This window comes from Aeromonas sp. EU05-FHT14A05 (genome assembly GCF_058791175.1).
Genome location: NZ_JBYTDH010000011.1, coordinates 1 through 115343 on the forward strand (window position 1 = coordinate 1; position 115343 = coordinate 115343).

Annotated in this window: 96 protein-coding genes and 2 riboswitches (1 of these 98 running past the window's edge); of the genes, 43 read left to right on the plus strand and 53 right to left on the minus strand. The window is 63.5% G+C overall.

What is annotated here, in order from left to right; translation table 11 throughout:
* Nucleotides 1-213 precede the first annotated feature (213 nt).
* On the plus strand, nt 214-480 hold the full coding sequence (locus AC3WR3_RS15355; RefSeq protein ID WP_492292234.1) for a hypothetical protein: 267 nt from the start codon (nt 214-216) through the stop codon (nt 478-480).
* Between the two features lie 7 nt (nt 481-487).
* Here AC3WR3_RS15355 and AC3WR3_RS15360 read toward each other — a convergent pair whose 3' ends face one another.
* On the minus strand, nt 488-3937 hold the full coding sequence (locus AC3WR3_RS15360; RefSeq protein ID WP_492292235.1) for an ATP-binding protein: 3450 nt from the start codon (nt 3935-3937) through the stop codon (nt 488-490).
* Between the two features lie 94 nt (nt 3938-4031).
* Here AC3WR3_RS15360 and AC3WR3_RS15365 point away from each other — a divergent pair, with 94 nt between their 5' ends.
* A complete protein-coding gene (locus AC3WR3_RS15365; protein ID WP_202047043.1) occupies nt 4032-4667 on the plus strand; it encodes a response regulator in 636 nt (211 codons plus the stop codon).
* 6 nt (nt 4668-4673) lie between these two features.
* On the opposite strand, the gene AC3WR3_RS15370 is transcribed toward AC3WR3_RS15365, so the two are convergent.
* The 4 genes from AC3WR3_RS15370 to AC3WR3_RS15385 form a co-directional block, all read right to left on the minus strand.
* On the minus strand, nt 4674-5840 hold the full coding sequence (locus AC3WR3_RS15370; RefSeq protein WP_492292236.1) for a hypothetical protein: 1167 nt from the start codon (nt 5838-5840) through the stop codon (nt 4674-4676).
* A 21-nt stretch (nt 5841-5861) separates the two neighbouring features.
* A complete protein-coding gene (locus tag AC3WR3_RS15375) occupies nt 5862-8300 on the minus strand; it encodes a fimbrial biogenesis outer membrane usher protein (RefSeq protein ID WP_492292237.1) in 2439 nt (812 codons plus the stop codon).
* A gap of 81 nt (nt 8301-8381) precedes the next feature.
* A complete protein-coding gene (locus AC3WR3_RS15380) occupies nt 8382-8870 on the minus strand; it encodes a CS1 type fimbrial major subunit (protein ID WP_202047046.1) in 489 nt (162 codons plus the stop codon).
* 30 nt (nt 8871-8900) lie between these two features.
* Entirely contained in the window at nt 8901-9620 is a 720-nt protein-coding gene (locus tag AC3WR3_RS15385; RefSeq protein ID WP_492292238.1) for a hypothetical protein, read from the minus strand.
* Between the two features lie 238 nt (nt 9621-9858).
* Here AC3WR3_RS15385 and AC3WR3_RS15390 point away from each other — a divergent pair, with 238 nt between their 5' ends.
* Both AC3WR3_RS15390 and AC3WR3_RS15395 read left to right on the plus strand, forming a co-directional pair.
* Nucleotides 9859-10596 carry an EAL domain-containing protein gene (locus AC3WR3_RS15390; protein ID WP_202047048.1) on the plus strand — a complete coding sequence of 246 codons (738 nt, stop codon included), beginning with the start codon at nt 9859-9861 and terminating at the stop codon, nt 10594-10596.
* 252 nt (nt 10597-10848) lie between these two features.
* Complete coding sequence (locus AC3WR3_RS15395; RefSeq protein WP_202047049.1) at nt 10849-12216, plus strand: endonuclease/exonuclease/phosphatase family protein; 1368 nt, start codon at nt 10849-10851, stop codon at nt 12214-12216.
* Between the two features lie 65 nt (nt 12217-12281).
* On the opposite strand, the gene AC3WR3_RS15400 is transcribed toward AC3WR3_RS15395, so the two are convergent.
* From AC3WR3_RS15400 to dsrO, 3 genes are read right to left on the minus strand one after another with little or no spacing between them, the layout of a single operon-like run.
* Nucleotides 12282-15389 carry a tetrathionate reductase subunit A gene (locus AC3WR3_RS15400; RefSeq protein WP_492292239.1) on the minus strand — a complete coding sequence of 1036 codons (3108 nt, stop codon included), beginning with the start codon at nt 15387-15389 and terminating at the stop codon, nt 12282-12284.
* The gene (gene nrfD / locus AC3WR3_RS15405; protein ID WP_492292240.1) at nt 15389-16516 is read right to left on the minus strand and encodes an NrfD/PsrC family molybdoenzyme membrane anchor subunit; all 1128 of its coding nucleotides are present in this window, start codon (nt 16514-16516) and stop codon (nt 15389-15391) included. The genes AC3WR3_RS15400 and nrfD overlap by 1 nt, the downstream gene beginning before the upstream one ends.
* Nucleotides 16503-17288, minus strand: a complete 786-nt coding sequence (dsrO, locus tag AC3WR3_RS15410) for a sulfate reduction electron transfer complex DsrMKJOP subunit DsrO (RefSeq protein WP_492292241.1) — start codon at nt 17286-17288, stop codon at nt 16503-16505. The genes nrfD and dsrO overlap by 14 nt, the downstream gene beginning before the upstream one ends.
* A 289-nt stretch (nt 17289-17577) precedes the next feature.
* On the opposite strand from dsrO, the gene AC3WR3_RS15415 reads away from it, so the two are divergent.
* The 3 genes from AC3WR3_RS15415 (at nt 17578) to pepE (ending at nt 20909) form a co-directional block, all read left to right on the plus strand.
* Entirely contained in the window at nt 17578-19413 is a 1836-nt protein-coding gene (locus AC3WR3_RS15415) for a sensor histidine kinase (RefSeq protein ID WP_492292295.1), read from the plus strand.
* Between the two features lies 1 nt (nt 19414).
* Nucleotides 19415-20026: a response regulator transcription factor gene (locus AC3WR3_RS15420; protein WP_492292242.1), complete on the plus strand. Its 612-nt coding sequence runs from the start codon at nt 19415-19417 to the stop codon at nt 20024-20026.
* A gap of 142 nt (nt 20027-20168) precedes the next feature.
* The gene (pepE, locus tag AC3WR3_RS15425; RefSeq protein WP_492292243.1) at nt 20169-20909 is read left to right on the plus strand and encodes a dipeptidase PepE; all 741 of its coding nucleotides are present in this window, start codon (nt 20169-20171) and stop codon (nt 20907-20909) included.
* A 78-nt stretch (nt 20910-20987) separates the two neighbouring features.
* Here pepE and AC3WR3_RS15430 read toward each other — a convergent pair whose 3' ends face one another.
* Genes AC3WR3_RS15430 through AC3WR3_RS15440 form a run of 3 tightly spaced genes read right to left on the minus strand, consistent with a single transcriptional unit; the run spans nt 20988 to nt 24058 of the window.
* Nucleotides 20988-22523: a DHA2 family efflux MFS transporter permease subunit gene (locus AC3WR3_RS15430; protein ID WP_247627153.1), complete on the minus strand. Its 1536-nt coding sequence runs from the start codon at nt 22521-22523 to the stop codon at nt 20988-20990.
* Nucleotide 22524: 1 nt separating this feature from the next.
* Nucleotides 22525-23592 (minus strand): HlyD family secretion protein, encoded by a 1068-nt coding sequence (locus AC3WR3_RS15435; protein ID WP_492292244.1) that lies wholly within the window; start codon nt 23590-23592, stop codon nt 22525-22527.
* Nucleotides 23593-23629: 37 nt separating this feature from the next.
* Nucleotides 23630-24058: a MarR family winged helix-turn-helix transcriptional regulator gene (locus AC3WR3_RS15440; protein WP_139434935.1), complete on the minus strand. Its 429-nt coding sequence runs from the start codon at nt 24056-24058 to the stop codon at nt 23630-23632.
* 122 nt (nt 24059-24180) lie between these two features.
* On the opposite strand from AC3WR3_RS15440, the gene fumC reads away from it, so the two are divergent.
* Nucleotides 24181-25572 carry a class II fumarate hydratase gene (gene fumC / locus AC3WR3_RS15445; protein WP_492292245.1) on the plus strand — a complete coding sequence of 464 codons (1392 nt, stop codon included), beginning with the start codon at nt 24181-24183 and terminating at the stop codon, nt 25570-25572.
* Between the two features lie 216 nt (nt 25573-25788).
* On the opposite strand, the gene AC3WR3_RS15450 is transcribed toward fumC, so the two are convergent.
* Nucleotides 25789-26226, minus strand: a complete 438-nt coding sequence (locus tag AC3WR3_RS15450; protein WP_202047058.1) for a VOC family protein — start codon at nt 26224-26226, stop codon at nt 25789-25791.
* Between the two features lie 408 nt (nt 26227-26634).
* On the opposite strand from AC3WR3_RS15450, the gene putA reads away from it, so the two are divergent.
* Nucleotides 26635-30588: a trifunctional transcriptional regulator/proline dehydrogenase/L-glutamate gamma-semialdehyde dehydrogenase gene (putA, locus tag AC3WR3_RS15455; protein ID WP_492292246.1), complete on the plus strand. Its 3954-nt coding sequence runs from the start codon at nt 26635-26637 to the stop codon at nt 30586-30588.
* Between the two features lie 350 nt (nt 30589-30938).
* On the opposite strand, the gene alr is transcribed toward putA, so the two are convergent.
* Together alr and dnaB are read right to left on the minus strand one after the other, a co-directional pair.
* Complete coding sequence (gene alr, locus AC3WR3_RS15460) at nt 30939-32012, minus strand: alanine racemase (RefSeq protein ID WP_182786200.1); 1074 nt, start codon at nt 32010-32012, stop codon at nt 30939-30941.
* A 147-nt stretch (nt 32013-32159) separates the two neighbouring features.
* A complete protein-coding gene (dnaB, locus tag AC3WR3_RS15465) occupies nt 32160-33554 on the minus strand; it encodes a replicative DNA helicase (RefSeq protein WP_005330482.1) in 1395 nt (464 codons plus the stop codon).
* A gap of 426 nt (nt 33555-33980) precedes the next feature.
* Here dnaB and AC3WR3_RS15470 point away from each other — a divergent pair, with 426 nt between their 5' ends.
* Nucleotides 33981-34832, plus strand: a complete 852-nt coding sequence (locus AC3WR3_RS15470) for a Tim44 domain-containing protein (protein WP_139434945.1) — start codon at nt 33981-33983, stop codon at nt 34830-34832.
* A gap of 207 nt (nt 34833-35039) precedes the next feature.
* Here the strand turns inward: AC3WR3_RS15470 and ushA are convergent, their stop codons facing one another.
* Nucleotides 35040-36710, minus strand: coding sequence for a bifunctional UDP-sugar hydrolase/5'-nucleotidase UshA (ushA, locus tag AC3WR3_RS15475; RefSeq protein ID WP_247627158.1), 1671 nt, complete (start codon nt 36708-36710; stop codon nt 35040-35042).
* A gap of 252 nt (nt 36711-36962) precedes the next feature.
* On the opposite strand from ushA, the gene AC3WR3_RS15480 reads away from it, so the two are divergent.
* The 3 genes from AC3WR3_RS15480 (at nt 36963) to AC3WR3_RS15490 (ending at nt 38720) form a co-directional block, all read left to right on the plus strand.
* Nucleotides 36963-37304 carry a DUF2956 domain-containing protein gene (locus tag AC3WR3_RS15480; RefSeq protein ID WP_492292247.1) on the plus strand — a complete coding sequence of 114 codons (342 nt, stop codon included), beginning with the start codon at nt 36963-36965 and terminating at the stop codon, nt 37302-37304.
* Nucleotides 37305-37421: 117 nt separating this feature from the next.
* A complete protein-coding gene (locus AC3WR3_RS15485) occupies nt 37422-37757 on the plus strand; it encodes a hypothetical protein (RefSeq protein WP_043132774.1) in 336 nt (111 codons plus the stop codon).
* Between the two features lie 99 nt (nt 37758-37856).
* Entirely contained in the window at nt 37857-38720 is an 864-nt protein-coding gene (locus AC3WR3_RS15490) for a tetratricopeptide repeat protein (RefSeq protein ID WP_492292248.1), read from the plus strand.
* A gap of 198 nt (nt 38721-38918) precedes the next feature.
* On the opposite strand, the gene AC3WR3_RS15495 is transcribed toward AC3WR3_RS15490, so the two are convergent.
* A complete protein-coding gene (locus tag AC3WR3_RS15495; protein WP_492292249.1) occupies nt 38919-40322 on the minus strand; it encodes a sigma-54-dependent transcriptional regulator in 1404 nt (467 codons plus the stop codon).
* Nucleotides 40323-40471: 149 nt separating this feature from the next.
* Nucleotides 40472-41278, minus strand: a complete 807-nt coding sequence (gene fkpA, locus AC3WR3_RS15500) for an FKBP-type peptidyl-prolyl cis-trans isomerase (protein WP_139434954.1) — start codon at nt 41276-41278, stop codon at nt 40472-40474.
* Between the two features lie 119 nt (nt 41279-41397).
* On the opposite strand from fkpA, the gene AC3WR3_RS15505 reads away from it, so the two are divergent.
* Nucleotides 41398-42366, plus strand: a complete 969-nt coding sequence (locus AC3WR3_RS15505; RefSeq protein WP_492292250.1) for a WD40 repeat domain-containing protein — start codon at nt 41398-41400, stop codon at nt 42364-42366.
* 14 nt (nt 42367-42380) lie between these two features.
* Nucleotides 42381-42596: a SlyX family protein gene (locus AC3WR3_RS15510; RefSeq protein WP_005330500.1), complete on the plus strand. Its 216-nt coding sequence runs from the start codon at nt 42381-42383 to the stop codon at nt 42594-42596.
* A gap of 59 nt (nt 42597-42655) precedes the next feature.
* Here the strand turns inward: AC3WR3_RS15510 and AC3WR3_RS15515 are convergent, their stop codons facing one another.
* Both AC3WR3_RS15515 and AC3WR3_RS15520 read right to left on the minus strand, forming a co-directional pair.
* Nucleotides 42656-43288, minus strand: a complete 633-nt coding sequence (locus tag AC3WR3_RS15515) for an FKBP-type peptidyl-prolyl cis-trans isomerase (RefSeq protein ID WP_005330502.1) — start codon at nt 43286-43288, stop codon at nt 42656-42658.
* 377 nt (nt 43289-43665) lie between these two features.
* Nucleotides 43666-43872 (minus strand): YheV family putative zinc ribbon protein, encoded by a 207-nt coding sequence (locus tag AC3WR3_RS15520; RefSeq protein ID WP_033130616.1) that lies wholly within the window; start codon nt 43870-43872, stop codon nt 43666-43668.
* A 39-nt stretch (nt 43873-43911) separates the two neighbouring features.
* Here AC3WR3_RS15520 and AC3WR3_RS15525 point away from each other — a divergent pair, with 39 nt between their 5' ends.
* The 3 genes from AC3WR3_RS15525 to AC3WR3_RS15535 all read left to right on the plus strand — a co-directional run bounded on the left by AC3WR3_RS15525 (nt 43912) and on the right by AC3WR3_RS15535 (nt 46696).
* Nucleotides 43912-44601: a hypothetical protein gene (locus AC3WR3_RS15525; protein WP_492292251.1), complete on the plus strand. Its 690-nt coding sequence runs from the start codon at nt 43912-43914 to the stop codon at nt 44599-44601.
* A 152-nt stretch (nt 44602-44753) separates the two neighbouring features.
* On the plus strand, nt 44754-45653 hold the full coding sequence (locus AC3WR3_RS15530) for a chemotaxis protein CheV (RefSeq protein ID WP_005330506.1): 900 nt from the start codon (nt 44754-44756) through the stop codon (nt 45651-45653).
* A gap of 59 nt (nt 45654-45712) precedes the next feature.
* Entirely contained in the window at nt 45713-46696 is a 984-nt protein-coding gene (locus AC3WR3_RS15535) for a hydrolase (protein WP_342058803.1), read from the plus strand.
* Here the strand turns inward: AC3WR3_RS15535 and AC3WR3_RS15540 are convergent.
* Complete coding sequence (locus AC3WR3_RS15540) at nt 46678-47829, minus strand: GGDEF domain-containing protein (protein WP_492292252.1); 1152 nt, start codon at nt 47827-47829, stop codon at nt 46678-46680. The genes AC3WR3_RS15535 and AC3WR3_RS15540 overlap by 19 nt on opposite strands.
* An 89-nt stretch (nt 47830-47918) precedes the next feature.
* On the opposite strand from AC3WR3_RS15540, the gene AC3WR3_RS15545 reads away from it, so the two are divergent.
* From AC3WR3_RS15545 to AC3WR3_RS15555, 3 genes are all read left to right on the plus strand, one after another.
* Nucleotides 47919-48164 (plus strand): YheU family protein, encoded by a 246-nt coding sequence (locus tag AC3WR3_RS15545; RefSeq protein WP_139434965.1) that lies wholly within the window; start codon nt 47919-47921, stop codon nt 48162-48164.
* Between the two features lie 276 nt (nt 48165-48440).
* Nucleotides 48441-49310, plus strand: coding sequence for a phosphoribulokinase (locus AC3WR3_RS15550; protein WP_005330514.1), 870 nt, complete (start codon nt 48441-48443; stop codon nt 49308-49310).
* Nucleotides 49311-49325: 15 nt separating this feature from the next.
* Nucleotides 49326-49859: a DUF4136 domain-containing protein gene (locus tag AC3WR3_RS15555; protein WP_492292253.1), complete on the plus strand. Its 534-nt coding sequence runs from the start codon at nt 49326-49328 to the stop codon at nt 49857-49859.
* Nucleotides 49860-49926: 67 nt separating this feature from the next.
* Here AC3WR3_RS15555 and AC3WR3_RS15560 read toward each other — a convergent pair whose 3' ends face one another.
* Nucleotides 49927-50226, minus strand: a complete 300-nt coding sequence (locus tag AC3WR3_RS15560) for a hypothetical protein (RefSeq protein ID WP_025328080.1) — start codon at nt 50224-50226, stop codon at nt 49927-49929.
* Between the two features lie 48 nt (nt 50227-50274).
* Nucleotides 50275-50679, minus strand: coding sequence for an OsmC family protein (locus AC3WR3_RS15565; protein ID WP_492292254.1), 405 nt, complete (start codon nt 50677-50679; stop codon nt 50275-50277).
* Between the two features lie 373 nt (nt 50680-51052).
* Here AC3WR3_RS15565 and crp point away from each other — a divergent pair, with 373 nt between their 5' ends.
* Together crp and AC3WR3_RS15575 are read left to right on the plus strand one after the other, a co-directional pair.
* Complete coding sequence (crp, locus tag AC3WR3_RS15570; protein ID WP_025328082.1) at nt 51053-51691, plus strand: cAMP-activated global transcriptional regulator CRP; 639 nt, start codon at nt 51053-51055, stop codon at nt 51689-51691.
* A 122-nt stretch (nt 51692-51813) separates the two neighbouring features.
* A complete protein-coding gene (locus AC3WR3_RS15575; protein WP_202047069.1) occupies nt 51814-52614 on the plus strand; it encodes a putative RNA methyltransferase in 801 nt (266 codons plus the stop codon).
* A 96-nt stretch (nt 52615-52710) separates the two neighbouring features.
* Here the strand turns inward: AC3WR3_RS15575 and AC3WR3_RS15580 are convergent, their stop codons facing one another.
* From AC3WR3_RS15580 to AC3WR3_RS15605, 6 genes are all read right to left on the minus strand, one after another.
* Nucleotides 52711-55077, minus strand: a complete 2367-nt coding sequence (locus AC3WR3_RS15580; protein WP_492292255.1) for a M66 family metalloprotease — start codon at nt 55075-55077, stop codon at nt 52711-52713.
* Nucleotides 55078-55265: 188 nt separating this feature from the next.
* Nucleotides 55266-57950, minus strand: a complete 2685-nt coding sequence (locus AC3WR3_RS15585) for a PKD domain-containing protein (RefSeq protein WP_492292256.1) — start codon at nt 57948-57950, stop codon at nt 55266-55268.
* A 376-nt stretch (nt 57951-58326) separates the two neighbouring features.
* A riboswitch (cyclic di-GMP riboswitch) is annotated at nt 58327-58412 on the minus strand.
* A 328-nt stretch (nt 58413-58740) separates the two neighbouring features.
* Nucleotides 58741-61338, minus strand: a complete 2598-nt coding sequence (locus tag AC3WR3_RS15590; RefSeq protein WP_492292257.1) for a glycosyl hydrolase family 18 protein — start codon at nt 61336-61338, stop codon at nt 58741-58743.
* A gap of 111 nt (nt 61339-61449) precedes the next feature.
* Nucleotides 61450-61536: riboswitch (cyclic di-GMP riboswitch) on the minus strand.
* 202 nt (nt 61537-61738) lie between these two features.
* Entirely contained in the window at nt 61739-65212 is a 3474-nt protein-coding gene (locus AC3WR3_RS15595) for a hybrid sensor histidine kinase/response regulator (RefSeq protein ID WP_492292258.1), read from the minus strand.
* 82 nt (nt 65213-65294) lie between these two features.
* The gene (locus AC3WR3_RS15600; protein ID WP_492292259.1) at nt 65295-66437 is read right to left on the minus strand and encodes a 3-phenylpropionate MFS transporter; all 1143 of its coding nucleotides are present in this window, start codon (nt 66435-66437) and stop codon (nt 65295-65297) included.
* Between the two features lie 263 nt (nt 66438-66700).
* Nucleotides 66701-68794, minus strand: a complete 2094-nt coding sequence (locus tag AC3WR3_RS15605) for a TonB-dependent hemoglobin/transferrin/lactoferrin family receptor (protein ID WP_043130408.1) — start codon at nt 68792-68794, stop codon at nt 66701-66703.
* Between the two features lie 201 nt (nt 68795-68995).
* On the opposite strand from AC3WR3_RS15605, the gene AC3WR3_RS15610 reads away from it, so the two are divergent.
* From AC3WR3_RS15610 to AC3WR3_RS15620, 3 genes are read left to right on the plus strand one after another with little or no spacing between them, the layout of a single operon-like run.
* Nucleotides 68996-69970, plus strand: coding sequence for a ChaN family lipoprotein (locus AC3WR3_RS15610; RefSeq protein ID WP_492292260.1), 975 nt, complete (start codon nt 68996-68998; stop codon nt 69968-69970).
* A gap of 25 nt (nt 69971-69995) precedes the next feature.
* Nucleotides 69996-70550: a cysteine hydrolase family protein gene (locus AC3WR3_RS15615; protein ID WP_342058810.1), complete on the plus strand. Its 555-nt coding sequence runs from the start codon at nt 69996-69998 to the stop codon at nt 70548-70550.
* 39 nt (nt 70551-70589) lie between these two features.
* On the plus strand, nt 70590-70994 hold the full coding sequence (locus AC3WR3_RS15620) for a hypothetical protein (protein ID WP_289983511.1): 405 nt from the start codon (nt 70590-70592) through the stop codon (nt 70992-70994).
* 70 nt (nt 70995-71064) lie between these two features.
* Here AC3WR3_RS15620 and hutZ read toward each other — a convergent pair whose 3' ends face one another.
* The gene (gene hutZ / locus AC3WR3_RS15625; RefSeq protein WP_492292261.1) at nt 71065-71622 is read right to left on the minus strand and encodes a heme utilization protein HutZ; all 558 of its coding nucleotides are present in this window, start codon (nt 71620-71622) and stop codon (nt 71065-71067) included.
* The gene (gene hutX / locus AC3WR3_RS15630) at nt 71619-72131 is read right to left on the minus strand and encodes a heme utilization cystosolic carrier protein HutX (RefSeq protein WP_005329147.1); all 513 of its coding nucleotides are present in this window, start codon (nt 72129-72131) and stop codon (nt 71619-71621) included. The genes hutZ and hutX overlap by 4 nt, the downstream gene beginning before the upstream one ends.
* A 168-nt stretch (nt 72132-72299) precedes the next feature.
* On the opposite strand from hutX, the gene AC3WR3_RS15635 reads away from it, so the two are divergent.
* The 3 genes from AC3WR3_RS15635 to AC3WR3_RS15645 are packed head-to-tail and all read left to right on the plus strand — an operon-like array spanning nt 72300 to nt 74989.
* Nucleotides 72300-73139, plus strand: a complete 840-nt coding sequence (locus tag AC3WR3_RS15635; RefSeq protein WP_492292262.1) for a heme/hemin ABC transporter substrate-binding protein — start codon at nt 72300-72302, stop codon at nt 73137-73139.
* Nucleotides 73136-74167: a FecCD family ABC transporter permease gene (locus AC3WR3_RS15640; RefSeq protein WP_492292263.1), complete on the plus strand. Its 1032-nt coding sequence runs from the start codon at nt 73136-73138 to the stop codon at nt 74165-74167. Before AC3WR3_RS15635 ends, AC3WR3_RS15640 begins: the two co-directional genes overlap by 4 nt.
* 15 nt (nt 74168-74182) lie before the next feature.
* On the plus strand, nt 74183-74989 hold the full coding sequence (locus AC3WR3_RS15645) for a heme ABC transporter ATP-binding protein (RefSeq protein ID WP_492292264.1): 807 nt from the start codon (nt 74183-74185) through the stop codon (nt 74987-74989).
* Nucleotides 74990-75246: 257 nt separating this feature from the next.
* Here the strand turns inward: AC3WR3_RS15645 and AC3WR3_RS15650 are convergent, their stop codons facing one another.
* Entirely contained in the window at nt 75247-75855 is a 609-nt protein-coding gene (locus AC3WR3_RS15650) for a YitT family protein (protein ID WP_202047080.1), read from the minus strand.
* A 313-nt stretch (nt 75856-76168) separates the two neighbouring features.
* On the opposite strand from AC3WR3_RS15650, the gene AC3WR3_RS15655 reads away from it, so the two are divergent.
* Both AC3WR3_RS15655 and AC3WR3_RS15660 read left to right on the plus strand, forming a co-directional pair.
* The gene (locus AC3WR3_RS15655) at nt 76169-77530 is read left to right on the plus strand and encodes a UDP-glucose dehydrogenase family protein (RefSeq protein ID WP_492292265.1); all 1362 of its coding nucleotides are present in this window, start codon (nt 76169-76171) and stop codon (nt 77528-77530) included.
* Entirely contained in the window at nt 77527-78525 is a 999-nt protein-coding gene (locus AC3WR3_RS15660; protein WP_492292266.1) for an NAD-dependent epimerase, read from the plus strand. Before AC3WR3_RS15655 ends, AC3WR3_RS15660 begins: the two co-directional genes overlap by 4 nt.
* 55 nt (nt 78526-78580) lie before the next feature.
* Here the strand turns inward: AC3WR3_RS15660 and AC3WR3_RS15665 are convergent, their stop codons facing one another.
* The 3 genes from AC3WR3_RS15665 to AC3WR3_RS15675 form a co-directional block, all read right to left on the minus strand.
* Nucleotides 78581-80269, minus strand: coding sequence for an ArnT family glycosyltransferase (locus AC3WR3_RS15665; RefSeq protein ID WP_492292267.1), 1689 nt, complete (start codon nt 80267-80269; stop codon nt 78581-78583).
* Nucleotides 80259-80657, minus strand: coding sequence for a lipid-A-disaccharide synthase N-terminal domain-containing protein (locus AC3WR3_RS15670; RefSeq protein WP_492292268.1), 399 nt, complete (start codon nt 80655-80657; stop codon nt 80259-80261). Before AC3WR3_RS15670 ends, AC3WR3_RS15665 begins: the two co-directional genes overlap by 11 nt.
* 88 nt (nt 80658-80745) lie before the next feature.
* Nucleotides 80746-81486, minus strand: coding sequence for a glycosyltransferase family 2 protein (locus AC3WR3_RS15675; RefSeq protein WP_265435979.1), 741 nt, complete (start codon nt 81484-81486; stop codon nt 80746-80748).
* A gap of 358 nt (nt 81487-81844) precedes the next feature.
* On the opposite strand from AC3WR3_RS15675, the gene AC3WR3_RS15680 reads away from it, so the two are divergent.
* From AC3WR3_RS15680 to AC3WR3_RS15695, 4 genes are all read left to right on the plus strand, one after another.
* Nucleotides 81845-82687 carry a lytic transglycosylase domain-containing protein gene (locus AC3WR3_RS15680; protein ID WP_307765888.1) on the plus strand — a complete coding sequence of 281 codons (843 nt, stop codon included), beginning with the start codon at nt 81845-81847 and terminating at the stop codon, nt 82685-82687.
* 317 nt (nt 82688-83004) lie between these two features.
* A complete protein-coding gene (gene ettA / locus AC3WR3_RS15685) occupies nt 83005-84672 on the plus strand; it encodes an energy-dependent translational throttle protein EttA (RefSeq protein WP_429109348.1) in 1668 nt (555 codons plus the stop codon).
* Between the two features lie 133 nt (nt 84673-84805).
* On the plus strand, nt 84806-85141 hold the full coding sequence (locus tag AC3WR3_RS15690; RefSeq protein ID WP_492292269.1) for a hypothetical protein: 336 nt from the start codon (nt 84806-84808) through the stop codon (nt 85139-85141).
* A 262-nt stretch (nt 85142-85403) separates the two neighbouring features.
* Nucleotides 85404-86759: an NCS2 family permease gene (locus tag AC3WR3_RS15695; RefSeq protein ID WP_171272518.1), complete on the plus strand. Its 1356-nt coding sequence runs from the start codon at nt 85404-85406 to the stop codon at nt 86757-86759.
* A gap of 68 nt (nt 86760-86827) precedes the next feature.
* On the opposite strand, the gene djlA is transcribed toward AC3WR3_RS15695, so the two are convergent.
* The 3 genes from djlA to AC3WR3_RS15710 are packed head-to-tail and all read right to left on the minus strand — an operon-like array spanning nt 86828 to nt 89359.
* Complete coding sequence (gene djlA / locus AC3WR3_RS15700; protein ID WP_139435008.1) at nt 86828-87646, minus strand: co-chaperone DjlA; 819 nt, start codon at nt 87644-87646, stop codon at nt 86828-86830.
* Between the two features lie 19 nt (nt 87647-87665).
* Nucleotides 87666-88334, minus strand: a complete 669-nt coding sequence (gene murU, locus AC3WR3_RS15705; RefSeq protein ID WP_139435010.1) for an N-acetylmuramate alpha-1-phosphate uridylyltransferase MurU — start codon at nt 88332-88334, stop codon at nt 87666-87668.
* The gene (locus tag AC3WR3_RS15710) at nt 88331-89359 is read right to left on the minus strand and encodes an aminoglycoside phosphotransferase family protein (RefSeq protein ID WP_492292270.1); all 1029 of its coding nucleotides are present in this window, start codon (nt 89357-89359) and stop codon (nt 88331-88333) included. Before AC3WR3_RS15710 ends, murU begins: the two co-directional genes overlap by 4 nt.
* Nucleotides 89360-89533: 174 nt before the next feature.
* On the opposite strand from AC3WR3_RS15710, the gene lptD reads away from it, so the two are divergent.
* The 6 genes from lptD to AC3WR3_RS15740 are packed head-to-tail and all read left to right on the plus strand — an operon-like array spanning nt 89534 to nt 96311.
* Nucleotides 89534-91966 carry an LPS assembly protein LptD gene (gene lptD, locus AC3WR3_RS15715; RefSeq protein ID WP_492292271.1) on the plus strand — a complete coding sequence of 811 codons (2433 nt, stop codon included), beginning with the start codon at nt 89534-89536 and terminating at the stop codon, nt 91964-91966.
* A 30-nt stretch (nt 91967-91996) separates the two neighbouring features.
* Entirely contained in the window at nt 91997-93289 is a 1293-nt protein-coding gene (gene surA / locus AC3WR3_RS15720; RefSeq protein WP_139435016.1) for a peptidylprolyl isomerase SurA, read from the plus strand.
* Nucleotides 93290-93303: 14 nt separating this feature from the next.
* Nucleotides 93304-94299, plus strand: coding sequence for a 4-hydroxythreonine-4-phosphate dehydrogenase PdxA (pdxA, locus tag AC3WR3_RS15725; protein WP_479758502.1), 996 nt, complete (start codon nt 93304-93306; stop codon nt 94297-94299).
* The gene (rsmA, locus tag AC3WR3_RS15730; protein WP_162519146.1) at nt 94289-95116 is read left to right on the plus strand and encodes a 16S rRNA (adenine(1518)-N(6)/adenine(1519)-N(6))-dimethyltransferase RsmA; all 828 of its coding nucleotides are present in this window, start codon (nt 94289-94291) and stop codon (nt 95114-95116) included. Before pdxA ends, rsmA begins: the two co-directional genes overlap by 11 nt.
* Before the next feature lie 4 nt (nt 95117-95120).
* Entirely contained in the window at nt 95121-95483 is a 363-nt protein-coding gene (gene apaG / locus AC3WR3_RS15735; protein ID WP_492292272.1) for a Co2+/Mg2+ efflux protein ApaG, read from the plus strand.
* Nucleotides 95484-95489: 6 nt separating this feature from the next.
* Entirely contained in the window at nt 95490-96311 is an 822-nt protein-coding gene (locus tag AC3WR3_RS15740; RefSeq protein ID WP_139435021.1) for a symmetrical bis(5'-nucleosyl)-tetraphosphatase, read from the plus strand.
* A 209-nt stretch (nt 96312-96520) separates the two neighbouring features.
* Here the strand turns inward: AC3WR3_RS15740 and AC3WR3_RS15745 are convergent, their stop codons facing one another.
* Both AC3WR3_RS15745 and AC3WR3_RS15750 read right to left on the minus strand, forming a co-directional pair.
* A complete protein-coding gene (locus AC3WR3_RS15745) occupies nt 96521-97006 on the minus strand; it encodes a 2TM domain-containing protein (RefSeq protein WP_265435991.1) in 486 nt (161 codons plus the stop codon).
* A 170-nt stretch (nt 97007-97176) separates the two neighbouring features.
* The gene (locus tag AC3WR3_RS15750; RefSeq protein WP_492292273.1) at nt 97177-98166 is read right to left on the minus strand and encodes a luciferase-like monooxygenase; all 990 of its coding nucleotides are present in this window, start codon (nt 98164-98166) and stop codon (nt 97177-97179) included.
* 234 nt (nt 98167-98400) lie between these two features.
* On the opposite strand from AC3WR3_RS15750, the gene AC3WR3_RS15755 reads away from it, so the two are divergent.
* Nucleotides 98401-101286 (plus strand): HD domain-containing phosphohydrolase, encoded by a 2886-nt coding sequence (locus AC3WR3_RS15755; RefSeq protein ID WP_492292274.1) that lies wholly within the window; start codon nt 98401-98403, stop codon nt 101284-101286.
* Between the two features lie 72 nt (nt 101287-101358).
* Here the strand turns inward: AC3WR3_RS15755 and AC3WR3_RS15760 are convergent, their stop codons facing one another.
* The 4 genes from AC3WR3_RS15760 to rplU form a co-directional block, all read right to left on the minus strand.
* Nucleotides 101359-102729: a YjiH family protein gene (locus AC3WR3_RS15760; protein WP_139435027.1), complete on the minus strand. Its 1371-nt coding sequence runs from the start codon at nt 102727-102729 to the stop codon at nt 101359-101361.
* 369 nt (nt 102730-103098) lie between these two features.
* Nucleotides 103099-104304 (minus strand): Obg family GTPase CgtA, encoded by a 1206-nt coding sequence (cgtA, locus tag AC3WR3_RS15765; protein ID WP_025328121.1) that lies wholly within the window; start codon nt 104302-104304, stop codon nt 103099-103101.
* A 201-nt stretch (nt 104305-104505) separates the two neighbouring features.
* Complete coding sequence (rpmA, locus tag AC3WR3_RS15770) at nt 104506-104763, minus strand: 50S ribosomal protein L27 (RefSeq protein WP_005311678.1); 258 nt, start codon at nt 104761-104763, stop codon at nt 104506-104508.
* A 17-nt stretch (nt 104764-104780) separates the two neighbouring features.
* Entirely contained in the window at nt 104781-105092 is a 312-nt protein-coding gene (gene rplU, locus AC3WR3_RS15775; protein ID WP_005304210.1) for a 50S ribosomal protein L21, read from the minus strand.
* Between the two features lie 242 nt (nt 105093-105334).
* On the opposite strand from rplU, the gene ispB reads away from it, so the two are divergent.
* The gene (ispB, locus tag AC3WR3_RS15780) at nt 105335-106306 is read left to right on the plus strand and encodes an octaprenyl diphosphate synthase (RefSeq protein ID WP_492292275.1); all 972 of its coding nucleotides are present in this window, start codon (nt 105335-105337) and stop codon (nt 106304-106306) included.
* Nucleotides 106307-106398: 92 nt separating this feature from the next.
* Here the strand turns inward: ispB and AC3WR3_RS15785 are convergent, their stop codons facing one another.
* The 10 genes from AC3WR3_RS15785 to tsaE all read right to left on the minus strand — a co-directional run.
* Nucleotides 106399-106587 (minus strand): DUF2065 domain-containing protein, encoded by a 189-nt coding sequence (locus tag AC3WR3_RS15785; RefSeq protein WP_025328123.1) that lies wholly within the window; start codon nt 106585-106587, stop codon nt 106399-106401.
* An 85-nt stretch (nt 106588-106672) separates the two neighbouring features.
* Nucleotides 106673-107557 carry a protease modulator HflC gene (gene hflC, locus AC3WR3_RS15790; RefSeq protein WP_043130464.1) on the minus strand — a complete coding sequence of 295 codons (885 nt, stop codon included), beginning with the start codon at nt 107555-107557 and terminating at the stop codon, nt 106673-106675.
* Between the two features lie 3 nt (nt 107558-107560).
* Entirely contained in the window at nt 107561-108709 is a 1149-nt protein-coding gene (hflK, locus tag AC3WR3_RS15795) for an FtsH protease activity modulator HflK (protein WP_025328125.1), read from the minus strand.
* 82 nt (nt 108710-108791) lie between these two features.
* On the minus strand, nt 108792-110078 hold the full coding sequence (gene hflX, locus AC3WR3_RS15800) for a ribosome rescue GTPase HflX (protein ID WP_492292276.1): 1287 nt from the start codon (nt 110076-110078) through the stop codon (nt 108792-108794).
* 63 nt (nt 110079-110141) lie between these two features.
* Nucleotides 110142-110405 carry an RNA chaperone Hfq gene (hfq, locus tag AC3WR3_RS15805; protein WP_011704864.1) on the minus strand — a complete coding sequence of 88 codons (264 nt, stop codon included), beginning with the start codon at nt 110403-110405 and terminating at the stop codon, nt 110142-110144.
* Nucleotides 110406-110477: 72 nt separating this feature from the next.
* Nucleotides 110478-111410 carry a tRNA (adenosine(37)-N6)-dimethylallyltransferase MiaA gene (gene miaA / locus AC3WR3_RS15810; protein WP_492292277.1) on the minus strand — a complete coding sequence of 311 codons (933 nt, stop codon included), beginning with the start codon at nt 111408-111410 and terminating at the stop codon, nt 110478-110480.
* Between the two features lie 81 nt (nt 111411-111491).
* On the minus strand, nt 111492-113363 hold the full coding sequence (mutL, locus tag AC3WR3_RS15815) for a DNA mismatch repair endonuclease MutL (protein WP_492292278.1): 1872 nt from the start codon (nt 113361-113363) through the stop codon (nt 111492-111494).
* A 3-nt stretch (nt 113364-113366) separates the two neighbouring features.
* A complete protein-coding gene (locus tag AC3WR3_RS15820) occupies nt 113367-113489 on the minus strand; it encodes a hypothetical protein (protein ID WP_265436001.1) in 123 nt (40 codons plus the stop codon).
* A 166-nt stretch (nt 113490-113655) separates the two neighbouring features.
* Nucleotides 113656-115191, minus strand: a complete 1536-nt coding sequence (locus AC3WR3_RS15825) for an N-acetylmuramoyl-L-alanine amidase (RefSeq protein ID WP_319913039.1) — start codon at nt 115189-115191, stop codon at nt 113656-113658.
* Nucleotides 115182-115343, minus strand: partial view of a tRNA (adenosine(37)-N6)-threonylcarbamoyltransferase complex ATPase subunit type 1 TsaE gene (tsaE, locus tag AC3WR3_RS15830; protein ID WP_041206351.1) — the final stretch only. 312 nt of this gene lie beyond the right edge of the window; 162 of the gene's 474 nt are visible here — the last part of the coding sequence; its start codon lies off the right edge, out of view — the gene reads right to left on this strand; it ends in the stop codon at nt 115182-115184. Before tsaE ends, AC3WR3_RS15825 begins: the two co-directional genes overlap by 10 nt.

The window sequence follows — 115343 nt, forward strand, 5'->3', positions numbered from 1 at the left end:
CCCGAGCGGCCAAAGGGATCAGACTGTAAATCTGACGGCTCTGCCTTCGAAGGTTCGAATCCTTCTCCCTCCACCATCCTTCAGAAAACCCGGCCTGGCGCCGGGTTTTCGCTTTTCTGGAAAGATTCCATTTGGCACTGTCAGATCTGACAATTGCCCTGCCCCCGCTTTTTCGAAACAGTAGAAGCCTCGAGTCGCAAGGATCGCCCTCATATGTTTGAAATCTGGGATGAAAGGGGCCGTGAGCAAGGGCTGACGCTGCCCGAGCTGCAACAACGACTGCGCCATTATCAGGGTGACGTCATGGTGCGCTATCTCAACCGCCTCGGCCTGCCGAGCACCCTGTTCCTGACCGTTGCGCAAGGCCAGGCCTACCAGCGCTTCAAGGCCGGCTCCCCCAAGCTCGACTGGGAGTGGCTGGCCCAGGCCATGCACGCGGTTCCGAGCCAGCAAACCCAGCAGGCCATGGCGGCCCGCTGAGGCCGCCTCAGGCGCGAAGGAGGATAGCCCTCAGTTCATCGAGGATCTGCCCCAGCAGCGCCCTGAATTCCCTCAGTTCGGCTTCGCACGCCCTCGCCCCCTGCCGACGTATTTTCTCCTCCAGATGCCAGGCCTGCTGCGCCAGATCCTCGACCATCATCATGGAGATGGTGCCCGCCTGGCGATGCACCCAGTCTGCCAACCCCTTGTCGTCCTCCTGCACCTGTGCCAGGGATTGCGCCAGCTCCTCGCAAAACTGGCGCAGCATCTGCGCGAAAGGTTCACCCGTCCCGAACAGACGCTGCAACGCGGCCACATCCAGCAGACCGGGGGACGGCAGCAGGTGCCATTTCATCAGCATGCTGCGCAGCCCCTCCAGCAGTACCGGCTTGCCCAACACATCGTTCATCCCGGCGGCCAGACAACGCTGCGCCTGTTCCGGCATCACATTGGCGGTCATGGCGATGATGGGAAGGGAGGCCAGGTCCCGGGTGGCGCGCACCCTGCGGGTAAAGTCGTAGCCATCTATCACCGGCATCTGGCAGTCGCACAGGATGAGCTCATATGGCTGCTGCTCCAGCATGAGGAGTGCCTGCCCGCCATGTTCCGCCAGATCGCACCCCAGATCCAGCTGCCTGAGCTGACGCCGGATCAGGGTCTGGTTGAGGGGATTGTCTTCCACCACCAGCACGCGAGCGGGCAGCGGCAGGGAGGCCTTTGTCAGAGGCGAAGCGGCAGGCAAGGTGGCCGTCTCGCCCAGGGCGAGATGACGATGACAGACCTCCCGCACCGCCTGCCAGGTCAGGGGATTGCTGTTGAGCCAGTAGGCCCCGTCTCGCCGCTGATAGCCCAGCACATTGCCAAGGGGGGCGACGCAGATGCCGTTGTCCGGCAGATCACGCGCCTCGCCGAAGACGAGATCGGCCCCTCCCGGTTCCTCCCACATCTGCACCCCCAGTGACAACAGGTGCTGGCGCAGGGTATGACGCAACCTCTCATCGTCCACGGCCAGGAAGGCACGCAATCCGGCGAGCAGAGGATCGCACTCCTTCTGCCGTTCGAGCACCAGGGTGACTGAGAGGCCGATGAAGGTCCCCACCCCGGGGGCACTCTCCAGTCTGAGCGTTCCTCCCATCAACTCCGCCAGGGTATGGCTGATGCTGAGCCCAAGCCCGGTGCCGCCATGATTACGGGTAGTGGCACCGTCGGCCTGTTCAAACGCATTGAAGATGCGGGCCTGCACCTCGGCACTCATGCCGATGCCGGTGTCCTGCACCCCGAACAGCAGCCGCTGTTCACCGGCACTCTGCCACTCCTGGCTTATCGACAGCTCGATAAAACCACGCTCGGTGAACTTGACCGCATTACTCACCAGATTGAACAAGATTTGCTTGAGCCTGAGTACATCCCCGTTGAAGCGCGCCCCCACTTCATCATCCACCCGCAAATAGATCTGCAGCCCCTTGCGATCCACCTCGCTGCTGATCATGGTGAGCACATTGTCGGCCAGCTCCCGCAGCAGGAAGGAGGTAGGTGCCAGCTGCATCTTGCCCGCATCCAGTTTGGCGTAATCCAGCACATTGCCGATGAGCTGCAGCAGCCCCTCAGCCCCCTGGTTGATGATGGCGACCATCTGGCGCTGCTCGAGATCCAGCGGGGTAAAACTCAACTGCTCCGCCATGCCGAGGATGCCGTTCATGGGGGTGCGGATCTCGTGGCTCATGGTCGCCAGAAACTCGGCCTTCTTGCTGGCAGCCCGCTCCGCCAGCGCCTTGGCATGGGCGAGTGCCGCCTCCACCTCGCGGCGACGCCGTATCTCCCGGTGCAGACGCCAGTAGGCGATGCTGAGGATGAGGATGGCGAGCAGGACTCCGGCCCCGATGGGGATCAGGGTGCGCAGCAGCTTCTGCCACGGGATCCCTTCGCTGTAGTTCAAGGCCAGCCAGGTATTGCGGATCTGCTGTTTCTCCTTGTCGCTCATGCTCGCCAGCACCCGGTTGATCAGGGGCAGCAGGGGGGCATAGGATTCCCGCACCGCCACCACCAGTTCGTCCCGAAACGGAGTCGGGGCGGCTATGTGCAGGGTGTCGCCGAAGCGCTCATCAATCAGCCGGGAGAGCACTGCCAGGTTGCCGAGATAAGCATCCCCACGACCGGCGGCCACCCTGACCAGCCCCTCCTCAGGGCCGGACACCACAGTGACCATGACATGGGGGATACGTGCCTTCAGCTCGGCCACCAGCATGCGATCGGTCACGATCAGCTGCTTGCCCGCCAGCTCGGCAACCCCCCCTATGCTGTTGCTGCCACGGGCCGTGGCGATGACAATGGGGAAGGAGGCGATAGGCTGGCTCACCTGCCAGCCGGTGAGCCGCTGGCTGACGCGACGGGGCAGCACTATCAGATCCACCTCCTGGTGGATCTGCGCCTGCAACAGGGCCGAGCGGCTTGGGTCCGTTCGATGGCGATAGGCCAGGCCCAGTTTCTCCTTGAACAGGCCGAGGTAGTCGTCGATGAGCCCGCTTACCCGTCCCTGGCTGTCCAAAAACGAGAAGGGCGCCCAGCCCTCGAGCAGGCCGACTCTGAGCGGGGGCAACTGAGCGAGCCACTCCCGCTCATCCGGTCGCAGCAAGAAACGGTTATATCCCTGAAAAATAGGGCGATTATTTCCCAACCAGCGCCGTTCAAGCTCGGTGCGCTCCTCCACCGTCAGGGCCTGGATGGCGGTGTCGAGCCGCACCCCCAGGCTGGGTTTATGCCTGCTCACTCCCAGATGGAGGCTCTCCATCAAGAGGGGGGACTGGGCCACCACGGCCAGCTCAGGGTGCTGCCCGATGAACTCGTTGGTGACATGCAGGTTGCCAATGTAGGCATCAGCCTTCCCCTCCAGCACGGCGCGCAGGGCAGAGCTCGAATCGGAAAACAGGATGCGGGAGACCGACGGATAGTGCAGCCGGACCAGCTTCTCCGTCAGAAACCCGATCTCGACGGCGATCCTAGCCTGGCTCAGGCCGCTGACATCCCTAAACAGGGGGCTGTCGTGGCGAACCACTACCACGGTCGGGGAGGAATAATAGGGGCGGCTATAAGAGATACACTTGCGCTCGTCGGCGCGAAAGGCATCCAGCAAAACATCGACATCACCGCGACAGCTCGCCTTGTATAGATGACGCCAGTCCGTATAGGCTTTCCACTCGATGCGATAATCAAGATTCCTGGCCAATAAGGCCATCAGCTCCACACTGAAGCCGCTGCCATTATTTCCATCCCATTGTTGAAATGGCCCCCAGCCGCCTTTCAGCACCCCCACCTTTATCACTTTCAAAGGGGGCTTGCTGGTGGCAATAGCAGAGTGGCAATATAGGATGAAATTAAATAGCAGCGCTAGCATGGCAAGTCTAAATAAAATAGATGGGTAACACCTCACCCTGTCAGCAAGCTGGAAAACATGTTTCATTTTATTGCTCGGAAAAAATCGGCGCACAAAGTATTATATAATCCACATGTTTAACACCCCAAATATTATTCATTGATTTATATGAGGCTCAATCATGTCTTTAAAAATCATTCTCGCCGATGATCATCCATTGATACTGGCCGGGATCCGCAGCCTTATTACCCAGAGTCACATCGGTTGCGATATTGTTGCCGAGGCCCATCAAGTTTCTGAATTATTGAAAACATTGCAGCAACATAGCTGCGATTTGCTGATCACCGATTTCAGCATGCCGGGGGATGAACGCTGCGATGGTCTGGCCATGATCCAGCAGTTGCGACGGGAATATCCCGAGTTGCCCATCATAGTGCTGACCCAGATACACAACGCCGGGATCTTGCAGTCGCTGATTCAATCAGGGGTGAGCGGGATCATTCTCAAGAAGGCCGTGCTCAATGAGTTGACGGACGCCATTCGCCAGATAAAGACAGGCCGGCACTACATTGGCAACTCGGTCAACACCGTGCTGGCCGAGGCCGGATTGCTTCACCACCCCCCCGCGGTGCAGCTCACCCCCAGAGAGAACGAAGTGGTGCGCCTGCTGGCCAGCGGCATGTCGGTCACCCAAGTGGCGGAGTACCTCAATCGCAGCGTCAAGACCATCAGCACCCAGAAAAAGAGCGCCATGCTGCGGCTCGGCCTGCAAAGCGATAGCGCCCTGTTTCACTATGCAAAAGAGATGGGACTGTAATAAGGGTTAATTGATGGCCACATCGATGATGATGGTGACATCGCCTTTATAGGTACTGCCCGGATATTTCATCATCTCTTGCACGGATTTCTTTTCCACGACAAACCTGAATGGCCTATTACTATCGGCCAATATTTTATGATAAGCATACAGGTCTTTCTTTCCTGCATAGAGAGGCCATTCTTTATTTCGGATGCCGGTGCCATACACCTTGACAGGTACTTTATGGTCATTCTTGTCGCTCTTTATCTGACAACCATCCCCCTGTGCATTCAGATATTGGCAGCTCAGGCTGGCATGATAAGGCACAGCGACCCAGAAGCGCGCCGGCAGCACGGCATCCAGATAATCCGGGGTACGATAAATCCAGTGAAACCATCCTCCCGGGGGCTGCAAGACGACGCGATTCCCGCCGGCCGGAAAATCAATCTTGATCTGATGGCGCACCTGGATGGTGAAATTCACGGTCAGCTGGGTATCCTTATAGGTACCGGCCCCGAAGTCGAAGTCCTGATTATGCCCCATGGATAATGTCAGCTTGCCGGTATAGGTCCCATTTTCCATCTCCAGTGGATTGGGGGCTTTCAATTTATACCCTAGGTAAATCGAACTGATATTGAGATCCTTGCCCACCGAACCCGCACTTTGGCCATGGCAGCGACCACCGGATGCGCTGGCGGACTCCTTGACCTGACGGAAAACAAGTAGAGATTTAGAACGGCTCTGTGGATAGGAGTAAATGCAATTACCATTTTCTGGAACACTTACATATGCTGGCAATGAATCAAGGTCCATCTGAGATCCGATTGCGGTCACGATAAATTTGAGGGTGTAGGATGTGCCTCCGCCCTGCTTGACCAGGGTCACGTCACGGGCGCCCGGGAAACCGAGATAGTGCAATCCCTCCCGGCTGTCGCCGCCCGCTTTCACCGTTCGAGTGATGCTTGTATCGAAGCGTACTGCCTGGGGTGTATCGACTGTAGCCGTGGTACTGCACCAGAAGCTCGCTGCGTCAGGGAACTGGGCACAGGGGGTGGTGTTGATAAACTTGGCTCCCCCCGCCTCATAGGTCGCCGGGTTATATTCCGCCGTCACATTCAGGGTGGCGCCCTGGGCGGACCAGCCGATCAACAGGGCCAGCCACCAACCACAACGCATCATCTGCACTCTCATTATCGACTCCTGTTCGAGGGCCTATTGGCTGGCCCAGATTTCGGGGCTGCACACCAGATCCCCCAGCAACAACAGATCCTGCTGGCGCTCGGTACGGGCCGTATCCAGCGCCAGGTCGCACTGCTGTGCCCCATGGAATTCCACCTGCAAGCTGGGGTTTCGCTCGCTCATCTCTACCGCAAAGAAACCATCGGCCTCACTGACGGTACGCCCCGCGTGGTTGACCACCATGGCTCCCTTGAGCGGTGTCCCCTGCCCATCCAGCAGGCGACCTATCACTGTCACCGTCTTCATCACCCGCACCCTGTGATAGGCGACTCCCCCCTTGTTGAGGTGATAGGGCAACAGGTTGGGGCGGATGGTCACCGATGGCGACTCGGCGCCCGCCATGTCCAGCTGCACGGCGCCGCCGCGATAGGCGGTGACGGGCACCAGATTGCGGCCGGGGCGCAGCACCACATTCCCCCCCTGATCGTCATCCGCGCGCAGGGCAAGCTCGGGAAGGTCGGACTCCAGATCCACTATCATGCCCGCCTCATACCCCTGGGATTGACCGGTCAGGATCAGGCTGCCCTCATCGCCAAAGGCCAGGGTGCTGTCGAGATTGAGCCCGCCACTCAAGGCCCGGTTGTAGGAAGAAGAGAGCAGGTGGGCGTCGCCACTGGCGAGCGCCCCCAGAAAGCGGGCATGGCCCGCCATCCCGACCCCATAGCTGTCTGTGGTCAGGTTGGCCCCGACACTCTGCAAGGCGCCCCACTCCAACCACTGCTGGTAGCCGAGGGAGGCGTTGCGCTCTTGCCCGCCGGAGCGGGAGGTCCGGCTGCCAAGGCCGATGGCAAGCTGGCTGCGCTCTCCCCCCAGGTTCATGCTCAGGGAGAGCATACCGCCCCTGTCCCGCGCATTGTCGGTGCTGATGCTGCCCGGGCGGTCGAACACCGTCAGGTTCCAGCTCACCCCCTGGCCGAGCAACTCGCCGTTGTAACGCCAGCCCAGATCGGCCCCCAGCCCCTGCCCCTCCCGGTGCGCCAGATAGAGGTTGGCGGAGTGATGCTCATCGAGTCGCTGCTGCAACGACAGGTTGCTCTGGGCAAGGTCACGCGCCTCCCCCTCCCGCAGCCCCTGATAGCGCTGCTGCTGATGACTGAGCACCAGGCTGCCATCCCCATAGTGATAGAGCGCCTGCAGATCGAAGCCGGTACCCAGCCCCTGGGTCGCCATCAGGTTGCCAAACAGCCGCCACTGGTTGCCCGGGCTCCAGTCCGCCGAAAGACCATGCTGCCAGCCCTGGTCTATGTACTGGCTGGACGCCCCCAGGATCACCGAGGGGGTGAGCAGGTGGTTGAGCATGACGCCGCCACTCGTGCTCTCGGGGCGCTTCTCTTCCCAGTCGCTGAGCAGCCGGGTCTGCTGGCCCAGAAACAGGTTGAAGCGCCAGGTCTCCTCCGGGTTTTGCCAGTTGCCCGGCTTGTAGATCATCTCCCGCCGCCGCTCTGTGACCTGGCCATCTTCCAGCACCCGCAGCTCCACCTCGTAGATGCCGGTGGGCAGCACCCGGGTATCCAGGGCCTGCAGCCCCGAGCCCACCTGCTGGGAGTTGATGAGCAAGCCATCCTTGTAGATCTCGACCATGCCGGGCCGACTCGGGGTGACATAGAGCGGGACTGTGCTGGCCTTGCCCTGCTCCACCAGCAGGGTGTCCGAATCCCCCAGCATGACCCCGAGCACGGTCGGCGTACCGCCGCCAAACTGGGCAGGCTGGCGCACCAGCCCCTGGGCATAGGGGGAGAAATAGCCCAGCCGGTAGAAGCGCCCCTCCCCCTCATGCTCGGCATAGAGCTGCTGCACATGGTGCTGGGCAGGCTGGCCGGAAAACTGGCTCAGCTCCCCTTCCAGCAAGGGGGTCCACTGGCCGAGGCTACCCTGGGCCGTCAGGTTGTAGCGGCCGCTGCGCTGCTCTTCCTCCCCCAGGGTCAGGTTCAGCTGATGGCGCATCAGGGCGCCATAGCTGCCCGCGGCAGGCAAGTGGTGGTAGCGGACCTGCTGTGATCCGCTCTCCACCCGGGTAGTCAGCACCGAGAGCTGGGAGTTTTCCAGGCTGTACTCCAGGGCCAGCACGCCATTGGCGCACTCGCCCTGGCACGGGCCCAGACGGTGAGGCACGGCCAGCACCTCGACCCAGCGCTGGCGTGTGCGCTCGTCCAGCTCACTCTCGTGGCCGTCGGTCAGGGTCAGCAGTTGCACGCTGGTGTCTTTGCCCAGCACTATCTCGCCCTCCCCCAGCAGTTGCCCATCCACCAGGATGCGCACCGCCAGCGGGACGTCGAAGAAGTGATCGGCAAAGCCATCAGGCAAGTCCTGGGCTTGTTGCAACACATCGAGGGGCTGGGTGGCGCGACCCTCAGTCGCCCAGGCAGGCTGGACCAGCAGGGCCAGCGCCAGCAGGAAAGAGAAATAGGGCACGGGTCATCTCACTCTTGGCATCAGCGCAAACAAAAAAGGCTCCCCCGATACAGGGAGCCGAACTTAATCGCCGTCATTTGCTTAGGGCTTTTTGGGCGCTTCCGATTCAAACATCATGTTCACCACACCCTGATAATTGCCGGGCTGATAGCCGGCCACAGGGGCGTCGGCGGGGATCACTTCCAGTCCCAGCAACTTGCCGGTCTTGGCATCCTCTGCCTTCATCACCTCGACGGAGGTGGTCGACAGGGCGACACCACCCACCTTGACGGTCAGGGGAATGTTGTCGTTGCCGCTGGCCATCACGGCCGGGTTGGTCAGGTAGCCGGTGATGGCGCCTATGGTGCTCTTGGCATCCAGCTGCTTGCTCAGCGTGTCCAGCTTCTTGGTGTAGGGGTTGTAGGCCAGCTTCTGCGGCGTGCTCATCCAGTTGTCACCACCGGTCGGCTGCACATAGAAGGCCTCGCTCGGGATCTGGGCGGTCACTGTGACCTGATGTTCAATGCGTTCTGCCGCCATCAGATGGGCCGATACCAGCATCGCCAGGGGCGCAACAATCCATACTTTCATTACTCTCTCCTCGGTCATAAACAAGAAACATCAGTGTCCAATCACCATGTTTCTACTCTGGTCACCCTCAATCAGCACAAAGCGATAGAGGTGATCTTTCTGTTTCAAAAGTTGCTTCTTCATGTTCGGCAACAGATGAATTTTTCCTGGTGTTGAACAGTTTTTTGCACGTCCATCACACTCCTCGAAAAAGTCCAGCACTATGGTGGCATTGCCGTTATTCACGACTGTGGTCATGGTGTCGGTCTCTATCAATTTCGTATCAAAGCGAGTCTCTTTCGGCATGACAAAAATAATGGCGCCGAATCCGGTCAATATATTTACGCCGGCAGAGACTTGTTGCTGACCATCAATACTCTGGTCATCCATATCGAATCCATCCTCTTTCCTGGGCAGCACGGGAATAAAGCGAACCCTGAAATAGCGCTCCTTGTCCCGCGCCCCCATATAGAGCAAGCGGGTAGCCTGCACCCCCTTGGCCGGGATGATCAGGCGCGAAGGGCTGGCGATCAGGGCCCTGTTGCCTTCGGTCAGCTCCGCCGACTCACGGGGCTGGCCGGTGCCGTCATAGGTGATTTCGTGAATGGCCACCTTGACGAAGGCGGTGATGTCGCCCTGATTTCTGATCCGTTTCAAATAAGTGCCCTGCTGACCGGGCATATAGTCATAAAGGGTGCCTATGCTGATTTCGGCCGATGCCATTACATTGCCACTGAGTATCAGCAACAAGATAAAAAATATGTTTCTCATCTTTATTCCAGACTGATTTTATTGCGACATTACGACGCTATTTCTTCTCTTGAACAAGCTATTAACGAGCCGTTTCAATATCACTGTGGCCAGTTTATGCAGCACGCAGGGGGATGTTAATCGGAATAGTCCTATATTGAATTTCAGGTGGCAGGCTCATTATCAGACAATTCCTACATCGGCTGGATGACTGCGCCCTGTATTATGCGCAGCCATATTCGTCTATCAGGTGAGTGCCATGTTTGCGTTCAAAGAAGAGTATCCGATGAGTGCCATGGCAACGATGGCCATGGCGGATGTCGCCGTTCCCTTTTACCAGCCGATCATAGGTCGGGACCGTCAGGTCAAGGGGTATGAGGCGCTGGCCAGACGCTGGGATCCGGTGGCCCAGTGTTACAAAGGCATCGATTTTGCCTCCCTCAGCCAGGACGAGTCCCTGCACCTGGATATCGTCATGCTCAGGGCCATCATGCGCGACCTGCCCGTGCTCGCGCAAAAAGGCCCCTATACGCTCTCCATCAACCTCAATCCGGCGCTCTCCAGCCCCACCTATCGCAACCTGCTGTTGCTGGTGCTGCTCCAGGCCCGCAAGCTGGGGATCGACATCTGGTTCGAGGTGCTGGAATACGCCCGGCTGGAGAGCCGCTACAGGGAGCTGATTGAGGTGCTGCGCGCCCATGGCGCCCACATCGCCTGCGATGACTTCGGCTCTCTGGAGTGCAACTTTCAGCGCCTGATGGCCCTGCCCTACGAGGTCGTCAAGCTGGACCGATCCCTGCTGCTGCAGGCGGCGCGCACCGCTCACGCCTTCAAGATGCTGGTGGGTCTGGTGGCCTACCTGCAGCGACTCGGCATGGCCGTGGTGTGCGAAGGGGTGGAGACCCAGACCCATGTCGAGATAGCGAACCGCCTCGGCTGCGACTATCAGCAGGGTTACGCCTACGCCATGCCCTCCCCCCTCTCCCGCTGGTCCTAGGCACCCGGGACCAGAGGGTCAACCGCGCTCCTCTTGCCCTCGCGCTTATCCAGAACGGCGCAGGCCCGGGCCAGCACCCAGCTGTCAGGGCCAGGCTGCCGGCTCGTCCCGCCGCCCTCCTCTTCTTCAGGCTGTGAATGGACTCACACTTTGGCTCATTCAGAGCCCGTTTCAGATCTGCATCTCTATAATGGGCCCGCCTGGGCCTCTTCGGCGCCCTGGCATAACCTGTTGATGCTACGGAATATTACAATGAAAAATAGCCACAAGACCCTGCTCGCCGCTGCCATTTCCCTCGGATTGATGGCAGGCTGTCACAGCAACAATGACTCCAAGGCCCCCGATCCCATGGTTCGCTTCGCTACCTTCAACCTCTCCTTCGATCGCACCGCCCCCGGCATGCTCTCCGGCGAACTGGCGCTGGACCGCTCCGCCCAGGACGCACTGCTGGCCCGCCTCGCCGACGGCACCTTGAGCGGCGCAGAGAAGACCAGAGCCCTCGACGTGCAGCAGATCCGCAATATCGCCGAGATAGTGCAGCGCACCCGGCCGGACGTCTTCCTGCTCAACGAGTTCGACAACGACGGCAAGGGTGAGAGCACAGCCGATCTCAAGGCCTTCAACGACAACTACCTGGCCCATGCCCAGCACGGCGAGGTGCAGGCCATCAGCTACCCTGTGATGCAGAATTTCGCCACCAACACAGGGCTGATGAGCGGCTATGACCTCAATCTGGATGGCAAGCGCAACAGCGGGCCGGACGACGCCTGGGGCTTTGGCAACTACCACGGCCAGTACGCCTTCGCCCTGATGTCGAAGTATCCCATCGATACCAAGCAGATCCGCACCTTCCAAAAATTCAAGTGGAAGGACATGCCGGGCGAGACGAACCCCGTCATCGACGACTGCAACAACCCCAGGGCGCCGATCCCGGCGGGTCGCCAGTGCGGCGAACCCTGGTATGACGACGCCGCCTGGGCGCAGTTCCCGCTCTCCTCCAAGAACCACGCGGACGTGCCGGTGCGCATCAAGCGCGGCAACAAGGAGGAGGTGATCCACTTCCTCATCTCCCACCCGACGCCCCCCATCTTTGGCAATGCGGCGCGCCACAACGTCAAGCACAACAGGGCCGAGGTCGCCTTCTGGCAGGACTATGTGGAGAGCGCCAGCTACATGGTGGACGACGCCGGCAAGGCGGGCGGCCTGCCACAGGGTGCCCGCTTCGTCATCGCCGGGGATCTCAACGCCGATCCGCAAGCAGGCGATGGGGATCTCAGTGCCATCCAGGACTTGCACAACCATGTGCTGGTCAATCAGGCGGTCACCAACGGCGCCCTGATCCCGGTGAGCCAGGGGGGCCCCGAGTGCCTCGCCAGCCAGCCGGACCTGTGCAAGCGCAACAACAACCGCACCACCCCGGAGCGCATCACCAGCAGCAGCGGCCTGCAGCTCGATCACCTGATCCCCTCAGCCAACCTCAATGCCATCGCCTCTGGGGTGTTCTGGCCCGCCAGCTTCGAGCCGGGCTACCACCTGGTGTATGACGCACAGCGCGGCATCGCCAAGGGGGTCAGCTCGGATCACCGCCTGGTGTGGGTGGACTTCGAACTGGACCAGTGATGTTCAGGATCACGCAATGAAAAGCGGGGCCATGATGGCCCCGCTTTTTATTTTTGCCTCTGGCGCTACACCAGCTTCTCCACCCGGGCCGGCAAGCCCTGGCGCGCCGAGGAGCCGATGGCCCAGTCCACCAGGGGGTAGCGGCCGTGGCGACTGGGATCCAGCACCGCCAGATCGTTGAGGTTCACCCCGGCGCCGCGCAGGGCACTGGCCACCACCTCCTTACCGTCGACCCAATGCGCCCTCGCCCCCAGCTCCTTGTGACCGAAGCCGTGCTCGATGGCGATGGCATCTTCCTGCACCCCGGCCACGCACTCCGCCAGCCCGATCACGCTGCCATTGGGGGTGCTGACCCGCACCCTGTCCCCGCTCACTATGCCAAGGCGCGCCGCCGTCTGCGCATTGAGCCGCACCCCGTTGCTGGGGTGCACCTGACGCAGGCGATCCGAGCCTATGCTCATGGAGCTCATGGTGTGGGACTTGTAGCTGGTCAGCAGCAGGGGCCACTGGGCCGGCTTGAACGCCTCGTTGAGCGGCGTGCCATCCGCGAGCTGGGGGCGGAAGAAGCGCGGGGTGCCGCTCAAGTATTGGCCGCTCTGGCTGTGGCGCCGGCTACCCACCGCCGGGTTCCACAGCATCAACGGCTTGGGCCAGCGCTTGCTCGGCTGACCCGACTCATCGCGTCCCTTGGCCACCGGCTCGAAGCGCCCACCGCGGGCGAAGAGGTAGGCGGCGCGGCCCGCCTCCTCCGCACTCAGGGTGGCGTTCAGCACCGGCATGATGCGTTCCACCCCGGACCAGGCGAGATCCTCAGACCCGATGGGAGGCACAGGCTCGCCGAGATAGGCCACGTTGGCCGCCCCGTAGAGGGAGAAGTCCGCCGCCTTGTTCAGGGCGTGCAGCTTGCCATCCGCCCCCTTCAGGGCCCCCTCGCCAAAGCCCGGCAACCCCAGGCGCGTCGCCACGGCGATGAAGAAGGACTCCATGCAGACCGGATCCCCCGAGGCTGTCTTGGCGACTCTTGGCTCCACCACGGGCCAGCGGCCGGTGGAGACCTTGGTCATGACCCCGTGCCAGGCGGTGGCCCAGCCCCAGGACTCGTAGGTCAGGGTGTCAGGCACTATGTAATCCGACAGCGCCGAGGATTCGTTGATGAAGCTGTCGATGCTGACAAAGAGCGGCAGCACGCCCGGGTCCTTGAGCTGCTCGCCTATGGCATGGCTGAGCCCCGCCTGACCGTAGAGGGGGTTGCCCATGTGGTTGATCCAGGCCTTGGCGCGATAGGGATAACCGCTCACCGCCGCGGTCAGGTGCTCGCCGAGCAGGGGGCCGGAGAGTGGGAACCAGGGCTCGTGGGCCGGATAGGGGTTCTGCCCCGCCTCTTTCTTGCGGCGATATTCCGAGGTCTGCTCGTAGGGGAACTTGGAGCGCGACAGGAAGACCCCGGCGGGTTTGACCATGCCGGGGAAGCTCGCCAGATCGTAGCGCGGCCCGGCCCCGAAGGGGTCGAACTTGCCGCCGCTCGCCACGGCGCCGCCCCGGGCGTTGAGGTTCCCTATCATGGCGTTGAGCATCATGATGGCCCAGGCCGAATAGAAGCCGTTGGCGCTCATGGTGCCGCCATGGGTGATCACCGCCGCCCGGGTGCCGTGGCTGGTGAACTCCCGCGCCAGCTCGACGATGTCGTCCACCGGCACGGCGCACTCGGCGCTGTATTGCTCGAGAGAGTGCTCCCGGCTCGCCTCGGCCAGCAGCTGGAAGCTGCTCTTGACCGTGAACTCCCCCTTGGGGCTCTGAATGGGGCGATCCACCCAGAGCCGGGCCCGCTCACACTGGCCTGCGGGTCTCGGCTCGTCGCTCCCCTCCTCGACCACCAGCACCGCATCCCCCTCGCCATAGGGCTCACCGCCATAAGGCAGCCCCAGATCGCTGGCGTGCAGCATCTGGCCGAAGCGGGGGTGGGACTCGTCGCAGACAACCAGATGGCTGGCGTTGCAAAAGCCGCGATAGCCGGCCCGCTCGGCAGCAGCGGCATGGGGTGCTGCCAGGAAGGGCTCGGCGTAGCGCTCGTTGTCGATGATCCAGCGCAGCATGGCCATGGCCAGGGCCGAGTCCGTGGCGGGCCGGATGGGCAGCCAGCGGTTGGCGGGGGCGGACGGCAGGTTCACCGTGTTCGGCAGGCTGGGGGCCACCACCACGTAGGAGAACGGCTTGTCCTGCCGCGCCCGCCCCGCCGCCAGCTGGCGGGACTGGCGTTTGAAGGGGTTGCCGGACTGCTGGGGGGAGGTGCCCATGAACAGCAGGAAGTCGCTCTCGTCCCAGTCAGGCTTGAGGTGGGCGTTCTTCTCCAGATCGTCCAGCAGGGCGCCGGCCCCGACCCGGAACGACAGGCCGCAGTAGGCGCCGTGGTTCGCGAAATTGCGGGTGCCGAAGCTGTTGAAGGTGAAGCGCTTGATGAAGGCGTCGCGCCCCTCGTCCGAGGCGTTGCTCACCAGCAGTTGGTTGGCCCTGGGGCCATATTCCGGGTTCGCCGGGTCCAGCGGCTCGGCGAGGTTGCGGATGGCTCTGAGCCCCTCCACTTTCCCCTCCCCGAACAGGTCACCCCCCTCCACCACCTCCTCGATCAGCTGCTCGAACGGGATGCTCTGCCAGCGGCCGCTGCCGCGGGGGCCGACTCGCTTGAGGCAGCGGGTGACCCTGTGGGGGCTGTCGAGCTGCTCCAGCATGGCGTTGCCCCGGGCGCAGGCGGTGGAGCGCCCCTCCAGCCCCCCTTCCTGATAGCCGCTGGTCGCGAGCAGCGCCTGCTTGATCGGCGTCTTGAAGTCGATGTGATGCAGGGCCGAGAGGGGGTGATAGGGGTTGCCCAGGATGCGCACTATCCTGTCGCTCTCGTTGTCGATGCGGGCCCGCACCCCGCACAGGGTCCAGCAGCCGAGGCACATGGTGTTGGCGAGGCGCTGATCCGGGTTGGGATGAAGCTCCCCCTGCCCATCGACCCTGTACTCCACGGCGAGCGAGTTGCCGTGAATGGGATCCCGGGTCGGCTTGCCGGAGCTGCCGGTGGCCAGGCCGCTTGCCACCTGCTTGAGGGTGTCGCTGTAACCGGCCACGAAGAGCCCTGTGCCCCCGGCGATGGCGGCCCCTTTGAGAAACTTGCGTTTGCTGTGATCCATCAGAGTGCCTCGCGAGTGGAATGGGGGTTGGCTGCCTGGGTGGCAGAGGAAGTGGTGACGGATGGCAGAGCCGGAGCGCGCACCAGCTCGGAGAGCGCCACCAGCAGGACCAGCAGCAGGCCGAAGGTGCCGAGGATGCCGAGCACCCCGGCCGGTCCCCAGGCGATGTCGTAGAGATAGACCCCGGCACCGTATTTCGGGACCAGCTGCCCCTGGATGAGCACCAGCCAGCGCAGGCCCCACACCAGGTGCAGTGCCAGCAGCCCCAGGCCCCAGGTTTGCAGGCGGGGGGAGAGTCTTGCTCCAGCCAGCAGCAGCAGGCCGAGCAGCCCCAGGGTCAGCAGCAGCCAGTGGGCCGCCAGCCGCCAGCTGGGATCCAGCCGATAGAGGGCACTCGCCTCAGCCGCCGAGGCGCCGCCAGACAGGGCCCAGCCCAGCAGGGAGAGGGCGAGCAGTGCCAGGGTCGGGCGGATCTGGCGCAGCAGCCCCGCCTCAATCGCCTGCTGCCAGCCAGCCAGCAGGCGATTGAGCAGCAGCAGGGCGCTCTGGGCCGCCAGCAGGGCGCTCAGCGCCAGCAGCCAGGGCAACCAGGGGGTATGCCAGAGCGGGCGTGCCTGCACCGCCATGGTCTCGAGCCCGGTGTAGAGGGCGATGCTGAGACCGCTCAAGGCAGCCACCACCGCAAGGGGCCTCAGCCACGCATCGCCGGACCAGGATCCCAGGCAGAGCAACCGCGCCAGGGCGGCCACCCTGTCATGCTCCTCGCCGCGCCTGGCCAGGGCGGGCCTGAGCAGCAGCCAGCCGAGCAGCATGGAGATCAGGCTGAACAGGGGCAGCAGGTAGGCGCCATACCACATGATGGAGGTGAAGCGGGTCTGGGCGTAGAAGTGCCAGGCCCGGGCCGGCTGGTGCAGATCCGCGGTCAGGGCGATGGGGGCCACCAGGCCAGCTGCCACCATCAGCACGGCGGCCAGGGTCTGCAGCCGCGGGTCCTGCGCCTTGCGCCACAGATCAAAGGCGCCGAGCCAGAGGGCACCGTAGGCGAGGCCGATGAGGAAGAAATATTGCACCGCCCAGGGCAGCCAGGTGATGGGTTGATCCGGGGCCAGCAGTTCATGAATGGTCATGGGCTATCTCCTTGCCGTCGTCGCCGAGCAGGGTGCGCTGCGGCGGATGGCCGTCGATCTTGCTGACGAAGGCCTCGTCCATCCCGAGATAGAAGACCCGCGGCTGGGTATGGGCCTCGGGCTTGAGCACCTTGATGGCGGGCTCGTATTCCCGCAGCAGCCGGCTGATCCGGCTTTTCGGGTCGCTTAAGTCCCCTATGATGCGCGCCTCGCCGACGCAGCTCTCCACGCAGGCGGGCAAGAGTCCCGCCTCCAGCCGGTGGGCGCAGAAGGTGCACTTGTCGGCGGTGTTGGTCTCGTGGTTGATGAAGCGGGCGTCATAGGGGCAGGCCTGCACGCAGTAGCCGCAGCCGACGCACCAGTCGTTGTTGACCACGACGATGCCGTCGTCGCGCTGGAAGGTGGCCCCCGTGGGGCAGACATCGAGGCAGGCGGGCTCGGCGCAGTGGTTGCACAACCTCGGCAGCATCAAGAGGGAGGCGGGAGCCTCGAGGGCCGCCACGTCGCTCACCTCGTACTGGCTCACCGTGGTGCGAAACTGGCCGAGGGGAGGCTGGTTTTCCATGGTGCAGGCCACGGTGCAGGCCTGGCAACCGACGCAGCGGCGCAAGTCGATCAGCATGCCGTAGCGCTTGCGCCCGTCCCCGCGACTGATGGCCGCCCGCCCATTGCGGGGAACGGGGACGGACTGGGCCTGAGTCACGGGGATCAGGGCCACCCCTGCGGTGAGGGCGGCGATCCCGGATAACAATCGGCGCTTGCTAAGCTCCATGGCGTCTTTCCTTCTGCTGAGCTGGCTTCCCCGAAAGGGGGTTGGGCCGATTGTCCGCAACGCAGGAAGTCGCCTCTATTGTGGTTTTCCACATACCGGGAGCCGGGTTGATCCAGCGCAATAAAACCGGCCCCATAACAGCCAAACTGTGACCAAAGCCCCATTCGTCGCCCATCACGGCGCCAGGGCGGCCCAGCACATCGCCCCGGTGATAGACTGGCCTCCCCATCAGCCGCCCAAGGAGAGCGCCCTGTTCCGTCACGCCCCCTCATCGCCCGCCCGCAACTCCCTGCCGACCCTGTTGCTCTGGCTCTGGCTCGCCCCCGCCCTGGCAGGATCTGTGCCGCCCCAGGCAGAGTCGGCGCTGGCCCGGAGCGAGCCGGTCCGCATAGGGGTGCTGGCGACCCGCGGCCCGGCACTGGCCAGGGCACAGTGGCAGCCGCTGATGGCGTGGCTGGACGAGCGCGTGCCAGCGCGGCGCTTCGCGCTGGTGCCCCTGGAGCTCGATGCGCTGGCCGAGGCCGTCGCGCAAAGCAGGCTCGACTTTGTCATCACCAACCCGGGCCAGTCGGTGAGCCTGGCGCGCCAGTATCCACTGGCCTGGCTCGCCACCCTCAAGAGCCCGGCGGGGGGTGACAACCTCGCCATAGGCGCCGCCCTGGTGGTACGCGCCCATGCCCCCTACCTGCACTGGCAGGATCTCGAGGGGCAGCCGGTCGCCGCCGTGTCGGAAAACGCCTTCGGCGGCTACCTCGCCTACCGCTTCGAGGCAGACGAGCAGGGGATCAGGCTGGAGCACTTCTTCTCCGCCGTGCGCTTCACCGGCTTCCCGCTGGACAGGCTCATCGAGCAGCTGGCGGCAGGGGACGTCGCCGCCGCCATAGTGCCGGTCTGCCAGCTGGAGCGCATGGTGCGGGAGGGCAAGGTCACCGCCTCGGATTTTCGGGTGCTGGACAACCAGGCACCGGCGGGCTTTGGCTGCCAGAGCTCGACCAGGCTCTACCCGAACTGGGCCTTCGCCCAGACGGAGCAGGCCTCCCCTGCGCTCGCCCTGGCGGTGACGCGAGCGCTGTTCGACCTGCCCGCACACAGCGAGGCGGCCATGGCCGCCGATTCGGCGGGCTGGACAGTGCCCACCAGCCAGCTCGCCATCGACCGCCTGCTCAAGGCGCTGGATCGCCACCCCCTGCAGGGCCCCTGGTGGCAATCGGCCTGGCACTGGCTGCGCCAGCATCAGCAGTGGGGCTGGGGCGCCCTGGCGCTGGTGCTGCTGCTCGGCGGTCACCACCTGCTGCTGCAACGGCTGTTCAACCGCAGCCAGCGCCGACTGCTCGCCACCCGCCAGCAACTCGAGGAGAAGGGGCGCCAGCTCGAGCAGGCCAGACGCCTCGCCGAACTCGGTGAACTCGGCGCCAACGTGGCCCACGAGATCAACCAGCCTCTCACCGCCATCGCCAACTACAGCCAGGGTGCCCTGCTGCGCCTGGCGAGGCAGGGGCAGGATCCCTCCCAGGAACCCCTGCGCCAGGCCCTGGAGCAGATCGGTCTGCAAGTCCAGCGCATCACCCAGACCGTCAACCGGCTGAGATCCCGGCTGCAGAAGCGCCCCCGCCAAGCCGGGCCCACTGACCTGGTCGCCCTGGTGGAGGGGCTGCAACCCCTGCTCGGTCAGATGCTGGCACCCCTCGGTGTCACCTTCACCCTGCGCTGGCAGGGGCAGCCGCGCCTGCTCCCCCTGGATGGCACCGGGGTGGAGCAGTTGCTGATGAACCTCATCAAGAATGGCGCCGAGAGCGCGGCCCGAACGGACGGCCCAGCGGCGCAAAGGGCTGAGCCGGGCCGGGTCGAGCTGCTTGTCACCTTCGAGGCGGAGCTATTGGTCCTGGAGATCCGCGACAACGGCCCCGGCCTGAGGATGCCAGAGGCCTGGCTGCAGCAGGCGTTTCACAGCGACAAGGACGATGGCATGGGGCTGGGGCTCGCCATCTGCCGGGACGTGGTCGAGTGTCATCGCGGCCAGCTCGCCTTGAGCAACCTGAGCCCCCATGGCTGCCTGGCCCGGGTGACCCTGCCCGCCCCTCGGCAGCGGCTTGGGGCCGCGTCCCCTCTCAATCCAAGGAGCTGATATGCAGTCCACTGACCGCCCTCCCCTCTATCTGGTCGATGACGACCAGGCCGTGCTCGACTCCCTGCGTTTCATGCTGGAGAGCTGCGACGAGCGGCCGCTGCACTGCTTTGCCGACGGCGAGCGCTTCCTGGCCGAGGTCGATCTGCGCCTGCCCGCCTGCCTCATCCTGGATTGCCGCATGCCGGGGCTGTCGGGCCCCGAGGTGCAGCAGCGGCTGAAGGCGGCCCAGAGCCCCATCGCCATCCTGTTTCTCACCGGCCACGGGGAGGTGCCCCTGGCGGTGGAGTCCCTCAAGCAGGGGGCGGTGGATTTCTTGCAAAAGCCGGTGCAGCTTGCCCCTCTGCTCGCCGCCATGGCGCGGGCCGAACAGGCGACGCAGAGTGCGGCCACCCGTTTCGCCCAACTGGCCGCCTATCAGCGGCTCACCCCCCGCGAGCACCAGCTGTTGCAGCTCATCGCCCGGGGTCACAAGAACCAGCAGATAGCGCAGGATCTCTGCATCTCGGTGCGCACCGTCGAGGTGTGCCGCGCCAGCCTGATGAAGCGCCTCGAGGCGGGCTCACTGGCCGAGCTGATGCTGCTCTATGCGGCGGTCAACGGGCAGCCCTGACTCGCCCACGCCATGGGCAAACCACAACCCCGGGACACAAAACGCGGCGAGATCACACACTTGGTACCGTCTTGGGGGTAGAGTAGCCCCTTCCCTTTATCAGGACAGACCGAGGTCCTGCGCATTATTTCGAGGAGACATCATGGAACTGCTTCTGCTTAGCAACGGCAAAACCACAGAACACCCGGGCCTGCTCGGCTGGGCCCGCGACCGGGTGCAGACCCTGCTCGCCCGCAAACAGGTCAAGCGCATCCTGCTCATACCCTATGCGGTGATCCGCAGCGACTGGGATGCCCGCGCCCAGGATCTCACCGAGAGCCTGGGGGTGGAGACCATCAGCATCCACCAGTTCGACGATCCCGTGGCGGCCATCAATCAGGCAGACGCCATCTTCATCAGCGGCGGCAACACCTGGCGCCTGAACCAGCTGCTGCACGAATACGGCCTGGTGGTGCCCATACAACGCGCCGTGCGCGAACGGGGCGTGCCCTATGTGGGCTGGAGCGCAGGCTGCAACGTGGCGACTCCGAGCATACGCACCACCAACGACATGCCGGTGTGCAGCGCCGCCGTGCTGCCGGCGCTGGGCCTGTTCCCGCTGCAGATCAATCCCCACTATCTGGACGCCAGCATCAGTGGCCACATGGGGGAGACCCGGGACGAGCGGCTCGCCGAGTTCTGCGCCATCAACCCGAGCGAGTTCGTGGTGGCCCTGCGCGAAGCCAGCCTGCTGCAGATCAGCGGCGAGAGCGGCGGCGAGACAGTCGAGTACTGGAGCGTGCGCGGCGAGGGCTTCAAGATCTTCAAGCACGGTGAGGCGATCCAAGAGCATGAGGACGCCGCCCCCCTGGCCGCCCTCACCCCCTTCACCCCCAAGATCTGAGTCAGGGGCGCTGCAATGAAAAGAGGGATGGCCAAGGCCATCCCTCTTTCGTTTGCCCGCTCGCGCCGGGGTGATGCCCTACTCCAGGATCGCCAGCGCCTCCTTGCCGCCGCGTTTGGGGGCCTTTAGCAGCAACACCAGCGGAATGGCGCACAGGCTGACCCACATCATCAGACGGAAGTCCTGCAGGTAGGCGAGCAGGCTGGCCTGGCGGGTCACCTCGCCGTTGAGCATGGCGAGCCCCTTGGGGGTGATCAGCGCCGCCGTCCCCATCCCCTGCTGCAGACCGGCATTGAAGGGATTGATGTAGGAGGCGAACACCTCGTGGTTCATCTGGGTGCGCTGGGCCAGGTAGGTGATCACCACCGAGATGCCGATGCTGCTGCCGATGTTGCGCACCAGGCTGAACAGCGCCGTGCCCTCGTTGCGGAAGCGCGGCGCCAGGGTCGCGAAAGTGATGGTGGAGAGCGGCACGAAGATGAAGCCGAGCCCCAGCCCCTGGACTATGCCGGTGCGCACTATGTCCCAGCTGCCGATGTCGGTGTTGAACAGGGTCATCTCCCACATGGAGAAGCTGGTGAGCAGCAGCCCAAGCAGGATCAGGATGCGCACATCCACCCGACCCGACAGCCTGCCCACCAGCATCATGGCGAACATGGTGCCGACCCCGCGCGGTGCCAGCAGGTAGCCGACGTCGATCACCGGGTAGCCCATCAGCCCCTGCATGAAGGGGGGCAGCAGCGTCATGGTCGCCAGCAGTATGATGCCGACGATGAAGATGAACACCAGGCCCACGCTGAAGTTGCGATCCTTGAACAGGGCCGGCTCTATGTAGGGATGGGGGTGGGTGAAGATGTGCACCACGAAGAGATAGAACGCCATCACCATCATGACGGTCTCGATGACTATCTCCCGGCTGGCGAACCAGTTCTGGGACTCCCCTCTGTCCAGCGCCATCTGCAACGCCCCTATGCCCAGGCTCAGCAGGGCGAAGCCCAGCAGATCGAAGCGGCGACTGGCGTCTATCCTGGTCTCCTCGATGAAGGCGGCAAGCCCGAACCAGGCCAGCAGACCGAACGGCAGATTGATGTAGAAGACCCAGCGCCAGTTGTAGTACTCGGTGAGCCAGCCCCCCAGCGACGGGCCCAGGATGGGGCCCACCATGACCCCTATGCCCCACATCGCCATGGCGGAGCCGTGCTTCTCCGGCGGATAGGTGTCGAGCAGCACCGCCTGGGAGAGGGGCACCAGGCTGGCGCCGAAGATCCCCTGCAGCAGGCGGAACAGCACTATCTGATCCAGGCTCTGGGCCGCGCCGCACAGCATGGAGGCGACGGTAAAGCCCGCCACCGACCACATGAACAGTCTTTTGCGGCCAATTCTTGCCGAGATAAAGCCGGTCAGTGGCATGAAGATGGCGGCCGCGACTATGTAGGAGGTGAGCACCCAGGAGATCTGATCCTGGGTCGCCCCCATGGCCCCCTGCATGTGGGGCAGGGCCACGTTGGCTATGGTGGTGTCCAGCGCCTGCATGATGGTGGCCAGCATCACCGACAGTGTGATGAAGGTGCGGCGGGAGACTTGGCCTGCCTCCTCTGTGGCTGCTGTCGTCATATCAACCTCGACCTGACAAGCCGGGCAGAGTGCGCTGGTGACCGGTATCGATTTCGGCGGTGGCGCTCAGCCCGGCGCGCAGGGTCGGCAGATCCGCCCCCTCGTCCAGCTTGATCCGCACCGCGACGCGCTGGGCTATCTTGACCCAGTTGCCGGTGGCGTTCTGGGCCGGGATCACCGAAAACTCGGAGCCGGTGGCCGGACTCAGGCTCTCCACCACCCCGTGCCAGCGGGCGTCCGGGTAGGTGTCCACGCTGATGTCGACCCGCTGGCCCGGCTGCACATGGGTCAGCTCTGTCTCGGTGAAGTTCGCCTCCACCCAGGGGGTGTCCGTCTCCACCAGCATCATGGCGGTCATGCCCACCAGGCTGTACTGGCCGGGCTTGGGCAGCTGGCTGGCGATGCCGTTGGCGGGGGCATAGATGGTGGTGCGGGCCAGATCCAGCCTGGCCTTGGCCAGACCGGCGGCGGCTTCCCGATAGGCGGGTTGCTGCTCCACCGGCAGGTTCACGTCCCCGTTCAGGGAGGCTTCGATCTTCCTGAGCCCCTCCTCCAGCGCCACCTGCTGCTGGGCAGTCTGTATGGTGAGCTGGCGGGCATCATCGTAGTTGGCGGTGGAGGTGAAGTGCCTGGCCACCAGATCCGCCTGGCGACGCTCCTCCTTCAGGGCATAGGCATGGCGAGTGCGGGCCACGTCGATCTCGGCCTGCTGACCGCGATAGCTGGTCTGCAGCGCCACCAGATCGGTGCGCACCTTGGCGAGTTCGGCCTCGGCCTTGGTCACGGCAACCCGGAAGGACTCGGGGTCCAGCTCGAACAGCGGCTGGCCGGCCTTGACCTGCTGGTTTTCGGCGACGAACACCTTGGCCACCCGGCCCAACACCTCGGTGCTGATGGGCACCTTGTCCGCCTTCACATAGGCATTGTCGGTCTCCACATAGCGTCCGCCATGAAGATAGATTGCGCCCGCCCCGACCAGGGCCAGTGCCGGTACCACCACCAGCAACAGCAGGCGGGTACGGCGCCGGTTCATCCTGGGACGGGGGGAGGAGGGTGAGTCAGTGGTCATAAAATCGCTCCGCTGTGTGTTGCGTCAAAATGAGACATCAGGGATGAGAGAGGTTGGCGCGCAGGATCTTGAGGGAGTGGCAGAGCGCGTCCGTCGCCTCCTCCCCCAACTCGCCGATGGCGCGCTGATGCACCAGATCGGACGCCTGCTTGATCATCGCCAGATAGGGGGTCGCGGCCTCGGTCAGGTAGAGCTGATAGGCCCGGCGGTCGCTGGGATCGCTGCGCCGCTCCACCAGGCCGTTCTCGGCCAGCTGATCCAGCTGGCGGGCCAGGGTGATGGGCTGGATATCCAGGCCGTCGGCCAGCTCCACCTGACGGATCCCCTCGCTGCGCGCGATATGCACCAGGGCGCGGGCCTGGGCCAGGGTCAGACAGCTGCCTTCCAGCTGCTGCTGGAACTGGCGGCGCATCAGACGCTGCACGTCACCGATCAGGAAGCCGAGGGAGTCGGGTTGTTTGTTCATAGCATGCAACCTATATAGTAAGCTTTGCTTATTATAAGCCATGAGCCGACATATGCAAGCTGGCCCCGGCCGCCGTTTGGGTTCATGCTGGGGAGCACCACCTCAACGGCAGGAGAAATGTCATGGATATCAGGATGGAGCGGGACAGTCTGGGGGAGATAGCCGTCCCGGCGGCGCGGCTCTGGGGGGCCCAGACCCAGCGCTCCCTGCACCACTTCAACATCTCGGGAGAGCGCCAGCCCATGGAGATCATCCATGCCCTCGCCCGCATCAAGTCCGCCTGCGCCAGGGTGAACCATGCCCTGGGGCTGCTGCCCGCTCGCAAGGCCCAGGCCATCATGGCCGCCGCCGACGAGGTGCTGTGCGGCCTGCACGACGCCGAGTTTCCCCTGATGGTGTGGCAGACCGGCTCAGGCACCCAGACCAACATGAACCTCAACGAGGTGCTGGCGAACCGGGCCAGCGAGCTGCTGGGCGGCGCGCGGGGAGAGGCGCGGCTGGTGCACCCCAACGACGAGGTGAACAAGAGCCAGTCCAGCAACGATGTCTTCCCGAGCGCCATGAACCTGGCGGCGGTCACCGCCATCACCGGCCAGTTGCTGCCGGCTCTCGTTACCCTGAAAAACACCCTCGCCGACAAGGCCGCCGCCTTCGACGACCTTGTCAAGATTGGCCGCACCCATTTGCAGGACGCCACCCCCCTCACCCTGGGTCAGGAGATCTCCGGCTGGGTCGCCCAGATCGCGCAGGGGGAGCGTCACCTCGCTGCCGCCCTGCCCCATCTGTGTGAGCTGGCGCTCGGCGGCACCGCTGTCGGCACCGGTCTGAACTGCCCCCCCGGCTTTGCCGAGGCGGTGGCCAACACCCTGGCCGAGCAGACCGGCTTGCCCCTGGTGAGCGCCCCCAACAAGTTCGAGGCCCTGGCGGCGAGCGATGCCCAGGTCCATGCCCATGGCGCCCTCAAGACCCTCGCGGCCAGCCTGATGAAGATCGCCAACGACGTGCGCTGGCTGGCGAGCGGCCCCCGCAGCGGGCTCGGGGAGCTCAGCATCCCGGAGAACGAACCCGGCTCCTCCATCATGCCGGGCAAGGTCAACCCGACCCAGAGCGAGGCGCTCACCATGCTCTGCGCCCAGGTGATGGGCAACGACGTGGCCATCAACATCGGCGGGGCCAGCGGCAACTTCGAGCTCAACGTGTTCAGACCCATGATCGCCTACAACTTCCTGCAGAGCGTGCGGCTCTTGGCGGACGGCATGAAGAGCTTCAACTACCACTGCGCCGTCGGCATCGCTGCGAACCGGGCGCGCATCGACGAGTTGCTGGCCCGCTCCCTGATGCTGGTGACGGCCCTCAACCCCCACATCGGCTATGACAAGGCAGCAGAGATCGCCAAGCGGGCCCACCATGAGGGGCTCAGTCTGCGGGAGGCGGCCATCGCCTCCGGCCACCTCAGCGCAGAGCAGTTCGATGCCTGGGTGGTGCCGGCCGACATGGTGGGACGGCAGCCATAAGCCATCTCAGCCCTCTGGGAGTCAGATGCCGGTGCCTGCCCAGATGGTGGGACGGCAGCCATAAGCCAAGTGGCCTTGGGCCATCTCGGCCCCCGGAAGTCCGATGTCTGGCTCCTTCCCGGCGAGATGGCGGGAAGGAACAAATAAGGCTCTGATTTGGGGCACAGATAAACAGAAGGGGCGCCGCGGCGCCCCTTCTCATTCACAGGTAAGGGCTCAGCTCTTGCTCTGGCAGTTGAACATCCAGCGGGTGCCGAACCTGTCCACCAGAGAACCGAAATAGTCGCCCCAGAACATCTCCTGCAACGGCATCTCCACCTGGCCGCCCTCCCCCAGGGCCGCAAACAGACGGTCGGTCTCGGCCCGGCTGTCCGGCTCCAGGTTGAGGTAGCTGTTGTTGCCCTGCACCAGGGTGAACCCCATGCTGGCGGGGGCGTCCGTGCCCATCAGCACGTGTCCCCCGAGGATGGCGAGCTCCACATGCATCACCAGATCGCCATCCTCCTCCGATAGAGGCGGCTGGCCCGGGCAGCCGGGGGACTCCTTGAATCTGTGGATGGGGCCGTTGAACTCGCCGCCGAACACCTCGCGGTAGAACAGGAAAGCCGCCTCCGTCTCCCGGGCAAAATTGAGATAGGTACTGACACGCGCCATGTTGATCTCCCTAGTCATTGATAGCGGATTTCGAGGCCAGCTATCAGCATAGAAGAGCCAACGCCACCCGGGTTGATCAGTACACCCGTGAGTCCACAGCGGCGGTCTTACCCGTTTCCCCATGAGTACCTGGCTGATATTTCATGAAAAAAGAGCAACCCGGATACACCAAAGGTTGCACCCAGCTGCCCATTCCAGAAACATGCATACAACCCATTAATATTTCGGTGAAAAGCTGTATCCAGCCCTATTTTCATGCTCAATCTGCCGAGCCATTTGGCATAGAAGAATTCAACAATGTAGCCAGGACATTAAAATTTCTTGCTTGAAGGTTGCACCTGGTTGCGCCATTCTCGGCAAAATTTAACCATCCGGTAATATTGTTACCTTCTAGACACAGGAAGTCCCATGGCCACTACCACCCTCGGTGTTAAACTCGATGAAGCGACCCGCGACCGTCTCAAGCAGGCCGCCCAGACCCTGGATCGCACCCCCCACTGGCTGATCAAGCAGGCGATCTTCACCTATCTGGAGCAGCTGGAGCGCGGCCTGACCCCGCCCGAGCAGTCCGGTCTGGCCGCTGCCGCCGGGGAAGAGGCCATCGAGACCCTGACCGAGCAGGGGATCCAGGTCTTCCTCGAGTTTGCCGAGAGCATCTTGCCGCAGTCCGTGCTGCGTGCCGCCATCACCTCCGCCTATCGCCGCCCCGAGACCGAGGCCGTGCCCATGCTGCTGGAGCAGGCCCGCCTGCCCAAAGAGAAGGCCGAGGCCACCCAGAAGCTCGCCATGAGCATCGCCGAGAAGCTGCGCAACCAGAAGAGCGCCAGCGGCCGTCAGGGCCTGGTGCAGGGGCTGCTGCAGGAGTTCTCCCTCTCCTCCCAGGAAGGGGTGGCCTTGATGTGTCTGGCGGAGGCGCTGCTGCGCATCCCCGACAAGGCGACCCGCGATGCCCTGATCCGCGACAAGATAAGCGGTGGCAACTGGAGCCAGCATCTGGGCCAGAGCGCCTCCCTGTTCGTCAACGCCGCCTCCTGGGGCCTGCTCATCACCGGCAAGCTGGTGGCCACCCACAACGAAGCAGGCCTCAACAGCTCCCTCAAGGGGCTGATCGGCAAGGGCGGCGAGCCGCTGATCCGCAAGGGTGTGGACATGGCGATGCGCCTGATGGGGGAGCAGTTCGTCACCGGCGAGACCATAGCCGAGGCGCTGGCGAACGCGGGCAACATGGAAAACAGGGGCTTCCGCTACTCCTACGACATGCTGGGGGAAGCGGCCCTCACCGAGGAGGACGCCAAACGCTATCTCGCCTCCTACGAGCAGGCCATCCACGCCATCGGCAAGGCCTCCCATGGCCGCGGCATCTATGAGGGCCCGGGCATCTCCATCAAGCTCTCCGCCCTGCACCCGCGCTACAGCCGCGCCCAGTACGATCGCGTCATGGAGGAGCTCTACCCCACCCTGCTGGGGCTGACCCAGCTCGCCAGGCAGTACGACATCGGCATCAACATAGACGCCGAGGAGGCCGATCGGCTGGAGATCTCCCTCGACCTGCTGGAGAAGCTCTGCTTCGACCCGTCTCTCGCGGACTGGAACGGCATCGGCTTCGTCATCCAGGCCTATCAGAAGCGCTGCCCCTATGTGATCGACTACGTCATCGATCTCGCCAAGCGCAGCCGTCACCGCCTGATGATCCGGCTGGTGAAGGGCGCCTACTGGGACAGCGAGATCAAGCGCGCCCAGCAGGACGGCCTCGAAGGCTATCCGGTCTATACCCGCAAGCCCTACACGGACGTCTCCTATCTCGCCTGCGCCCGCAAGCTGCTGGCGGTGCCCGAGTCCATCTATCCCCAGTTCGCCACACACAACGCCCATTCCCTGTCGGCCATCTACCAGCTGGCGGGGCAGAACTACTACCCGGGCCAGTACGAGTTCCAGTGCCTGCACGGCATGGGTGAGCCGCTCTACGAGCAGGTGGTCGGCAAAGTGGCCGACGGCAAGCTGGGTCGCCCCTGCCGCATCTATGCACCGGTCGGCAGCCACGAGACCCTGCTCGCCTACCTGGTGCGCCGCCTGCTGGAGAACGGGGCCAACACCTCCTTCGTCAACCGCATCGCGGACAACAGCATCTCCCTGCAGGATCTGGTGCAGGATCCGGTACAGCAGATCGAGCAGATGGCCGCCCGTGAAGGCAACCTGGGCCTGCCCCACCCGCGCATTCCCCTGCCCCGTGAGCTGTACGGCGAGGCGCGCCCGAACTCCGCCGGCCTCGACCTCGCGAACGAGCACAGACTCGGTTCTCTGTCCGCCGCCCTGCTCGCCAGCACCAACACCGTCTATCAGGCCCTGCCCATGTTGGGTACCGAGGTGCCGGCGCCGACCGAGTTCCAGCAGGTGGTCAACCCGGCGGATCACCGCGACGTCGTCGGCCAGGTGAGCGAAGCCACGGTAGAGCTGGTGGACAAGGCTCTGGCCTGCGCCCTGGCCAGCGGCCAGATCTGGCAATCCACCCCGCCGGCCGAGCGTGCCGCCGTGCTGGAGCGCGCCGCCGATCTGATGGAATCCGAGCTGCAACCCCTGATGGGCCTGCTGGTGCGCGAGTCCGGCAAGACCTTCGCCAACGCCATCGCCGAGGTGCGCGAGGCGGTGGACTTCCTGCGCTACTACGCCGCCCAGGCGCGCAACCACTTCGCCAACGAGAGTCACAGACCGCTCGGCCCCGTGGTCTGCATCAGCCCCTGGAACTTCCCGCTGGCCATCTTCAGCGGCCAGGTGTGCGCGGCGCTCGCGGCCGGCAATACGGTGCTCGCCAAGCCTGCCGAGCAGACCCCCCTGATCGCGGCGCAGGCGGTGCGCATCCTGCGTGAGGCCGGCGTCCCCGCCGGTGCGGTACAACTGCTGCCGGGCCGGGGTGAAACCGTGGGTGCGGCGCTCATCGCGGACGAACGAGTGCGCGGCGTCATGTTCACCGGCTCCACCGAGGTGGCGGGCATCATCTCCCGCAACCTGGCCGGTCGTCTCGACGCCCAGGGCCGCACCATTCCCCTCATCGCCGAGACCGGCGGCCAGAACGCCATGATCGTCGACTCTTCCGCCCTCACCGAGCAGGTGGTGATGGACGTCATCTCCTCGGCGTTCGACAGTGCCGGTCAGCGCTGCTCCGCCCTGCGGGTGCTGTGCGTGCAGGACGACGTCGCCGAGCGGGTGATCCGCATGCTCAAGGGGGCCATGGCCGAGTACAAGGTCGGCAGCCCGGAGCACCTCTCCACCGACATAGGCCCTGTCATCGACGCCGAGGCCAAGGCCAACATAGAGCGCCACATCAAGGCCATGGGGGACAAGGGTCGCCGGGTGCACCAGATTGCCCGCACCCAAGAGGGCGCCTGCAACCGCGGCACCTTCGTGCTGCCGACGCTCATCGAGCTCGACAGCCTGGACGAGCTGGGCCCGGAGGTGTTCGGCCCCGTGCTGCACCTGGTGCGCTATCCCCGTGCCAAACTCGGCGAGCTGCTCGCGCAGATCAACGACAGCGGCTACGGCCTGACCCTGGGGGTCCATACCCGGATCGACGAGACCATAGCCCAGGTGGTCAACACCGCCAAGGTCGGCAACCTCTACGTCAACCGCAACATAGTGGGCGCCGTGGTCGGGGTGCAGCCGTTCGGCGGCGAAGGGCTCTCCGGCACGGGTCCCAAGGCGGGTGGTCCGCTCTACATGTACCGTCTGCTCGGGGCACGTCCGCAGGAGGCGGTGACCAGCCAGCTTCGCCAGGAGCCGGGCGCAACCCCGCAAGCCGAGGCCGCCAAACCGGCGCTGCTGGCCTTGCGTGGCTGGGCGGGCAAGCAGGCCCCGGCACTGGTGGCCCTGTGCGATCGCTACGGCGAGCTGGCGCTGAGCGGCCTGACCCAGCTGCTGGTCGGCCCCACCGGCGAGCGCAACAGCTACAGCCTGCTGCCCCGGGAGCGGGTGCTCTGTCTGGCCGCAGACGATAAAGAAGCCAAAACGGATCTGCTGGCCCAGCTGGCGGCCTGTCTGGCAGTCGGGACAGAGGTGCTGTGGCAGGACAATGCCCAGAACCGCACCCTGCTGACCAGCCTGCCCGGCGAGGTACAGGCGCGTATCCAGCTGGTTGCGGACTGGGCCAGCAGCGAGGTCGGCTTCGATGCCCTGCTGCACCACGGTGACTCGGATCAGCTGCGGGAAGTGGCCAAGCTGGCCGCCGCCCGTGCTGGTGCCATCGTCGGCGTGCACGGCCTGCACCGTGGCGAGACCGACATCCCCCTGGAGCGACTGCTGATCGAGCACGCCCTCTCGGTCAACACCGCCGCCGCCGGTGGCAACGCCAGCCTGATGACCATAGGCTAAGCGCCACGCAGTAACTGAAAACCCAGGCCCCGCTTATGCGGGGCTTGTTCTTTCGTCCACGGAACACGCGCATGAAAAAGGCCGCCCTTGTCGGGGCGGCCTTCTTGTTCTCCCTTCTCCCCTCGCGGGAGAAGGGCTGGGGATGAGGGGGGTTAAACGTACTCCATAAACACCCGGGAGGTGAGCTTGGTGATGAGCTCGTAGGGAGAAGGTTGTGCCTATCTCCTCGGCCGCCATCCCAAGTCAAAGGGTTAAACGTACTCCATAAACACTCTGGACGTCAGCTTGGTGATCAGCTCGTAGGGAGAAGGTTGTGCCTGTCTCCTCGGCCGCCATCCCAAGTCAAAGGGTTAAACGTACTCCATAAACACTCTGGACGTCAGCTTGGTGATCAGTTCGTAAGGAATGGTGCCTATCTCCTCGGCGACCCGCTCCACCGGCAAGCCCTCGCCCCAGAGCACGGCCTCGTCACCGGCCTTGTCGGTGGCGTCAGGGCCGAGATCCACCGTGGTCATGTCCATGGAGACCCGGCCCACCAGGGGCACAATGCGGCCATTGACCAGCACGGAGGTGCCGTTGGGTGCCATGCGCGGATAACCGTCGCCATAGCCGATGGCGATGACGCCGAGCCGGGTATCCCGGGTCGACACCCAGTTCGCGCCATAGCCCACCGGCTCCCCCGCCTTGTGATCCCGCACCGCGATGAGTTGTGTTTTGAGAGTCATCACCGGCTTGAGGTCGTAATCCGCCGCCACCGTGTTCGGGAAGGGGGAGACGCCGTAGAGGATGACGCCGGGACGCACCCAGTCGCAGTGGGAGTCCGGCCAGGCCAGGATGCCCGCCGAATTCGCCATGGCACGCTCGCCCTTGAGGGGGGCGGTCAACTTGCTGAACAAGTCGATCTGCTCGCGAGTGGTGGATTGCTCCAGCTCATCTGAGCGGCTGAAGTGGGTCATGACGTTGAACGGCTGCACCACGTTCTTGCACCTGCCGAGCCGCTCGATAAAGGCGGGCATCTCCTCGGCCCGCACCCCGAGCCGGTGCATGCCGGTGTCGAGCTTGAGCCAGGCCACCACGGGGGCCGGCAGCTCCGCCTGCTCCAGGGCCTCGAGCTGCTCCCAGGTGTGCACCGCGGTCTGCAGGTTGTTGGCCGCCAGCACCGGCAGATCGGCGCTCGAGAAGAAGCCCTCCAGCAGCACTATGGGTTTGACCACGGCGCAGGAGCGCAGCATCAGCGCCTCCTCGATGCGGGCCACCGCATAGGCGTCCGCATCCACCAGGGTGCGGGCCACCGGCAGCAGGCCATGGCCATAGGCGTTGGCCTTGACCACGGCGATGATCTTGCAGGAAGGCGCGTGGCGCTTGACCACGGCGAGGTTGTGGCGCAGGGCCGAGGTATCGATTTGGGCAATAGCCGCTTTCATCTGTTTTCCCTTACGAGGGCATGATGGCGCACCTGCGCCAGGCACCGAGTGGTGTCATCCCTTGATAGTCATCGTCTAAGGCCGGACCGGCAGAATTGTCGAACCGGGAAAACTGTGTCTTGTCATCTGGGAGCGGTTCGCTCCCGCTTAGTAGTCATCGTCAAACGCCGGACCGGCGTAGTTGTCGAACCGGGAGAACTGGCCCTGGAAGGTGAGGCGCACCCGACCTATGGGGCCATTACGCTGCTTGCCGATGATGATCTCGGCGATCCCCTTGTCGGGACTGTCGTCGTGATACACCTCGTCGCGGTAGATGAACATGATCAAATCCGCGTCCTGCTCGATGGAGCCGGATTCCCGCAGATCCGAGTTGACCGGCCGCTTGTCGGCACGCTGCTCCAGGCTTCGGTTCAGCTGGGAGAGCGCCACCACAGGGCATTGCAGCTCCTTCGCCAGGGCCTTGAGGGAGCGGGAGATTTCACCGATCTCCAGGGTTCTGTTGTCAGAGAGCGCCGGTACCCGCATCAGCTGCAGGTAGTCGATCATGATCATCGAGAGGCCGCCGTGCTCGCGGGCGATGCGCCGGGCACGGGAGCGCACGTCGGTCGGGGTCAGGCCGGAGGCGTCATCTATGTACATCTTGCCCTTCTCGAGCAAGAGCCCCATGGTGGAGGAGAGGCGCGCCCAGTCTTCGTCGTCGAGCTGGCCGGTCCGCACCTTGGTCTGGTCGATGCGCCCCACCGAGGCGAGCATACGCATGATGATCTGCTCGGAGGGCATCTCGAGGGAGAAGATCAGCACCGGCTTGTCGGCGGTGAGGGCCGCGTGCTCGCACAGGTTCATGGCAAAGGTGGTCTTGCCCATGGAGGGACGGGCCGCGACTATGATGAGGTCCGAGCGCTGCAGGCCGGCGGTCATCTTGTCGAGATCCCCATAACCGCTGGAGACCCCGGTCACCCCGTTGTGAGGGGTCTTGAACAGCTCCTCAATCTTGTCGACCGTCTGCTCCAGAATGAGCTTCAGAGGCTGAGGGCCCTCGTTGGCGCTGGAGCGCTGCTCGGCAATCTGGAACACCTTGCTCTCGGCCAGATCCAGCAGATCGCCGGAGGTGCGGCCCTGGGGCTCGTAACCCGCTTCGACTATCTCGTTGGCGACCGAGATCATCTCCCGAACCACGGCCCGCTCACGCACGATTTCGGCGTAGGCATTGATGTTGGCGGCGCTCGGGGTGTTCTTGGCGATCTCCACCAGATAGGCGAAGCCACCGGACTCTTCCAGCTGCTCGGAGCGCTCCAGCTCCTCCTGCAAGGTGATGAGATCGATGGGGTTGCCCGCATTGGAGAGGCGGGTCATGGCCTGGAAGATCAGGCGGTGGGGACGGCTGTAGAAATCCTTGTCGATCACCCGCTCGGCCACCCGATCCCAGGCCTCGTTGTCCAGCATCAGGCCGCCCAGTACGGACTGCTCGGCCTCAAAAGAGTGGGGGGGAACTTTCAGCTGTTGTGTCTTGGCGTCTTTTTTCGCCGTCACTTGCTCTGCCATACACATAAAAACCGCAGCGGGAAGGGGACGGGAATTTTACAAAAGAAACCCCGCCATCGCGAGCGCTAATGCGCGCTATTCACCTCATCCGGTGGCCAGCCTGCCTTCGGGTGGCCGGCTCATCGGCTCCTGGGGACCTCCTTGCCCCTCACAGCACGAGGAAGGGCCAGACCAGGGTCTGATCCTTCGCCTTGGATTTGAGCTTGTTGCGCAGCCTGCGCACCGAACGACTCGGTCGTCTGTTTCTCATGGTGATCCTCCTTGGCGCCCCCGGGAGGGGCAATCTGTTCATGAATAATTCATGCCAGACATGTTAATCATACCCGCAAGCTGCAACACAAAAAGGGACCGGCAGCCTGCCATGCGCCTCGCTGAGCTTGCACAAGCAGAGCATGCCCCCACCTACATGAGAGTGAAAGAGTCAAAATGAAAAAGATGCTGACCCTGTTTGCCGTGATCCTGGCCATCGGCCTTGGGGCACCCATAGCCGAGGCCAAGAAATTTGGTGGCGGCAAATCCTTTGGCAAGAGCTACAAGACGGCACCGGCCCAACCGGCTCCGACTGCAGCTCCCGTGAATGGCAAGAACCCGACCCTGGCTGCGGCGCCCAAGAAGAGCGGCATGATGGGTGGTCTGCTGGGCGGCCTGCTGGCCGGTGGCCTGTTCGCCTACCTGCTGGGCAGCGGCGCCTTCGAAGGCCTGCAGGGCATGGACTTCCTGCTGATCGCCCTGTTGGCGCTCGGTGCCGTGTTCCTGATCCGCGCCCTGCGCAAGAACAAGGCGGCGGCGACCCCACCCCAGGCGGCCTATGCGGGCTACCAGCCACCGTCGGCGCCGCAGCAGTTCGAACAGAGCCACGGCGCCCCGCAGGCGACCGGCTTTGCCGACAGCGACGTCCCCTTCCGCCTGCCGCCAGGCTTTGACATGAACGGTTTCCTGTCCGGTGCCCGCGATCACTATCGCACCCTGCAAGAGGCCTGGAACAAGAACGATCTGGAGAAGGTACGGGAGTACGTGAGCCCGGAACTGTTCCAGCACCTCCAGGCAGAGCGCGCCGAACTGACCGGCGAGCAGCACACCGAGGTGATGTATGTGGACACCCAGCTGGTGCGTGCCGATTACGGCAGCGACTGGGCCCAGGTCAGCGTGCGCTTCAGCGGTCGCTACATGGACCGTCAGGAGCAGGTCGAGGAGGACATCAAGGAGGTGTGGCACCTCGAGCGCAACCTGGCCAAGGACAATGCCCCCTGGCACATCGTCGGCATCGAGCAGCTCTAAGCACGCCCGTCCGGCAAGCATGATAAAGGCGACCTCAGGGTCGCCTTTTTATTGCCGTCGCACTCATCACTGCGGCTCATGAAATATTTCCCCCGCCTTGCGAGGGGCCGGGAATAATCGCCATCAGCCCCTGTTGATGACCTCGAAAATAAAAAAGAGAGGCAGCCATGGCTGCCTCTCTTTTGTTATTGGTCCAGGGCCGCTGGATTATTTGCAGCCATCCGTCGAGGCGGAATTAACATAGCTGACCTCGCCGGCCGGCTGATAATCGGCCACCTGTATGGTCTTCTTCGCCGCGATATATTCCTTCAATACCCCGGCATCCACCAGACCGGCGTTGATGGTGTTGATCTTCGGATAGCCGTCGCCACCGGCCGCGCTGAAGCTCGGGATGGAGAAGCTGTAGCTGGCCGCCGGATCGAAGGCCTTGCCGCCCACGCTGGTAATGGTCACGCTCTTGGCCTGGCAGTCCACCGCCATGTTGATGCCACCAAACTGGGCATAGCCGCCGGTGTTGACCGTCTTGGTCGCCACCTGGCCCAGATAGGTCGCCAGTTCGCTGCCGCTCATGGTCGCCTTGTTGACCGTGTTGCCGAACGGATGCACCGTCAGCACGTCGCGATAGCTGATGTCGCCAGCCGCGATGGAGGCACGTACCCCGCCCGAGTTGACGATGCCAAAGTCGGTGCTCAGCTTCTCGGCGGTGGCCGTGGTGATGAGGCGGCCCAGGTTGGTCTGCTTGTTGCGCACGTTGGCACGCTCGCCGTCCAGCACGCCGTCGGTGGAGCCTATCACTACGCCCAGCTCCTGCTGACCCTTCTCCTGGTAGGTGAGCAGGGTGTTGTAGAGCTCGGGATCCTTGGTGATCTCTTCCTGAATGAAGGCGCCGCCAGCGTCTTTGAGGTTGACCGGGATGAGGTCGTACTGGGTCAGGGTCAGCTTGCCGTTCTGGTAGTCGAACTGGGCGCGGCCCACATACTTGCCCCACTCGTGGGCCTGCATGATCCAGGTGCCGTTCTGCTGATCCGGCAGGCAGTCGTCACCCGGCTTGAAGTCGGCGTACTTGTCCGGCGTGCCCGGCTCCATGCAGACCGGGTTCTGGGAGTGACCGCCAATGATGGCATCCAGGGTGCCGGCCGGCAGCGCGCGTGCCATCTCCACATCCCCGGGGGCATTGCTGCCGTGCTGGCCATTCTCGTAGTGACCCATGTGGGTAATGGCCAGGACCAGGTTCGCCTCTTTGCCGTCGCGGATCTGCTTGCCGAGACTGGCCGCTTCCGTGGTCGGATCGCGGAACTCCAGGGTCTGGACGTTGTTGGGGTCCACCAGCTGGGCGGTGTCTTCCGTGGTCAGGCCCAGCACGGCGACCTTGAGGCCGTTTTCCAGCTTGAACACCTTGTAGGGGTCGAAGTAGCGCTTGCCGCTGGCCTTGTCGTAGATGTTGGCGGAGATCATGGGGAACTTGGCCCACTCACGCTGTTTCTCGAGGATGCTCAGGGGGTTGTCGAACTCGTGGTTGCCCACCGCCATGGCATCGTAGCGGATGCTGTTCATGGCCATGAAGTCCGGCTCGGCATCCTGCAGATCCGACTCCGGCACCCCTGTGTTCACGTCGCCACCGGAGAGCACCAGCACCTCGCTGCCGGCCGCCTTGGCCTCCCCGCGCAGGCGCTCGACCAGGGTCTTCTGGGCGGCCATGCCATATTCGCCCTTGTCGTTGTGCCAGAAACGACCGTGGGTATCATTGGTGTGCAGAATGGTCAGCTTGCAGACGTTTTCGGTGCAGGGGGCGACGCTTTCATTGCTTGAGGTTTTACAGCCACTCAGCGCGGCCAGCACGGCCAGCGCGACAGTTCCTTTGACAAATTTATAATTCATTTCCATATCACCTTGTTATTTTGTTATTGGACGACCCTATCCAGGATCGGGCGGTAATATAACAAACAACATGTGACGCTTTTTCATCGGTGACTCACAAATTCCGCCAAATGTGATCACCCACGCAACCTGTCTCCTCATATTTTCATCACGAACCAATCGCCTGCCGCCTCAATTCGCCCGCAGGGATGGCAGCCTGCCGGAAACAGTTATGGCATACTTCCCGCCAATCGATGCCAAGGAGAGCCGTGAATGGCAAAGTACGACAAGATTTCCCCCGAGACTCAGCAGGAGGCGATGAAAATCGCCCGCGCCAACCAGAAGCCGGGGCAGACCAAGGAGCAGACCCAGCTGATCGCCCAGGGGGTTCAGAAGGGCATAGACGAATACAAGAAACAGATGAAGGCGCGGGCCCGGGAGGCGAGCCGCCAGAAGAAGCAGCAAGCCAGGGCGAAACAGCCACAGCAGGGCGAGCAGGAGGAAGAGGTCCAGGAGATAGAGCTTGTCGAGATCAGCCGCCAGCACCCGTTGCCATGGGTATTGCTGGTGCTGAGCTGGCTGGCCTTTGGCTGTGCCTGGTTCTGGCTGCGCTGACCCCTTGCCTGGCAAACCTTTGCCCTGGGATCGGCCTCACAGCCCGGGGCCGGGGCGCTGGTCATCCCTTGCCCCGGCTGCTTACACTCTTACCCCCGTTGTCTGGAGACCCCCATCATGAACCCGGCCCCCCTCTATCTGCTGGCCCCCCTTGTCCTCTTTATCGTGACCCTGGTGCTCTATCGCATCTCTCCCCTGCGAGCGGTCGCCGCCGGCAACGCCCGCTGGTTTATCCTGCCCGCCTTCACCCTCTTCATCCTGCTCATCGTCATCAATGGGGCAGCAGACCCGAGCCTGCGCAGCCCCGGCTTTCACTGGCTGATGCCGGGGCTCGGCTTCGCGCTCTGCCTGTTCCCGGCGCTGCCCAAGGCGCTGGTGCCGCGCCTGGCCATCAAGGAGGGGGCCTTCGCCGCCCTCGGCCTGATGTTGATGAGCCTGGCCATGGTCTACTGACCGGCTGGCCGTTGGCATTGACTCAAGAGGCTCTCCCTTTCTTGTACAAACAATGGCCTTCAGGCATCTTGGTGGGCGGATAACCGGCAAGGAGGCCAGATGAACAATCCGCCCGATTTCATGGCGCAGTGGGATTACCAGGATCCCGCCGCTACTGCCCTGCGTTTTCGACGCCTGCTCGAAGAGGCGCAGGACGACCTGCAATACGAGCTGGAGCTGCTGACCCAGCTGGCCCGCACCCACTCCCTGCAGCGCCAGTTTGCACAGGCGCACCAGTTGCTCGACGAGATAGAACCCCGCCTCACCGACAGCACCCCGCGAGCACGGCTGCGCGCCTTGCTGGAGCGCGGCCGCACCTTCAACTCCGCCGGCGACAAGGCCAGCGCCAGGACACTGTTCGAGCAGGGATGGCAACTCGGGCTCAAGCTGGGGGAGACAGGACTCGCCATAGATGCGGCCCACATGGTGGCCATCGCCGCCCCGCTGGAGGAGCAGAGCCGCTGGCATCAACTGGCCATGGACCTGGCCGAACGCAGTGCCGACGATAAGGTGCGCGGCTGGCTGCCCAGCCTCTACAACAATCAGGGTTGGACCCTGTTCGAGCTGGGACGCCTCGATGAAGCCAGAGCCTGCCAGCAGAAGTGCCTGGCCTGGCACCAGCAGCACAACAACCAGGGCAAGGCCTTTATCGCCCGCTGGAGCCTGGCACGGCTGAGCCGGGCCCAGGGATTGCACGAGCAGGCGATGGCCGAGCTGAGCCAGCTGAAAGCCGACATGGCCGAGGCCAGCGCGCCGGAAGATGGCTATGTGTTCGAGGAGCTGGGGGAGAACGGCCTGATGCTGGACGATCCGGCCGCCCCCGAATACTTCGCCCGCGCCTGGTTCCTGCTCTCGCGGGATGGCTGGCTGCAGGCCAACGAGGCGGAGCGGCTGGCCAGGCTCAAGCGCCTCGCCAAGCTCTGACGGCGGATCACAAAAGGAGCGGGCGGCCCGCGCCGCCCGTCACTCAGGCCAGGCCCCCTCTTCCCGACTCTGCCTCTTGCGACAGATAAGGGAAGCCCTGAGCCCAGCCGTATTGAGCCTTCAGCCAGGCTCGCCTCTTCCCAGCCCTGCCTCTTGCGACAGATAAGGAAAGACCTGAAGCCCAGCCGTGCTTAAACCTTAAGCCTGGCTCGCCTCTTCCCACCCCTGCTTCTTGCGATAAATGGTCGAGGGACTGATCTCCAGCAGCGCCGCCGCCTTGGGGATGTTGCCGTCACAGCTGGCGATGGCCTGCTCTATGGCCTCCTTCTCCACCAGCCAGAGCGGGCGTACCGGCAGCGGGGTCGGCACGGGCTCGGCCAGGATCTCGGGGGTTGCGGCAGGGGCTGGCATGGGGAGCGCACGGCCGCCATTGAGCGGCGGTGGCAGTATATCCTTGCTCACCAGTTCGCGATCGTTGAGCACCACTATGTTGCGCACCACGTTCTGCAGCTCGCGCACGTTGCCGGGCCAGGGGTAATCGAGCAGCACCCGCACGGCGTCGGCATCGAAATCCCGGAAGCGCTTGTGCTCCTCCTTGGCATATCGCAGCAGGAGGTCGCGGGCCAGCAGCAGTATGTCTTCGCCGCGCTCGCGCAGGGGGGGCAGGGAGAGCGGGATCACGTGCAGCCGGTAGTAGAGATCCTCGCGAAAACGCCCCGCCTTCACCTCCACCAGGGGATCCCGGTTGGTGGCGCAGACGAAGCGCACGTCCACCGTCTCCACCTTGCCGCTGCCGACCCGCTGCAGGGTGCCGGTCTGGATGAAACGCAGCAGCTTGCTCTGCAGGTCGAGATCCATCTCGCAGATCTCGTCGAGGAAGAGGGTGCCGCCATCCGCCAGGCTGGCAGCCCCCTTGCGATCCCCCTGGGCGCCGGTAAAGGCTCCCTTCACATGGCCGAAGATCTCGCTCTCCATCAGATCGTGGGGAATGGCGGCGCAGTTGAGCGCGATGAAGGGCTGATCCCGGCGCGGGCTGCACTGATGGATGGCCTCGGCACAGACCTCCTTGCCGGTGCCGCTCTCCCCCGTGATGAAGACGGTCGCCTTGCTCGGCGCCGCGCTCTCTATGATGCGATAGACAGCCTGCATCGCCATGGAGGCGCCGATGAAGCCCGCAAAGGAGCTGCGCTCGAAGTTCTCCCGATACTGGGCCACCAGCGAGCTGAGCTGTTGATGCTTGTAGGCGTTGCGGGCGGTGGCGCACAGCCGCTTGCCGTCGAACGGCTTGGTCAGGAAATCGAAGGCACCGCAGCGCATCGCCTCCACCGCCACGTCCACCGAGCCGTGGGCGGTGATCACCACCACCGAGCAGGGCAGTTGCTGCTCGGTGATCTGCTGCAGTATGGCCATGCCGGACATGTCGGGCAGTTCGAGGTCGAGCAGCACAACGGGAGGCGGGCTGGCCAGCAACTGCGCCAGTGCCTGCTGGCCGCAATCGGCCAGCAGCACCTCATAGCCATCCTGAACCAGGTACTGCTCATAGACGACGGCCAGACTGCGGGTATCTTCCACCAGCAGGACACGGGGTTTGCTTTCAGCCACGAGATCCATCCTTGCGATTGATTTTGTTGTCTATTCTGGGGGCTAGCCGCCACACACTCAAGACGGCCCCCCCAGCTTTCTCTCGCACATACTGGCGCGACACAAGTAAAAACGGCTCCCTGGGGAGCCGTTTTCATCGCATTGACTGCTTATTTCTTCGCATCGGCGCCATCGGCAGCCGGCTTTTCGATGGCCAGCAGCTCGACGTCAAATACCAGCACGGCGTTGGCCGGGATGGAGCCTGCACCGTGCTCGCCATAGGCCAGCTTGGACGGCAGGAAGAACTTGAACTTGGAGCCGACCGGCATCAGCTGCACGCCTTCGGTCCAGCCCGGGATCACCTGGTTGAGCGGGAAGGTGGCCGGCTCGCCGCGATCGACTGAGCTGTCGAACTTGGTGCCATCGGTCAGGGTGCCGGTGTAGTGTACCTTGACGATGTCGGTGGCCTTGGGCTTGGCGCCGTCACCCAGCTTCTCGACCTGATACTGCAGGCCGGATTCGGTGCTCTTCACGCCCTCTTTCTTGGCGTTGGCGGCCAGGTACTCTTCACCCTTCTTCAGGTTTTCCACCGCGTCCTTGTCAGCCTTGGCCTTGGTCAGCTCGTTGATCTTGGCGTCGTATTCCTGCAGGACCTTCTGGATCTCCTCGTCAGTCATGCTGGCTTCCTTGCCCAGACCGTCGGTCACACCCTTGAGGATGACGCTGTTGTCCAGCTTGATGCCGAGCTCCTGCTGACGTTCCAGGGTATTGGCGATATAACGACCCATGGAGAGGCCGATCGCATAGCCGGATTGCTCTTCAAAGCTCTTGGCTGCTGCCTTGGGGGCCTCTGCCGGCTTGCTGGCTTCTGCCTTGACCTCTGCGGTATTGGCAGCAGGCTTCTCATCTTTTTGGCAAGCAGTCAGACCCACGGCAACGGCCGCAGCCAACAGGGACACCTTCAGAAAATTGTTCATCAGTTTCTCCAAAACTCTAAATACCGCTCTCGGTTCCTTCGTGAAATGAGAGGTTTATCGTGATAAGCGCCTTATACTAACGCCGTGATCGCAGGTAACGAAAGCATGAGACAGGAAAAATGATCAAAAGTGCCATTTATCTCATCGGTATCTGCCTGATGCTGACAGGGTGCGAACAGAGCTCACTTCCCGGCCAGCAGATCCGCCTCGCCAACCAGGGCTTGCTGAGTGCAGATCTCGCCAGTTCCGGCAAGCAGGCCATCGTCTCCAGCCTGGGCCAGGGCACAGTGGTCTGGGATCTGGAACAGGGCAAGGAGCGCTGGCGCTGGCGTCAGAGCGAGGACCAGGAAGAGTTCGTCACCCTCACCCGCTTCTCCCCGGGCGACAGCCACGCCATCACCGCCACCCAGCGCACCTTTGCCATCTGGCGCCTGCAAGATGGTCGCTCCCAAGGCTACTATTCGCTTCCTGAATCCAGCCTGAGGGATGCGGCACTCTCGGCCGATGGCCGTCTGGTGCTGATCGGCCGCGAAGATGGCAAGGCGGAGCTGGTAGACACCCAGACCGGGCGCAGGCTGCAGTTCCTCGGCCATACCGAGCAGGTCAACACAGTGGATCTCTCCGCCAATGGCCGCTACGCCCTCACCGGCGGCAACGACTACAGCGCCTATCTGTGGGATACCCGCAGCGGCCAGGTGGTGTGGCGATTCAACCACGCTGGCCGGGTGGTGATGGCGAGACTGGATCCGGCGGGGCGCTTCGCCTTCACCGCCGACAGCCGTCAGGCCAGCATCTGGGATCTCAAGACTGGCAAGGAGGTGAGCCGGCTGCAGTTCGATCACCGCTTCGAGGTCTACACCAGCGCGCGGTTCGTCAAGGATGGCGACTGGCTCGTCACCGGCGCCCCTTCACGCCAGCTCTCCCTGTGGCGGGTGAGCGATGGCAGCCTGCTGCAAAGCTGGCGCGTATCTCCTCATCCCAGGGTGAAACCACCGAGCGCTGTGGTCTATGGCGTGGCTTTGCGCGACAATGGCCACCTCGTCAGCGCCAGCTCCAGTGGCCTGGCCGAAATCTGGACTATCAAGTAAGGACCAAGAGGCCCATGAGTCAGCAAGTTAACGATCGTCTCGAGACCCTGGAAAGCCGTCTCGCCTATGCCGAATACACGGTGGAGCAGCTCAACGAGGAGGTGACCACCCAGGGCCGTGAACTCGACCGGCTCAAGCATCAGATCCAGCTGCTGGTGGACAAGCTGCAGAGCGTGCAGCCGAGCCAGATAGCCAGCATGGCCGAAGAGACGCCGCCCCCGCACTACTGAGTGCACCGCCATAAAAAAACCCGCACGCAGCGGGTTTTTTCATCTTGCCAGTCGGCAGATCAGTGGTGATGGCCCTTGCCACCGCAACCACCGCCGCCACAGCAACCGCCGTGACCCTGCTCGTCGCCGTGGTCATGACCGTGATCGTGGCCGTGACCGCCGCAGCAACCGCCGTGGTCATGGTCGTGATCGTGACCGTGGTCATGGCCATGATCGTGACCGCAGCCACCGGCACCGTGCACGTGGCCGTGAGCCAGCTCTTCGGCGGTCGCGGCACGCACGTCCTTGATCTCGACCTTGAAGCCCAGGGTCACACCGGCCAGCGGATGGTTGCCATCCACCTTGATGAACTCTTCGGAGACTTCGATGACGGTTACCGGACGGTGGCCATCGTCGGTCTCGGCCACAAAAGTATCCCCTTCAGACACTTCCATGCCATCGAACAGCTCGCCGGGCACTTCTTGCACCAGGTTCTCGTCATACTCGCCATAGGCCTGGCTCGGCGTCAGGGTGACGTCGAACGCCTCGCCCACGCTGCGGCCTTCCAGCTCGGCTTCGAGGCCGGAGACCAGATAACGGGTACCGTGCAGATACACCAGAGGCTCTTTACCGACAGTGGTGTCGATGACTTCACCGTGTTCGTCGGTGACCGTGTATTCCAGCGTAACCACGCTCAGGGGAGCTACTTTCATGTCAGGGATCCTGCGGATAGAAAAAAACGGGCCCAGAATACCTTAAAAAGGTGGCCAAGCATATGATCTGCCCCGCTCCGCCATGCTGAAAAAGTCAGCAGTCCAGAACGAGCCTTGCCCCACCCCGGGTATTATCAAGAGGCCCCTCACTGGAGGCGAAACACCTTTATCAGCGGTTCGGCCTCCCGGATGACTCGGTCCACCCCGGCCATCCGGCGGTCGGTCACCAGGAACGAAAGACCCCTATGACCTGTTCGGCCTCCCGGATGACCCGGTCCACCCCGGCCATCCGATGGTAGGTCACTGGGAGCTAAAGCCCCCAATGACCTGTTCGGCCTCGCGGATGACTCGGTCCACCCCGGCCATCCGGCGGCAGGTCACTCGGGACGAAAGACCCCTATGACCTGTTCGGCCTCGCGGGTCGCCTTGTCCACCTCGGCCTGGGTCTGCACCTGGGTATCCCCGCAGTCGACACAGGTCACCTTCTCGACTCCATGCTCCATATACAGCATCATGGTGTCCATCTTGCCGCACGCCGGGCAAACCGCACCGGCAATGAAGCGCTTTTTACGTCTGGTTTCCATTTTTGTTACCTCCAGGCAGCATCATATCAGGGTTTTTACATGCATCACGCCATCGAATATCAGCATTTTTCCACTCCTTGCCTGCAGGTCGGCCCCCGCAAACGCTCCCCTCTGGGTCAGTTGCTGCGCGTCACCCGGGGCGCGGCGCTGCTGAGACTCGGCTCCCATGAGCTGTTGCTGACGGCGGGCAGCCACTTCTGGCTGTGCGCCGATGCCCTCGCCGCCTTTACTCCCCTGGCGGGTTGTCAGCATGATTTGCTGACCTGCTCGGTGCGGGTGACGCAACCGGCCCAGGCTGGCTGGTTGCAACCCACCCCGCTGATGGACGCCCTGCTGGACAGCCTGGCCAGCTGGTCCAGGCCCCGTGACTGGCAAGAGGCCTATGGCCACCGGCTGCGGGTCATCGGGGACGAGTTGCAGGCCTGTGCCATCCTGGCGCAGGCGGATCAGCCGCTGCAAGCCGCCTGGCGCGCCCTGGCCAGCCAGTCGGAAGGCAGCGCCGCGGCCTGGCAGGCTTGCCTCGCCCAGCGGGGCATCGAGGATCCCGCCCTGGCGGCCGATGCGCTCGGTGCCCAGTGGCAGTTGCTGCAGGGGGTACGCCTGCTCAGAAGTGGCAGCAAGCCGGCCCAGGTCGTGGCAAAGCTCGGCTACCGGGATGAACAGGCTTTGGCGCAGGCGTGCCAGCTCTGGCTCGGGCTGGCGCTGGAGGCGGTGGCCTCCGCCCAGTGAACCGGACGAGAAAATAAATGAGGGTGACAGGGTCCAGTTTTGCGGCTCGCGGTCGCTAATAACCGTTAATAACAACGGCATCATCCTGGTCACCATCCTCTATGCTGAACACCAGACTGACCGTCACCGATTAGATCAACAGGACATCCGCCATGACGAGCAAGGCCAACCAATCCCAGGGCATGTTGCTGTTTCACCTCTCAGCCAGGCAATCCTTCGCCATCGGCACCCTCAAGGTGAAGGAGATAGTCCCCTACACCCAGCTCACCGCCCTGCCCCATTCGCACCCGACCGTGCTCGGGGCGGCCAGCATGCGGGGCACCACCATCCCGGTGATCGACATGGCGATGGCGGTAGGCTATCGCCCCATCAGCCGGGAGGAGATGCCCAGCTGCTTCATCATCATCACGGATTGCCGCCGCACCCTGGTGGGCTTCCTGGTGCGGGGCATCGACAAGATCACCGAGTGCAACTGGCGCGACATAGAGCCGCCGCCCCCTTCCCTCGGGCAGAACGTCTTCGTCACCGGGGTGACCAAGGTGGGGGATCAGCTGATCCAGCTGCTGGACGTGGAGCTGATCCTGTCCCGGGTCTATCCGGACGATCCCAGCCACCTCTACCCCGTGCTGACCGATGTGCAGCGCGAGCGGCTCAAGCCGATGCGGATCCTGCTGGTGGACGACTCCTCCGTCGCCCGCCGCCAGCTGATGGCGGCCCTCGATTACATCAACATTCCCTACGAGGTGTGCACCAACGGGCGCGATGCCCTCAGCCTGATGCAGGCCAGGGTCGCCCAGGGCAGCCGGATCGACATCCTGGTGAGCGACATAGAGATGCCGGGGCTGGACGGCTACGAGCTGGCCTTCGAGGTGCAGAGCGATCCCAGGCTGGCGGAGGCCTACATCATTCTGCACACCTCCCTCTCCAGCGAGATCAGCGTGGAGCGGGCCCATCAGGTCGGCGCCCACGAGGCACTGACCAAGTTTGAAGCCAACGAGCTGATCCAGGCCATGCTGCGCGGCGCCGAACACCACGACCGCCTGCCCGCCTGATACCGCGGCGGGCCCAGGGCTCGCCGCCCGTTTCCTCTTCTGCTGCCCCGAGTCGTTGCATGCTGACAGAAAGCCACTTCCACGCCCCCTGGTGGGCCCGCAATGCCCATCTGCAAACCATATTGCCGAAATGGCTGCGCCGCGCGCCGGCCCGCTTCATCCCTGAACGGTTCGAACTCGCGGATGGGGACTTCGTCGATCTCGCCTGGAGCGGGGCCATCAGCCCGGATGAGCGGCCGCTGCTGGTGCTGTTTCACGGTCTGGAGGGCAGCATTCACTCCCACTATGCCAAGGGACTGTTTGCCCATCTGCAGCGGCAGGGGAACGACGCCGTGCTGATGCATTTTCGGGGGTGCAGCGGCGAGCCGAACCGGTTGCTGCGGGCCTATCACTCCGGCGCCATCGAGGATGCAGAGGCGCTGATCGCCGAGCTGGGTCGCCGTTTCCCCGGCAAGCCGCTGATCGCCATCGGCTACTCCCTGGGGGGCAACATGCTGGTCAATCTGCTGGCGCGGGCCTGTCCGGATGAACTCACCGCCGCCGTGGTGATCTCGGCGCCGCTGCAACTGGCGAGCTGCGCCGACAGGGTCAATCAGGGATTCTCACGGGTGTATCAGAGCTACCTGCTGCGCACCATGAGGGCCAATCTGCAGAGCAAGATCCGCCATCAGGCCGCGGCCCAGTCCCGCTGGCAACCGGAGCAGGTGAGCCGCATCGCCACCCTGCGCGACTTCGACGAGCAGGTCACGGCCCCGCTCCATGGCTTCGACAGCGCCGATCACTACTATCAGACCTGCTCCGGCCTTGATCTCCTGGCGCGCATCACCATCCCGACCCTGATCATCCACGCCGCCGACGATCCCTTCATGACCGGGGCCGTGATCCCCAGACCGGAGCAGCTCTCCCCCATGGTGCGCTACGAGCTGAGCCGGCGCGGTGGCCACGTGGGCTTCCTGCACGGTACCCCCTGGCGACCCCGCTTCTGGCTGGAGGAGCGGATCAGCCAGTGGCTGCGGGAGCAGACTCAGGACGCCAGGCGGTAGCCGTTGCGTCCTGCCCCCTTGGCTTCATAGAGGGCGCCGTCCACCCGCTCGAGCAGCATGACCAGGCTCTCCCCCGGACGCCACTGGGCGATCCCCTGGCTCAGGGTGAGATGGGGAGCCACATCAGAGCCCTCGTGGGGTAGCGCCCGGGCCGCCAGGGTGGCGCGAATGCGCTCCGCCACCTCCTGACCACCGGCCAGCGTCGTCTCCTGCAGCAACACCACAAACTCCTCCCCGCCGTAACGGGCCACCAGATCGCCGGGTTCCCGCACGCTCTCCTCCAGACACTCGGCCACCAGGATCAGGCACTCATCCCCCGCCTGATGGCCGTAGTGGTCGTTGTATCGCTTGAAAAAATCCACATCCAGCAGGATCACGGTGAGCGGTGTCTCCAGCGTCGTTCCCTGGGCGATGGCTTGTTTGCAGACCTGATCGAAGTGGCGGCGGTTGGCGAGCCCGGTCAGGGGATCGCGATGGGCCATGGCGTCCATCTTGCGTGCCAGCATCAGGTTGTCATATTCGCGCGACACCGCCAGCTCGAACCAGCCGTTGAGCATCCGCCGCCCCGTCTCCAGGACGATCAGCAGACTCATGGCCGCCAGCCAGTGAACGGCGCCGGACGGTAGTATCACCCAGCGTTCCTCGAACAGCAGGAAGAGCAGAGGCGGGGCACTCAGGCAATAGAAGACGCGCCACTCGCAGTAGAAGGCGATCAGGGCCGTCAGCAGCAACAGGCTGACGATGTTGAATGCCAGGCTGAAACCCCCTCTGAGTTCTATGGTGGCGATGGCATAGGCCGTCATCGCCCAGGCCAGTCCCCACAACATGGCGCAACCCCAGAGCCAGGGCTGCCATCTCGGCGTACCCTGACGAGAGAACCAGCGCCAGCCCAAAGGCGGCAGCACGCTCGCCACCAGCACCAGGGCTAGCTGGCACTCATACCGCCAGGGCAGCCCCTCGATCGCCACCAGGCGGGCATCCTGATAGATATAAAAACGCGCAAGCAGAAAGAGGATCGCCAGCTGGTTGATGGCCCAGAACCAGCGCAGCCCGGCGCTCAGGGCACGGCGACGCGCATCGTAAAGGTGATGGTCAAACTCACTGCTGGGGCGACGCTGTTCAGCTGATGCCATGAGAACCCTCGCTCAGGTCCAGATAAACTCCTTGCGCTTGCCGGTCAGACACCGACAATATCCGCATCGCTTTGACTGAAGATGAAATCATGATTATCCCCTGGCAAGAACTGGATCCAGACACCCTCAACAACCTGCTCGAGCATTTCGTCCTGCAAGAAGGCACCGAATACGGCGAACAGGATGTCAGCCTGGCTGACAAGGTTGAAGAGGTCAGACAACAATTACTACAAGGTAGTGCCGTGCTCGTCTACAGCGAGTTGCACGAGAGTGTCAACGTCGTGCCCAAGACGCATTTGAGCAATGCGCCGAGGGATGACTCTCCGGCAGAGTGACACTAGAGAAGGAACACGAGCTGAACAGTGCCCGGTCCGGGCCCTGCCGAGCACGGCGGTACGGCGTTCAGTTCAGGGGGAAGATGGGCGGCCCGCCCGATGAGACAGGCGCTTCGAACGGGCTTGTTTTGCCTCCCTCGCCGACTGTCGCGGCGCCGATGGAGGCCAGCCGCCGGGGGCATGGGGGGCTCATGATGCCGCCCGCGCTGCAAGGCTGCACTTGACCGCACTTTGAACCTGCCTTTATAACGGAACTCCCAAGGAAGAGAGAATTCTATGTCGGCCAAGCATCCCATCATTGCGGTTACCGGTTCCTCCGGTGCCGGCACCTCCACCTCCACCAACGCCTTCCGCTCCATGTTCCACCAGCTCGGATACAAGGCGGCCGTGGTCGAGGGGGACAGTTTTCACCGCTATACGCGGCCCGAGATGGACGTGGCGATCCGCAAGGCGCGCGAGCAGGGACGCCACATCAGCTACTTTGGCCCCGAGGCCAACGACTTCGGCCTGCTGGAATCCTTTTTCCAGGAGTACGGCCAGAGTGGCAGCGGCCAGTACAGACGCTACCTGCACAGCTTCGACGAGGCGGTCCCCTTCAACCAGATGCCGGGCACCTTCACCCCCTGGCAGGCGTTGCCGGGGGAGACGGACCTGCTGTTCTACGAAGGGCTGCACGGCGGCGTGGTGACCGGTGAACACAACGTGGCCCGTCACGTGGACTTTCTCATCGGCGTGGTGCCCATCGTCAACCTGGAGTGGATCCAGAAGCTCATTCGCGACACCTCGGAGCGCGGCCACTCCCGCGAGGCGGTGACCGACTCCATCGTCCGCTCCATGGATGACTACATCAACTTCATCACACCGCAGTTCTCCCGCACCCACATCAACTTCCAGCGGGTGCCGACGGTGGACACCTCCAACCCCTTCAGCGCCAAGGTGATACCCAGCCTGGACGAGAGTATGCTGGTGATCCGGTTTAGGGGCATCAAGCAGGTGGACTTCCCCTACCTGCTGTCGATGATAGACGGGGCCTTCATGTCCAGAATGAACACCATAGTGGTGCCGGGGGGCAAGATGGGTTTCGCGATGGAGCTGATCCTGCGTCCCCTGATCCAGCAACTGTTAGAAACCGGCAAGATCACCTGAGCCAAGGAGCTTATGATGCGCGGTGCACTTCTCTCATTCACGCTGGCAGCCCTGCTGGGCGGTTGCAGCACTGGCCCCGCCGCCCCCACGGTCGAGACGGGCACCATGGTGGTCCGTCCGGCAGAGAACTGGGCCTACGGGGCGACGCCACGCTATGCGCTGGCGGAGCAGTTCCAGTACGCGGGCAACAGCGCCGCCCCCTGGCTGGAGCCGGTACAGCAGGCCGTCACCCAGACGCTCGACGGCAAGGGCTGGCGCAGCGTGCCCCTCGATGAGGCCGACGTCTGGGTCGCCATCGGGGTGGCGGGCAGCCAGGACATGAGCGATGGGGAGATATTCTCCCGCATCGGCATGACCCCTGGGCTGAATGCCGCCGCCGATGCCCGCAAGGGCACCCTGGCCATACTGCTGATCGACAGGCGCACCCAGCAAAGCGTCTGGAGCAGCGCCATCCAGCTCGCCAGCGACGTGCCCATCGCCGAGGACGAGCGCAGCCAGCTGAGCCAGCAGCTCGCCGCTCAACTCCTCGGCTCCCTGCCCGCCCAATGAGCCCCATAACACAACGGCCTGCTTCAAGCAGGCCGTTGTGGATACACGCCGTTGCACGGCATGAGGATTACTTCAGTTCGCAGGTCAGCAGGGTCACGCCGTTCTTGACCAGGGTGGCCTGTTTTTCCTGATGGGAGAAGGTGGTCACCCCATCGGAATAGCTGGCAGTCTCTTTGGGTGACTCGATGCGACCCAGCTTGTGATAGACCCCGGCATAAGGGAACTGCACCATGTCGGCCTGGGCATCATAGGTGATGGCCAACAACTCTTCCCCGCACTGATACTGGCTGTACTGATACTGGGTCGGCTGCGGCATGCTGCAGGCAGCCAGCCCGAACAGGGGAAGCAACATCATTATCTTTTTCATCGCACTTTCCTTATGTCATGGCGTTATCGACGGGACAAACTACAACTATCAAGCTTCAACGATTTGATAACTATGGGTAATTTCTACCGCTTTTTCCAACATCAGGGAGACGGAACAATACTTCTCCATCGACAAGTCGACCGCGCGGGCAACCTGTTTCTCGGCCAGCCCCTTGCCGGTCACGACGAACTTGAGATGGATCTTCTCGAACACCCGGGGCACTGAGTCGGCACGCTCCCCTTCCAGCTCCACATGACAGGCGGTCACGGACTGGCGCGCCTTCTCCAGAATGGAGACCACGTCGATGGAGCTGCACCCACCGACGGCCAGCAGGATCATCTCCATCGGGCTGGCACCTTCGCCCGGGTTGGCGCCGTCCAGCGTCACCAGATGACCGGACTCGCTCTCGCCCACAAACTTCATGCCTTCCACCCAGCTGACCTTGGCTTTCATCTCACATTTCCTCTCAATGACGACGGTTCTGACGCCCATAGCATACCTCAAGCAGGGGTCGAGTGGCACATGCCCCGTCACGTTGCGCCACCCCCGGTTTCATGACCGCCTCGCCCCGGCGCCGGGACTTGTTCCGAAACCGCGGCAGACCCTGAAGGAAATAGATCGAAATCAACATATCTTCCGCCCTTCTTGCCTAGAATGGCCCGGATGGCGCAGCAGATCGATGCACACAGATGGACACCAAAGTCCCAAAGCCTTGTCAGCACAGACAAAGGCTCTTATTCTACTGCGACCAAAGACTAAGGAATGGCAAGCTTGGCAACTTGCCTGGACGCACAGTCCATAAAAATGACACTACAGAGGAAGTCTCATGATCATTGGCAAACCGCAAAGCGATCCCACCCTGGAGTGGTTCTTGTCGCATTGCCACATTCATAAGTATCCCGCCAAGAGCACCCTTATTCACGCCGGTGAAAAAGCGGAAACCCTCTACTACATCGTCAAGGGTACAGTCGCCGTCCTGATCAAGGATGACGAGGGCAAGGAGATGATCCTCTCCTACCTGAATCAGGGGGATTTCCTGGGCGAGATGGGGATGTTCGAAGAGAACGAGAATCCGGAGCGTTCCGCCTGGGTACGTGCCAAAGGCGCCTGTGAAGTCGCCGAGATCTCCTACAAGAAGTTCCGCCAGCTGATCCAGGTCAACCCGGACATCTTGCTGCGCCTCTCCGGCCAGATGGCCAAGCGCCTGCAGCACACCAGCCAGAAGGTCGGCAACCTCGCCTTCCTGGACGTGACCGGCCGGATTGCCCAGACCCTGCTGAACCTGGCCAAGCAGCCGGACGCCATGACCCACCCGGATGGCATGCAGATCAAGATCACCCGCCAGGAGATAGGCCAGATCGTCGGCTGCTCCCGCGAAACCGTCGGCCGCATCCTCAAGATGCTGGAAGAGCAGGAGCTCATCTCGGCCCACGGCAAGACCATAGTGGTGTTTGGCACCCGCTGACCGGGTTCCCCGACGGCTCAGCACAGGGCCGTTGGATAAAAAAGGCTGCCACGGCAGCCTTTTCTGATCTCCTCCCCTATAATCCCGCACGCCCTTCCCCGGCCTCAACCAAGCGAGTGTGTATGCATCTTCAATGTCCCCTGTGCCGCAGCCCCCTGCATCTTCATGAAGCCTCCCGCGGGGTCTATTGCGACAACAAGCACCATTTCGATCCGGCCCCGGAAGGTTATCTGGATCTCATCCCGGGCAAGAAGGATCCCAAGGACAGCGACAGCCGGGCCCTGCTGCGTGCCAAGCGCCGTTTCCTGGAGCAGGGACACCAGCTGCCCCTGGTGGAGGCCATGGCGGCCCTGCTGGCGCCACTCGGCGAGCGCGAGCTGATCCACCTCGGCTGTGGTGAGGGGTACTACTGCCGCGCCCTGGCAGAGCGCCTGCCGGGCTGGCAATTTGGCGGCTTCGATCTGGCCAAGAACGCCATCTTCGCCGCCAACAAGGCACAACCCGACGGCCATTTCGTCATCGCCGATCCGGCCAAGGCACCGCTGCTGGCAGGCTCCGCCCAAGTGCTGCTGGTCAACGACCTCAAGATCAAGACAGAGCTGCTGGTCAGCCTGCTGACCCCGGGTGGCTACCTGCTCCACCTGCAACCCGGCCCGCGCCACCAGTGGCAGCTGAGGGTCAGCCTCAACCCGGTGAGCATGGAGCACCCCCTCAGCTGGCCAGCCCTGGCCGGGCTAGTCCCCGTTGAGCGGCAACGCTGCCAGTTCTCCATGACCATGGATCAGGCTCTGCGCGCCCATGTGCTGGAAACCAGTCGCCTCGGCTGGCGTGCCGGCGGTGAACAGCGTCACGCCTTCACTCACCAGGGGCCTGACGAGCTGGAACAGGATCTGCTGTTGAGCCTGTGGCAAAAGCCCCTCTGATTTTCATGGAAAAAAGGCCCATACGGGCCTTTTTTTTTATTTGGCGTCTTCGCCAATGGCTATGTGCCCTCCCCCGGCAACGAAGGCGCGACCCCCTTACTCGAGCGGGCGCCCGTTGACGGTGAAGGAGAGATCCACTGCCGGCGCCGAGATGGCCCTCTGAACCTGGGTTCCGGCGGCGCAGATCACGGCGGCGCCCCGTGGCTCGCTGGCCGTGGGCACATTGACATGGAACTTGTTCATCACGCCGGCATTGAGCCGGTGATTGGCCAGCCGGAAGTGCAGCAAGCCCTCCCGGGTCTCCACCTGCAGCTGGCAATCCCCCGCCCCGATCCGCTCGCCGTCATCCCCATAGCCGAAGCCATAAGCGCCGTGCAGGGCCGGATAGAGGTAGCTCGGCAACAGCCCGCGAGGATCGTAATAACCCACCAGGGTCGTCACCGGCACCCCGAATGCCTGCGGCTTGCGTGCCACCCGAGTATCCACCACAGGCCCTTGGTGCCAGCGGCTGCCGTCCGAGGTGTAGCTCTTCTTGAAACCGCGGGAGACGGTGATCTGCTGGCCGTTGATGAAGAGGATGCTGTTGTAGCCGGCACCGTGCTCCACGGTCAGGATGCGCCCCGCATTCCCGGCGGCGGCAGGGGGCGCCTGGATGTTGCGCGTCCAGTTGCCGTCCCACATGGCTACCTTGACCAGATCATACTCCGCCAGCAGGGCCGCCAGCGTCGCCTCGCCCAGATCCTTGATGGGCGCATTTATCTGCTCCAGCTGCTCCACCCTGTGCTGGTAGGGCACCATGGTGGCGGTGGCGGCATCCCACTTGCTGAATCCGGTCGGGGAAGCGGCATCGAACACCGCCTTGCTCTCGAGGAAGCGCTGGATGATGGCGGCCGAGTTCGGGGTGTAGAGGGTGAAGCGGTTGAAGCCGGAGAAGGGCGAGCCACCCGCCATGGCATCGAAACCGAACGGGTGGCCCTCGAAAGGCGGCTGGCACTGACCGTCGAGGCAGGCGCTCTGGCCGCTGCGGCTGGCGCCGAAGTTGGGAATGAAGCGATTGCGATCCCCGTCCCAGCCCCAGCTCGAATTGACCGCCTCGGCGCTGCGGTGCACCGAGCCCTGGAAGCCGCCGACATAGTGGCCTAGGCCATAGTTGTGGCCCACCTCGTGGCTGAACTCGTTGCCAAGGGAGCTGTCGAGAGTGACTATGCCGCCCCCGCCCGACCCGCCGTGCACCTGGATGCCGTTGGCGTACTTGCCACGGCTGTTATGGGCCGCCAGCTGGGCCACCACATAGGGATGGCTGCTCTCCCCCTCGCCGGCCGTGCTGTTGATGCCGTAGTTCGCATTGTCTATCCCGTGGGAGATCAGCTCCTTGCCGATGCGCTGGCGCATGGTGCCCTCGTGCCAACCCCCCTGACCGGGATCGAAGTCGTTGAGCAGGGTGCCGTTTGGCAGCATCACCTCCGGCAGCGACAGGGGAGCATACTGGCTGACGATCAGCCGGCTGGTCGGCACCGTCTGGAAGTACTCGCGATGGGCTTCGGGATCCCTGGCGAAGGCAAACTGATCCCGGGGGGTGGTCAGCATGCCAAGGTCTATGGTGTGGATGAGCAGCTCGCTCGGGGCACCGATGGCGAGATCCGTCAGCTCGCCGCCGAGGCTTCCCTGATTGAACTGCAGACTCAGGCCTGGCCGGATCCACTCCGCCGGCAGCACCACGCTCCAGGCGTCGGTCGCATAGCGGATGCCATTGTTCTCGAGCTCCCCGTCACGGATCCACTGACCCCCGACGAACTTGAACTGCAGGGTCTGACCGCGGGAGAGCGTCACCTGGCGGCCGCTGTAGCGCACCGTCGAGTTGTAACCGGCATTGGAACTCGCGCGCACCATCTTGCCTTCCAGGGCGGCTCCCTCCGGCAGATAGATATCCCTGACCCATCGGCCATCGGCGGTCTTCACCTCCACCAGGGCATGCTGTCCCAGGCGATCCCGCAGCAAGCTCGCCGTGGCATCATCCAGCCGGGCCAGCTCGGCACTGCTGCTGATGACATTTGTGGTTCCCGCCGCCGGGGTGAAGTCGACCCCCTCTTCCGGCGAACCATCGAGGTAATAGGCCGTCTTCGGCAACTGCTCGGGCGGGTTGAAGCTAAGCGTCCCGAGGGCCTGCCCGGCGCCATCTCGCGCCGTCACCGTCATGGGCACGCCGGTCTCGGCTTGCAGCGGCCTGACCAGCAGCAGGCTCTTGCGCAAGGCGGTCAGCCTGGGCTGGCTGTCCCCTTCGGCGACATGGGCCGGCAGGATCTGGCTCTGGGCGAATTGAACCTGCGCCGCCAGGGATCCTTGCAGATCGTTGGTCGGTGGCTGGGTATTGAAGGGCAAGGAGGTGGGAGCCTGAACGGCAGCCAACAGGGGGCCGCTCGCCAGAGCGGCCATGATGAGGCTGGCTAACTGTGTTTTTGTCATTGTTATGGTTCTCGTTGTGGTGGGCATGTCCACATGCCCTGTTGCAGGAATCATTACAAAATGGGCGTCGGGGGCCAGGTCCTACCACCCGACCTGAGCCTCGGTTCTGGTTGCCGCACGGCGGCATCACCGCAGGCTGAAACAGGAATGAAAAAAGGAATGGGGCCCCAGGGCCCCATTCCTGATGGTCATAGGTTGCAGCTGGCGGCCCCCTGATCCAGCCAGACATCGTGCTTGCCGGGCTCGTTGCCCTTGGTCCAGTAGCGGGCCTGCCACTTGCGTCCCTTGTGGTTGGCGAGCTCACCGGCGCTGTAGGCCACGGCGGCATGCCAGCCGAGCTGCACCTGGCTCACCAGCTTCCACTGATCCGCCGTCTGGCTCGGCTCGTTGCCCTGAGTCCAGTACCTGGCCTGCCAGACCAGCTGGTGGTGGCTCACTTTGGTATCGGTGTTGTAGACGGTGCTGGCGCTCCAGGCTGGCCAGTAGGCCGCGTCCGGATCGGTGGCACTGCATTCACCACCGCTTGCCGGGGTGACGGTGAGCCGGGTCTGGCCCTGGGCATCCTGGGCGCCATCGGTCACGGTGACAGTCAGATCGTAATCCGTGCTGGCCACCACGTTGGGGCCTGTCACCACCAGGGTCTTGCTGCTCTGGCCGCTGGCGGTCAGACCGGCCGGTACGGTCCACTGGTAGCTGAGCGCATCCCCATCGGGGTCGGTGGCGCTGGCGGTGAAGCTCACCTGCATGCCCGACTGCACCGAGGCGGGAGCCAGCGCGGTCAGCACGGGTGGCTGGTTGGGCGGTGGTGCCTGGTGGGTCACCACCACGCGGTCCACGCCCGCCAGCCCCTGCTCATCGGTGACGGTCAGCTCGAACGTCAGCTGGGTATCTTGGGCGACCGTGCCCAGACTCAGCCTGGCTCGTGCCTGCTCCGCATCCCTCAGGGAGGTCTGCGGACCGCCGACCTGGCGCCATTGGTAGCGCAGGGCACCGTTCTCCGGATCCCGGGAGGCGGCACCGTCGAGCACCAGCTCGGCCGGGCCCGTGGTACGCATATCGCCACCGGCATTGGCCAGGGGGGGCTGGTTGGTAGCTGGCGGAGGCGACTCCGGCTCGCCACTCGCCTCGCTGACCCCCGCATCACCGGCCGCTATTCTCGCCTCAAGGGTCTGGTGCATGATGCGCCACTGGTAACCGAAGAAGACCCCCTCAAACCGCCCTCCCGTCATGATGTTGCTCATCCGGTAAGGCTCGTCTCCCGTGTGCGACAGCCCCAGGTTGTGGCCCAGCTCATGGGCCAGGGTCAACGACTGCCCATGGACGGTGACGTTGCCGGGGCAGGCGTATCGATAGCCAGCGCGCGGCGCACCATCTGTGGCTCCCATACCGACAGAGAGACCATTCCCCTGGTAGCTGCATGTCCTGCTGTCATCCTTGTAGCCGCGCAGCACATAGATGTTGGAGAAGACCTGTTCCGCGTTCGGGATCCAGCCCTCCCGCAGCGGCGCCGTCAGCTCCACAGTACTGGGTTCGTAGGCCTGGCCATCGCCATTCTTGTCCCATTCGTGCACCAAGATGCCGTTGTCCACCCAGCTGAGGCGGATGTTGTAGGGGGCAAAACGTCGGCTCATGTCCGCCATGATGATGCCACCGTCGTCCCACAGATGGCTCTGACGCTCGCCGGGGAAGGCGATGTAGCTGTAGGAGAGGCTGACCGTCTTGGGGGCGGTAACAAACAGTCGTACCTGATCCACCTGCCGATCATCGGCCAGGATTTCGAGGGTGGTCTCGCCCTCTGCCAGCCCCTGCAGCACCAGCCGATCCTGGGTCGCTCCCGGTACCAGTTGCAGACTGGCCAGTTCGGGGTTGGCGATGCGATAACTGAGCGCCACCGGTTGCGGACCCGGCACCTTGGCGATCAGCAGCGCCTCCGACTCGCCCTGACTGCTAAGCAGTTTCTGTTTCAGGGCAGAGTTGAAACCGGGATCGAAGGCCAGCTGGTTGGCAGGGTCGGGCAGCACCTGGGCATAGGGGTTCGCTTCGAGCGTCTGCTGCCCATCTGCCAGCAACCAGAGTTCCCCCTCCTCGTTGGTGCGGAAACCCTGTTCGTACTGACCGGTCAGATAGGTCAGGATGAATTCGTAATCCCGATCGGCCCGCACCTTGATGGGGGCTGGCAGGGTCAACTGTTTACCCGCTGCGAGCAGGACGCTGCCTTCATAGGCAGACTCGCCGCTCTCGATGTCGGTGAGGCGCAGGCTGAACTGACGGTTGCTGCCGCCCCAGACCCCCTCCTGCACCTTGAAGGTCGTGATCTCCAGCTCGTCCCCAGTCAGGGGGTGCCCGGTTGAGGCGATACGGATCGTTCGGCTCAGGCTCTGGCCAGGGAGAAAACGCAAGAGACCTGTAGTGGCGGGGCTCTCCTGCCAGAGGCTACCCAGCTTGTTGAGCTCACTCGGCACGGCCACGGCGGGATCATAGACGGTGACGGGCAATGAAAAGGTTGTGGTGCTTGCACCAACCCCCTGATAGCCCCCCATCTCGGGCAGGCCGTTATCCCGCACCTCGTATTTTGCCAGATAGCTGCCGACCTGCTGGGTGTTCACACCGCTGAGCTGTTTGATGCGGCCGCTGAGATCCCCATCATTTTCGTCCCAGGCCGTTATCCGGGGGGCGAAGGCCGCCCCGAGCGGCAGTTGCAAGGCGAAACCGTCGACCCAGGCCTCCTGGCTGTAGAGCCTTGGCTTGATCTGATCCTTGCGCCACTCCCCGGTGAGGGAGTTCTGCTGGGCTAGCGCCTGCGGCACCGCCCCTGCGGCCAGCAGGGCGAGCATGCCCCCCTGCATCGCCAGATTTACCTTGTTTTTTTTCATCTGCATTCCGTGATGTCCCTATTTTTGGCGCCTGCGTCGGTGGCAGGGGCGTCGTTGTTGTTGCGTTGACATGAGCACAGGGTTCGACCCTCTTCTCCCGCCGCCACTGACCGCGCTCACCTTGAGCGGCAGGGCGTGAGCCGGCGGGCTGAGCCCGGTGACGGCGAAGTTGGTTTCACCCCAGCCGAGGCGGGGTGTGCCAGGCGCGGCGACACGAAGGGGGGAGGCAAGCAGGGCGCCAACCAGACAGGTCGACAGTAAGGAGGGGTGGACTTTGCATGGCGAATAATCCTTTTTCGTTATTAGTCAATACGATAAGGACGACGTAACCAGCAGATGGTGCAAGATCTCCCCTTGGCAGAGGATCGATACGACCTGTGGCGGCCCCGCTGTCCTAGATCATGGATCCTTAGACCGGAAGCTTTGCGTCCCGGCCTTTCAGCCGGTTTGCCCTTATACACAAATTAATCAGTAGTGCGCCGCGATTATTCTCCATAGCCGCAGTCACTGCAAATGGCAGAGCGGGATCCTGACTGGGCGTTCTATCAGGAAATGCCCCTGAAGGCAGGGTTAAGCTCGGCGTGAGAGCGGATGTCAACCATCCAACTCACTCCATTGAAAGCGTTTTCAAGATGAAAATATTTTTTCAACTTCGGGTGAAATGATTAATTCTCTAGCAAAGACTGACGCCGATGGCCATGGCTGGCGACTTATCCGCCCCAGGCCGAGGTCAGCCCGCGAAACGCCACAGGAAAAAGGAGTGGGGCCAAGACCCCACTCCTTATGACCATCAGTTGCAGCTGGCAGCCCCCTGATCCACCCAGACGGCGGCCTTGCCGGGCTCATCGCCCTTGGTCCAGTACTGGGCCTTCCACTTGCGACCATTGTGGTTGGTGAGATCACCGGCGTTGTAGGCCACTGCGGCATTCCAGCCGAGCTGCACCTGGCTCACCAGTTTCCACTGATCGGCGCTCTGGCTTGGCTCGTTGCCCTGGGTCCAGTACTTGGCCTGCCACACCAGCTGGTTGTGGCTCACCTTGTCATTGGTGTTGTAGACGGTGCTGGCACTCCAGGCCGGCCAGTTGGCCGCATCAGGATCGGTTGCCTCACAGCCGCCGCCTGTACTGGCTGGCTTGACGGTCAGGCGGGTGCCGGCACTGGCATCCAGCGCCCCATCGGTCACCACCAGACTCAGGTCATAGAGAGTGTCGCTGGTGACGTTCGGGCCCGTGACCACCAGGGTCGCGCTGTCCTGACCGGTGGCAGTGAGCCCCGCTGGCAGGCTCCACTGGTAGCTCAGGGCATCACCGTTAGGATCGGACGCCGTGGCCTTGATGGTCACCTGCTTGCCGGACTCGACGGTGGCACTGGCCGGTACGCTGACCACGGGGGGCAGGTTCGGCTGCGGCGCCTTGTTGGTCACCACCACCTGATCCTTGGCACTGAGGTTGTGATCGTCGGTCACGGTCAGCTCGAACACCAGATTGATGTCGGTAGTGGCAGCGTCCAGCACCACCCGGGCCTTGGCCAGGGTGGCGTCCAGCAGGCTGGCCTGGGGCCCGGAGACCTGCTTCCAGCTGTAGGTCAGCGCACCGCTTTCCGGATCGTGGGAGGCGCTGCCGTTGAGGGTCACCTCGGCCGGGCCTGTGACGCTCAGATCGCTGCCGGCATTGGCCACCGGCGGCTTGTTGACCGGCGGCAGCGTACCCTCGCCGTGGCCCAGCCCCTCGTGCATGGCGTTGAGGATGTCGCCGTTGTCCGCGTCTATCTCCCAGGCGAACAGGCCGCCGAGCTGGTTCGCCAGCACGTACTGCCCCTTGGCCTTGACCGAGCGGTCGTTGTCGAAGCTGATGAGATCGCCGCTGCTGGCCTTGAACACATAGGGGGCCTCGGCCGACTCGTCATAGCCCAGCTCCCAGCCTGCGCCCATGCGGTTGTTGACGATGTCGCGATAATCCACCACGCCGTTTTCCCAGGTGCCGCTGACCGGCCCGGTCGCGGTGCCGGTGAAGGGATTGCCGGCCTGGTAGTTCTTCACCCCGGTCCAGCCACGGCCATACATGGCCGCCCCCACCACTATCTTGCCCGGTGTCACCCCCTGACCCAGCAGCGCCTTGACGCCCTTGTCGGTGGTGTACTTGGTGGCCGGATCCCAGCTGGAGGCAAAGAGGTTGGTCTGGTGGGCCAGATTCTGCAGGTCGAAGGCGCCGCTGAAGTCGTAGCTCATCAGGAAGATGTGGTCCATGTACTGCTGGGCCGCCTGATAATCGACCTTGGCAATCTTGTCACCGCCTGCGCTGATGGCCGAGGTGAGCTCATACTGGCGACCGGTCTCTGCTTCCAGCTCGTCGAGCATGGCGCGCAGCTCCTGCATCAGCACCACATAGGTGGCACCATCGTTCGGACCGCCCAGGCTGGGGTTGGCACCCTGGCCACCCGGGAACTCCCAGTCGATGTCCACCCCGTCGAAGAATTTCCAGGTCTGCAGGAACTCTTTGACCGAGGCGACGAAGGTGTCACGCTTGGTCTTGTCACCCAGGAAGTAGAAGGGGTCGGAGAGGGTCCAGCCCCCGACCGACGGCAGGATCTTGAGGTCAGGGTGGGCCTGCTTGAGGGCCATCAGGTTGCCGAAGTTGCCCTTGTAGGGTTCATCCCAGGCGCTGAGGTTACCCTGGGACATCTGGATCGCCGCCCAGGGATCGTGGATGGAGACCTTGAAGTCCTCACGACCGGCACAGGAGCGCTGCAGCGCCTCGAAGCTGCCTGAGATCTCCTTGAGGCTGTCGTTGATGCCGTTGCCGCCGCAGATGGGGGTGAAGCCGTAGAGGATGTGAGTCAGGTTCTGGGCCGGGATCTTGTCCACGGTGAACTTGCGGCCGTAGACACCCCACTCCACGTAGTAGGCCCCCACCACCTTGCCGGACTTGTTGGCGTAGGGCTTGTTGTTCTCCTTGAGCGGCGCATTGAGCGGCGCCAGGTGGCTGCCGTCGGTATCGGCGACCATCAGCTCCTTCTTGTCGGAGAGGGTGCAGCCGTCGGCGTTGCACAGGGCCACCTGCATCTGGTAGCGGCCCCCCTTGGTCACCTTGAAGTTGGCGGTGCCCGCGGCGGAAGCGGGGCCTGACCACACCTCCTGGCCATCGAGCAGCACCTTGGCGGTCTGACCGACGTCACCGGACCAGAGGTTCCAGGTCACGCTGACCGGGGCGCCATCCTTGTGGACTGTCACCAGCTGGTTGTAGGCCGAGGCGGATTGATTGACTTCGACGATGGCGAACTTGGTGGGGCCCGAGCCTATGGTGGGTTTGCCCGGGGCAGCGGCGAAGGCGGAGGTAGCACAGAATCCCCCGACCAGGAGCGCCAGCAGGGAAAGTTTTGGACTTAACATATTTGAACTTCCTTATTTCGTTATTGGAATTAACAACGAAAAAGGCAACGCAACCTGCCAGGTAACGCAGACATCATCGCCACCATGGCTTGGCCCATGGACGATACAACCTGTGGTGACCCCGCTATCCTAGGTGCTTTGACCCTTAGACCGGAGGCTTTGCGTCCCGGACTTTCGTCCGGTTTGCCTTTTTGCACAACTTGATTTGCGACAAAAATAATCGCCGAATGACTATAGGAGGGAGTCGGAGGAGGCGCTACCTAGTAAAAATGACAGCGAATAGGACTCATTTTCCAGATTGTTCGCGAACATGCCGGCAAGCTGGCGCCAACATCGGTGATGCTGGCACCTGATGACAGTTCCCTAACTTGCCGATCAATGCTTGATTGTGTGAAGGCTGTCACTGTATTGGCAGCAGCAGGCTGTTCATCAGCGCCCGCAGCTTGAGGGGTTTGACCGGCTTGCTGACGTAGCCAAAGCCGTGCTCGCGGATCTGGGTCTGCAGCTCGCTCTTGCGATCCGCGCTGATGATGATGCCGCCGATGTCGTTGCCATGGGCCAGCCGGATCATGTGCAGCGCCTGCAGCCCGGTCTTGCCGTCATCCAGGTGGTAGTCGGAGAGCACCAGCCGGGGAAGGAAACCGGCCCCTATGATCTCCTCTGCCTGCTCCAGGCTCTGGGCGCAGCGCACCTCGCAGCCCCAGCGTCCCAGCAGGGAGGCCATGGCGATGAGGATGTCCTCCTCGTTGTCGATGCAGAGCACCCGGATCCCTTCGAGCTGGCTGTCCCGCACCACGGGGGCCGCCAGCTGGCTCGGCGTCACCGGCCGGGTCGCGAGGTTGAGGGTGATGGAAAACACGGACCCCGCCCCGGGCCAGCTGCGCAGGGAGAGCTGATGTCCCAGCACCTGGGAGATGCCGCGGGCGATGGCGAGCCCGAGGCCAAGTCCCTGCTCCCTGGCGGTGCGGGAATGATCGAGGCGGGAGAACTCGTCGAAGATCGCCTCCTGCTTGTCCAGCGGAATGCCGGGGCCATTGTCCCACACCTCGATGCGCACCTTGTCCCCCAGGCGGCGGCAGCCGAGCAGCACCCGGCCGCCCGGGTTGTAACGAAACGCATTGGTGAGGAAGTTCTGCAACACCCGGCGCAGCAGGCGCACGTCGCTGTAGACCGCGAGGCGGCTCTCCACCACGGAGAACTGGATCTCTCCCGCCTGGGCCAGCACCCCGAACTCCGCCTTGAGGTTGCCCAGCACGTCGCTCAGGGCGAAATCGAGCTTCTTCGCCTTGAACTTGCCCGCCTCGAGGCGCGAGATGTCCAGCAGATCCGTGATGAGATCCTCGGTTGCCCCCAGGGCATCGTCGATGTGGCGGGCGATGCGGACCTGCTCCGCCGCCTGCTCTCCTCCCTGCGGCAGCATCTCCAGCAGGGAGGAGGTAAACAGCTTGGCCGCGTTCAGCGGCTGGGTCAGATCATGGCTCACCGCCGCCAGGAAGCGGCTCTTGGAGTGGTTCGCCCGCTCCACCTGCTGGTTCACCAGCAGCAGCTGGCGGTTGAGCTCGGAGAGTTCGTGGGTACGCTCGGCCACCCTCGCCTCCAGGTGCTCGTTCGCTTCCCGCAGCACCCGCTCCGCCGCCCGGAAGGGGGTGATGTCGGTGAAGGTCATCACGAAGCCCCCCGCCGGCATGGGATTGCCCTGCATCTCTATCACCCGGCCGTCCGGTCGCTCCCGCGCCGAGACATGGGGGCTGCCCCGCTTCATGAAGGCGACCCGGCGCGCCACCTGGGCCTCTATGTCCCCTGGGCCGCAGAGCCCCTGCCCGGCGTTGTAGCGGATGATCTCCTCGATGGATCGCCCCACCTGGATGAGCCCGTGCGGATAGTGGAACAGCTCTATGTAGCGCCGGTTCCAGGCCACCAGCTTGAGCTCCCTGTCCACCACAGAGATCCCCTGCCCCATGTGCTCTATGGCACCCTGCAGCAGGCCGCGGTTGAAGCGGAACACGTCCGAGGCCTCGTCCACTATGGTGGCTATCTCCTCGAGCTGCATGTTGCGCCCCTGCAGGGCAGAGGCCAGCACCAGCCGGGCGGAGGAGGTGCCAAATACCCCCGCCAGCAGCCGCTCGGTGTGGGCAATCAGGTCGGCAGAGGCCTGCATCTGGGGCGCCAGGGTACCGCCGCGCTCGCCGGCGAAGCGGCCGAAGGCGCGCTTGACCCGGCTCGAGCCGACGAAGCGGGCCGCCAGCATCTCCAGCTCCTTGACCGAGACCCGCGCCTGGTAGAGCGCCGTGGTATCCCGGCTCGGCTTGCCGACGAAGTTGGCGGCCTGCAGCCGCTCGCTCACCGCCGCCCGCGACAGCAGGGAGCCCGCCACGTAGCCGAGCAGGTTGAGCAACAGGCTCAGGAAGATGCACCAGGCCCCCAGGCTCAGCTCGCGAAAGGCGGGCCAGTCGGGAGGGGCCAGCAGCGCCTCCAGGGGCGAGCCCGCCAGCAGGCCGCTCTCGGCCAGCAGAGTCAGGAACCAGAGGCTGATGCCAAGGGTAAGACCGAGATAGACCCCCTTGCGGTTGCCGTGCCGCCAGTAGAGGCCGAGCAGCAGGGCCGGGGCGAACTGGGCCACGGCGCCGAACGACAGGTAGCCGATGCGCGACAGGCTGGTGAGATCCCCGAGCCAGAGATAGAGCACCCAGGCCGCCAGCAGGATCAGCAGTATGGCGCCCCGGCGCACCTGCAGCAGCAGCCGCATCAGCCGCTCATCCCGCCCCTGCTGCCAGAAGCGGCGCAGCAGCACCGGCAGCACCAGATCGTTGCTGACCATGATGGCCAGGGCTATGGTGCAGACGATCACCATGCCGGTGGCCGCCGAGGTGCCGCCGAGAAACGCCAGCATCGCCATGCCGTCGAAGCCCAGCGACATGGGCAGGCTGATAACATAGGTGTCCGAGGCCATGTCGGCCCCCACCCACTGCTTGCCCGCCAGCGCCAGCGGCCAGATGAAGAGCCCCATCAGGAACAGGTAGAGCGGGAACAGCCAGCGCGCCCAGTGCAGATCCTGGCCCTGGTTGTTCTCCACCACAGTCACGTGGAACTGGCGCGGCAGGCAGATGACGGCGCACATGGCCACCAGGGTATAGATGGCGAGCTCCAGCAGGCTGCCCGGCGACACCGCCACCACCGCATCGAGAAAGTCCCCGGCCACCAGGGTGCGGGCCTCGCTCGGCCTGGCGATGATGAGCCAGAGCGCGAAGCCCCCCACCGCCATGAAGGCGAGCAGCTTGACCACGGACTCGAAGGCGATGGCGACCACCATGCCGCGATGGTGCTCGGTGGCGTCCAGGTTGCGGGTGCCGAACAGTATGCTGAACAGGGCCAGCAACAGGGCGACGCCGAGGGCCAGCTCGGCCGTGTTGCCCGTGGGCCCCGCCGGCACCGAGTTGGCCATCAGCAGATCCAGTCCGGTGACGATGGCCTTGAGCTGCAGCACCAGGTAGGGAAGTATCCCCATGACGGCGATCAGGCTGATCACCATGGCCAGGCGCTGGGACTTGCCATAGCGGGCGGCGATGAAGTCGGCGATGGAGGTGATGTGCTCGCGCTTGGCCACCAGGATGAGGCGGGCCAGCAGGCGCCAGCCAAACAGGAACACCAGCATGGGGCCAAGATAGATGGGCACAGGCGACCAGGGGGATTCGCTCGCCTGCCCGACGGTGCCGAAGAAGGTCCAGGAGGTGCAATAGACGGCGAGCGACAGGCTGTAGAGCAGGGGCTGGCCCTTGAGCCGACGGCGCTTGCTCTTGTCCGCCACATAGGCGATGAGGAACAGCAAGCCCAGATAGGCGAGCGACAACCCGATCAGCAGCCATCCTTGGTGCATCTACATTCTTCCCTTGTTCAGATGTGTTGAGCGCCGCGCCGGCTCAGCGTGCCGACGGGCAACCGTCATTGAGTGTGCCCGCTCAGGCGGCGGCGCCCTCATGCTCCCCGCGCAGCCGCAGCACGAAGACCGGCAGCACCACCAGCACCATGATGAAGAAGATGCCCCCACCGAGCGGCTCGAACAGCACACCGCAGATCGCCATCAGGGCCGCCACCGTCATGCCGAGGCCGAGCGCCGCATAGAGCGCCTGGGTGGGGATCTGCTGCTCGGCGGGCAGCTGGCGGGTCATGAAGCGCACGGCGCCGAGGTGGCTGATGCAGAAGGTGACCCCGTGCAGCAGCTGACCCAGCACCAGCACCGCCAGCTCGGTAGAGGCGCCGAGCAACACCCAGCGCACCACGCAGCCGACGGCCCCCACCAGAAACAGGGTCTGGGCCCCGAAGCGGTGGAAGAAGCGCTTGTCCGCGGCAAACATGGCGATCTCCGCCACCACCCCCAGGGCCCACAGGTAGCCGATCAGGGTGCCGCTGTAGCCCGCCCCCTTCCAGTACATGGCGCTGAAGCCGTAGTAAGCGGCATGGCTGCCCTGCAGCAGGGCGGTAATGAGCAGGAAGCGGCGCACCGGCGCTGACCTGAAGGTGACGAGCAGGGAGGCCCGGGCCCGCTCCCCCTTGAGCTCCTGGGGCTGCGGCCGCAGCGGCAGCACGCTCAGCGCCAGCATGGCCAGCAGTCCCGCCACCATGGTGTGCAGCACCCAGTCGCTGCCGAAGTTGCTCACCAGGGCCCCCACCAGGGTGGAGGCGGCGATAAAGGCGAAGGAGCCGCACAGCCTCACCTTGCCATAGTCGAGGTGCGTCTGCACCACCATGCGGGTGGCGAGCGCCTCCCCCATGGGCATCAGGGTCGGGTAGATGAAGTTCGCCACCAGGGTCAGCAGCACCAGCCACCAGAGACTGTGGCTGAGGTAGAAGCCCAGAAACGCCAGCAGGCTCAGCAGGCAGAGCAGCCGGGTGACGGGCAGCAGCTGACCGGCCCCCTTGACCCGTCCCATCACCATCAGGTTGCCGGCAAAACGGATGGCCATGCCGACCCCCAGCAGCAAGCCTATCTGCTCGGCGCTCACCCCTATGCCCTCGAGCCACAGGGACCAGAACGGCAGATAGGCGCCGTAGACGAAGTAGAAGGCGCCAAAGAACAGGGCTAACCAGGAGAAGGCGGGCATAGGGGCTCGGCAGCGGGACAAGGGGCACAAATGATAACCGATTTTGGCGCGGGGATCCCCAGGGGCAAGGGGAGATAAAAACGATAAATATCAATAAAGTTGAACCTTTGTCACATCCCCCTGTCTATCTGGATAACACCGCTTCCTGATGAGTGTTGCAATCCTTACACCCGCCCCTGGCGGGTTTCTTTTTGGGGCCGGTTTGGGCCGCCAGACGCAGAGAAGGGGCCCAAGGGCCCCTTCATCATTGTCACTGGCAAGTATCAGAACACGTACTTGACCCTTGCGCTCAGGTTGCGACCCGGCTCGGTCTGGTTGCTGGTGTCCGAGCTGGCCGCAAGGCCCGTGATGCTCTCGTAGCTCACGTACTCCTTGTCAAACAGGTTGAAGACGCCGACGTTGAGCTGCAGATCCTGCATCGGCTTGAACTGGGCGTAGATATCCACCACGCCCCAGCCGGCGCTCTTGATGTTGTCGTTGCCTCTGGCGTCCTTGCCCACCTTGTCCATGTCGTCGGCGAAGCGCAGGGCGGTGTTGATGTTCCAGTTCGGCTGCTCCAGACGCACCCCAAGGCTGCCGTTGAACGGGCTCAGGCTGTTGATGTAGTTGCCGTCGCCGTCCTTGCCCTCGATGTAGGCCAGGTTGCCCCAGACGTTCACCAGCTCGTTCAGCCAATAGTCCGCCTTGACCTCGGCCCCCTTGGTGGTCGCCTTGTCCAGGTTCTGGTACTGATAGATGGCGGTGCGCCCTTCTGTCCCCACGGCGGTCAGCTCGATGAAGTCGTCAAACTGGTTGTAGAAGGTCGCCACCTCGTAGCTGAAGCCGCCGCTGCTGCCGCGCACCCCGAGATCGATGCCGTCGCTGCTCTCGGGCTTGAGGTTAGGGTTCGGCTCGATGCGATAGCCGTAGGCCTGGTGGTTCAGGGTGGAGAAGGCGTTGTCATACATGGGCGCCTTGAAGCCGTGGCTGTACTGGGCGAACAGGTTGGCCGCCTCGTGTGCCTTGAACACCAGCCCCAGCTTGGGAGAGAACTCCCCTTCGGAGATCTTCTGCATGTTCTCGCCGGTGTAGGCGGGATCCTCGTCCGGGGTCATCTTGTAGTAGTCGTAACGGGCACCCGGGGTCAGCACCCAGCGCTCGCCAAACTTGATCTCGTCGAAGGCCCAGAGCGCGCTGCGCTCGCTGGTGGTGGACGGGAAGCTCAGCTCGCTGTAACCGACGAAGTCGCCCGGTACGGTCGGCGCCTTGAAACGGGTACGCTCGTTGTCGGTGTGCTCATACTCCACACCCCAGGCAAGGCGCTGGCTGGCGAGCGCCTTGCTGAACTTCACCTGGGCCCCCAGACTCTCCTGCTCGAAACCGTTGTGATCCAGGGAGTTCTTGGTCACATAGGGGTTGCGCGGGTTGACCGGATACTTGGAGGAGGCGTACTGATCCAGGGTCTGCTTGGTGCGGGTGTAGTAAATCTTGCTGTCCACCCGATCCGCCCAGGGGGCGTTCAGGGCCAGGCCGTGATCCAGCACCAGGGAGAGGTTGTCGGTGTCTTTATCGGTGATCGGCTGATTGAAGACGGAGCCCGCCTTGGTCAGATCGATGGCATCCGGATCCTGCCCCTCGGTGAAGTAGTCGACCGTCAGCTTCAGGAACTGATCATCGGAGAGGTTCCACTTGCTCTTGAGCAGCACCGCCTGGCTGACGATGTCGAACTCGTCCTTGTCGCTGTCGTAGTTCTGGGTCACCCCGCCGTCGCGCCAGGTGTAGCGCAACAGGTTCTCGAACTCGCCGGTGCGCAGCGCCCCCGTGATGCCGGCCATCTTCTGGTGGCTGCTGGAGGCATAGCCGGTGGTCGCGTCCAGGTAGCTGTCCTTCCCCTTGAGGAAGTCGCCGGCATCCTTGGTGGTGATGGCGATGACGCCCCCCAGGGCATCGGAGCCGTAGGCCGCGGACGCCGGCCCCTTGGCCACTTCCACCTGCTTGATCATGTCGGTGTCGAAGTAGGTCTGGCCCACACCGCCATTCTTGTAGGCGTCGTTCTGGCGCACCCCGTCCTGCACCACCTTGACCCGGTTCTCGCTCATGCCGCGAATGGTGAAGGTCTGGGCATCCCCCGCCCCCCCCTGCACGCTCACGCCCGGCTCATAACGGAACAGATCGGCGACATTGCTGACGACCTGCTCTTCGATCTGCTCCGAGGTGATGACGGCGATGGGGCCGGAGACGTCTTCCAGCTTCTGCTCCATGCGGGAGCCGCTGACGACCATGACTTCATCCGTTTTCTTGTCTGCGGCGAAAGCAGGGGATACCAGCCCGGCCGCCACGGCGAGGGCAATCAGAGAGGGGGTGTTGTTGTGCGCCACTGCAAAGTCCTTATTGAGAATCATTATCAACCGAACGGCATCTTACCCAGCTCGCGACAAAGATCAATAATAAAGTGAATCATTCTCATTTTCTTTTGCTTCTGAACGGTTTTACACTAGCGCCTCTTTTTTCCTGCTCGCCATGCTGCCATCGTATGGTGCTGTACCTTTGCCAATCTCTGCCTTTGTGAGTGAGATGCCATGACTCGACAACTCCCCCTGCTCGCCCTGCCCCTGCTGCTGGCCGCCTGTGCCACCCCGCCGCAGAGCCAGCCTCCCCAGACCCTCTATCACTACCAGCTTGGCGAGGGGACGGACGACAGGCCCCTCAGCCTCGCCCAGGCGGTGGACAAGGTCAGGGATGCCGACATAGTGCTGGTGGGCGAGCTTCACAGCCACCCGGCCGTGCACCTGTTGCAGGCAAACCTGCTGGCACAGCTTGCCGGCATGTCGCGCGTCGATGGCCGGGCCCTGGTGCTCTCCATGGAGCAGTTCACCCGCGCCGATCAACCGGTGCTGGATGCCTACCTGGCCGGGCGCATCGGCGAATCCACGCTGATCCGCGAGGGCCATGCCTGGCCCAACTACCCGAGCGACTACCGCCCCCTGGTGGAATTTGCCAAGGCGCAGCAGTTGACGGTGATCGCCGCCAATGCCCCCAAGCCGCTGGTGAGCTGTGTCGGTCAGGAAGGCCCCGAGTGGCTCGACAAGCTGCCTGCCAGCCGCCGCAGCCAGCTCGCCCGCGAGCTCACCCTGGGGGAGGATCCCTATCGCCAGAAGTTCATGGCCTCCATGCATCATGGGGATGCGGACGGCAATGCCCGCCGCTTCGCCGCCCAGACCAGCTGGGACGACACCATGGCCGAGAGCATGGTCGATTATCTCGAGCAGCATCCCGGCCGGCGCATCATGCACATCGCCGGCAACTTCCACGTGGAGGGGGGGCTGGGTATCGCGAGCCGCATCGCCAGCCGCAATCCGGCGCTGAGAGTCGCCCTGGTGGTGCCTGAGACTGGCTCCCAGGATGGCAAGGCCGCCCCCGGACGGAGTGCCGACGTGCGGGTGCACATAGCCCCCCTGCCGGAACGCTGGCTAAATGCAGCGGAAATGAAGCAAGATATGGGCGCGCTGCATCAATCCCGCAGCCGTGACTGCAGCCAGTGGCTGCAACCCTAATCTTCCAGGATACGGCGGGTAAAATATGGACGTGTTACTGATCATCGATGTGCAGCAAGGGGTCATGAAAGCGACCCATCACCAACAGCCACAGGTACTGGCCAACATCAACCGGGCCGCGGCCCATGTCAGACAGCATCATGGCCGGGTCATCTACATCCAGCATGACGAACTGCCAGGGGGCGAGCTGGAGCCCGGAACCCCGGGCTGGCAACTGCACCCGGCCCTGCAACCCGCCAGGGGGGATAGCCGGGTACGCAAGACGGCGTGCGACAGCTTCCTCGAGACCGAGCTGGCCTTCCTGTTGGCCGAACAGTCCGTCGACCGGCTGATCCTCTGTGGCAGCAACACCGATTTTTGCGTCGATACCACGGTACGCAGCGCCGCGGCCCATGGCTTTGAGGTGCTGGTGTTGCAAGATGGTCACACCACAGCCGATCGTCCCCACCTGAGCGCCGAGCAGATCATCGAGCACCACAACTGGATGTGGCAGCGTCTGGACCTGCCCGAGGGCAGACGCATAACCCTGCTCACCACGGATCAGCTGCTCGAGGCGGCTCAACCCGCGCTGGCGTGCTAATCTGCCTGCCTTGAAGTGATCACCTGATTGGAGTCTTGCGTGCGTCTATTCTCTGCCGTTGCCCTTGTGCTGTTGTTACCGGCGATCACGGCCTGCTCCGGAATGCCGGGCACCACGCCCGACGGCCCGGCCCCCCTGTTTCATACCAACATCAACGAAGAGGGGAGCAAGCGCTTCACCTTCGAAGCCGCTCCCCTCGACGTCCTGCCGAGTCGGTTGCAGGAGGATGACAGCCGGCTGAGCCGCAACAGCAAGAGCCTGCTGGAGCGCCGCGAGGCCCTGCAGGACGAGCAACTGACCGAGACGCTGGCGGCGCGCAACTATTGCCGCACCGGCTACATAATCCTCAGCCAGACTTCCTGGAAGATCCGGGGGGAGTGCAACGAGACCGCCACCCAGGCCGATCGCGACGCCTTCCCCAACAAGGCCTCCTGGCAGGAGTGATCCCGATTGGGGGACAGGTAACAAAACGGGCAGCCCAGGCTGCCCGTTTTTCATCTCATGACCTCGCGCCTCAGACAGGTGCGTCCGTCTCGCTGGTCAACTCGGCGCCGTTGTCGACGCGCTTGTGCCCTTCCACCAGATGGACGAAGTCCACCAGCTCGTCACCGGAGACCCGGAACGCCTGGCCGAAGCCCTTGACGAACAGACCCTGCTCGGGCTTGAGGCGAAACAGCACGAAGTCCTTGAGGTTGGAGAGCCCTTTGACGATCTCGCCGAAACGCCCCTCCAGCGCCGCTATCGCCTTGCCCCAGCACTCGTCATCCCGTGCCACCACCTCGGCCACGGCGTCAAAGGTGAGTCGCTTGCGGGCGAACAGTTCGCGGGCGCCGGTTTCGTCCTCGATCAGCATCAGGGAGACCTTGGGCACCTGTTGCAGGTTGCGGGCATGGCGGGCTATCTCGGAGATCAGCACATAGTAGCCATCTTCCTGCAGCACGAAGGGGGCGTAGCTGGCATTGGGGTTGCCTTCGCCATCCACGGTCGCGAGCTGCAGGGTACGGCAACCGTCACGAAATTCGCGGATCTCCGGTTGCAGACGGTTCTGCAGACGCTCCTGACGTTCACTCATGCTTTCACTTCCTCTTGATACTGGTGGCGCAGGGCCTTGAAACGCTCCACCTGGTCAGGCAGCAGCTGACGCTGCTCGTCACGGCCCAGGTAGATCTTGAAAATACAGCGACCGCTGTGGCCGAAGAACTGGAAGGAGTGCCCCTCCTTGCCCATGAACAGCTTGCTGACCAGGGCAATGCCGACCACGTTGTCGAGCTTGAGGTGGCCATGCATCTCGCCGTCCCGACCCATCAGGTTGTAGTAGCCGCGGGCCGTCTTGCCCTTGGGGAAGGGGGCCTTCACCTCGAAGATGGAGCCGTCGGACTCCACAATGGTGGTCACCTGACCCCAACTGGCCAGATCCGCCAGCAGGGCTTCGGCCTGATCGCTCGGCACCAGCGTCATCAGCTCGGCGGGCAGGTGGCGCACCACCTCCCACTCGCTGACGGCCAGCTCGGTGGCGATGCTGGAAGGATGGGCGCTGGGATCTTGTTCCAGCAGCGCATGAATGCGTTGTGCAATGCTCATCGGTTCTCCCTGGATGATCTGGCGATAGTACTCGGTCTCGCGGCGGATACTGTAATAAAGCGGCCCCCTTAACGCAATTGATAATCGCTTTCATTATCAGTGCATTTTTTTCACGAGCTTGATATTCTCGGCGGCAATCCCACTCTCATACACCCTTCGGAGGTTCGCATGGGCCGTCGTTTTGCCCTCGCACTCAGCCTGCTCGGCTGTTCAGCCCTTTCCCTGCCTGCTGCCGCGCAGGAACGCATCGTCAGCATAGGCCCGGCCACCACAGAGCTCATCATGGCCCTGGGGGGCGAGCAGAGCCTGATTGCCACCGACGTCAGCAGCCCTGAACCCAAGGGGCTGCCGAGAGTCGGCTACCACCGCGCCCTGGCTGCCGAAGGGATATTGAGCCTGGCCCCGACCCGACTGGTCGGCAGCGACGAGATGGGGCCGCCACCGGCCCTGGAACAGCTGCGCCGGGCCGGCGTCGAGGTGACAGTGCTGCCGACGGCACCCACCCTGGCCAACCTCAACGAGCGGATCGACGCCCTGACCGGCTTGCTGGGCAATCAGGCCGCCGGCACCAGGCTGAAGGCCGAGATAGCCGTCCAGAGCGACAAGCTGGCCGCCCAGGCGAAACAGAACAAGCCCCTCAGGGTCGCCTTCCTGCTGCTGCACAAGGGCCAGCCCACCAGCATAGCCGGCGGCAATACCACCGCCAGCGCCCTGGTGACCCTGGCCGGCGGTGTAAACCCGGTCGCCCGCTTGCACGACTACAAGCCCGTCTCCACCGAATCCCTGATCGAACTGCAGCCGGATCTGGTGCTGGTGAGCGGTCGTGACTGGCAGCAATACCAGAGCGTCGACAGCGTGCTGGCCCAGGTGCCGGCCCTGGCCGCCACGCCGGCAGGCAAGAACAGGGCCATCCACGCCATCGACGGTCACGCCCTGCAAGGGGGGCTCAGCCTGAGATCCTTGCAGCAGGCCAACCAGATAGCCCAGTGGATAAAGCAGGGTTCATGATGCGTCTGCCGCTGCCCTGGCTGCTCGTGCTCACCGGCTGCACGCTCGCCCTGCTGCTGGTCGGCTCCCTCGCCACCGGCCCCATGGCCCTCTCCTTCGCCGAGAGTCTGCAGGCCCTGTTTGCCGGCAAAAATAGCGGGATAGAAGCACACAAGCTGCTGATAGTGCAGGAGATCCGCCTGCCACGCACCCTGCTGTGCATCGCCGTGGGGGGCATTCTCGGCCTCTGCGGCGCCGTGATGCAGGGGCTGTTTCGCAACCCCCTGGCCGACCCCGGCATCATAGGGGTCTCCGGCGGTGCGGCGCTCGGGGCCGCCCTGGCCATAGTGCTGCTGGCCCCCCTCGGCCAGCAGTTGCAGAGCCTGCTGGGCCTCGGTCTGCTGCCCCTGCTCGCCTTCCTCGGCGGGGCGCTCACCACCACCCTTGTCTATTTGCTGGGCACCCGTGAGGGGGGCACCTCGGTCACCGTCATGCTGCTGGCGGGCGTCGCCATCACGGCGCTGTCAGGGGCCGTGATCGGGCTGCTCACCTACCTCGCGGACGATCAGATGCTGCGCAACCTGAGCCTGTGGCAGATGGGCTCCCTGGCCGCAGGCAAGCCGGTGGACGTGGGGCTGGCGCTGCTGACCCTGGTCGCCCTGCTGTGGCTCTTCATGCGCGATGCCAACCCCCTCAACGCCCTGCTGCTGGGCGAAGGTGAGGCCCGTCATCTGGGGGTCAATGTGCAATGCCTCAAGCGGCGCCTCATCCTGCTCACTGCCGCCGGGGTCGGCGTGGCGGTGGCGGTGGCCGGCATGATCGGCTTCGTCGGTCTGGTGGTGCCGCACCTGGTGCGGCTGCTGGCCGGGCCCAATCACGTCAGGCTGCTGCCGCTCAGCGCCCTGCTCGGCGCCGCCCTGCTGCTGGGGGCCGACATGCTGGCCCGCACCCTGCTGGCACCGGCCGAGATGCCGGTGGGCATCATCACCGCCCTGCTGGGTGCCCCCTTCTTCATCTGGCTCTTGGTCAAGAGTCGCCGGACGCTGTAACAGGAGAACGCCACCTTGCCCGGATCCCCCTCCCCCCTGCTCGCTTGCCGCGGTCTCAACCTCACCCGGGGCAATCGCCTCATCCTGGACAACCTGGATCTCGACCTGCATGGGGGCAGCCTGACCGCCCTGCTCGGCCCGAACGGGGCGGGCAAGAGCTCGCTGCTCAAGTGCCTGACCGGCGAGCTGGCCTATGACGGCAACATCTCCCTGTTCGGTCGCAAGCGGCAAGAGTGGGCCGGCGATGCCCTGGCCCACAGAGTCGGAGTGCTGCCCCAGAGCTCGTCCCTGAGCTTCCCCTTCCTGTGCGAAGAGGTGGTAGCCATGGGGCGGCTGCCCCACAGCGAACCCGTCAGCCGCCGCGACCAGATAGTGCGGGCCGCCATGACCCATGCCGGGGTCGAGCACCTGGCCGGCCGCCTCTACCCAGGCCTCTCCGGCGGAGAGCGCCAGCGGGTGCAGTTCGCCCGGGTACTGGCCCAGATCTGGCAGGAGCCGTCACCGGAACGGCTGCCCGATCCCGAGCAGCCGCGACTGCTGCTGCTCGACGAGCCCACCTCGGCCCTCGATCTCAAGTACCAGCATCAGCTGCTCACCATGGCCCGCGCCCTGGCCGCCCGCAATACCGCGGTGCTGGTGGTGCTGCACGACCTCAACCTGGCGGCGCGCTACGCCGACCGGCTGGTGATGCTGGAGCAGGGCAGGCTGATGGCGGACGGCTCCCCGACAGAGGCGCTGACCCCCGAACTGATCGCCCGCCTCTACGACTACCCCGCCCAGGTGCTCCATCACCCTGAGACGGGACAGCCCATGGTGGTGTGATAACGAGCGCATCGCCCTCCCTTTCTACGACTACCCCGCCCAGGTGATCCACCACCCCGAGACGGGACAGCCCATGGTGGTGTGATATCAGTGGTGGTGCGATCACGGGCGCATCGTCTTTCGTATCCACGACTACCCCGTCCAAGCCATCCATCACCCCGAGACGGGGCAACCCATGATGGTGTGAATCAAGTCAGGATCCCGAATAGCAAAAGAGCGCCATCAGGCGCTCTTTTGCTTGCAAAGTGGAGGGAGGCTCAGGCGATCTGGTAGCGGCCCGGCTTGTGATTGAGTGTCAACACCAGGTTACAGATGATGGCCGCGACCACGGAGAGCGCCAGCAGCCAGGGGGAGACCACGAAGAAGGAGGCGATGACGATGGCGCAATCCAGCCCCATTTGCAGCTTGCCGGCGCGGATGCCGAACTTGTCCTGAATAAACAGCGCCAGGATATTGAAGCCCCCCAGGCTCGCCTTGTGGCGGAACATGATGAGCAGCCCCATGCCGATCAGGGTGCCGCCGATCAGGGCCGCATAGACGGGCTCTATCTTGCCTATCTGCAGCACGGCGTTGAGGTGATCCGTCATGAAGGAGACGGTGGCCACGGCGGCGAAGGTGTTGAGGGTGAAGCGCGGCCCCATCCTGAGCCAGGCCAGGGCGTAGAACGGCAGGTTCATGGTGAAGAACAGCAGGCCGAAGCTCAGGCCGGTCACCTGCTGCAGCAGCAGTGCCAGCCCGGCGGTACCGCCGGTGAGCAGACCGACCTGATGAAACAGGAAGATGCCGAGGGATACAAAGCCTGCCGCGGTCAGCAGGGCGAGCACATCCTCATAGAGCGGATGGGCCGAACGGGGGGTGTTGTCCATAACCTTATGTCCAGTAGCGAAGTGAAAAGAGTGTCTGAGACCCGATGACGGGCGCGAGCCCCGTGAGTCGGGACTTCGTTATGGCCACAGTGTCCGTTTTGAGTGACCCGGATCACAAGTACGGGATCGCATGCGCCGAAATGGTGCGCGTCAGCGCCGCGTTACAACCCTTGCACCAAAATATGTCACGCCCTTCCCCTCTCAAGCTGAAGCCAGCCTGAAGCGCGTCTGAAAAACCCGGGCTATCTCGCTGCCAGCAGGCGGGAATCGTTCTAAAATGACCCCCTTGCCACAGGCTGCGGAGCGACAGCAGATGAGAGTCAGCGTATTCGGGATAGGTTATGTGGGGCTGGTTCAGGCCGCCGTGCTTGCCGAGATGGGCCACAGGGTAACCTGTGTGGACGTGGACGCCGCCAGGGTCGAGCGCCTCAAAGAGGGGATGATCCCCATCTTCGAGCCCGGTCTCGCCCCCCTGGTGCAAGCCAATCATCAGGCCGGTCGCCTGCACTTCACCACGGACGTGGCCGAGGGGGTGGCGTTCGCCGAGCTTATCTTCATCGCGGTCGGCACCCCGCCCGATGAAGACGGCTCGGCCGATCTGCAGCACGTGCTGGCGGTGGCCGACACCATAGGGCGGCTGATGCAGGGCGGCAAGGTGGTGGTCAACAAGAGCACGGTGCCGGTCGGCACCGCCAACCGGGTACATCGTCATATCGCCGCCATCCTGCGCGATCGCGGGGTCGACTTGCCCCTCGAGGTGGTCTCCAACCCGGAGTTTCTCAAGGAGGGGGCCGCGGTGGCCGACTGCCTGCGGCCTGATCGCATCATCATAGGCACAGATTCGGCCCACGCCCTCTCCCTGCTCGAAGAGCTCTATGCCCCCTTCAACCGCAACCGGGATCGCATCATCCAGATGGACGCCCGCAGCGCCGAGCTGACCAAGTACGCCGCCAACGCCATGCTGGCCACCAAGATCTCCTTCATGAACGAGATGGCCACCCTGGCGGAGAGGCTCGGGGCCGACATCGAAGCCGTGCGCAAGGGCATAGGCGCCGACCCGCGCATCGGCCATCACTTCATCTATCCCGGCTGCGGCTACGGCGGCTCCTGTTTCCCGAAAGACGTCAAGGCGCTGATCCACACCGCCGGCCAGATTGGCTGCGATGCCCCTTTGCTCCATGCGGTGGAGCGGGTCAACGACGGCCAGAAGCACAAGCTCATGGCGCGCCTGCAGCAGCACTTCGGTGCCGATCTCAGGGGGCGGACCTTCGCCCTCTGGGGCCTGGCCTTCAAGCCCAACACCGACGACATGCGCGAAGCCCCGAGCCGGGTACTGATGGAGGCCATCTGGGCCGCTGGCGGCAAGGTGCAGGCGTTCGATCCCGAGGCCATGAGCGAGGCCCAGCGTCTCTACGGCCTGCGGGACGATCTGACCCTGTGCGGCACCCAGGAGGCCGCCCTCAAGGGAGCCGACGCCCTGCTCATCTGCACCGAATGGCAGCAGTTCCGCGCCCCGGACTTCGAGCTATTGCGCCAAACCCTGAAACAGGCCCTCATCATCGACGGCCGCAACCTCTATGATCCGGCCCGCCTGCGCCAGCGCGGCTTCACCTACTACGCCATAGGCCGGGGCGACAGCCTGACCGCCGGGCTATGCGAGGAGCAACGGCAATGAAATATCTGGTCACCGGCGCCGCCGGCTTCATCGGCTTTCATGTGGCGCAGAGGCTCTGCCGCGACGGCCATCAGGTGGTTGGCCTGGACAACCTCAACGACTACTACGAGGTGAGCCTGAAGGAGGCGCGGCTGGCACTGCTGCTGCCACTGCCAGGTTTTCGCTTCGAGCGCGGTGATCTCGCCGATCGCACCGCCATGGCGGCACTCTTTGCCCGCGAGCGGTTCGATCGGGTGATCCACCTGGGGGCCCAGGCCGGGGTGCGCTATTCGCTGGACAACCCCTTTGCCTACGCCGACAGCAATCTCAACGGCACCCTCACCGTCCTCGAGGGGTGCCGCCATCACGGGGTGCAGCACCTGGTCTACGCCTCCTCCAGCTCGGTGTATGGCCTCAACGAGCGGATGCCGTTCAAGACCTCGGACGGGGTGGATCACCCCGTCTCCCTCTATGCCGCGAGCAAGAAGGCGAACGAGCTGATGGCCCACTCCTACTCCCACCTCTATGGGCTGCCCACCACGGGCTTGCGCTTCTTCACCGTCTACGGCCCCTGGGGGCGGCCCGACATGGCGCTGTTCAAGTTCGTGCGTGCCATCCTGAACGGGGAACCCATCGACATCTACAACCAGGGCCAGCTCAGCCGGGACTTCACTCACATAGACGACATAGTGGAGGGGATAGTGCGGGTCGCGGACAGGCCCCCGCAGGGCGACCCGGACTGGCAGGGAGCAGCCGACGCCAGCACGGCCCCCTATCGCCTCTTCAACATCGGCCATGGCAGCCCGGTGCGACTCATGGATTTCGTGGAGGCCATAGAGGCGGCGCTCGGCAAGCGGGCCATCCGCAACCTGCTGCCCATGCAGCCAGGGGATGTGCTCGCCACCTGGGCCGATACCGAATCCCTGTTCGAGGTGACCGGCTATCGACCCCGGGTGGGCCTCAGAGAAGGGGTGGCGAGTTTCGTCGACTGGTACAGGGCCTACTACGGGGTCTGACCCGAACGCCTGAAATGAAAAGGGGCTGCCAGTGGCAGCCCCTCTTGCTGGGGCCTCAGGGGCCAGGGGTATAGCGGAAGGGTTCGAGCCCCGGGGTCAGCCCCTGGCATGCGGGCTTGAGGGCCTCAGCGCCTGCCAGCAGCCAGTCGGTGCGATGGCGGTTGCCGAGGTTTTCCATCTTCTCTGGCTCGAAACACAGCACCATCAGATCCGCACTGCCCAGCACATGGCGCCCGGGCCCGGCCGCCACCCAGGCCGCCGCCTCGTGGGCCTGCTCCCCGTCCCCCAGCAGGTAGGGGTAATGTTGCACGGGCTGCCGGGCGAACAGCAGGTGCTGCTCCTTGAAACCGGCCAGCAGCAGTTCATCCCCCGCGGGCACCTCCTGCTGTGCCCGCGCCATCACCCCCTGCGGCGTGCGCATGTCGTTGAGGCGCACGCAGATCCAGCAGGAGTAGAGCAGCCAACCCACCGCCAGCGAACAGAGGATGGCGCTGAGCGGCGCCCGGCGCAGCAGCACATTGACCAGCAGCAGCGCCGCCCCCAGCACCAGCAGGGGCAGCCAGGGGGCCGGTCCCAGCTCCCCCAGCCGGCTCGCCAGCTTGTCGCTGACGACCAGCGCCCCGGCGCCGCCCACACAGATGATCCCCAGCAGCCAGCCGAGCCCACCCAGCAGGCGGCCGGGCCAGACCCGCGCCAGCAGTGAGCCTATGTAGGGGGCGGTCAGCAGTGCCAGGGCCGGGGTGCCTGGCGTGACATAGACGCCGCGCTTGCCCGGCGACAGGGAGAAGAAGAGCACCACCAGCACCAGGTAGCCGAGCAGCAATATGATGCGCTTGTCCTGCCCCTGGATGGCCTTGCGCCACGCCAGCACCAGCCAGGGCAGCAGCAGGGAGAGGGGCAGCCAGAACGGCGGGATCACCGAGCTGAGGTAGTACCAGAAGGGTTTGACGTGATGCCAGGCATTCGCATAGCGGGTCACCGTCTGGCGCAGCAGTATGTTGTCTCTGTAGGCCTGCAGCACTGGGTCCCCGCTCTGGGCCACAGCCGTCAGCATGGGCACCAGCCACAACCCGATGGCCAGCAGCATGAAGAGCGGCCCCGCCAGCGCCTTCAACCAGTCGGCAGGGGGGGCGGTACGGATCTGCTTCCAGTGGGTCCAGATTGCCGGGATCAGGATCAGCAGGGCCAGCAGCCCCACCCCCTTGGTGATGATGCCGAGCCCGGCGGCAAACCAGCCGAGCCAGTACCAGCGCCAGCCTCCCCCGCAGAGCAGGAAGCGCACGAAACCGTAGACCCCCAGCGTGATGAAGCAGGTCACCAGAGCGTCTATCTGGGCCGTCTTGGCCTGCAGGGTGAACTGGACGGTAAACAACAGCAGCAGCCCGGCCATAAAGCCGACTTGTGCGCTCCACAGGCGGCGACCCAGATCCCACACCAGCGCAATGGTCAGCAGGCCCGCCAGCAGGGAGGGCAGCAGAAACGCCACCTTGATGGAGCCGGTCAGCAGATAGCCAAGGGCGATGCCCCACATAAACAGGGGGGGCTTGTCCGGATAGATCTCGCCGCCGCGCATGGGGAAGAGCCACTGCCCGCTCTCCACCATCTCCTTGGCGACCAGGGCGAAGCGCGGCTCGTCGGCGGGCCAGGGATCCCGCAGGCCGAGACCGGCCCCCAGCACTATCAGGGCGATCAGCAGCAGCCAGCCGAGGGAGGCCTGATTGAGCAGGAAGCGGTCATTTGCCATGGCGGATCTCGTTGTCGTCGACGGCCTTGCTATGGCGGGTCTCGTTATCCTCGACGAGCTTGTCCCGCTTCCAGCCCCTGTGCTGGATATCCAGGTAGAGGCTGTAGAGGGCGGTGAAGGTGGGGAAGAGATTCTGCAGCACGCCGACGGAGTCCTGCTTGGGGGAGAAAACGAAATAGCTGAGGGTCATCAGGCTGCCGAGCACGCTCATGTACCAGAACATACGCGGGATCACCGGCTTGCCGGCCCGCTTGGAGGCCAGGAACTGCACCAGCCAGCGGCCGCCGAACATCAGCGCCCCCGTGTAGCCGATGAGCTTCCAGCCGGTGACATGCAGGCCGGTCCAGTCGAACCAGGTCAGCTCCATGGAGAGCAGGGCATCGATCATCGCCGCCCTCCCGAGTGCAACCCGCCGACATGCAGGGCAAGCTCATCCCTATCCAGCCAGATCGACGGCAACGAAAGCAGGGTCTCCATCACTCCAGCATCTCCCTGACTTCGACCACCTTGGATCGGCGTTGCAGCCACCAGACACCGACCACGTCCACCAGCCCGACCCAGAGCCGGTTCCAGACCCCGTACTTGGAGACACCCGCCTGCCGTGGCCTGTGGTTGACCGGCCAGGGGGACATGCGCCCGCCCTGGGCCTGGATCAGGGCCGGAATGTAGCGGTGCATGTGGTTGAAGCCGGGCAGGCGCAGATACCAGTCGCGCCGCACCACCTTGAGACCGCAGCCGGTATCCGGGATGCCGTCCCGCAGCAGCAGATCGCGAAAACCGTTGGCCAGCCTGGACGAGAGGCGCTTGACCCAGTCATCCCGGCGATTGACGCGGTGACCGATAAGCCCCACCTGGTACTTGTCGGAGGCGAAGCGGCGCCTGGCCTCCTCCAGCATGGCGGGAATGTCAGCCGGATCGTTCTGGCCATCCCCGTCAAGCACCACTAGCCAGTCGCCGCGCCCCTGGCGCACGCCGCTCAGCACCGCCATGCTCTGGCCGACGGCCCTGGCATGACGCACCACCCGCAGCGCGGGGAATTGCGCCTTCAGACCGCAGAGCAGGGCATAGCTGTCATCCTCGCTGCCATCGTCCACATAGATCAGCTCGTAGCTGTATTTCCCCGCCAGCGCGGCATCGATCTCGCCGATGAGGGGGGCCAGATTGTCCCGCTCATCCTTGGCGGGCACCACGACAGAGACATCGATCGAATCAACCATATGCGCTTCCCAATCATGACGAAGGATGCAATCGGTTCGACTGCGTCCCCCATTTCTATTTTATCGACAAGCTGGCTAACATCATGCAAATACAAGACGTTAGAGTGCAAGACCGGCAGTTTATTGCCCCGACAGTAACAAATCCATCAATTTGAGTTGTGCCGCGAGCAGAGGGGCTGACCGCGCACACTCCAGACTCCCCATCACACTCACCAGGAGCGCCTTTTTGACTCTGCCAAAAGTTCCAGACCGTTTTCATCTCTGATGGCCTGACACATAACCAGATGTTCCATCCCCTGGCTGGCGCCCCCCCCATATCGGGCCTATATCTTCCGGATACTAATTCGAGGTATCCATCATGCAGAGACTCTGCACCTGGGGCTGGGGAGTCCTGCTGCTGCTTGCAACCTCCTCCCATGCCGACACCTTTCGCCAGGCCCCCAAGGCCATGAGCGCCTTGCGCCAGGGCGCCGCCATGGAGCAGAGCAACCCGCGGCGAGCCATAGCCCACTACTGCACCGCAGCCAGCCTGGGCAACCCGGAAGCCTACTATCGCATCGGCCGCCTGCTGGCTCGCGGGCCTCAGGGGATCCGCAGCCCCCGCCACGCCAACGCCTACCTCGCCATGGCCATGCGCCTTGGCAATCAGCAAGCGGCTCGCTACTACAACGAGCGGGTGGGCAACGCCCCCTTGGGCACCTGCGGCATCGGCGGGGGTGGAGGCGGCGCTCCCTGGGTACGCCCCAGCACCCCCTTCGATCAGGATAGCTACCTGGCCCGCCAATCCCTCACCAAACAGAAGCTGGCCGTCATGATCCGCCAGGCCGCCCACCGTCACAAGGTCGACCCCCAGCTGGCGCTCGCCATCGCCATCGCCGAGTCCAATCTCAACAGCACAGCCGTCTCCCCCAAGCAGGCGCAAGGGGTCATGCAGCTCATTCCCGAGACCCAGGTGCGCTTCGGCGTGACCCGCCCCTTCGACGCCCAGCAGAACATCCGCGGCGCCATGATCTACCTGAAGTGGCTGGAGAAGCAGTTTGGCCCCGACTGGGTCAGGATCAGCGCCGCCTACAACGCCGGTGAACAGGCCGTGATCCGCCATGGCGGCGTACCGCCCTACCAGGAGACCCAGGAGTATGTGCAGCGGGTGCTCTACTACTCGGGGCAGGACCCGGCCAAGAGCACCAGGCAGCCCCGCTGACCCCTGGCAAAAGCTGACCCCATTACTTCTCAAGGTCGGCTGATGAATCCTATCGAGCCAGAATTAAGGAAGTCTTAAGCCAGTTCGGCCCGAAACCCTGACCGGGCATCTGCCAGATGCCCGCCGCTTTTCACCCCTCTGCCGATGGGACTCCCTGCACTCAATGCTCCGGTTGTCTACTTTGCCGCCCTCTTCCCATTGGTTTACAATCGACGGGTTTTTTGGAACCGGGTCGGCCCCTGCCGACCAGGCCCCACCACGACGTCAGTTTGTTAATGCAAAGACATTAAACTGCTGAAAAGGAAGAGAATTAGCCAATGGCTCAATTTATTTACACCATGAACAGGGTCGGCAAGGTCGTGCCGCCCAAGCGTCATATCCTCAAGAACATCTCCCTCTCCTTCTTCCCGGGCGCCAAGATAGGCGTGCTGGGTCTGAACGGCGCCGGTAAATCCACCCTGCTGCGCATCATGGCGGGGATAGACACCGAGATCGAAGGGGAAGCCCGTCCGCAGCCCGGCATCAAGATCGGCTACCTGCCCCAGGAGCCGAAGCTGGATCCGGAGCAGACGGTCCGCGAGGCGGTGGAAGAGGCAGTCGGCGAGGTGAAACGCGCCATGGCTCGCCTGGATGAGGTCTATGCGGCCTATGCCGACCCGGATGCGGATTTTGACAAGCTGGCCCGCGAACAGGGCGAGCTGGAAGCCATCATCGCCGCCCAGGGTGGTCACAACATGGAGAACCAGCTGGAGCGCGCGGCCGACGCCCTGCGCCTGCCGGCCTGGGACGCCCAGATCAAGCACCTCTCCGGGGGTGAGCGCCGCCGGGTAGCCCTGTGCCGTCTGCTGCTGGAAAAGCCGGACATGCTGCTGCTGGACGAACCGACCAACCACCTGGATGCGGAATCCGTGGCCTGGCTGGAGCGCTTCCTGCACGACTACGAGGGCACCGTCGTGGCCATCACCCACGACCGCTACTTCCTCGACAACGTGGCGGGCTGGATCCTGGAGCTGGACCGTGGCGAGGGTATCCCCTGGGAAGGCAACTACTCCTCCTGGCTGGAGCAAAAAGACGCCCGTCTGGCTCAGGAAGCCAGCTCGGAAGCGGCCCGTCGCAAGTCCATCGAGAAGGAACTGGAGTGGGTGCGTCAGAACCCGAAAGGCCGTCAGGCCAAGTCCAAGGCCCGTATGGCTCGCTTCGAGGAGCTCAACACCAACGACTACCAGAAGCGCAACGAGACCAACGAGCTGTTCATTCCGCCCGGACCCCGTCTCGGCGACAAGGTGGTAGAGGTGGCAAACCTCTGCAAGTCCTATGGCGATCGCCAGCTGATCGACGATCTCTCCTTCTCCATTCCGAAGGGGGCCATCGTCGGCATCATTGGTCCGAACGGCGCTGGTAAATCTACCCTGTTCCGCATGATGTCGGGCCAGGAGCAGCCGGACTCCGGTTCCATCACCCTGGGCGATACCGTGGTGCTGGCCTCCGTGGATCAGTTCCGCGACAGCATGAACGACAAGAAGACGGTGTTCGAGGAAGTCGCCGACGGTCAGGATATCCTGCGCATCGGCAACTACGAGTTCCCGAGCCGTGCCTACATAGGTCGCTTCAACTTCAAGGGCGCCGATCAGCAGAAGCGGGTCGGCGAGCTGTCCGGTGGTGAGCGCGGCCGTCTGCACCTGGCCAAGCTGCTGCAAACCGGCGGCAACGTCTTGCTGCTGGATGAACCGACCAACGATCTGGATATCGAAACCCTGCGCGCCCTCGAGAACGCCCTGCTGGAGTTCCCGGGTTGTGCCATGGTCATCTCCCACGATCGCTGGTTCCTCGACCGTATCGCCACCCACATCCTGGACTACCAGGACGAGGGCAAGATTGCCTTCTTCGAGGGCAACTTCACCGAATACGAAGAGTGGAAGAAGAAGACCTACGGCGCCGACGCCGTCCAGCCGCACCGCGCCAAGTACAAGCGCATCGCCAAGTAAGCGGACCGCCATGCAAGCGAAGTGATGCATCGCCCCATCAGGGGGATTGCAACGTCACAAGGGGAGCCCGGGCTCCCCTTTCTTTTGCCTTTTCGCTTACACTCTTCCCGCTTCCCCCTACCGGCACTCACCGATGACCCAGACCAGCGCCCCCCCGAAGAGAGTCACCATCCAGATCCGGATCGAACCCGGCTGCCTGGGCCCGGATGGCAAGCGCCACATCGATACCTTCTGCACCGCGGCCAACCGGATCTTTGCCGCCATCGAACCCGAGCGGGTGAGCTGGGTGCTGCTCCCCCGTCATGACAAGCAGTTGCCCGAGCAGGCCTACTTCATCGACGGGCGCACCCTGAGCGAGGCACAGGCCGGCCTGCTGCTGCAGCGCATGGGACTGACGCTCGCCACCTTGCAGGAGCACAGCGACGCCGTGCTGGCCCAGCTGGTGGAGCGCTACCTCAAGAGCCGCTGAGGGGCACCATGGCAACACAAGCCTCTATCGAACCTTGTTTTTGCACCTCGACGGGCAAACGTTTGAATTTTTACTCTATTCATTGATCCGCCTCGCAGATCCGGGGTTTGTAAACGTCGCCGCCTGTGTAAAAATGTGCGCGCTGTCACGGTATCAGGACGAGTCTGGTCGCTCAGTCGCCAGAAACAGGGCAACCCAGCCCCCATGGATGGGGTTGACTGTTCGCCTGCTGCTTATTTCACGTCACCCATTGGAATCCAACATGAATCAACCACACAACGCCACAGAGCAGGCAGCCAACCCCGCCGCCGGGCAAGGATTGCTCGAGCGCCTGTTTGCCCTGAAAGGCCATGGCACCACGGCCCGCACCGAGGTCATCGCCGGCATCACCACCTTCCTGACCATGGTCTACATTGTCTTCGTCAACCCGCAGATCCTCTCTGCGGCGGGCATGGACACCCAGGCGGTGTTCGTCACCACCTGCCTCATCGCCGGCATCGGCAGCATCCTGATGGGGTTGCTGGCGAACCTGCCCATCGCCCTGGCCCCCGCCATGGGGCTGAATGCCTTCTTCGCCTTCGTGGTGGTGGCCGGCATGGGCTACTCCTGGCAGGTCGGCATGGGCACCATCTTCTGGGGCGCCTTAGGATTGCTGATCCTCACCCTGCTGCGGGTACGCTACTGGCTGATTGCCAACATCCCCCTCACCCTGCGGGTCGGCATCACAGCCGGCATAGGCCTGCTCATCGCCCTGCTCGGCCTGCACAACGCCGGCATAGTGGTGGCAAGCCCCGCTACCATGGTGACGGTGGGCAACCTCACCTCCCTGCCCTGTCTGCTGGGGCTGCTCGGCTTCTTCCTGATCTGCATCTTCTCCGCCCGCGGCGTGCACTCCGCCGTGCTGATCGCCATCGTCGTCACCACCACCCTGGGCTGGCTGTTTGGCGACGTGACCTTCAAGGGCTTCGTCTCTGTGCCGCCGAGCATCACCCCCGTCTTCGGTCAGCTGGACCTGATGGGATCGCTGGACATCAGCCTCGCGGGGATCATCTTCTCCTTTATGCTGGTCAATCTGTTCGACTCGTCAGGCACCCTGATCGGCGTCACCAACCGCGCCAAGCTGGCGGATGACAAGGGCCACTTCCCGCGCATGAAGCAGGCGCTGGTGGTGGACAGCGTGAGCTCGGTCGGCGGCGCCTTTATGGGCACGTCATCGGTCACCGCCTATATCGAGAGCAGCTCAGGGGTGGCCGTCGGCGGCCGTACCGGCCTGACCGCCATCGTGGTCGGCGTGCTGTTCCTGCTGGCGATCTTCTTCTCCCCGGTTGCCGCCATGGTGCCGGCCTATGCCGCCGCCGGCGCCCTTATCTACGTGGGGGTGCTGATGTGCTCCGAGCTGACCCGGGTGAAGTGGGAAGACCTGACCGAAGCGGTGCCGGCCTTCATGACAGCGGTGATGATGCCGTTCAGCTTCTCCATCACCGAGGGGATAGCCGTGGGCTTCATCTCCTACTGCGTGATGAAGGCGGGCACCGGCCGCTGGCGCGAGATCAACCCCTGCGTGCTGGTGGTGGCCCTGCTGTTCGTGCTCAAGTTCGTCTGGGTCGACAGCCACTAATCCCGGCTTTCGCATACAAAAATGCCCGTCATCGACGGGCATTTTTTATGGCTGGCAAAGGGCAGGGTTCAACGGATGCCGCGGGCCTCTCGGATCCACTCCCAGGCCTGCTGGATCTCCTGGGTCTTCTCCTTGGCCATCTCCATCATCTCGGGGGGCAACCCCTTGGCGGCCAGCTTGTCCGGGTGATGCTTGCTCATCTCCTTGCGATAGGCGCGCTTGATATCCTGATCGCTGTCGCTCTCGCTCACCCCCAGCAGCTGGTAGGCATCCTTGAGGCGATCCTGGGAGGGGGCCTCCTGCCGGTATTGCTGCCCTTGCCCACCCTGCTGCTGGCGGTGGAAGAAGTTCATCTGCGCCTCCGCCATCGCCAGGATCCGCGCCAGCTCGATACGGCTGAAGCCGAGCTCGTCCGCTATGGTCTGCAGGATGGCACGCTCGTTGGCCTCCACCTTGCCATCGGCAAAGGCGGCCTGCAGCTGCACCTCCAGGAAGAAGCGCAGGATGTCGCGCTGCCCCAGGCTGGCGCGGCGGAACTCCGCCAGGGTTTCGCGCAGCGGAAAATCGCTCTCCTTGCCCTGGCGGAACGACTCCTGGGCCCGCACCCGCTGCTCGCCGGAGAGTCGCATCCTGTCCATCAGGCTGGAGGCGACCCGGATCTCGTGCTCGGTGACCTGACCGCTCGCCTTGGCGATGTGGCCCATGACGGCGAAGGTGGCGTGGAAGAAGACCGCCTGCTGCTGCTGGCTGGGAGCTCGCTGGAACGCCCCCCGAATGCCCATGCCCCGATCGAAGCGGTGGCCGATCCAGAGGCCAAGCAGGGCGCCAAAGATGTTGCCGAGCAGAAAACCGAAGAAGGCGCCAAGCACCTTACCCCAAATACGCATGGTTCAAGACCTCGTGATGTTAATGAGTGCCGGCAAGCAGCTGGTCATCCAGCTCCCGCAGCCGATCGACTGTGCCTATGTCCCGCCACTCGCCGGTCAGCAGAGTGCCACCGACCCGGCCTTGTGCCATCCAGTCGCGCAGCAGGGGGGCCAGCTTGCGGGCACCGCAAGGCAGGGGGACAAAGGCCGCCGGGTGATAGAGGCCGACGCCGCTGAAGGTGAGGGCTGGCGCGTCCAGCACCCGGCCGTCTTGCAGGGAGAAATCCCCCTGAGGATGCTGGGGCGGATTGGGTACCAGCCAGAGATGGGCCAGGTCCTCTCCCAGCGACTGATTCACCAGAGCACCATAATCCGCATCAATCCAGGTATCGCCGTTGATCACCAAGAAGGGCTCAGCCCCCAGCAGTGGCAATGCCTGCACTATGCCGCCCGCGGTCTCGAGGGCACTCTCCTCCGCCGACCACAGGATCTCGACCCCGAACTGGCGGCCATCGCCGAGGGCCTCCACCAGCTTGTGACCGAGCCAGGCGTGGTTGATGACCAGCCGGGTCACCCCGGCCGCCTTGAGCTTCTCGATGTGGTGGACGATGAGGGGCTTGCCCCCCACCGCCAGCAGCGGCTTGGGCAGCAGGTCGGTGAGCGGGCGCATCCGCTCGCCACGGCCCGCGGCCAGGATCATCGCCTTCATGACGGCTCCCCGGCACGCCGTGCCTCAGCCGCCCGGGCCAGGCCCGGCAGCACCACCTGCTGCAACCAGTCGCCGAAGCGGGCCAGCACAGGATGCTCGGCCCCATGCTGGCGGCACACGTCCACCACATAGCCCAGGGTACGGGGGATGTCCTTGAGGTAGCCGGACTTGCCGTCGCGATGGTAGAGACGGGTGAAGAGGCCGGCCGCCTTCAGATGCCGCTGCATGCCGGTCAGGTCGGCGTGACGACGGAAGCTGGCATAATCGAGCCCGTCGAGCAGGCCTGCCCGGCTCAGGGTCTCAAAGCCATGGCTCATGCCCTGCTCGATCACCTCATCGGGCCAGCGCACGTAACAGTCTTTCAGCAGGGAGACCAGATCGTAGCTCAGCGGCCCGATGACCATGTCCTGGAAGTCGATGACGGCAAGCCGGCTGCCGTCCGGCGTATCACCGCCGCACACCATCAGGTTGCGGCTGTGGAAGTCTCTGTGCATCACCCCGTGGGGCTGGGCCAGGTTGTTCTGCGTGAGGCAGGCGAACATCTCGTCCAGCAGTTGCTGTTCGGTCTCGCCGAGACTCAGATGCAGGTGATGACCCAGCAGCCACTCGGGGAAGATGGCGTTCTCGCGGGCCATGAAGGCCTCGTCGAAGGGCTCGAGCTCGAGCGCCACCGATCCGAGCCGGGGCAGCAGTCCTATGGCCTTGCCATACCAGGCCAGCACATTGTCATCGTTCAGGCAGCCGATAAGCTGGGTATCACCAAGGTCACTGACCGCCAGCAGCCCCTGCTCATAGTCGACCCCCTTCACCTCGGGGGCCAGCAGCCCAACGCCGTGCAGGGCGGCGGCATTGCGAACGAATTCATGATTTTTTTCGGTTTTCGGATTAGCATCCACCCACACCAGGCCACCACCACGGAAGTAGCGGCGGAAACTGGCGTCACCGGAAATAAGCGTCAACGAGAGGTTGGCATCACCGGTAATCCGGCGTGCCCATTGCAATAGCAGGGAAGCGCGATCGTGCATGAGTCGGGAACCAAATTGGAAAGCAGCACTTGGCTGTTAGCCCTGGCCGCAATAATGCTTTATCATTGCCGGCTAACATAAAGCAATGACATGCAATGTCAACTCGATGGATCCTGACATAAAATGCATGCCCTGAATCAACCGTTTTTACTACGGATTGCGCGAGCCCTTCACATGACAAAATGGACACTGGGGTCTTCTTATCCCATCGCCCTGACCATCAGCCTTGTTCCTGCCCTGAGTCCGTTCACGGTGCAGGCGGCGCCCCTCAATGCGCCACCGGCCACCGGGATCCTCAACAGCCTCTGCTATGACTATGTCCCCAAGGTCGAGAAACCCAGCGCGGATCAGGACGCCAATGCCCAGCCTGTCGAAGTGGATGCCGATCGCCTTGAGGCCAAGCAGGGTGGCACCGCCGTCTATGAAGGTGACGTCAAGGTGCGTCAGGGCGTGCGCAAATTTGACTCCGACTATGCCCAGCTCGATCAGAAGAGCCGGGATGTCATCGCCATCGGCAACATCTATTACAACGATGGCCAGATTACTGTCACCAGCGACAAGACCCTCAAATCCAACCTGGACACCAAGAACTCCGAGCTGGAAGAGGGCAAGTATCAGGTGCATGGTTCACCGGTGCGCGGCTTCGCCGAAAAAGTCACCATGACCAACAACAACCAGAACATCACCCTGGAGGGGGCCCAGTACACCACCTGCCCACCGGGTCAGGAGGCCTGGACCCTGAAGGCCGGCAGCATCGACATCGATCAGTCCGAGGTGTTCGGGGAGGCCTGGAACGCCAGCCTCTGGCTCTATGACTATCCGGTCTTCTATTTCCCCTATATCAACTTCCCCATCAAGGATGAGCGCAAGACGGGCCTGCTCTACCCGGGCTATACCCAAAGCTCCAAGAACGGCATGGACATCACCCAGCCGTTCTACTGGAACATAGCGCCGAACTACGATGCCACCATCACCTCCCGCTTCATGGACAGACGGGGCCTGATGGAGCAGGTCGAGTTCCGCTACATGCCGGACCCGGCCCACGTGGGCAGCCTCTATTTCGAAAATCTGGCAGATGACAAGCAGTACGACGAGACGGACAGCCTCAACGATCACCTGTCCGACGGGCATCGCTACCTGCTCAGTGCCCGCCACACCTCCATGTTCATGGACAATGCCATGCGGGTGTCGGTGGACTACACCAAGGTGCGGGATCGGGACTACAACTACTTCAACGACTTCTCCCCCAAGGTGGGGACCCAGGTCGACAACCAGTTGCAGCAGTCCCTCACGGCCGGCTACTTCCAGCAGAACTGGAACCTCAATGCCGAGGTGCGCACCTACCAGATCCTGCTGGCCAGCGCCCAGCAGCCCCACGAGCTGATGCCGCGCATCAACCACAACTACTACCAGCAGGGCAGCTGGTACGATCTGGCCTGGAACACAGAGCTGACCAACTTCGGCTACAACAACGATCAGGCCATCGAGCAGAACAAAGGTAGCGCCTACACGGGCACCCGGGTCTACACGGCCCCCACCCTGACCATACCGCTCATCGACGAAGCCGGCTACTTCCTCGACAGCCAGTACAAGCTGATGTACACCCGTTACGATCAGACGGTGCCGGATGACATGAGCAGCACCTTCACCAACAGGTTCACTCCTCAGGGTGGGGGGGATGTCACCCTGGAAGAGGGCATCATCACCCGGGTGCTGCCTTCGTTTCGCCTCAAGGGCGGCATGACCTTCGAGCGCGACCAGCAGTGGTTCGGCGAAGGGGCCAGCCAGACCCTGGAACCCGAGTTCCAGTACCTCTATGTGCCCTACAAGGATCAGGACAACATCGGGGTCTACGACTCCACCACCATGCGTCAGGACTACTACAGCCTGTTCAGCGACCGCCGTTTCGCCGGCCTGGATCGCATCAGCGACTCCAACCGGCTCTCGGTCGGCGTCACCACCCGTATCTATGATCCGGCCGGGGATGAACGAATTCGGCTGGCCGTTGCCCAAGCCTTCGACTTCGTGGCGCCCAGGGTCAAGCTCTACTCCAGCGACGAGCTGAGCACCAATACCCGCTCCCCGCTCTCGTTCGAGGGTGACGCCAAGATCAACGAGCAGTGGTATGCCCATGCCGGGGCACAATATGATCTGGAGCAGCGTCAGATAAGCTCCTCCAACAGCGCCCTGGAGTACCGCCACGAGAAGCTGATCAGCCAGTTGAGCCACCGCTTCGTGCGGGACGCCAACTACGACCTGGATCGCAAGGGCGAGGTGACGGATCTCAACCAGATCGGCCTGCTGTTGACCACTCCGCTCAACGATCAGTGGCACCTCTATGGCGGCTACTATCAGGAGCTCGATCAGAACGTCAAAGTTGACCGCAAGGTGGGCCTGAAATATGACTCCTGCTGCTGGAGCATCAACTTCAACCTGGAATGGGTCAATACGCCGGACAACGTGAACCTGGCCCCGACGTCCGAGCGCAGCCTCGGCATTCAATTTGAAATGAAAGGATTGGGTAGCGTGGGTACCGGCTCCAAGGGCACCTCCCTTGACACCGAAGCACTGCCTTACATTCGTCCGTTTAACCTGCGAGACCAATAACGGGTCTGGCAAACGCCTTGAGAGATGGATATGAAGAAGACGTTGATTTCCCTGCTGACCGCAGGCCTGTTTGGAGTCATGAGCCAGGGCGCCCTCGCCGCGCCCGAGCTGGTGGACAAGGTGCTTGCCGTGGTCAACAAGGACGTGGTGCTGGCCAGTCAGCAGGAAGCCCTGGTACAGAAGGTGAAGGCTTCTGCGCAGGAGAGCGGCCAATCCCTGCCCGATGACGTCACCCTGCGCAAGCAGGCGCTGGATCGTCTGATCCAGGAGAGCCTGCAGCTGCAGCTGGCGGATCGCCAGGGGCTCAAGATCAGTGATACCCAGCTGGAGCAGGCCATCCAGAGCATAGCCGCCGACAACAAGATGAACCTGGAGCAGCTGCGTGCCCAGCTCGAACGGGAAGGGCTGACCTATGCCCAGTACCGGGAAGAGGTGCGCCGCGAGATCCTGATGAACGAGGTACGCCGCAGCCAGGTTCGCCGCCGCATCAACATCTCCGAGCAGGAGGTGAAGCAGGTGGTCGAGGCCCTGAGCAAGCAGGGCCAGCAACAGACCGAATACCATGTCGGCCACATCCAGGTTGCCCTGCCTGACAACCCGAACGCCGAACAGCTCAACGCCGCCAAGGCCAAGATCGAACGCATCCTGGCTGCACTGAAAGAGGGGGCGGACTTCCGCAAGCTGGCCATCGCCGAGAGCAACGGCCCCAAGGCCCTGGAAGGGGGTGACTGGGGCTGGATGAGCCCGCAGGAGATGCCGACCCTGATGTCAGAGGCGGTACAGGGCGCCGGCAAGGGCGATATCGTCGGCCCGCTGCGCTCCGGCGCCGGTCTGCACATCATCAAGATCTTCGACACCAAGGGTCAGCAGCAAGTGATGCAGACCGAGGTGAAGGCCCGCCACATCCTGATCAAGCCCTCCATCATACTGAGCGAGGAGAAGGCCAAGGGGACCCTGGACGGCATCTTGCACGACATCAAGAGCGGCAAGGCGAGCTTTGCCAGCATGGCGGAGAAGTACTCCGAGGATCCGGGCTCTGCGGTGCAGGGTGGCGAGCTGGGCTGGTCTGACCCCAACGTCTATGTGCCGGAGTTCCGCGACATGGTCAACCGCCTGCAACCGGGCCAGATCAGCGAGCCCTTCCGCACCAGCCACGGCTGGCACATAGTACAGCTGGAAGATCGCCGCAGCCAGGATGCCACCGGCAAGGCCCAGGAACAGCGCGCCTATCAGCTCATCTTCAACCGCCGCTTCACCGAAGAGTCCCAGGCCTGGCTGGATGAGCTGCGCGACGAAGCCTACATCCAGATCGAACCCAATTAATGGGCGACGAGCAGATGAACAGCCATCGTCTTGCCATCACGCCGGGTGAGCCCGCCGGCATAGGCCCGGACCTGGTGCTGCAGATAGCCCAGCGGGACTGGCCGCACCAGCTGGTGGTGATTGCCGACCCGGCGCTGCTGCGCGAGCGCGCCGCCCTGCTGGGGCTGCCCATCGAGCTGCAACCCTATGATGCCGCTGCCCCCGTGAGGGGTCAGCGAGCGGGAACCCTGACGGTCTGTCCCGTCCCCCTCGGCGCCCCCGTGGTGCCGGGCGAGCTCGACGAGGGCAATGGCGCCTATGTACTGGCCACCCTGCAGCGCGCCTGCGACGGCAACCTGAGCGGCGAATTCGCCGCCGTGGTGACAGGCCCGGTGCACAAGGGGATCATCAACCAGGCGGGCGTCTCGTTCAGCGGCCACACCGAATTCTTCGCCCAGCAGTCAGACACCGCCGACGTGGTGATGCTGCTGGCTACCGAAGGGTTGCGGGTGGCGCTGGCGACCACCCACATTCCCCTCGCCTACGTGGCCATGGCCATCACGCAGGAGCGTCTTGCCAAGGTGATCCGCATCCTGGATGCGGATCTCAAGGGCAAGTTCGGCATAGCACACCCCAGAATTTACGTCTGCGGCCTCAACCCCCATGCCGGGGAAGGGGGCCATCTCGGCCGTGAAGAGATCGACGTGATCGAACCCGCCCTGGCCAGTCTGCGCCAGGAAGGGATAGATCTGGTCGGCCCCTTGCCGGCCGACACCCTGTTCCAGGAGAAATACCTCAAGGATGCGGATGCGGTACTCGCCATGTACCACGACCAGGGGCTGCCGGTGCTCAAATACAAGGGCTTTGGCAACTCGGTCAACATCACCCTCGGACTTCCATTCATCCGTACTTCGGTGGATCACGGCACAGCGCTGGATCTGGCAGGCAAGGGCCTGGCAGACTCGGGCAGCCTGGTCACCGCGATTAACCACGCCATCCAGATGGTAGAGAAAAAAAGATATGAGCAGTAAGGTGCAGAGCAACAAGGTGCACATGGGCCACACGGCCCGTAAGCGTTTCGGTCAGAACTTCTTGCACGACCGTTATGTGATCGACCAGATCGTCGCCGCCATCAACCCGCAGCCGGGTCAGAACCTGGTGGAAATCGGCCCGGGTCTGGCGGCACTGACCGAACCGGTCGCCTCCCAGATGGACAAGATGACGGTGGTCGAGCTTGACCGGGATCTGGCGGCTCGCCTGCGCGAGCACCCGACCCTCAAGGAGAAGCTGACGGTGATCGAGGCCGATGCCATGCGCTTCGACTTCGGCACCCTGATGGGAGAGGGCAAACCTCCCCTGCGCATCTTCGGCAACCTGCCCTACAACATCTCCACCCCGCTCATCTTCCACCTGTGCGAGTTCGCCGACCGGGTGGAGGACATGCACTTCATGCTGCAAAAGGAAGTGGTACTGCGTCTGGCCGCCGGTCCCGGCAGCAAGGCCTATGGCCGCCTGAGCGTGATGACCCAGTACTACTGCCAGGTGGTGCCAGTGCTGGAAGTGGGCCCCGGCGCCTTCAAGCCGGCCCCCAAGGTCGACTCGGCCGTGGTGCGCCTCATCCCGCACAAGAACCCGACCATAGTCGCGAAAGACATCCGCTGCCTGAGCCGGGTCTGCACCGAGGGCTTCGGCCAGCGTCGCAAGACCATCCGCAACAGCTTCTCCAACTTCATCACCGACGCTCAGCTGACCGAGCTTGGCATAGATGGCAACCTGCGCCCGGAGAACCTCTCCCTCGAGCAGTTCGTCATGATAGCCAACTGGCTGGCCGATCAGCAGCAGGCCTGATCCCATGGCATCCCCCCGGATAGTGGTTCGCCCGCACCCCAGCTATGTGGCGGGCACCGAGGATCCCTACCATTTTCTCTATCTCATCGAGATAGAGAATCTGGGGCCGGGCAAGGTGCAGCTGCTGCATCGGCGCTGGCTCATCACGGATGCCAATGGCAAGATGCTGGTAGTGGAAGGTCCCGGGGTCGTGGGCGAGCAGCCCTTCATCGCCCCCGGCGAGACCTTCACCTATCAGAGTGGCGTTCCCCTACCCACCCCCTTCGGCGTGATGGAAGGCAGTTACACCCTGCAAGACGAATCGGGGCAGCAGTTTGAGGCCCCCATAGCCCCCTTCACACTGGCCGTTCCCAACATTATCAACTGAGGTTTCATGGCGAATTGTTTCGTCGGTGATATCCAGGGCTGCTACGACGATCTGCGCCGTCTGCTGGATCTTGCCGAATTCGACCCCGACAACGACACCCTCTGGCTGTGCGGCGATCTGGTCGCCCGCGGGCCGGACTCTCTCAACACCCTGCGCTTCGTCAAGTCATTGGGAAACCGCGCCGTGACCGTGCTCGGCAACCACGACCTGCACCTGCTGGCGGTGGCTCATGGGGTCGCCCCCCTCAAGAAGAAAGACAAGCTGCAGGCCCTGATGGAAGCCCCGGATCGGGACGAGCTGCTGGAGTGGCTGCGCCACCGCCCCCTGCTGGCGGAGCACCCGGATCTCCCCATCATGATGATCCATGCCGGCCTCTCTCCGGCCTGGGATGCCCACACGGCACGCAGCTGTGCCCGCGAGGTGGAGACGCTGCTGCGCGGCGATCAGTACAGCTGGCTGCTGCACAACATGTATGGCGATCAGCCCGATAGCTGGGACGAAAATCTGCTGGGGATAGAGCGCTACCGCTACATCATCAACAGCTTCACCCGGATGCGCTTCTGCTACTTCGATGGCCGGCTCGACTTCAAGTGCAAGAAGGGTCCCACGGAGTCCACCCCCGGCCTGCGCCCCTGGTTCGAGCAACGCGAGCACCATGTGGACGACCCCATACTGGTGTTCGGCCACTGGGCGGCCCTGATGGGAGCCACCGGCAAGGAGGACATCAAGGGGCTGGACACCGGCTGCGTCTGGGGCAACAGCCTCACCCTCTGGCGCTACGAGGACGATGCCCTGATAGCGACCCCCTGCCCTGCCTATGCCAAGTGAGCATAACGCCCAGACGGCGACCTCTGTCTCACCTATGCCAAATGCGCATAACGCCCAGGCGGCGACCTCTTCCTCCCCCGCCTATGCCAAGTGAGCATAACGCCCAGGCGGCGACCCCCTGCCTCACTGATGCCAGGCAGCTATGAGGAAGAGCGGATATAAAACGGGCCCGGCATTGCCGGGCCCGTTTTATGGGGTGAAGTCGTGACTTACAGCTTGCGCCCCAGCCGTTTCTCGACCTGGCGCCGCTCCCATTCGGGCCCGAACAGCTTGAATGGCTGGAACAGGTTGATGGCGTGGGAAGCCAGCCCCAGCCCCCAGCCCAGCATGGGCCACCAGGCCCAGATATAGTCCGGGTTGCTCAGGTAGTTGATGACAAACAGCCCCCCTATCACCAGCACATAGCTGATGAGGTGGCCGTAGAAGCCCTTGAGCCCCTCGACGAACTTCATCGCCTCCCGCTCATCCCTGGCCACATGCACTGTCCCCTGACTGTCGGTCTCGTTCCCTTTCATCTCGCTCTCCTGCAGTTGAGTCACATCGAGCTCAAAGACGGCGGCCAGGGCCTTGAGGGATTCCAGTCCGGGCTGCTGGCCCTGCTCGATCCGCTGTATGGTGCGGACACTCAAGCCAGTCAGGGTCGCCAACTGATCCTGGGACCAACCCCGCTGCAATCTCAACTTCCTGACGATCATCTTGGACTCCTTGTGGTGATTGACGGGGCCAGCATAGGGCCGGCACGGCGAGAGGTGACACGACAGAGGGCCGACACAAACCTGACTATCGTTTAAAATCAAAGACTTGAAATCTGTTCTGGCGATTCACCCCGGTGCGGGCACACGAGCTGGTGTGCCCGCACAGGCTGTCACAGGCTCCGCATCAGCTCGGCGGCGATCTCGAAGGAGCGCAGTCTGGCCTGATGATCGACGATGGGACCGTTGAACATCAGCTCGTCGGCCCCGGTTTCGGCCAGCAAGGCCTTGAGGCCGTGACGCACCTGATCCGGATCCCCCACCAGGGAGCGGGCCAGGGTCTGCTCCATCGCCATCAGCTCCCGGGGTGACCACGCCTCTCCCAGGCTCTGCACCGGCAGCGGCAGCTTGCCGGCATCCCCCCGGTAGAGGCGCAGGAACTGCTGCTGGAGCGTGGTGAACAGGAAGCGGGCCTCCCGGGTCGTGTCGGCGGCGATCAGGTTGATGCAGACCACCGTATAAGGCTTGGGCCAGCGCGCGGAAGGGCGGAACTGGGTGCGGTAGATCTCGAGTGCCTGCAACAGCAGGCCGGGGGCAAAGTGGGAGGCAAAGCCGAACGGCAGCCCCATGGCGGCCGCCAGCTGGGCACTGTAGAGGCTGGAGCCCAGCAGCCAGATCGGCACGTGCAGCCCCTGGCCGGGCACCGCCTGCACGGCGCCCACCTCGTCACCGAAGTAACCCATCAGCTCGCGCACGTCCGCAGGAAAGTCATCCACCTCGCCGCTGCGCTGGCGGCGCAGCGCCTGCATGGTGCGCTGATCGGTACCGGGTGCACGGCCAAGACCGAGATCGATGCGATCCGGGTAGAGAGAGGCGAGGGTGCCGAACTGTTCGGCGATCACCAGGGGGGAGTGGTTCGGCAGCATGATGCCGCCGGCCCCCAGCCGCAGAGTGCTGGTGGCACCGGCCAGATGGCCGATGAGCACCGAGGTGGCGGCACTGGCGATCCCCGGCATGTTGTGGTGCTCCGCCAGCCAGTAGCGGTGGTAGCCCCAGCGCTCGGCATGCCGGGCCAGATCCTGCGAATGACGAAATGACTCGGCCGGCTGGCTTCCTTCGGGGACGGGCACCAGATCCAGGACGGAATAGGGGATGGCAGACATGGGACACTCCATTGATTCACAGGCGATTCACCAGTGGAGCAATGTAGCACGAGATATCTGAATGAATCACCTGACCAGGCTGCCGGGACCCGCGCCATGCAGCTCGCGGCAAGGGGAACGCCAGAAGATAAGGGCTCCCCCCTTCTGGCCCCCACCTCCTATGCTTTTTGTCATCTTGCGAGCACACTGTTAGCAGATCATCGCGGGGAGCACCCGCAGGACAAGGACAGGTCCATGACAAAAGCAAGCCTCGGCAGCAAGCCCTTTTACGTGCACATTGCCACCCTCTTCATACTGCTGTTCTCCGTGCTGGGGGGCGCCCTCATCATGCTGCAGTTTCAACAGGGCATGCAGCAGGGGCTGGAGCACGAACGGCAAAACTTCCAGCAGTACAGGGAGCAGCTGGCGCTCGCCATCAAGCTGAACCAGCGCCCGGCCCGCATGTCGCTCAGCCTGTTGCGCAGTGGCCAGCTGGCCGCCATGACCAGCCTGGAGTCCCGCCTCGGCTACCTGCCCCAGCTGGCCGAGGTGCTGGCCAACAGCGCCAGCTATGGCGCCATCTATGCCGGTTACGAGAACGGCGACTTCTTCCTGGTGCGCAAGCTGACCGAGCGGGCCAGGGGGTTGCTGGACAGCCCCCCTCCCGGGAGCCACCTGCTGGTGCAGAGCCTGAGCCAGGGCCGGGGAGAGTTTCTCTATTTCAACCAGCGCCTGCGGCTGCTGGAGCGGCGGCCCATGCCGGACTACCAGTTCGATCCCCGCGACCGCGGCTGGTACAAGGAGGCCCGCTGGGGCACCGGCATCATAGTGACCCACCCCTATCTCTTCTTCACCACCAAGGAGCCGGGCATGACGCTGGCGGTGGAGAGCGACGATCGCCGGGCTGTGATAGGGCTGGATGCCGGCGTGGAGGGGCTCTCCTCCCTCATCGGCGAGCTGCCCCTGCCGAGCCACTGCCAGCTGGTGATGTTCGACGAATTCGGAACCCTGCTCGCCACGGATCCCGAGCAGCTGCCCAGTTTCGAACAGCTGAGCCGCCTGCCCATGCTGTCTGCGCTCAAGCACCCCATACTGGCCAGGCTGCAACAGGAGATGGCCTCCAGGCCCGCCCTGCTGCACGAGCCGGCCGAGCTGACGCTGGACGATGGCAATGGCCGTGACTGGCTGGTCAACCTCTCCTCCCTCGACGAGGACTCCCCCTTCTACCTGGCCCTGCTGGTCCCGGCGGACGCGCTCACCGCACCGGCCCGCCACGACGCCCTGCGCAACCTGGCCTGGGCATGTGCCGGTCTGCTGCTGCTGCTGCCCGTCATCTGGCTGGTGGCGCGGCGCACCGCCGCCCCCTTGCTGGCGCTGACGCAAGAGGCCGAGCGGATCCAGCACTTCGACTTCGGCGAGAGCGAGCGGCCCGACTCGGCGATCCGCGAAATAGACGATCTCGCCCGGGCCATGTCCAGCATGCGGCTGACCCTGGGCAACTTCATGAGCATGGGTCTGGCGCTGACGGCCGAGCACCGCTTCGATTCCCTGCTCAGCCGCATACTGCACGAGACGGTGGCGGCGGCCCAGGCGGAGGGCGGTTGCCTCTATCTGGCCCAGGACAGGCAGATGAAGGCGGTTCAGGCCATCTGGCAACGGCAGCCCCTGGAATGTGAACGGGTGCAGTGGCAGGAGTCCCTGCTCGGCGGCCTCTACCATAGCGAGCGGCTCAGCCTGCCCCTCAACGCCGAGCAGTGGTCGCACTACCTCGCCGACTGGGGCCCCTTCCCCGGCCCCCGCCAACTGCTGGCCGAGCCCCTCTACAATCACCGCCAGGAGTTGATCGGCTGCCTGTTGCTGATCCTGCCGGACTGCGCACCACGGGAGCTGGCGTCACGCATCAGCCTCATCGAGGCGCTGGCGGGTATGTCCGCCTCCGCAATCGAGAATCAGCGCCTGCTGGAGGAGCAAAAACAGCTGCTGGAGGCCTTCATCGAGCTCATCGCCGGTGCCATCGACGCCAAGAGCCCCTACACCGGAGGCCACTGCCAGCGCGTGCCCGAACTGACCCGCATGCTGACGGAGGCGGCCTGCGCCCAGCAGCAGGGCCCCTTTGGCGACTTCACCCTCAGCGACGAGGAGTGGGAGGCCATCCATATCGCGAGCTGGTTGCACGACTGCGGCAAGGTCACCACGCCTGAGTTCGTGGTGGACAAGGCCACCAAGCTGGAGACCATCTACGACAGGATCCACGAGATCCGCACCCGTTTCGAGGTGCTCAAGCGCGACGCCCATATAGAGGCGCTGGCGGCCCGGCTGCCCGCCTCCGAGCGGCAGGCAGCCCTCGAGGCCGTGACCCCGATCTGGCAGATGCTGGATCAGGAGTTCGCCTTCGTCGCCGAGTGCAACCTGGGGGGCGAGTGGATGGCACCGGAAAAACTGGCGCGGCTCGATGCCATCGCCAGCCGCACCTGGCTGCGCACCCTGGATGATCGCCTCGGCGTCAGCCCGGAGGAGCTCAGGCGCCATCCCGGGGAGGCGGCGCCGCTGCCCTGCCGCGAGCCGCTGCTAGCCGACAACCCGGTGCACCTCATTCCCCGCCCCGCCCACGACAACCTGGCCAGGCACAATCCCTGGGGCTTCAAGGTGCGGGTGCCCACCCATCTCTACAACCGGGGAGAGCGCTACAACCTCGCCATCGGCCGTGGCACCCTCACCGAGGAGGAGCGCTACAAGATCAACGATCACATCATCCAGACCATCCGCATGCTGGAGCGGCTCCCCTTCCCCCGTCACCTGCGCAAGGTACCGGAGATCGCAGGGGGCCATCACGAGCGGATGGACGGCACCGGCTACCCGCGCCAGCTGCTGGGTGAGCAGATGAGCATTCCCGCCCGCATCATGGCCATCGCCGACATCTTCGAGGCCCTGACCGCGAGCGATCGTCCCTACAAGTCGGGCAAGACGGTCTCCCAGTCCCTGACCATCATGCAGAAGATGGTGCAGGAGCAGCACATAGACCCGGCCCTGTTCTCCCTCTTCCTCGACAGCGGCGTCTGGCGGGACTATGCCCTGCGCTTCCTCACCCCCGAGCAGCTGGACGAGGCGGCCTGCCAGGCCCTGCTGGCGGAGCCGCGCTAGCCGCGATTACCGGGCGCCCATAAAAAAACGGTCAACCGAGGTTGACCGTTTTTTTCGTCTCCAGGCTGCCCCTTAGAACAGCAGGTGCGCCACACCGGCGATCACCGGCAGTGTCACCAGGGTACGCAGCAGGAAGATGACGAACAGCTCCCACAGCTTGACCGGGATCTTGCTGCCCAGCAGCAGGGCGCCCACTTCCGACATATAGATGAGCTGGGTCACCGACATGGCGGCGATCACGAAGCGGGTGATGTCGCTCTCTATGGTCGAGGCCAGCACCGCCGGGATGAACATGTCGGCGAAGCCCACCATGATGGTCTTGGACGCCGCCTCGGCCTCCGGCAGTTGCAGCAGCTCCAGCAAAGGCACGAAGGGGGCGCCCAGCCAGTTGAAGATGGGGGTGTGCTCCGCCAGCATCAGAGCACAGGTTCCGATCGCCATCACCACCGGCAGCACGCCAAACACCATGTCCAGGGCGTTCTTCACCCCTTCCCGTGCCACGGCACCGAGATCAGTCATGCTGTCGGCCTTGGCCAGGGCACGCTGATAGCCATAGCTCAGCACGCTGTGCTGATGAGGGATCGCCTCCTGCTTGCGGCACAGGGGAGTGCCGTCGCTGTAGACATCCTTCTTCCAGGAGAGCGGGGGCAGGCGCGGCACCACTATGGCGGCGACCACGCCGGCCAGGCAGACGGTCAGGTAGAAGGGGACGAACATGTGCTCCAGCTTCACCTGGGAGATCACCACCAGACAGAAGGTGATGGAGACGGCGGAGAAGGTGGTGCCGATGACGGCGGCTTCACGCTGGGTGTAGAACTTGCCCTCGTACTGCTTGCTGGTAAGCAGGATGCCGACGCTGCCATCCCCGAGCCAGGAGGCGAAGCAATCCACGGCGGAGCGACCGGGCAGGCGGAACACAGGGCGCATGATGCGGGTCATCATGGTGCCGACGAACTCCAGCAGACCGAAGTCCAGCAGCAGCGGCAGCAGCAAGCCGGCGAAGATGAAGACAGAGAACAGCACCGGCAGCAGATCGTGCAGCACCAGGCCGCCGGTCGCCCCGGAACGCAGCACCTCGGGACCGGCCTCGAAGAAGGTCAGCAGCACGAAGAGGCCCCCCAGCACCCGCACGCAGGCCCAGAAGGGGGAGACGTTGAACAGGCTGTTGAGGAAGGGGCGTCTCACCAGGATCGCCGGCTTGAACAACCAGGCGATCAAGGTCATCAGCATGGTAGTGGTAATGATGGCGCTGACCATGGCCACCAGATAGTCGGCGAACACCGTCTGTACCAGCTTCGCCAGCACGGCGACAGGGATGGTGACATTGCCGTCATAGATGACGGGGGTCATGAACAGCAGGATCCCGATGAGCGACGGGATCAAAAACATCAGCACATTGCGGCGAGTATGGATCGCCGGTGCCTGCAGGGTCTTTTCCAACATGATAGACAGCCTTAAATGTGACTTTTCCTTCAGCCAGGCCGCCTGCATATTCATGCCCTCGCCCGACAAACGGGCGCAAGAATAACCCAAAAAACTGCACAAACAAGCTTTTAATGGATTATTTCAAGCATAAATATTTTATCAGGCAAACCATCCATAAGAACAAACCAAAACAGTCATGCATATCAATTCAATTCAATAGGTTAGCATAATGTTTCATACAGGTTACGTTCAGGGGCGCAGTATAATCAGTTGCGGTTGGCAGGCAATAAGTGGCATGAGAAATATATCTATAAGGTGATCCCGTCGATCCTCCCATAAAAAAAACCGGAGCCTGTCGGGGCTCCGGTCTTGTCACGAAAGAGAGTCTCAGTCGCGGACGTAGATCACTTCGACGCCGTCGTCATCTTCGTCATCCCAGTCGTCGTCATCGTCCAGCGCCTCATCGAAGGCCTTGGAGGCTGCCAGGGCTTCCGCCTCGGCCTGGGCCAGCTGGTTCTTGTGGTAGTCGTCCCACTTGAACTCGACCTTCTCGATGGCGGCCTTGGCATCGGCTTCCAGCTGACGGGGCATGGTGTCCAGCAGATCCAGGATGTCGTAGCAGACCTTCTTGGTGCCTTCCTTGCTGATGGCAGTGATGGCATAGACAGGGCCTTCGTGGTTCAGGGCTGCCTTGACTCTGTCCATCACTTCCTGGGCTTCTTCTTCCAGGATCAGATCCATCTTGTTGAATACCAGCCAGCGCGGTTTGCCTGCCAGCTCGGGGCTGTACTTCTCCAGCTCCCGGACTATGGTCACGGCATTCTCGGCCGGATCTGAACCGTCAACCGGGCAGATATCCACCAGGTGGATCAGCACGCGGCAACGTTCCAGGTGCTTGAGGAAGCGGATACCGAGGCCGGCGCCTTCGGCGGCACCCTCGATCAGACCCGGAATATCGGCGATGACGAAGGAGCGGGAGTTCTCACCACGCACCACCCCCAGGTTCGGCACCAGGGTAGTGAAGGGGTAGTCGGCCACTTTCGGGCGGGCGGCAGAGACGGCGCGAATGAAGGTGGACTTGCCCGCGTTGGGCAGACCCAGCATGCCGACGTCAGCCAGCAGCAGCAGCTCCAGCTTCAGGGTGCGCACTTCACCCGGGGTGCCGTTGCTCTTCTGATAGGGGGCGCGGTTGACCGAGCTCTTGAAGCGGGTGTTGCCAAGGCCGTGGAAACCGCCCTTGGCGACCAGCAGCTTCTGGCCGTGGGTGGTCAGATCCCCCAGCAGTTCACCGGTATCCTCATCGCTGGCGCGGGTGCCGACCGGGACGCGCAGGGTACGATCCTTGCCGCGACGACCGGTACAGTTGGCGCTCTGGCCGTTCTCGCCACGCTCGGCGGCATGGAAACGCTCGAAACGGTAGTCGATCAGGGTGTTCAGGTTCTCGTCGGCGATCAGATAGACATCACCGCCGTCACCACCGTCACCGCCGTCCGGGCCACCGTTCGGGATGTACTTTTCACGGCGAAAGCTCACACAACCGTTACCACCGTCACCGGCATCGACTCGAATCTGGACTTCATCAACAAACTTCATAGGTAACCGTCACCTTAATTCGAAAAACCGATACGCAATTATAGTGGTACAGACCCCTGCGGGCGATACGCATCTTGCCAATCATGCCCGTCAGAGCCAAAGTCAGCTGCGTTCCGTTTTTTCGTCAACGACATCAGGAAAGACGTCAGAAAAACAAAAGCCCCGCCTGTTGGCGGGGCTTCGGATCCTTGCGGTCCGTAATTACTCAGCAACGATGCTGACGTACTTACGATTCAGCGGACCTTTAACTTCGAACAGGATCTTGCCAGTCGCTTTCGCGTACAGGGTGTGATCGGTGCCCAGGCCAACGTTGGTGCCAGCGTGGAACTTGGTGCCACGTTGACGAACGATGATGCTGCCTGCCAGAACTGTTTCGCCGCCGAAACGCTTAACGCCAAGGCGTTTAGCTTCAGAATCGCGACCGTTGCGGGATGAACCGCCAGCTTTTTTATGTGCCATTTATCGGACTCCTCTAATTAAGCGCTGATGCCAGTGATTTTGACTTCAGTGAACCACTGACGGTGGCCCGCTTGCTTACGATGGTGCTTACGACGACGGAACTTGACGATAGTCACTTTCTCGCCACGGCCGTGAGCCACAACTTCAGCTACAACCTTGCCACCTTCAACGAAAGGAGCACCTACTTTAAAAGTGTCGCCTGCAGCAACCATCAGAACTTCGTTGAAGTCGATGGTAGCGCCAGTCTCAACGTTCAGCTTTTCCAGACGAACGATTTGACCTTCGGCCACACGGTGTTGTTTTCCGCCGCTTTGGAATACCGCGTACATTTGATTAACTCCGTAAAGGCGTGTCTTTTGCTCAAGGCCAGACACGCGCAAAAACCTATAACAATGGGCGGGCATTCTACGCAGAACGATTTGCCTAGGCAAGGCCAATTTAGCAAAAAGTTTATTTTGTGCGCATATCTGCCGCCGTGAATAAACGCTTAACTGTAACCCATTGTGAAATCGTGTAGAATCCCCGCCATTGCTAAAAACGCAGTAATTGCTGCCGTCACGTTACGAGACTTATGGACCAACAGACTATCCGTGCGCTCTGTGCCGCCGACATGACGGCGGTCAATGAACTGATCCTGGCCCGGCTCCAGTCCGATGTCAGCCTGATCAACCAGCTGGGTTTCTACATTGTCAGTGCAGGCGGAAAACGGATGCGCCCCATGCTGACGGTAATGGCCGCCCGCGCACTGGGGTACCAAGGTCAGGACCATCTCAAGCTCGCCGCCATCATCGAATTCATCCATACCTCTACCCTGCTGCACGACGACGTGGTCGATGAATCCGACCTGCGCCGCGGCCGGGAGACCGCCAATGCACTGTTCGGCAACGCCGCCAGCGTCCTGGTCGGTGACTACCTCTACAGCCGCTCCTTCCAGATGATGAGCGAGCTCTCCAACTTGCGGGTGATGGAGATCCTGTCGGATGCCACCAACACCATCGCCGAGGGGGAAGTGCTGCAGTTGATGAACTGCAACGATCCGGACACCACGGAAGAGAGCTACATGACGGTCATCTACTGCAAGACCGCCAAGCTGTTTGAAGCCGCCACCCGCCTCGCCGCCGTGCTGACCCATCAGCCCGAGCCCGTCGAGCAGGCCATGACCGACTACGGCAAGTATTTGGGTACCGCCTTCCAGATCATCGACGACGTCATGGATTACTGCTCCCAGAGCGACGAGATGGGCAAGAACGTCGGCGACGACCTGGCCGAAGGCAAGCCCACCCTGCCGCTGCTGCGCGCCATGGCCGTGGGTAGCCCGGAAGAGCGCCAGCTGGTGCGCGATGCCATCGAGCACCGCAACGGCATGGAGCACCTCGACCGGATCCTGGCCATCCTCGACCGTACCGGCGCCCTGGAGTACTCCCGCATGCGGGCCCGGGAAGAGGCCGACAAGGCCATTGCCGCCCTCGCCATCCTGCCGGACTCCCAGCACAGGCAGGCGCTGGAGACCCTGGCCCAGATGGCGGTACAGCGCAGCGCCTGAGCCTGCGTGTCTGCATCCAAGAAAAAAGAGGCCATAGGCCTCTTTTTTATGGTCTGCGCCTTGCTCTCAGGCGTCAGCACTCTCTTGAGCGCTCAATGGGCCAGCGCCCAGAGAATGACGGCACCCGCCACCACCAGGCAGCCGCCGATGCGACGCAGCTGCTCCGGCGGCTGATCGCTCATCAGTCTCAGCATCTGTTGCCAGGCCCTCGGCGCCAGCAAGGGGCCCAGCCCCTCGAACAGCAGCAACAGCCCCACTCCCATCAAGATGGCTGTCAGCATGACTCCTCCTGCCCTCTGGGCCCTTGTCTTATCAAGCAAAAGGGCCTGAATCATCAGGCCCTTTGGGTTATGGCGCTATGCCTGCTTACTGCTTGTCACCGTGAGGCGACTTGAGGTAGCGGAAGAACTCGCTGTCAGGCTTGAGGACCATGAGGTCGTTGCCGCCGGCGAAGCTCTTGCGATAGGCCTCCATGCTGCGCACGAAGCTGAAGAACTCGGGGTCCTTCTTGTAGCTGTCGGCATAGATCTTGGCGGCTTCGGCATCCCCTTCACCACGCAGCTGACGCGCATTACTCTCGGCGTCGGCGATCATGACGGTGACCTTGCGGTCGATGTCGGCACGCAGGATCTCGGCCTGCTCGCGGCCCTGGGAGCGGTGCTCACGGGCGACTGCAGTCCGCTCGGCACGCATCCGCTGATAGATGGAGCTGGAGACTTCCACCGGCAGGTTGATCTGCTTGATGCGCACATCCACCACCTTGATGCCGAGCTCGGAGGAGCGCGCCATCTTCATCAGGGCGTCTTCCATCACGGTACTGCGCTCGCCGGAGACGATGTCCTTGATGGTGCGGTTACCGATCTCGGAACGCAGACCGTTGTTGATCTTGCGCTTGAGCAGGTCTTCGGCCTGGATCTTGTTGCCACCACCGGTCGCCAGGTAGTACTTGGAGAAGTCCTCGATCTTCCACTTCACGTAGGAGTCGATGATGAGGTCTTTCTTCTCGGAGGTGACGAAGCGATCCGCCTGGCCTTCCAGGGTCTGGATGCGGGCATCCATCTTGCGCACCTGATCGATGAGCGGCACCTTGAAGTGCAGGCCCGGCTCATAGAGCCGCGGCTCGCCGGAGTCAACCCGCTTCACCTTGCCAAACTGCACCACGATTCCCTTCTGTCCTTCATCGACGATGAAGACGGAAGAGAAGCAGACCATGGCGGCCACAGCGATGACACCAATAGCTAGCTTTTTCATCTATCAGTTTCTCCCTGTGCTGAAACGATCACCGCCACGGAGCGGGGTCGGAGTGGAGTTGGCCCCTTCGTTGGACGGCTGGGCCGGCTCCACCGCAGGTGTGCCCGCCGGACGCGCCGGTTGCACGGCATTCGCCTTGCCGGACAGCTTGTCGAGCGGCAGGTAGATCATGCTGTTGTTGCCAGCAGGCATGTCGACCAGCACCTTGTTGGCTTGCTGATAGAGCTCTTCCATGGTTTCCAGGTAGATACGCTCACGAGTCAACTCGGGGGCGGACTGGTACTGGGGCAGCAGCTCGTTGAAGCGCGCGACTTCACCCTTGGCCTTCAGCACGATCTGGGACTTGTAGCCTTCGGCTTCCTGTTCCAGACGCTTGACCTGACCACGGGCCTTGGGCTCGACTTCACGGGCATAGGCTTCCGCTTCACGGATGAAGCGCTGCTCATCTTCTTGGGCGGAGATGGCGTCATCGAAGGCGTCCTTCACCTCTTCCGGCGGACGCGCCGGCAGGAAGTTGACGTCGACGATCTGCAGACCCATCTGGTAGGGCTCAATGATGCCATCGATCACCTGCCAGGTCTCCTGACGGACTTTTTCCCGACCCGTGGTCAGGACATCATCCATCTTGGTGTGACCCACCACGTAGCGCAGGGCGCTGTCGGTGGCCTGGCTCAGACTCTCGTCGGCATTGGTGACGCTGAACAGATACTGCTCGGGATCGACCACGCGGTACTGCACATCCATCTCGACCCGGACCACGTTCTCGTCCTGGGTCAGCATGAAGCCGGAGGCAGGCAGGGAGCGCACCGATTCCACATCCACCGGGATCACCCGATCGATGAAGGTCGGCTTCCAACGCAGGCCCGGATCCACGTTATGGGAGTACTCCCCAAAACGCAGCACCACGCCCCGCTCGGCTTCGCGAATGGTGTAGAAGCCGCTGACGACCCACACCACCACGGCCACCACCAGGGCGATGGAGAGGCCAAACTTGCCCACATCACCACCCGATTTGCCACCACCGAACAGGCCACCGAAACGACGGCTCACCTTGCGCAGCATTTCATCCAGATCAGGGGGTCCCTGATTCTTGCCGTTGTTCCCCCAAGGGTCACGGTCTTTGCCGTTGTTACCAGGCTCATTCCAAGCCATCAGCGTCTCCATTAATACATGCGGATGGATATCATCTCTATCGGGCCATCAACCGTTGACGAAGCCTGTCTTCATCGCCGGATCAATGCCTGATAAAGCGTTGTAAACTCTCACCTTCTTGTTTCATGAGGCGGTTCCAGTCGGCAAGCTGCAAGCGTACCTCCAGGACAAAATCCCCCTCCTCGCTGAAACCTTCCTGCTCGATGCCTTTCAGCCGATAGAGCGCACTGCGCAATCTCGCGGCCGAGGGCGGCAACTGCAGGGTGTGATGGACCATGGATCCGGCCAGCAGTTCGGTCAGGGCCTGGAACAGGTATTCACTGCCTTCACCCGTCTGGGCCGACAGCCAGACTCGCTGCGGGCGCCCTTCGTCATCCCGCTCCAGACCGGCCGGACGATCGGCCAGCTTGTCGATCTTGTTGCAGAGCATCAGCTGGGGGCGGTCGTCCGCCTCGATCTCGGCCAAAACGGTCTGCACCGAATCGACATTCTCCTGCATCTGCTCATCGGCACAGTCCACGACGTGCAGCAGCAGGTCCGCTTCGCGGGTCTCCTGCAGCGTCGCCTTGAAGGCCGCGACCAGATCATGGGGCAAGTGCCGAATAAATCCAACTGTATCCGCCAGGATCACATCACCCACATCCTGGATCACCAATTTACGCAGGGTGGGATCCAGGGTTGCGAACAATTGGTCGGCAGCATACACGCTGGCATCTGTAAGTTGGTTGAACAAAGTGGACTTTCCGGCGTTGGTGTAGCCCACCAGCGACACGGTCGGCACCTCGTTGCGGTTGCGGGCGCGACGACCCTGCTCCCGCTGCTTCGCCACCTTGTCGAGCCGGCGCAGAATCGCCTTGATGCGCTCTCGCAGCAGGCGTCGGTCGGTTTCAAGCTGGGTTTCACCCGGGCCGCGCAGACCTATCCCGCCCTTCTGACGTTCGAGGTGGGTCCAGCCTCGCACCAGGCGAGTAGAAAGATGGCGCAATTGGGCCAGTTCGACCTGCAACTTGCCTTCGTGGGTACGGGCGCGCTGGGCGAAGATATCGAGGATGAGGCCTGTCCTGTCCACCACACGGCACTGGAACAGACGCTCCAGGTTGCGTTCCTGGGCAGGGGTCAGGGCATGGTTGAAGATGACCACGTCCGCACCCAGCATCTGGACCTGGGACGCGATCTCTTCCGCCTTGCCGCTGCCGACAAAATACTTGGCACTGGGCGCGCTGCGACTGGTGGTGATCACCCCCAGCGCATTGACCCCGGCCGAGCTCACCAGCATCTTGAGCTCGTCCAGATCCTCCCGCTCACCCTCATCGCTGAAGTTGACATGTACCAGAACGGCCTGTTCACCAGCTTCGTAACGGTCAAACAAGCGCTTGCTCCTTGACAGGTATCATGATGATTCTGAGTTGGCGAGTGGGCTCGCCGCGGGATATCACGCCTCGGCTTCACCCTGCTCTTCACCGGCGGCGCCCGGGGCGTGCTGGTGATGGTTGACGGCACGGGCCGGCACCACGGTGGAAATGGCGTGCTTGTAGACCATCTGGCTCACGGTGTTCTTCAGCAAAATGACAAACTGGTCAAACGATTCGATCTGACCCTGCAGTTTGATGCCGTTCACCAAATAGATAGAAACAGGAATCCGCTCACGGCGCAGCGCATTCAAAAACGGGTCTTGGAGAGATTGCCCCTTAGCCATCTTTCTTTTCCTTATAGTTTGTTGTTTTTAAACACCGGATATCAATATAACAACCTGATTATACAGGGAGTGTCAAGCCGCACCAGCTCGGGCGATCACCCTGGCCACATTGCCAGACTCACCAGATTCCAACCAGGTCAGGTCGGGCCAGCCACGCAACCAGGTCATCTGACGCTTGGCCAGCTGACGGGTGGCCACGATGCCACGATAACGCATCTCATCATATCCCACTTCCCCTGCCAGGTAGTCCCACATTTGGCGGTAGCCAACGCAACGGATAGCTGGCAGATCCGGGTGAAGATCACCCCGCTCATAGAGCGCCCTGACCTCCTGTTCGAACTCCCCTTGCAGCATCTTGTCAAAACGCAGCTCGATGCGCTGATGCAGCACGGCGCGATCGCTCGGCGCAATGGCAAACTGGTACACCCGGTAGGGCAAGCCTTCCCCCTGCACCTGGGTCAGTTCGGTCAGCGTCTTGCCGCTGATGCGATAGACCTCGAGCGCCCGGCTGAGCCGCTGCGGGTCGTTGGGGTGGATGCGGGCGCCGGCCACAGGATCGATGCGCACCAGCTCGTCGTGCAGGGCTTGCCAGCCGAGGCGGGCGGCCTCTGCCTCAATCTCGGCGCGAATGGCCGGATCGGCTGGGGGCAACGGAGAGAGCCCCTCCAGCAGCGCCTTGAAGTAGAGCATGGTGCCCCCCACCAGCAGCGGGATGCGGCCGCGGTCGGCGATCTCTTTCATCTCCCGCAGGGCATCGCGACAGAAATCCGCCGCCGAATAGCTCATGGCCGGATCCAGGATGTCGATCAGGCGATGCGGGGCCTGGGCCAGCTCGGCGGCAGTGGGCTTGGCGGTGCCTATGTCCATGCCGCGATAGATGAGCGCGGAGTCCACGCTGATGATGTCGCAGGGCAGGGCCTGGCACAGAGCGATGGCGAGATCCGTCTTGCCGGAGGCCGTCGGCCCCATCAGAAAAATTGCAGTCGGCAAGTCAGCCACTTTCATGTTCCTCTGGCACGGTCGCCTCGTCGGGAGGCGTACCATGCAATTGACTATCAATGGATTGAAGCGGTCAGCCCCGGCGACTCAATCGCCTTGTGCAAACCCCTCCAGCACGGCCGCCAACGACAGAGGGCGCACCATGCGAATGTCTGCCAGTTGGTCACTGAAATCGGTCACAAGTTCCGTCAGCAGCCGGCTGGCCGTTGAAAAATCATATATTTTCTCGGCGCTTATCCCCTGCTCCACCAGCCACTGGCATAGTACTTCAGCCTGCTGGCCAGCATCACTGTCAGATCCGCTCTCGACCAGTTGCAGCAATTCGGGTAAGAGACGCACCAGATCGGTCTGGCGCAGCAAGGCGGGCACCCTGGTCAGGATCATGGTGTCGCGCCCCCCGCTTTTCAACTCCAGCCCCATGCGTTTGAGCAAACGTTCCTGCTCCTGCGCCAGCGCAATCAGGTTCTTTGGCAGCTTGAAGGAGACCGGCAGCAGCAGGGGCTGCGCTGCCAGCCCCTGCCCCCAGGTCTCCAGCAGCCAGTGGCGCAGCAGCACCCGCTCGGCCCGCACCAGGGAGAGCAGCGCCAGTTGTCCCTCCCGCTCGATCAGCAGATAGGCCTGCTCCACCAGGGTCAGGGCGCGAGTCCCCTGGGGCGACGGACCGGCCAGGGTGACGGGGGCGGTCTGGGGCGACTCTCCCGCTACCGGCAGGGTGGTGAGCAGGGCGCCCATGCCGCGCATCGCCTCCCGGCTGGGGAGCTCGGGGGGCTGATAGTTGCCCGCGCGGCCTGCACCTTCGCGCACGGCGCCGCCATCCCGCGTCTGGGCGGGGGCTCTATAGCTGTGCTCGGCACCATACCACTCGGGGCGCGGCGCCTGGCCTGGATACTCTATCTGCGGGCTGGTCGGCAGCTCGACCAGGGTCTCGGCGAGCGGCTCGTCCTGCTCGCTGGCTCCCGCCCCTTCCCGGCGCAGGGCGGTAAAGAGCGCCTGGAAGATGAAGTCGTGAATGAGCCGCGCCTGATGGAAACGCACCTCGTGCTTGGCGGGATGGACGTTCACATCCACCTGACGGGGATCCAGCTCTATGTAGAGCACATAGGCGGCGAAGCTGCCGGCGGGCAGCAGCTCGTCATAGGCCTGGCGAATGGCGTGGTTGATGAGCTTGTCGCGCATCATGCGGCCATTCACATAGGTGTATTGCAGATCGTTTTGCGGTCTGGCTCCCGCGGGCAGCGCCAGCCAGCCCCACAGGCGCACGTCGCTGTGCTCGCTCTCCACCGCCAGCGCGTGGTGCATGAAGGGGGTGCCGCAGACGGCGGCGAGGCGGCGCTCCTGCTCAGGCACCGTATTGGCGGCCTTGTACTGGCGCACCACCTTGCCGTTGTGGCGCAGGATCAGGGTGATGTCGAAACGGGAGAGCGCGATGCGGCGCACCAGCTCGTCGATGTGGGCAAACTCTGTCTTCTCGCTGCGCATGAACTTGCGCCGCGCCGGGGTGTTGAAGAAGAGGTCCACCACCTCTACCGTGGTGCCCACCGGGTGAGCCGCCGGCTTGACGGTGACACTCATCTCGCGCCCTTCGGCCTGCGCCTGCCAGGCTTCGGACTGCTCAGCGGTGCGGGAGGTGAAGGTGAGACGGGAGACGGAGCTGATGGAGGCGAGCGCCTCGCCGCGAAAGCCGAGGCTGTTGATCCCTTCCAGGTCATCCAGGGTCGCCACCTTGGAGGTGGCGTGCCGCGACAGCGCCAGCACCAGCTCGTCCCTGGCGACGCCGCTGCCGTTGTCACGGATGCGGATCAGCTTGGCGCCCCCCTTGTCGATGTCGATCTCGACCCGGTCGGCCCCTGCATCCAGGCTGTTTTCCACCAGCTCCTTCACCACAGAGGAGGGCCGCTCCACCACCTCGCCGGCAGCAATCTGGTTGGCCAGAATGGGAGGCAATATACGGATCGGCATCACTTACTCCTGAATTTCAATCTTGCGGATGATGAGCCCCTTAACCACCCAGAAGGGCAGCGCCACCACCTCTTCGCCAACCGGAATCTGGTTGGCCAGAACGGGAGGCAATATACGGATCGGCATGGCTTACTCCTGATGGTTTCCCTTGCGGGTCAAGACACGTTCAACACGGGGACGGGCCGCGCCACCACACCTTCGCCAGCAACCATCCGGTTGGCCAGCGTGGCGAAGGCCTGGCTCGAGCGCCAATCCGGGCGCTCCTCGGCCCTGCCTCGCCAGCTCCCGCGCGTCAGTTTTGGGGGATATAGAGCACCTGCCCTATCTGGATATCCCGTGACTTGAGCTTGTTGATCTCCACCAGCCGCGCCTGGCTCACGCCGTGCTTCTCGGCGAGACGGGAGAGGCTCTGGCCGCGGGTAACCACGTGGCGGATCATCCTGGACTTGTCGTTGCTCTGCACGCTTGCGACCGGCACGCTCGGCTCCTTGGCCGCCACCTTGTAGGGTTTTATCACCCCGGCACCGGAGGCGCTGCCGACGCTGCTGACCGGGGCGCCGCCATCGCTGCTGCGGCTCGGCACTGTCGCCGGCATGCGGTTGGTCACCTGCTGCCGGGGCGCGGGGGCAACCGCCGCCTTTTTCGCCGCTGGCTGACTGGCGCTGGCCACTTGCTGCCCCTTGCCCGTCATCATGGGCCCCTTGGTCGGGTGGCTGCGATAGTAGCTGCGGATCCCCTCGAAGATGGCGCGGGCCAGTTGATCCTGGTAGCTGGCGGTGGCCAGCAGCTTCTCTTCCGCATGGTTCGAGATGAAGCCGGTTTCCACCAATACAGAGGGAATGTCCGGCGCCTTCAGCACCGCCAGACTGGCGTGTTCCGGCGCTTTCTTGTGCAGCCGGGCCACCCGTCCCATGGAGCGCAGTATCTGGCGACTCACCTCATAACCCTCGGCCCTGGACTTGTCCATGGAGAGATCGAGGAAGGTCTGCGCCAGATAGGGGTTGGGATCGGATTCGGCCAATACCTTGCCTACCCCGCCCAGCAGTTCCCCCTGCTTCTCCTGCTTCTCCAGCCAGCTGCCCATCTCGCGGTTGGCGCGATTGGTCGACAGCACCCAGACCGAAGCGCCGCGCGGGGTGGAGTTGTGGAAGCTGTCCGCATGCACGGACACCAGCAGATCCGCCTTGGCCTTGCGAGCGATTTCCGAGCGCTTGTTGAGGTCGACGAAGTAGTCACCACGACGGGTCATCACGGCGCGCATGCCCGGCTCGCGGTCGATCAGTGCCGCCAGCTTCTGGGACACCGACAGGGTCACCCGCTTCTCGTAGGTGCGGCGCGGGCCTATGGAGCCGGGATCTTCCCCCCCATGGCCCGGATCGATGGCGATGACGATGGCCTTGCCCTGGCCGCCGACGGGAGCGGGCTGCGCCGTGGCGCCGCCTTTCTCTTCATAGGGCAGATCGATCACCAGACGATGGCCGTAGGGGCCCGCCGGTGCCAGCGGGAACACCACCGGCTTGATGGAGGAGCTGAGATCCAGCACCAGACGCATGCTGCCCTTTTCAAGGGGCGTGCTCTCGCGGATCTTGCGCACCAGCTCGCTCTTGTTCTCGATACGAGCCAGGTTGGCGGCGTTGCTCGCCCCCTTGAGATCGATCACCAGGCGACTCGGGCCGCTCAGGGTGAAGTAGTTGAAATTGGGGGCGCTGCTCATGTCGAGCACCACCCGGGTGTTATCCGGCGATGGCCAGACCCGCACACTCTTGAGCTGGTTAGCCCAGGAGGGTAAGGCCATCAGGGAGAGGGCAATAACAAGGATCAAGCGCACTGAGATGACAACCGTTCCAGAATGGCTTCGCCAATAGCAGTGCGGGCCGCAATCAGGGCCTCGCGCTGCTCGTTCACATACGTCAGGGTAATCTCGAGATCGGGGGACGGCAGCCAGCCCTCCCCTTTCTCCGGCCACTCCACCAGACAGAG

Excerpts from the sequence above, each read along its gene's own strand:
- AC3WR3_RS15480 (WP_492292247.1), top strand. The coding sequence starts at position 36,963 with ATGGCAAAGTACGACAAGATTTCCCCCGAGACTCAGCAGGAGGCGATG.
- AC3WR3_RS15575 (WP_202047069.1), top strand. The coding sequence starts at position 51,814 with ATGCATCTTCAATGTCCCCTGTGCCGCAGCCCCCTGCATCTTCATGAA.
- ispB (WP_492292275.1), top strand. The coding sequence starts at position 105,335 with ATGGACCAACAGACTATCCGTGCGCTCTGTGCCGCCGACATGACGGCG.
- AC3WR3_RS15655 (WP_492292265.1), top strand. The coding sequence starts at position 76,169 with ATGAGAGTCAGCGTATTCGGGATAGGTTATGTGGGGCTGGTTCAGGCC.
- murU (WP_139435010.1), bottom strand. The coding sequence starts at position 88,334 with ATGAAGGCGATGATCCTGGCCGCGGGCCGTGGCGAGCGGATGCGCCCG.
- AC3WR3_RS15750 (WP_492292273.1), bottom strand. The coding sequence starts at position 98,166 with ATGTCTGCCATCCCCTATTCCGTCCTGGATCTGGTGCCCGTCCCCGAA.
- AC3WR3_RS15430 (WP_247627153.1), bottom strand. The coding sequence starts at position 22,523 with ATGACGACAGCAGCCACAGAGGAGGCAGGCCAAGTCTCCCGCCGCACC.
- pdxA (WP_479758502.1), top strand. The coding sequence starts at position 93,304 with ATGAACAGCCATCGTCTTGCCATCACGCCGGGTGAGCCCGCCGGCATA.
- AC3WR3_RS15695 (WP_171272518.1), top strand. The coding sequence starts at position 85,404 with ATGAATCAACCACACAACGCCACAGAGCAGGCAGCCAACCCCGCCGCC.
- AC3WR3_RS15485 (WP_043132774.1), top strand. The coding sequence starts at position 37,422 with ATGAACCCGGCCCCCCTCTATCTGCTGGCCCCCCTTGTCCTCTTTATC.
- AC3WR3_RS15380 (WP_202047046.1), bottom strand. The coding sequence starts at position 8,870 with ATGAAAGTATGGATTGTTGCGCCCCTGGCGATGCTGGTATCGGCCCAT.
- AC3WR3_RS15515 (WP_005330502.1), bottom strand. The coding sequence starts at position 43,288 with ATGAAAGTAGCTCCCCTGAGCGTGGTTACGCTGGAATACACGGTCACC.
- pepE (WP_492292243.1), top strand. The coding sequence starts at position 20,169 with ATGGAACTGCTTCTGCTTAGCAACGGCAAAACCACAGAACACCCGGGC.
- AC3WR3_RS15665 (WP_492292267.1), bottom strand. The coding sequence starts at position 80,269 with ATGGCAAATGACCGCTTCCTGCTCAATCAGGCCTCCCTCGGCTGGCTG.
- AC3WR3_RS15595 (WP_492292258.1), bottom strand. The coding sequence starts at position 65,212 with ATGCACCAAGGATGGCTGCTGATCGGGTTGTCGCTCGCCTATCTGGGC.
- rsmA (WP_162519146.1), top strand. The coding sequence starts at position 94,289 with ATGAGCAGTAAGGTGCAGAGCAACAAGGTGCACATGGGCCACACGGCC.
- rpmA (WP_005311678.1), bottom strand. The coding sequence starts at position 104,763 with ATGGCACATAAAAAAGCTGGCGGTTCATCCCGCAACGGTCGCGATTCT.
- hfq (WP_011704864.1), bottom strand. The coding sequence starts at position 110,405 with ATGGCTAAGGGGCAATCTCTCCAAGACCCGTTTTTGAATGCGCTGCGC.
- putA (WP_492292246.1), top strand. The coding sequence starts at position 26,635 with ATGGCCACTACCACCCTCGGTGTTAAACTCGATGAAGCGACCCGCGAC.
- AC3WR3_RS15785 (WP_025328123.1), bottom strand. The coding sequence starts at position 106,587 with ATGCTGACAGCCATCTTGATGGGAGTGGGGCTGTTGCTGCTGTTCGAG.
- AC3WR3_RS15390 (WP_202047048.1), top strand. The coding sequence starts at position 9,859 with ATGTTTGCGTTCAAAGAAGAGTATCCGATGAGTGCCATGGCAACGATG.
- surA (WP_139435016.1), top strand. The coding sequence starts at position 91,997 with ATGAAGAAGACGTTGATTTCCCTGCTGACCGCAGGCCTGTTTGGAGTC.
- AC3WR3_RS15760 (WP_139435027.1), bottom strand. The coding sequence starts at position 102,729 with ATGTTGGAAAAGACCCTGCAGGCACCGGCGATCCATACTCGCCGCAAT.
- mutL (WP_492292278.1), bottom strand. The coding sequence starts at position 113,363 with ATGCCGATCCGTATATTGCCTCCCATTCTGGCCAACCAGATTGCTGCC.
- cgtA (WP_025328121.1), bottom strand. The coding sequence starts at position 104,304 with ATGAAGTTTGTTGATGAAGTCCAGATTCGAGTCGATGCCGGTGACGGT.
- AC3WR3_RS15590 (WP_492292257.1), bottom strand. The coding sequence starts at position 61,338 with ATGTTAAGTCCAAAACTTTCCCTGCTGGCGCTCCTGGTCGGGGGATTC.
- AC3WR3_RS15560 (WP_025328080.1), bottom strand. The coding sequence starts at position 50,226 with ATGAAAAAGATAATGATGTTGCTTCCCCTGTTCGGGCTGGCTGCCTGC.
- AC3WR3_RS15670 (WP_492292268.1), bottom strand. The coding sequence starts at position 80,657 with ATGATCGATGCCCTGCTCTCCATGGAGCTGACCTGGTTCGACTGGACC.
- djlA (WP_139435008.1), bottom strand. The coding sequence starts at position 87,646 with ATGCGTATTTGGGGTAAGGTGCTTGGCGCCTTCTTCGGTTTTCTGCTC.
- AC3WR3_RS15585 (WP_492292256.1), bottom strand. The coding sequence starts at position 57,950 with ATGAAAAAAAACAAGGTAAATCTGGCGATGCAGGGGGGCATGCTCGCC.
- AC3WR3_RS15370 (WP_492292236.1), bottom strand. The coding sequence starts at position 5,840 with ATGAGAGTGCAGATGATGCGTTGTGGTTGGTGGCTGGCCCTGTTGATC.
- AC3WR3_RS15540 (WP_492292252.1), bottom strand. The coding sequence starts at position 47,829 with ATGGCATCAGCTGAACAGCGTCGCCCCAGCAGTGAGTTTGACCATCAC.
- AC3WR3_RS15510 (WP_005330500.1), top strand. The coding sequence starts at position 42,381 with ATGAGTCAGCAAGTTAACGATCGTCTCGAGACCCTGGAAAGCCGTCTC.
- AC3WR3_RS15545 (WP_139434965.1), top strand. The coding sequence starts at position 47,919 with ATGATTATCCCCTGGCAAGAACTGGATCCAGACACCCTCAACAACCTG.
- AC3WR3_RS15505 (WP_492292250.1), top strand. The coding sequence starts at position 41,398 with ATGATCAAAAGTGCCATTTATCTCATCGGTATCTGCCTGATGCTGACA.
- AC3WR3_RS15470 (WP_139434945.1), top strand. The coding sequence starts at position 33,981 with ATGAAAAAGATGCTGACCCTGTTTGCCGTGATCCTGGCCATCGGCCTT.
- AC3WR3_RS15675 (WP_265435979.1), bottom strand. The coding sequence starts at position 81,486 with ATGGTTGATTCGATCGATGTCTCTGTCGTGGTGCCCGCCAAGGATGAG.
- AC3WR3_RS15450 (WP_202047058.1), bottom strand. The coding sequence starts at position 26,226 with ATGGCGCGTGTCAGTACCTATCTCAATTTTGCCCGGGAGACGGAGGCG.
- fkpA (WP_139434954.1), bottom strand. The coding sequence starts at position 41,278 with ATGAACAATTTTCTGAAGGTGTCCCTGTTGGCTGCGGCCGTTGCCGTG.
- AC3WR3_RS15435 (WP_492292244.1), bottom strand. The coding sequence starts at position 23,592 with ATGACCACTGACTCACCCTCCTCCCCCCGTCCCAGGATGAACCGGCGC.
- dsrO (WP_492292241.1), bottom strand. The coding sequence starts at position 17,288 with ATGGAGCTTAGCAAGCGCCGATTGTTATCCGGGATCGCCGCCCTCACC.
- AC3WR3_RS15355 (WP_492292234.1), top strand. The coding sequence starts at position 214 with ATGTTTGAAATCTGGGATGAAAGGGGCCGTGAGCAAGGGCTGACGCTG.
- nrfD (WP_492292240.1), bottom strand. The coding sequence starts at position 16,516 with ATGACCATTCATGAACTGCTGGCCCCGGATCAACCCATCACCTGGCTG.
- AC3WR3_RS15420 (WP_492292242.1), top strand. The coding sequence starts at position 19,415 with ATGCAGTCCACTGACCGCCCTCCCCTCTATCTGGTCGATGACGACCAG.
- AC3WR3_RS15395 (WP_202047049.1), top strand. The coding sequence starts at position 10,849 with ATGAAAAATAGCCACAAGACCCTGCTCGCCGCTGCCATTTCCCTCGGA.
- ushA (WP_247627158.1), bottom strand. The coding sequence starts at position 36,710 with ATGAATTATAAATTTGTCAAAGGAACTGTCGCGCTGGCCGTGCTGGCC.
- AC3WR3_RS15745 (WP_265435991.1), bottom strand. The coding sequence starts at position 97,006 with ATGATCGTCAGGAAGTTGAGATTGCAGCGGGGTTGGTCCCAGGATCAG.
- hflC (WP_043130464.1), bottom strand. The coding sequence starts at position 107,557 with ATGAAAAAGCTAGCTATTGGTGTCATCGCTGTGGCCGCCATGGTCTGC.
- AC3WR3_RS15635 (WP_492292262.1), top strand. The coding sequence starts at position 72,300 with ATGGGCCGTCGTTTTGCCCTCGCACTCAGCCTGCTCGGCTGTTCAGCC.
- AC3WR3_RS15690 (WP_492292269.1), top strand. The coding sequence starts at position 84,806 with ATGACCCAGACCAGCGCCCCCCCGAAGAGAGTCACCATCCAGATCCGG.
- ettA (WP_429109348.1), top strand. The coding sequence starts at position 83,005 with ATGGCTCAATTTATTTACACCATGAACAGGGTCGGCAAGGTCGTGCCG.
- dnaB (WP_005330482.1), bottom strand. The coding sequence starts at position 33,554 with ATGGCAGAGCAAGTGACGGCGAAAAAAGACGCCAAGACACAACAGCTG.
- AC3WR3_RS15490 (WP_492292248.1), top strand. The coding sequence starts at position 37,857 with ATGAACAATCCGCCCGATTTCATGGCGCAGTGGGATTACCAGGATCCC.
- AC3WR3_RS15565 (WP_492292254.1), bottom strand. The coding sequence starts at position 50,679 with ATGAAAGCCAAGGTCAGCTGGGTGGAAGGCATGAAGTTTGTGGGCGAG.
- AC3WR3_RS15710 (WP_492292270.1), bottom strand. The coding sequence starts at position 89,359 with ATGCACGATCGCGCTTCCCTGCTATTGCAATGGGCACGCCGGATTACC.
- AC3WR3_RS15440 (WP_139434935.1), bottom strand. The coding sequence starts at position 24,058 with ATGAACAAACAACCCGACTCCCTCGGCTTCCTGATCGGTGACGTGCAG.
- AC3WR3_RS15600 (WP_492292259.1), bottom strand. The coding sequence starts at position 66,437 with ATGCCCGCCTTCTCCTGGTTAGCCCTGTTCTTTGGCGCCTTCTACTTC.
- AC3WR3_RS15755 (WP_492292274.1), top strand. The coding sequence starts at position 98,401 with ATGACAAAAGCAAGCCTCGGCAGCAAGCCCTTTTACGTGCACATTGCC.
- hutZ (WP_492292261.1), bottom strand. The coding sequence starts at position 71,622 with ATGAGTGAACGTCAGGAGCGTCTGCAGAACCGTCTGCAACCGGAGATC.
- AC3WR3_RS15530 (WP_005330506.1), top strand. The coding sequence starts at position 44,754 with ATGACGAGCAAGGCCAACCAATCCCAGGGCATGTTGCTGTTTCACCTC.
- AC3WR3_RS15550 (WP_005330514.1), top strand. The coding sequence starts at position 48,441 with ATGTCGGCCAAGCATCCCATCATTGCGGTTACCGGTTCCTCCGGTGCC.
- AC3WR3_RS15365 (WP_202047043.1), top strand. The coding sequence starts at position 4,032 with ATGTCTTTAAAAATCATTCTCGCCGATGATCATCCATTGATACTGGCC.
- rplU (WP_005304210.1), bottom strand. The coding sequence starts at position 105,092 with ATGTACGCGGTATTCCAAAGCGGCGGAAAACAACACCGTGTGGCCGAA.
- AC3WR3_RS15525 (WP_492292251.1), top strand. The coding sequence starts at position 43,912 with ATGCATCACGCCATCGAATATCAGCATTTTTCCACTCCTTGCCTGCAG.
- AC3WR3_RS15360 (WP_492292235.1), bottom strand. The coding sequence starts at position 3,937 with ATGAAACATGTTTTCCAGCTTGCTGACAGGGTGAGGTGTTACCCATCT.
- alr (WP_182786200.1), bottom strand. The coding sequence starts at position 32,012 with ATGAAAGCGGCTATTGCCCAAATCGATACCTCGGCCCTGCGCCACAAC.
- lptD (WP_492292271.1), top strand. The coding sequence starts at position 89,534 with ATGACAAAATGGACACTGGGGTCTTCTTATCCCATCGCCCTGACCATC.
- AC3WR3_RS15615 (WP_342058810.1), top strand. The coding sequence starts at position 69,996 with ATGGACGTGTTACTGATCATCGATGTGCAGCAAGGGGTCATGAAAGCG.
- AC3WR3_RS15520 (WP_033130616.1), bottom strand. The coding sequence starts at position 43,872 with ATGGAAACCAGACGTAAAAAGCGCTTCATTGCCGGTGCGGTTTGCCCG.
- AC3WR3_RS15400 (WP_492292239.1), bottom strand. The coding sequence starts at position 15,389 with ATGGATCACAGCAAACGCAAGTTTCTCAAAGGGGCCGCCATCGCCGGG.
- AC3WR3_RS15650 (WP_202047080.1), bottom strand. The coding sequence starts at position 75,855 with ATGGACAACACCCCCCGTTCGGCCCATCCGCTCTATGAGGATGTGCTC.
- AC3WR3_RS15640 (WP_492292263.1), top strand. The coding sequence starts at position 73,136 with ATGATGCGTCTGCCGCTGCCCTGGCTGCTCGTGCTCACCGGCTGCACG.
- miaA (WP_492292277.1), bottom strand. The coding sequence starts at position 111,410 with ATGAAAGTGGCTGACTTGCCGACTGCAATTTTTCTGATGGGGCCGACG.
- AC3WR3_RS15660 (WP_492292266.1), top strand. The coding sequence starts at position 77,527 with ATGAAATATCTGGTCACCGGCGCCGCCGGCTTCATCGGCTTTCATGTG.
- hflK (WP_025328125.1), bottom strand. The coding sequence starts at position 108,709 with ATGGCTTGGAATGAGCCTGGTAACAACGGCAAAGACCGTGACCCTTGG.
- AC3WR3_RS15820 (WP_265436001.1), bottom strand. The coding sequence starts at position 113,489 with ATGCCGATCCGTATATTGCCTCCCGTTCTGGCCAACCAGATTCCGGTT.
- fumC (WP_492292245.1), top strand. The coding sequence starts at position 24,181 with ATGGATATCAGGATGGAGCGGGACAGTCTGGGGGAGATAGCCGTCCCG.
- AC3WR3_RS15385 (WP_492292238.1), bottom strand. The coding sequence starts at position 9,620 with ATGAGAAACATATTTTTTATCTTGTTGCTGATACTCAGTGGCAATGTA.
- AC3WR3_RS15680 (WP_307765888.1), top strand. The coding sequence starts at position 81,845 with ATGCAGAGACTCTGCACCTGGGGCTGGGGAGTCCTGCTGCTGCTTGCA.
- apaG (WP_492292272.1), top strand. The coding sequence starts at position 95,121 with ATGGCATCCCCCCGGATAGTGGTTCGCCCGCACCCCAGCTATGTGGCG.
- AC3WR3_RS15555 (WP_492292253.1), top strand. The coding sequence starts at position 49,326 with ATGCGCGGTGCACTTCTCTCATTCACGCTGGCAGCCCTGCTGGGCGGT.
- hutX (WP_005329147.1), bottom strand. The coding sequence starts at position 72,131 with ATGAGCATTGCACAACGCATTCATGCGCTGCTGGAACAAGATCCCAGC.
- AC3WR3_RS15580 (WP_492292255.1), bottom strand. The coding sequence starts at position 55,077 with ATGACAAAAACACAGTTAGCCAGCCTCATCATGGCCGCTCTGGCGAGC.
- AC3WR3_RS15740 (WP_139435021.1), top strand. The coding sequence starts at position 95,490 with ATGGCGAATTGTTTCGTCGGTGATATCCAGGGCTGCTACGACGATCTG.
- crp (WP_025328082.1), top strand. The coding sequence starts at position 51,053 with ATGATCATTGGCAAACCGCAAAGCGATCCCACCCTGGAGTGGTTCTTG.
- AC3WR3_RS15610 (WP_492292260.1), top strand. The coding sequence starts at position 68,996 with ATGACTCGACAACTCCCCCTGCTCGCCCTGCCCCTGCTGCTGGCCGCC.
- AC3WR3_RS15535 (WP_342058803.1), top strand. The coding sequence starts at position 45,713 with ATGCTGACAGAAAGCCACTTCCACGCCCCCTGGTGGGCCCGCAATGCC.